Here is a 113,783-nt window from a genome sequence, read left to right as displayed (position 1 = left end):
AAACGCCCACCGCTTTACGCACGATGCAAGTGCCATCCGGGAGCGTGGTTTGAATTTCCGGGAGGGATTCAGTGGCGTTGGCAAGAGTATGTGATAGCCAGTCAGAATCGGAATCAAATAATCGTGTGGATGTAGCCATGAGGAGCCCCCGGAAGTCACTGGCGCCAGAAAGCCATAATGGGCTCAGGAGCGCGCAGGCCGCTGATGCCGCAGCAGATGACTCTCAAGTTTGCGGAATGCGAACACCAGAATAAACGTTAACAGCATGTAGCAAAGTGCGACGAAGGTAAACGCTTCAAACGGCGCATAAAACCGTGAGTATATATTCCGCGCAGCGCCAGTCAGGTCCACAATCGTGACCACACTCGCTATGGCGCTCGAGTGCAGCATAAAAATAACCTCATTGGAGTACGCCTGCACCGCTCGCCGTGCGGCACTGGGCAGCACAATGCGTCGCATACGCATAAACCAGTTCATACCGTAGGCTTTTGCAGCCTCAATTTCGCCGTGTGGCGTTGAAACAATGGCACCGCGGATAATCTCCGTGGTATAAGCACAGGTATTGAGAGTAAAAGCCAGCAGGGCAGGGTAGAAAGGCTCCCGGAAAATCGCCCACCAGAAGGTTTCCTGAATTCCGGGGATCTGGGCAATGCCGTAATAAATAATATACAGCTGAACAAGCAGAGGGGTGCCCCGGAAAAGATAGGTGTACAGCCACACCGGGCCGGACACAAACGGGTTTTTAAAAGTGCGCAGGATTGCCAGCGGAACAGCAAACAAAAGCCCGATTACCAGACACAAAAAGACCAGTTGAACGGTGGTTACCATTCCATCCCAGTATTCCATGAGGGTCATGGCGGTAAAAATTTCGTTCTGGTCCAGCCAGGCAGCAAGAAAATCAGGCATTATTGATTCCCCTGGGCAACGCCAACATTGGCGCGCTTATCAAGCCATTTAATGAATAATTCAGAGCCGGCTGTAAGGGCAAGGTAAACAAAGGCCACCGGGATGAAAAAGTGGAAGGGCATGCGTTCGGCTTTGGCGGCTTCTTCCGCCACACGCACCATATCGGTCAGTCCGATAATAGACACAAGCGCTGTCGTCTTGAGCAGTACCTGCCAGTTATTGCCAATGCCAGGCAGGGCATGGCGAAGCATTTGCGGCACCATAATCCGGCGGAACGTGTGCCAGCGACTGAACCCATAGGCCCGGGCAGCTTCAATTTGCCCGGTTTCAACCGCCAGAAAAGCACCCCGGAAGGTTTCAGTCATGTAGGCACCGAAAATCAGTCCAATGGTTATGATGCCCGAGATGAACGGGTCAAACTGAAAGAAGAAATCGATGCCATAGGCTTCCCATACATAGTCGGAAAGCATGTTTACGCCCACCTGGCCGCCATAGTAAAACAGCAGCATCATGACCAGATCAGGAACGCCACGAACCAGAGTGGTGTAGAAGGTTGCTATACCAACAGCAAGGCGGCTACCGGACAGTTTGGCGGCAGCACCCAGCAGCCCGAGAGTGAGCGCGAGCGCAAGAGACAGGAAGGCGAGCTCTATGGTGACAACAGCCCCGTCGAGCAGGGCCGGACCATAGCCTTTCAGATCTAGCATGGAAAAGTCCGGTAGTCAGAGGCAACCTTCAGGCTGCCTCTGAAGCTGGTTTATTCAGATCTTCACATCGTATGTGAAGTACTTCTTCATAATGGTGTCGTAGGTGCCATCTTCTTTAATCGTGCGGAACGCTTCGTTAACCTCTTCCGCGATGGCTTTGTCGCGCTTACGCATGGCAACAGCAACACCTTTACCCAGTTTTACGGGTTCGCCCACTTCCTTGAAACCATCCTTAGACAGAACAGTCTGTTCGCCTACCGGGTAATCCACGAATACCACATCCAGCCGCTGGCCTTCGAGATCAAGGACCATATCATCGGCAGTGGTATAACGTTTGATAGTAACAACGTTACCCATGTTTTCCGTCACATAGGTGTCCATGGTGGTGCCGCGCTGAACGCCTACGGTTTTGCCTTTCATGGCGTCCATATCGGTTACGTCGGTGTCGAAGTCTTCAGGGCCGAACCAGCCACCAGGGGTAATATAGTACGGCTCGGAAAACAGCACCCGCTTGGCGCGCTCATCTGTAATCGACATGGAAGACATGATCAGGTCAAATTTCCGTGCCAGCAATCCCGGAATCATGCCGTCCCACGCCTGGATAACAAACTCACAGTTTGCCTGCATTTCTTCACAGATAGCGGACGCCAGGTCGACTTCAAAGCCTGTCAGCTCACCGTTCTCATCTTTGTACTCGAAGGGCTTGTAGGGAATATCAAAAGCGATGCGCAAATCCCGCCCTTCAGCGTGGGCTCCGCCGGCGAGTATAGCCAGAACACAGCCAGCTGCAATAATCAGATTCTTCATGGGTTAATTCTCCATTAGCGCGCCAGTGAGGCGTTATTTTTCTGTGGAACTTTTTTTTATCCGACATTCATTACGATAGCACTGAGCGTCAGAACTTGGGAGCGAGGAATTGCTTCATGCGCTCCGAATCCGGTTGGTTAAACACCTTATCCGGAGTTCCCTGCTCTTCTATCACGCCCTGGTGCAGAAACAGCACCTGAGACGACACATCCCTTGCAAACGCCATCTCGTGGGTTACAACGATCATGGTGCGGCCTTCCTCAGCCAGACTTTGCATAACTTTGAGCACCTCTCCAACCAGCTCCGGGTCCAGAGCTGAGGTTGGCTCATCAAACAGCATGACTTCCGGTTCCATCGCTAAGGCCCTGGCAATGGCGGCCCTCTGTTGCTGACCGCCGGACATCTGCGCCGGATAATAATCCTTGCGCTCGTAGATGCCGACTTTATTCAGGTAGGCTTCCGCCCGCTCAATTGCCTCTTTCCGGGGAACCTTCAGTACATGGATCGGCGCCTCGGTAATGTTTTCCAGTACGGTCATGTGGGACCACAGGTTAAAACCCTGGAACACCATAGAGAGTTTGGCGCGGATCAGTTCTACCTGTTTGTTGTCGGCCGGAATCCGCTGCCCTTTGCGGTTTTTGGTAAACCGGACCGGATCGCCGTGAACAATAATATCACCGGAGGTCGGCGTTTCGAGCAGGTTGATGCAGCGTAAAAATGTGCTTTTGCCAGAGCCGGAGCTGCCGATCAGAGAGACAACATCTCCCTTGCGGGTTTCCAGTGAAATACCTTTGAGTACTTCCAGGTCAGCAAAGGTTTTATGAATGTCCCTGCAGATCAAAGGTGACTGGTCTGCCATGGATGGCTCCTGAAGCTGGTATTTTAAGGCGCTTATTGTGGCGTACTGAGTGTTCAATGCAAGTGTTTTGCCGCTTTTGGGAAGGGCTGCGGATATGACCGTACATTACAGTCCCTGCCGGTAGGGGTATACTGCTGCGACATTTAGCAAGGCCACAGGGAGTGGGATTTCTATGCCAGGGATTATGGCAGTTGCGTTTCTTGTATGTGTGTTTTCGCCACTGGCTGTTTCCGGGGTTTATACCTGGACGGATGAAAGTGGTGCGGTCCATTACTCTGATAGTCCGCCGGCGGGTCAGGAACATCAACCCGTGAATGTTGCAGAGCCGATCATTGTGCCCGGGGTTGAAGCCCCCGGTGATCCGCGTGACCGGAGCCGTGCAAAGCGCTCCTCTTCAGTGAATGCTAAAGCCGGCGCTGAACCTGTGGAAGCTAAGGCAGAGGCAGTCGCGCAGCAGGAGAGAGTCTGTGCGGGCTACCGCCAGAAATTGGCCCGTGTGCAGGCGCAATTACGGGCAGGTTACGGCAATAAGAAAGGTAACAGCCTGCGTCGTAAACGGCGTAAGCTGAATCGGCTTCTGGGCCGCGAGTGTATTCTGCGCTGATGCTGTAGGATGACGCTTTATAAGCACCCTAACAAACTGAGGTTTTCCGTTTTGTCTGGTTATTCAGGTATGAATACAGCACCTTTATCACACTTTCAGCTGGCCGTACTTCTCGGTATGACTGTTGCCTTAGGCCCTTTGGCGCTGGATGCCTACCTGCCTGCTTTTCCGGCAATAGCCGATGAGCTGGGCGTTGGTCATGGCGGCGTAGGTCTGACTCTTAGTGCTTACGTAGGAGCGCTTGGGTTGGCGCAGTTGCTGGCAGGCCCGTTATCCGATCGCTACGGGCGGCAGCAGATTCTGTTTTTTGGCCTGCTTGTGTTTGCCGGTGCCGCCTACATGGTTACCCTGGCACATACCCTGCCCGAGATGCTTGGCTGGCGGGTAATTCAGGGGGTTGGCGGGGCCTTTTGTGCCGTCTCAGTGCCGGCCATTGTCCGGGACCAGACCAGCGGCCAGAATGCAGCCCGGCTGTTCGGGTTGATTGGTCTTGTGATGTTCATTGCGCCGGCTGCCGCACCCTCTATTGGTTCTATGCTGCTGTATTTCAGTGACTGGCCCGCTATTTTTCTGATGCTGACGGGTTATGCCGTGTTGCTGGCGGCAATCCTGCACTTTGTGTTGTTCCGGCGTCTGCCCCTCAGGCCGAAAGAGTACACGCCGGTCTCTACGCTGGTCACCAACTACGGGCTGGTGCTGCGCCACCGCGTAACCATGCGGTTTGTAGGGTTACAGGCGTTATGCTTCAGTGCCATGCTGGTGTTTATTACCCATGCGTCGTTTATCTATCAGGAGTGGTTCGGGCTCTCGAACAGCATGTTCTCCGGTTTGTTTGCGGCTAACATTGTCGCCATGGCAAGTATGAACCTGCTTAACCGGTCTTTACTCAATAAATATCAATCGGTACGAATTCTCCGGACTTGCGTGCTTTTACAGGCAACTGCTATTGCCACACTGGTTTTTTTCGCCTGGGCGGATGCGCCTTACTGGGTGATTGCGGCCTGCATAATTGCAGCTGTGGGCTTTATGGGGGCAATCATACCTAACAATATGGCGAATGCGCTGGAGGCATTCCCCAAGCTGGGAGGCACAGCCGCGGCAATGCTTGGGGCGACACAGTTTACGGTAGCCGGTGCTGTCAGTGCGCTCTCTGCCGCCCTGGCAGGCGGCAGTCTGTTGCCCATTGTGTTGGTAATGGCGGTGTGTGTCTTCGGTGCAGCTATATTGGCTGCAGGCGGGCCGGCAGCGGTGGAACGGCAACAGCTGGCTTAATCGCGCAGTCCTCAGCGCCGCCGCTTGTTAGCGTTAGTCTGCTTTGCAATAGACGCTCTGGTGCTGATGCCCTGGTCAATATAAAGCACGGCGTCTGTTATCTGGGGGAACATATGCTCATCCAGAACATACTCGCGCAGAGCCGCTGACTGGGTAAGAATGTCCCGGACAGGGCCAATGAGGCTGACCAGGTACAGTTGAATGCCCTGTTCCCTCAGGTTTTCAATAACGCTTTCGAGCATGATCAGCGAGGTGGTATCAATGCTGCTGATAGATTGTGCGTCTAGTATTACGGCCTTGAGTGCTCCCTCGGGCCGTTGCTTTATGAGCTTATAAAGGCCGGTCTTGAAATAGTCTTTATTGGCGAAGTACAGGGGCGCATCAAAGCGGAAAATCAGCACATCCTTGCGCACGCTGATGCTTTCAAAGCGATGGATGTTGCGGTAAAGGTCTTCGCCATCGAGCTTGCCCAGTTCTGTCATGTGTGGTGTCGTGCTGTTGTAAATAACCAGCACCAAAGACACGGCCACGCCCACCAGTAACCCCTGTTGCACACCCAGAAGAAGGGTGATCACGAACGTAACCAACAGAATTGCGAACTCTTTTTTATCCTGCCGGAACAGTGATTTCATTTCCTTGTATTTGAACAGCCCCAGAACCGACATGATAATAATGGCCGCCAGAACCGCTTTGGGCAGGGGGTAATCTGCAAACAAAGGTGTCAGAAAGAGCACGGTAATGGCAATCAGCCCCGAGGAAACAATGGCGGAGACCTGGGTGAGTGCGCCTGCATCCCGTAGCGCGGCGCTGCGGGAAAAGCTGGCAGACACCGGAAAGCTGCGGAACATGGCCCCGAGGGCGTTCGCCAGACCCAGCGCAATCAACTCCTGATTGGGTTGTACACTGCGCTTGTCTTTGGGGGATTCCTGCGACTTGCAGATAGACATGGTGCCCACAAAACCCATCAGTGCCACGGTAAACGCAACCGGAAGCAGCTGCCCGAGTTTCGCAAAGTCGATTTCCGGGAAGTGCAGCGCCGGAAAACCGCTGGGTACGGAATTGATCACTTCCACGCCGGCCTGCCCGGCATGAAACAGCCCCGACAGCAGCATGGTACTCACCAGCAGAATCAGAGCGTTTGGTAGCTTGGGCATATGGCGTTTGCAGAAGAATATGAAGGCCAGGCTTACCACGGAGATGCCCACAGTAATCCCATGCCAGTTACTGATATTCAGCAGCAGTTGCCAGGCCAGCTCCAGCACATTAGAGCTGTCCACGTGTACGCCCGTCAGGCTTTGCAGCTGGCTCCCGATAATAATGAGGGCGGCGGCAGACGTATAACCAACAACCACCGGATAGGAAAGGAAGTTAACAATAAAGCCGAACCGCAAAACGCCAAACAGAAACTGGATCAGGCCCACCAGCAACGTTAATTCGACGGCCAGCTGAAGGTATTGGTCGGAGCCGGGCTCGGCAAGAACACTGAGGCCGGAGAGAATAAGCACAGCATCCAGGGCCACAGGCCCGATAGAAATCTTGTTGGATGTCCCCAGCAACGCATACAGAAGCGGGGGGAAGATCGAGGCATAGAGCCCGAACTCGGGTGGCAGGCCAGCAAGTACCGCATAGCCCATGCTTTGCGGGATCAGCATAACGCCGATTACAAGACCTGAGACGACATCCTGTCTGAAAGTACGGGTTGTGTATCCCTGAAGCCAAAGCAGGCCGGGCAGTAGTTTGTAAAGCATAGAACAGGTGTTCGCTGGAGGCTGGCCCGTAAGTGTGTGGAAATCAATAAGCTGAATCAAGAGATAAAAACAATCGTCTATTATGTTACGGTAGGGGAAAGTCAACAATAGAACTTATAGGGAGAGCAATATGTCAGGTTTTGTGGTTGCCTGTGACGGTTCCAGTCATTCCGGAAAAGCGGCAAAGGTTGCAGCTCAGCTAGCCAAAGCGACCGGCCAGAAACTCACGCTTTTGACGGTGTTTCCCAACTCCGAGATTGAGCGGATGGTGGTCAGCGGCATAATGCCGGAAAAGATCGACGAAGAAGTGGCTGCATTCGGCGAAGAAGCATTCCATGCTGCAAAAGAGGCGGTTGGTGATACGGCTGAACTGGCTGAAGATGTTCTTCTCCGGGGCGATCCCGCCAAACAGGTTCTGGACTACCTGGAAAAACACCCGGGCTCACACCTGGTTCTGGGGCGTCGCGGTCATTCTCTGGTGCGCAGCCTGACCTTGGGCAGCGTCAGCGAAAAGGTCGTCAGACACGCAGATGCACCGGTTACGGTTGTGACTGAGTAATATCCAGCGCACAGACAGGCACCTACCAGCATGTGCTGGCATGGTGCCTGTAAGCTTCTCTGGGCCAGCAGACACTGAAAGTGTTAAAGTCTTCGGCTTTCTCTGACCTGCGGAGGCTTGATGGCTGCCCTGAACTCCCCCCGAACATCCCACCCAGCCCCCTCGCTGACTGGCGGTGCCAGCATTATTGCCAGCGTATGCATTGGCGCGGGTATGCTTGGCCTGCCCAGCTCCGGGGCAGGCGCCTGGACATTGTGGTCCGCTCTGGCGCTCATGCTTACCATGGTGGTTATGACCCTGTCTGGCTGGATGCTCCTGGAAGCCTTCAAGCACTACGACCTCAGGGCTTCATTTAATACCGTTACCAAGTCCATGCTGGGCCCCCGAATTAATGTTTTCAGCAACCTGACAGTGTATTTTGTGGGCGGCATTCTGCTTTACGCCTATATCACGTCATCCGGTTTGATCATCCAGAGCATGACGGGGGTGGACAGTAAGCTGGCCTCGGTGGTGTTCGTGCTGCTGTTTTCGCTGGTGGTCTGGCATTCGACCCGGGCCGTGGACCGGCTTTCAGTAGTGCTTGTCACCTTTATGCTATTGAGCTTTGTTCTGGGCGTATCCGGGCTGGCCTCCAGAATTGACCTGGGCATTCTGTTTAACACTACTGACCCAGGCGGCCGGTACGCACCCTATGCAATGGCCATGCTGCCAGTGGCATTGACGTCCTTTGGTTATCACCACTCCGTAGCCTCCCTACGCGCTTATTATGGCGAAGAGCGAAAGGCACAAAAGGCCATTCTAGGCGGCACCCTGGTGGCGCTGCTGTTTTATCTTGCCTGGCTGGTCAGCATCTTCGGCAACCTGCCCCGTGCCGACTTTGGGCCGGTCGTAGCTCAGGGCGGTGACGTGGATGTGCTCCTGGCAGCTCTGGGGTTTGCCATCGATTCAGAGCGGGTAGCCACCATTATCAGCGCCTTCTCTTCTGCAGCCATCCTGTCATCGTTTGTAGGCGTTGGCCTGGGCACATTCGATTTTATGGCAGACCTGCTGGGCTTCAAGAACGACCGTAAGGGACGAACCAAAACCTGGGCCATCACATTTCTTCCACCGTTATTGCTCTCGCTGCTCTCACCGTTTGGCTTTGTACTGGCCATCGGCTACGCCGGTGCTGCGGCTGCGGTCTGGGCGTGCATTATTCCGGCACTGCTGGCAAGAAAATCAAGAATGCTGGAAGGCGGGAAAACCGGATTTATGGCGCCGGGTGGCAAAGCTGCCATAGCTCTGGTGCTGGTTTTCGGGGTGCTGACCATACTCTTCCACTTTATGGGGCTGGCGGGGCTGTTGCCGGAGGCTGAGCTGGGGGCGGTGTAATTTAGGTTAGGTCAGGAGCTTTGCGTCTCGGACCAGGTGTGTCTGAAAAATTTACACTTCTACTTTTTGTTTGAAAAGCTACTTTCTTAAGTCGTTGTATTTGTAAGATATTGCATGCTGTGGGCCAGATTTTGCGTGAATCGTAAAGCGTAAGTTGTTATTCGATTCATAAAAGGGAAGCAGCGATGAAAGCTACAGTTCGACTATTAGTACTAAACACTTTTGCATTACTTTTGCTGGCCGCTAATTCAGCACAGGGCGGACCGATGTCGTGCACCTCCGCGACTACCTATACGTTGTCTGATGCTGCGAATAGCGCATGTTTCAGTGGCAACGATAGCAATGAAATTGATGCAAGTTTTTCACTTTTTGGAATGACCGGATGGGTGCTTGCGGACAAGAACGACGGTCCAGATGGTGATGGTGTCATTAACTTCACCACCGCACCGAGTAACGGTAGCGAATCTGGAAACTGGGCAATCGATACACTGGCAGGACTGAATAATGTCGTGATCACGCTTAAGGCAGGGAATGGATTCGGGGCATTTCTCCTTGATCAATCCGTTAGTGACCCGCTCTCCGGTTCATGGGAGTCAGGAAAAGACTTGTCCCATGCCTCGATTTATTACAATGGGCAGCCGACAACTGAAGTGCCGGAGCCAGGTACGCTGGCTTTGATCAGCTTAGGACTGTTGGGCCTTGGTATAAGTAGGAGAAGGGCTCATAAGTAATGCTAATGAAAGTGCCAGTCTCACAGAGAGGCTGGTGTTTTCTTGCAGGAGTTCTTCCTCGTGTATCGTTCGTTTATTTATTGTCGGTTAAACGTTTTTTCAGAGCCAGCAGCAAAAGCTTGCTTGTATTTTAGACGGTAGAGGTTGTAATCAGTCAGATTAACCCGTATTTACCAAACCTGCTTACACATTGCTTGCATTTCTGGTTTCCAGAAACAACAAAGCCCGCACAGAGCGGGCTAAGTTATTGAATCTTAATGGTGCCCGGAGGCGGCACCATTTTCATGTCTCATTTCATTGCATACCGTCTCTAACTGTTTGATCTGTATTATTAAATCTTCCTGATCGCTCAAATTTCAGTATCGTTTTGTCCTATCAAACCGCGCTCAATTGCACGGTTAATGATGGGACAGATGATGGGGCACTGAGCTTCGGGAGGTTAGAAAATGCCTAAAGTTGTACCAGAGCTGACGGCTATTCAGGTCAAGCGACTGACCCACGGGACAGTCAAAAAATCGGGGAAGGGTAGAAAGATTGGTGACCCATGTCCGGCGCTGCATGCGGTGGGTGGTGTTTCGGGGCTGAACTTATATTGCCGGCCACCAGCTCCATCGAGTACGGTGGGTGCGCGCTCTTGGATATTAAGAACGGTCGTTGGCTCAAGGCGTATCGATCTGGGGTTGGGGCCTTACCCTGAGGTTTCCCTCGCTCAAGCGAGAGAAAAAGCCGGCGCCCTCAAGGATCGCATCCGTTTCGAGGGCCACGATCCAATAGCGGCAAAAAAAGCGGCAAAATCAAAGCTGCTGGCAGAGCAGGCAAAGCAGAGAACCTTTGCGGATGTCGCACAACAATACTTCGAGAAAAAGTGCCTTGAGTTTTCAGGGAAGAATCCAGAGAAACAGAGACGGAGGCTGGAGCAGCACCTTGAGGACTACTGCCTCCCGGAGCTAGGCAATATCTTGATGTCGGACCTTGAGCCCCGGCATGTCGTCCAAGCGTTAAACCCGATCTGGATAGAGAAAACATCCACGGCAGTGAGGGTGCGAATCACAATTTATAATGTATGTGAAATGGTTCGGCATGACGGGATACTCCGAAACGGGCTGAATCCGGCCCACTGGCGCGGCAATCTGGAAAACTTCCTCGCATCCCCAGCTGCTATTCATGATGAGGAGCACCAACCAACAGTCGGGTACGAAGGCCTTCCTCGATTTTGGATGCGGCTCCAGGAGCGCGATGCTATTCCAGCTCGTGCTCTGGAGTTTCAAATTCTCACTGTAGCCCGCCCGGGAGAGGTGCGATTTGCAGAGTGGTCAGAGATAGACTTTAAGGGGCGAGTTTGGACGGTTCCGGGATGGAAGCTCAAGGGCCGTCGTGACAAGAAAAAGGACCACAAGATTCCTCTGACTGACCGGGCTATTGAGATTCTAAAAATGATGCCCCGGGACAACGGAGCATACATTTTCCCTGGATACCGGGGAAAAGAAACGATGAGCGAAAACGCTCTTAACCTGACGGTGAAAGAGATACACCAGGCTGACATTAAGGCTGGCGGAGACGGCTTTCTCGATCCGGAAACCGGGAAAATTGCGACAGCTCATGGGATGCGGGCCGCCTTCAAGGATTGGGCGACGGAAATCGGTAACGTGGAGGATTATGTTTCCGAGCTTGCGCTGTCTCATATCGACACCTCATCCACTCGCGCGGCATACAAGCGAGGGCAGCTGATTCCAAAACGCCGAAAGCTCATGAAGGCGTTCGAAAAATACCTGTCCTCTCTTTCCCGCTCCGAGAAGGTGAGCAAGAAATAAGCCAGAAGCAGGTGCGCCTAATTTCAATAATCGGTTAATTAGGCGCGCCAACTACTTCTCTGATTTCATTAATATATTTCTTGCAAGCTTATTTTTCTTGGAGAAAGCTATGAAAATCAATCGTAATCAAGACATTGATGTTAAACCTATTCTGAACAGCATTCCCGGTCCAATCCTGGTCGAGACACCGGTTTTTGCAACTGTCGCTCAACAATACTATGAGATGAAATGCAGCGCGTTTGCCGGACGCCACGCTGAGAAGCAGGCGCTGAGATTGCAGATGATTCTGGAAAAGTACTGTTTGCCTTCACTCGCTGATATTCCGATGACTAAACTCAAGACGGGTGATGTTTTGCAGGTGCTGAAACCCATCTGGGAGGAGAAAACAGCGGTTGCTGAGCGGGTACGGGTTACCATTTCAAGGATTTTCGAAATGGCGCAGGCGCTTGGCATTTGCCAAGAGGTTTCTAATCCGGCTGGCTGGTCAAACAATTTGGAGTTCTTTCTGCCGCAGCCCTCAGCGATCTTCCAGCCAACGTACCCGCCTGCGATTAATTATCGAGACCTTCCCCGGTTTTTCCGTGTGTCGCGGAGTTTGGATTCAACCCAAGTACGAGCGTTGGAGGTTATGGTGCTCACGGCTGCACGAGCAGACGAAGTCCGTACTGCGCTCTGGAGAGATTTTGATATCAGGAAAAGGTTATGGACAATTCCAGCGTCGAAAATCAGGTACCAGCGTAATGGGTGGGACCACATGGTACCTATCCCCGAGAGAGTGATCGAGATTCTGGAATCCTTGCCACGGAGTGAGACTGACGCTGTATTCCCCGGGCTCAGGGGGCGGGAATTCCTGGGGGAACACGCTCTAAACAATGCCATAAAGAGGGTGCATGAAGTGGATCTGGAAAACGGCGGGCCAGGATTTCTTGACCCGGAAACCGGGAGAGTTGCTACTGCTTCTGGAATGCGCCGTGCCTTTAAAGCGTTTGCTTTAGAGGAAGCAGGAGCTTCAGAGCACCTCGTTAAGCTCGCGCTGTCCCAGTTGGATAAGGCAACGGTTAAGCAATCACCGATTCTGGTGCAGGCTGTATCAAAGCGGCGCGTGCTCATGGAACAGTTCGCGAAGTACGTTTTTTCCCTTGATAATAGCAGCCGAGAATAAAATGTAGGTTGGTACTCAGTGGCCGGTTGCCAGCTAAGGGCAATGGGCCACTGCCTCCTTTTCCGGACCATCCTGGTTTCAGGCTTCGGCTTCATCCGAGAAAGCACTGAACGCTTGACCTAAAAATCATTGGAATTAATGCTTTAAGAGATTATCTCGCAAAAATTCCGATTTTCCCGCCAATCGCGCTGCTTACCACTGTCGCCGCGCTCGGTACATTTATCGGTGTCCATCACGGACAGCCAATAAACCGAGTAGAGAACATTCCCATGAGTAAGAAAGTATCCGCAAAGCCCATGACCAAATCCGATGCAGCTCGCATCCAGAGCGCCACCGCCCAACAAAATGGTGGTCAGGTACCTCATACGTTCAACGGCGGCATTTCTCCCGTTGCCGCTGAGGAAAACCTTAATAGACTGTCCGGGATTAGTTGACCACTACAGTCGCACATAGATACTTCGTCCACTCGGGCAGCCTATAAAAGAGGACAGCTAATTCCAAAACGACGAAAGCTGATGAACTCTTTTGAAAGGTATCTCTCATCGCTCTCAGGCGATAGGAAGTAAATTGGCTAATTGCGATAAATCGTTAATTTGACGACGCTGAAAAGGCTCCAGAATCGATAAAGTATACATGCCATGTTAATTGAAATATTGAGGTAGTAGGTATGTATCATAATATTCGAGAAGTTGCTCAGCGGTTCGGGGTTGCGCCATCCACCATTTGGCGCTGGGTAAAAGACGGACTTTTTCCAAAGCCCTACAAATTCGGGCCAGCAACGACCCGGTGGTGTGAAGATGACATCAAAGCGTTTGAGGCCCAGTCAGCCACACAGAAATGAACTTTGATTCAAGACGGGCGGGGAATCACTTCCTGCTTTTGAGAAGAAGTTATGTAAGATGTTTTTTTAATTGGAGGACCCTGGGAAAGTCGGTGGAAAAACTGGGCTTTACCAGGGTCAACCGTCACTTAAATTATCCTTTTCAAGGCCTAATAAAGAGCTCAATAGTTCCATGGTCAAATACTGCAGGCGGGAATTGCTTGCCGTCGTGCTCTGAAGCCTTGGAATAGTAGAACATCGTCTCAGGGAGATGTTCAGTTACTTTTCCAATGAAGGTCAGCTCATCTTCAGCATTGTCATCCTCGCAGTACATGTAGGTTTCAGGATAACTGTGCCCTCCTGCCTCAACCACATAACCGTAACCATTCTCAGAAATGTAGCTAGGGATTTTCTCAAGCTCATCTGAAATGGTCCAGCTGTGAAGGTTGAAAACTGTGTAGCAAGAGTTTCCGTCTCGAATTGCACCGCCGGCTTCGCCAATGTAATAAGGCCCTTGAAAAGTTACGTGGAGCTCCCTCAGGTGAGTGTAGATCTCGTCCTCACTAGAACCCATGTCCTTCACTGCTTTAACAGTTGCCTCTGTCAAAGATTTAATCATCCAATCCATGGCCGTTTCTTTGTTTGGAGCTTTATCTTCTGGGATCCAGATGACCAAAGATTTTCGGTCTCCATGCTCATCCGACTTTGCGAATGACTGAAGAAGCCCAAGGCCCAAACCTGCCGACCAATCCACTCCTAGGCCGTAGTCGCTTGTCCAGAGCGACGAGTCGATTGCCAGGCTGGCTCCGTCATAAAGGAGGGAGTCTTTCTGGCTTTCAGGGATCTCACTGTCATCGAGGTCACTGAGACCTACTGAATGGGTAAGATTCCAAGCTCGACTGTTTTCTTTGCTGTACTCCTGGATATTGTGTGATGCACAGCCATTTAGCGCAAGTGCAAGAATCGAGGTGATGGTAAGACGAGTAGCGCCAGTTTTCACACTGTTAGTTCCCTGAGCCAGTAGGTTTCATATGGGAGGTGATTTTAGCCTGCGTTTTAAATAGCAGGCTAAATCATAGTCTTATCTATGGTTGCCCTTGTCATTCATCATGACGAGAGACATATTTTGGGCTTGAAATATGGATTGCTACCCTTTTTCTTATTGTGACTTTGTGATTTCACTGATTGAGGCAAGCAGGTGCGCAATTCCGTAATTGAATAACGCAGTCAAAAAGCTCACTACGAAAAAGAGTTTATTTAATTGTCTATTAGTATCAATTCTGACATTTTGTTGTAGGTATTTTCGCCTGTAACACTTGTCTCTTTACCTTCGAGGTTATAGGCTGCCGACACCTTGTATGTGATATCAACTTCCTGATATTTCGAGTCGGCCGAAAATACATAACGAACCTTGTTCTTTTCACTGATCAATCTGTCAAGAGAGTACCGACTTTCAGACTGGGGCGGCAGTGCTTCTCTGGTATTCCAAGTTTTCGTATAGATACTAGTTCCATTATAAAAGCTCAGATTTTTCAGGGTTGCGAACGAAGATGATCGGTTTTTAAAAGTGACATATCTTCCGTTTACTTCCACTTCCATTGCATTGTCTTTTGCAACTAGGTTTCTGGGATAGAGGTAAAAATCCTTCTTGCCCGTTACCTGAAGGTTGACTGGTGCAACCATTTGGTCAGTACTGATATGGTATGTAAGTTCACCGCAATCAATGTCGAGTTTAAAGTGTGAGTAGCCAATTCCTTTGGAGCAGTCAACTTCGAAAATATCTTGAAGATTTTCGCGGCTCGTTGCAGCTCTCGAAATATTATCGAGATGCGTATAGAGAGCAGCTGCGCTTGGGTACACGGTTCGCTTTGATTCCTTATAGTCGATTGTTAACGCGAGATCTCTTGCGGAGGGTGACCCAAAAGAAAACCCGGTATTATTGGAAACCTTAATGTTGTAATCCACGGACTCTTTCATTTCTTCAAGACGAGAAGTGTTCAATCTGGCTTCAGCGATCAGATTTTTGGGATTGAACTCAATATCTTTAGCAAACTGTTGGTAGGCTTCGTTATAGCTTTGCTCAAACTGTTCCTGATCGAAAGCTACGCGACCCGGTGGCATGGTCAGCCAGAGTCCGAAAGTTAGTGAGGACAAGAAAGCCCAGTGGGTGGCCTGGCCGCCAGTCATACTTGTCTCTTCCCGGAAGAGGCTGCTGTTGGCTGTCTGGCATTTCAATTCCGGCTTGGCAATGCCTTTCAAGCACTGTTCCGGACTGGTATCCCACATTGGCCTATCATTTAGGAGACTGACCCATGGACCACTTCCCGGAACGTGGCCAACAGTGAATTGTGTAAATGCATACCCGCTGTCACTTTTTTCGAGTTTCGCGTAAATCGAACCGGAGTGTTCTTCGTTCAAAGGAGCAGAGGCGGCTTGTTGACTAACGCTGCTCTGCGTTGCGCACCCGCTCAGTGTCAGGGCCAATGTCCCGGCGAATATTGCTTTTTTCATTAATTTTAAACTCCTGAAGGCTATGACCATGGGGCAAACACCAATCGCACGTAGCATAAAGCGTCTCAGTTGCGCTTGTGTTTTAGTGAATATCTGTTTGCGACCCTGACAAATGCTGATGGATGAAGATGTTAATAACACGTAATGATTTTTTCGAGCCAAAATATGTATCGCAAGATTACACATTGTAAGTCAATGCAAAGTGTCAGCTTTCCAGCAAGTTACCTGCTATGTCCAAACCGCGACAGTGTTACACGTGCTTCCTGTGGCCTGCCTCCCGTGGTTCAATTGTCGGCGACCTGCAGGTGGTCAATTCAATGTTTCCGCTTGTCCCTCGCGGTAATCATGAGCTTCATAGCTTGAGGATGACATTCAGGCGTTTGAGAGGAAGTCTGTCAGACAAAAATGCTCTTTTAGCTTGTAGGGTGCAGGCTGAAACTGGCTGTTGAGAATGGCAGGCCGCAGTGTCAGAAGACAAACCGGGCTGCATTCTCCCGTAACCACTCCCGACACCGCGGATACTCCGGCAGCACCCGCGCCATTTCCCGCCAGAACTCCGGTGAATGGTCATGGCGTATCAGATGACAAAGCTCATGAATAACCACGTAATCAACCATCCGGTTGGGTGCCATCATGATCTGCCAGTTGAATTCCAGCTTGCCCTTGGCGGTGCAGCTTCCCCAACGGGATTTGAAGGTGCGGATGCCAACCCCGGCAGGTTCCACCCCAACCATCGGTGCGAAGCGTTCAACTTTCTCGGTTAGCTTCTGTTCAGCCTGTCGTTTGTACCAACGCACAAGGGCGTTGCGGATCATGTGTGGTTGTTCGCTGCCGTTGGGTACGGTGACCACCAAACGCCCATTCAACAGCTTTACAGGGGCGAAATTGCCCATTTCTACCTTCAGCCGGTAGTTACGCCCCAGATAGCTGAAGGCTTCGCCAGACACATAGCGTTTGCTGCTGGCGGGTGTCATTTCCCGGTGCAGGGTGATCTTTTCTTTGATCCAGCGGCGTTTGGCTGCCAGTAGCTGGTCAATCTTTTCAGCAGGGGTGTTCACGGGCACCACCACAGACACGGCACCGTCTTCCACCCGAATATCCGCAGACTTGCGGCGGTTGGTGCGGATGACTTCGGCAATGAAGCCGTGGGCATCCCGGTATTCTGGTTTATGTGCAGCTGCCATCATTTGAACTTGTTCTTAGCCAGTTCCATGAATCGGTCCTGAACCACGTTAACCAGGGCTTTCTCACCGAACGAACAATCCAGAACCGCCCGTTTGATTTCTTTCTTCATCCGCTTCACTTCGTCCGGCTTGCTGAAGAAGTCCACAATCTGGGTGGCTTCATCAAACATGCCAACAAGGTCCTGGCTGGTTCCCTTGATCTCGTCGTGTACGGCTTCGCTGATGGCATCTTCACCGGCATGGCTGGTCACTTCTGCCATCAGGATGTTGTAGAAGGCGAATTCCGTTTCACTCAACCCCAGATCATCCGCCGCTTGTTCCCGGTTGGTTTCGATGTTGTTTCGAAATTCCAGCAATAGTTGCGCCTGTTCTTCCCACTTCCCGGCAGTCTTTTCGATAATGTCCCGCAGGCGAAGGCTCAGAGATTTGTAGTATTCCGGGTCTTCATCCAGGTTCACGGTGATGTGGTGCTTGATGGCGCTTTCGATTTCGGACGCGCGGGATTCGGGGGATTTTATCTGCTCCACCGTCTCCTTGAAGTTCGCCGCCATCAGGTCCACGGGCGGAATCTTCGGGTCTACCCCGGTGCTGATGATGTGTTCGTCCACCAGCTGGCGGACCTTCGCCCCTGCATCGCTGATGTTCAGTCCGGGGTCCCGGTAGCGGTTGCGGGCGGCATTCTGCACCTTGCCCCACAGCTTCAGGTCCGGAATGAACGGCTTGGCAGCGGTATCCGGCAGAATCACCTCCATCTGCTTGGCGAACTTCCTGAACGCCAGTTCGAACTGCTGGCGGGTGTCTTCGTCCTTCAGGTGCAGAACGTAATCATCTACGTCTGTGCCCTTAACCCCGGCAAAAATCGAAGCCACACGGGTGTGAGCCGCCTTCAGGCGCGGTATCTCGTCTTTCAGGGTGTGATAGGTGCCTTCCACGTCTTCACTGCTGAACTGGTTCAGGGCGTCGGTCAGGTAATCCGACAGCCCATAGTAATCCACCACGTAACCGCAGGCTTTACCTTTATAGGTTCGATTCACCCTTGCGATTGCCTGCATCAAGGTATGATCCTTCAGGCTCCGGTCGATATACATCACCTGTGCAATGGGCGCATCAAAGCCCGTCAGCAGCATATCCTTCACAATCAGGAAACTGGTGGGGTCTTCCTTTTCTTTATCCGTACCCAGTGGCTTGGTAAAGTTCTTGATCACCTGCTTCTGGTGCGCACTGTCTGTATATTGGCTCAGGTATGCCGGGTCGTTGTGGGTGCCGGAAATGATTACTTCCGAAGGGGGCGCTTCCAGGTCGTCCAGGATCTTCTTGAATACCGTGGCAGCATGGCGGCTACCCACCACAATCATGGCTTTGAAGCCGTTGGGCTGAATCTTTTCCCGGTAATGCTTCAGCAGGTCGATACACACCCAGCGAATGCGGGCAGGGGCTTCCCGTACTGCCCGTTCCACACCGTATTTCTTCTTGATTTCCCGCTTTTCGTCGTCGCTTTTGTCTTTGAAATATTCTTCAAACAGCGCGTCCAGCGAATCACCCACCACATCGCTCTGAACCTGGCGACCTTCGTAGATGATGCGCACGGTGGCACCGTCTTCCACTGCTTCGTTGATCTTGTACTTGTCGATGTAGCCGCCGAAGGCTTTGTCCATCTTCTGGGACTTCAGCAGGGGCGTGCCGGTAAAACCGATCTTCGGGGCGTTGGGCAGGGCGGCATTGATGGTCATTGCCAGCCCGCCAAACTGGGTGCGGTGAGCTTCGTCCGCCAGCACGATGATCTTGTCGCTGGGGTTCAGATCGGTGAAGTCGCCTTCCTGTTCTGCTTCCTGAAACTTCTGCACCATGGCGGTCACAATGTCGGAAGAGTCTTTGGACAGCAGTTCCTTCAGTTCCGCCACGGACCCCGCGTTATAGATGGTTTCGTTCTGGGCATCCCGGAAGGTTTTCGATAGTTGCCCATCCAACTGGGTGCGGTCAGTCACGAACACCAGTTTGTACTGCTTCAGCTCCGGATCACGGCGCATCTTCACCGCCAGCATGACCATGGTCAGGGACTTTCCGGACCCTTGGGTATGCCAGACTACCCCGGACTTCTCCTTGCGCGTTGTCCCGTTCTTGAGGCGTTCTATGACCTTGTTCACTGCCCGGTATTGCTGATACCGCGCCACCTTCTTGATCAGGCGACCATCCACCGGTTCAAACAGGGTGAAGTTCTGCATCAGGTCCAGGAAACTGGCGGGGTTGAACATGCCAGCAAGCAACCGCTGTTGCGGGGTGACTTCGCCTGAACTGGTTCCCGCACCTGAAGCGACCTGTTTAGCGGCAACCAGATACTCGGGTGAGGGCACGTCACCGGTCTTGTGGCTGGATACTGTCGAGCCGGTGGAGATAAAGGCAGGCTGTTGCACCATCGCCTGAATATCCGCATCCGTGAATGGGTATGCGTCCTTCCAGTCCCCGTAATGCTGGGCACTGGAACTGATGGTGCCCACCTTTGCCTGATCCCGACAGGTAGACACCATCAGCTGGTTGTACCAGAACAGTTTCTGGGCACCTTCATCGTCTTCCGGGGTGCGCAGGTTGGCGTAACGGCGCAACTGGTTGATGCCTTCGGCTACCGCGTCGGCAATATACGGCGATTTACACTCAATCACCGCCAGCGGCAAGCCGTTCACGAAGCAGACAATATCCGGGATGATGTTTTGATTGAGGCCTTCAACCTTGAATTGGTTAGTGCACAGGAATTCGTTGTTTTCAGGGTTGTCGAAATCGATGACCTTGACGGTCTGCCCCTTGCGACCGGCACCCAGGTCCTGTTCAACGGACAGGTAGTTCACCAGCAGGTCGTAAATGGACTGGTTGTATTCCATCAGACCCGCGTGATTCGGGTGGGTGAACTCCCGGACCACTTTGCGCAGGTTTTCGTCGCTGATCCATGGATTCAGCCTGACAATGGCAGCTTTCAGGCGTTTGGACAGCACCACATCCCGGTAGTAGCCCCGTTCGCCTGACTCTGAACCTGCGGCTGTCGGCACCAGCGCCGATCCCGGTAAATAATTCCAGCCAAGGCGTGTTAGTTGTTCAATGGCGGGCAGTTCAGCCTTTTCGACTTCATCCTGAAACAAGGAAAGCTCCCTGGTAAGAGTGTGCCTGCGGCGAGAGGCAACTAATTGGTATTAACCTAGGTTAGCAGTTTGAAGGGAGAAATTGGATGTCAGCCGGCGCGCCATCGGGCCAGGCGCTTATCACATTCGTCCTCAGGCAAGCGGGCCCCGGCCTTGAGCATTGCCGTTAATGCGGTGAACAGCTCTGCGGGTGATAGAACCTGGTGGTGTTCCAGTTCATCTAATATCCACAGCACACCGCGAACGTCCAGCCAGGCGCGTCGGCCAGATTTCCGAAGGGCCCCATCATTAGTCAGCAAAGTCCAGCCCCGTTCCCGGGCGACGAAGTAACAGGAAACATCTGCCAGAGAGGAGTTGTTTAGCGTCTGCTTTAAGCCAAACAATTCGAGGGTCTCATCACCGCTGATTGCTTCAATGGTGAGCCCCAGATCCTCCAGTTGCGCCCCGGGCGGTTTCCGAAGTTCCCGCCACACAAAATCCGTGGTGACAAACTGGTGTGGCAACTGAAAGACTTTTTCCAGCAGGTTACTGTGGTGCAGGTCGATCCAGATGTTGGTGTCAGAAACTAGAATCTTCGTGGGCATTGGTGCCGTCACCTGCTTGTCCGTTAGCCATGACATCCTCGATCTCTCCAAGACCGACACCCAATAATTCTGCTGCTCTGGACGGAGTTACAAGCCCCTCAGCCAGTGCCCTGTAAACGAGTTGGCGCAGACGATAGGAATTTTCCGAATCCAGAGATTCCGGCTCGTTCTTTCGATAACCACGGGACGACCAGAAGCGGAAAGTGCTCTGATAGAACCCCTGTTGGACGATATCCAGATCATAGAGGCGCCGTAGCAAAGCCTGAATGGAAATGCCCCATTCTTCTTTCGCCAGCAGGAACTCCTTGAGCAGTACCCGGCTCCGGTGGTTACCAAAAGTAGCCCGGACCTGGCTTGCAGGAAACAGAAACGCACCGGCAAAACGGTGGCACCAGTTTTCTTCATCCCGAGTGCCATGAATGTCATCGGGAATGTTCATAACCAGATGACCGAGCTCGTGGGCCAGATTGAACCGTTGCCGTTCTCCCGGGCGAGAAATATTGCTGACGATCACAGCATCAGCGCCGTCATTGACTACGGCACACAAACCATCGAACTTTTCATGGGCCTCAAGACCGACAACCTTGATGCCATTTTCTTCCAGAGTCTCGGTGAGGTTGGCAATCGGATTGGTGCCCAGATGCCAGGTTTTCCGCAGGTTTTCCGCAGCCTTTTCGATCTCATCGGTATTCGACACCCGAAAATGTTCCCGCCACTGGGCGAAGCCATTGTCGTCATTCTCGTTGTCAAACAGGCGTTCAGCAGCCAAGTAACGTTCCAGATGCTCACGAACCTGTTCTTTTACTGCTTCCTGCTGTTTCTTGCCGAACGCCGAGTGCTTTCGAAAATCCACTTCGCCTAGCTCTACGGAATCGGAACGGAAAAAGTACTCCGGATTCACTGCCAGTACATCCGCAAGCTGAATCAAACGAGTTGAATTGGGCGCATCCTTACCCTGCTCATACTTCGACAGAGCCTGTTTGGTGATGTCTCCCAACTGGTCGGCAACCTGCTGCAGGGACATATTTTTCAGGACTCGTGCACGACGCAACCGATCATGCAACATGGCAATCTTCCTTAACGTTGACAACTATTGGTTGACGATATTAGCTTTGATTCTTTATATGTCAACTCAATGGGTGAGCTGCGTCAATGGATGCACAATATGTGGTGTTTTTGCGGGAGCGCAAAAATCGGATAGCTATTTGGAATGCTTAAAGAGTAGTGGGTCAAGGGAGGGGGCAAATCAATGGCCGACTTTGGGCGGTTCATTTCCCAAAATCAAATTTGAGTAATCCCAGTTCGGCAATGTCCATCTCGCCTTTTGATGGCGAATAGTAGGCCTGAAAAAAACGGAAGTCGGTACGCCCTGTAGCTCGACATTTTTTCTCCACAATACTCGCAATTCTCAGCTTGTCCTCACTACTCATTCGCATACCAAACACGATTCCCTCCAGTTGGGAAAAATCGTAGGTCAGCGCTTCTGGTGCCGGATCATCGGCCAGAACGGAAGAAGCAATTAAACGCCGTTCCTCCTCGTGCTCCCAATCAAAATGTTTCCATGAGACACGCTTAAACGCATGATTCCAGTACCGTGTTCGCCACGCGTCAAGATCGTCCGTCATCTCGCTCAATCGGGTACTGGCACGTCCATCCTCGGTGACCATCCAGGTGGTTTTCAGCTTGTGAAGCGGGAGCCTGCCGATCACATTGAAGCTATCAAGTGGCGGGGGACGTTTGCCGTACTCAACGTTATGAACTTTCAGGTCAGCTCCTGAATCCGCTGTTCCCGCCATTCCCTTGATCCGGAAATAGTGTTCGCCTTCCCTTTGCTCCGTGCGAAATATTAGCGCAGCGCCACGATGTTCGCTCCCATAAGTGCCCCACATTGAGGCGTTCTTGCATCGGCGACTAAAACAGGCAACACGCCAGGGGTTAAAGTGGAGGTCTCTCGAAAATGCGTCAACGTACATTTCGGGGAATCTGGACATCAGCGCGAGCAATTTATACCCCTCGTCAATATTTCCAATCCGAGTGAGCACGCCTAGATCCAGTTGATGACTCACCCTGTTGGTGATGCTGGATAGAAGCTCAAGTTGTTCATCTACCGGCATGCCGATCTTGGAGGGGGCTGATGCGATTTCCTCCCAGCACTCTAACGTTGTTTTTACTGGTTTTGTATCCGAAGCTTCGGGTGGCAGTTCAAAGTCTACGAGACGGTGTTTTTTCAAGATTCGAAATAAACGGGGTACTGTAGCTTGATGAACCAAGAAGAGCAGGTTTATCAGTCGTTCTCGCCGTAGAGGTAGGGTTCTACGGCCCAGTATTTGGGAGAGCTCGCGAGCTTCGATGGCAGAGCTCAAGTCTGAACAGAACTCTCGATAGAGGTTTCGGAACATGTCGGTCGGAAGGTCTTCTTCCGTCAGCCATGCATCCACTTTCGCTCTCTGAATTTCATCGGGCTCGTGAAGCAGCCATTTGAGTGCATACGAAATCAATGCCAGGGCATAGTGTTTGAAAAAGTTTTCCCAAAGCACGTCGTCCCCATCCCAGAACGCGTCGCTGAGGCCTTCCATAGGGTCATTTAGTTGCTCCGGTTTGGCGAAGTAGATCGCCTGTTTCTCAAGCTCCTGGAAACCCCCATTATCATTGTCATCATCCAGAAGCGCTTTTGCGCTTCTAAATCGAAATAGAAAGTTTCCATTATCCAGACTGGGTTTGGCTTGTTCTCTGTCCATCATCTAAATATCGTCAGGCATGTGCACTCGTTGCCAGCGACTGTTCGGATTCGCGCTGAAACGAGGAAAGATGCGTGCCGGTCATCAGGCAACAGCTGACTCCTTTTGACTGACTCTTACCTTGCCGGTTAGAAGGTCTTGCATGAGGGCTTTTTTTAACGACTCGTGGGCCATTAGCTTATTTCTAACCCGGTCAATCCTGTTCTGAAAAGTGTCTAAGATACTTGCAATCACTTGCTGTTCCGGGATATCCGGGATCGCAAGCTTTATTCGACCCAATGACTCGCCGCTTATTCCAGCACGAGTAGTGAATTTACTGTTGTCCATCATCTGTTTGCGGACAACATTGCCCTGAAAGACATACTTGAGAAAGTCTGGATCGAATATATTGCTTTTCTGGCGGCCACGAATGACGAATCCATTGAATACGACGTTGTTCCGGCTGCCCAAATAAACGTTCGTAAATCCGATTTCGTCCGGCGTTTCTGATGTCCTTGTGAAGAACACGTCCCCGTAATTCACGCGGAACCTTTCTAATTCTTGATCGTTCATCTCGACAAGAGCATTGATGTTTGAGTCCACTATCCCGCCACCGACATAAACATTCTTGTAGCTGATAATTGGCACGCCGTGCCCAAAAGCGGTCTTGTCTTTATTGACTCCATTTTTGAAATCGAAAACCTCACCCATAGCTTTGGTCTGCCATGAGACTGGAATCTTCCCCACCGGCGAATCCTTAAACTCCGTATGCGGAATGCCGCCCAATCCAATCCCTTTGGTCAACAACTCCTGCATCATGCCGGTTTTCAGGTCTTTCAGCTTGTCGATCTGGGCGCGTGTTTTTTCGATCACGTCATCGACGGATGACAGGATGGCTGCGATTTTTTGTTGTTCGGGGAGTGGGGGTATCGGGTAAGCCGTTGTTTTAATATCTTGAACGTTGAGGCTGGCTTGATTTATTGCCTGTTTGGCTTTTTTGCGCATGTCCTCACGAACTACTTCCCATGACAGCAAGTTTTGAAGATAAGTTGGTGAGAATTTTGACCGATCGATCTTGAACCTTAATAAGTTCATGCCATGGTACAAGAGCCTGTCATCGTCCTTAATGGCAGTCTTCCCGATGTGTTTTAAACTGTTGATATGGCTGAATAGGATGTCACCTTTGTCGATTCTGAACCTTTCTATATCTTGCGTAGTGTAGAGCCATCCTGTTTTGGAGTAGTCTATTTTCCCATTGGATATTGTTTCGATTCTAGTCACAGGCAAGCCATTACCACTACCGTTTTGATCGAGGCTGCAACCATTCTTTATTTCTGTAAAGACTACTTCGAACGGAATAACTTTCCATCCTTCAGGAACGGTATTACTCATACCCAAGCTCCTTCAAATACCCCTTCATCACGCTCTCAGCTTCAGCCACCTGTGAATCCAGTCCGTTCAATGAAACCCGGTACTTGTCCCACCAACGTTCCAGCTGGTTGATCACCTTGGCATCCACATCACCCACGGCTTCCCGAATGGATTCTTTGGTGTCGATTTCCGGCTTGAAGTCGTAGTACTCTCCATTGGCTGAAGGCTCTCCATCCCGCTTTACGAACACTGTGGACACGTCGAAGTCTTCCAGAATTTCTTCCCGGATGTATTCGCTTTCCACTTCACGTACCGGAATGCCTCCGTGCAGGATGGCGCGCACGTCGAAGATTTCCGGGGGCGGGCTGGTGTCGGCATAGCGTCGGATGTTCAGGTTGTAATCGTTTTCGGCGATTTCAGCGAGGGTGACGACTTTTGAATAGCGTTTGATTTCGGCCGATCCATCTTCAAAAGAGCTGTCGAAGGTCTGGACGATCTTTTCGATGTCCTGCTGGCGGAGTTTGTTCTGGTTCTTGCCTTCTTCGTATTCCAGTTCGCTGTTGATGAACAGCACCTTGCCTTTGCGTTCTGCCGGTTTGTTTTTGTTGATGATCAACAGGCAGGCGGGAATGCCGGTGCCGTAGAACAGGGCAGCCGGTAAGCCAACTACGGCTTCCAGCAGATCATCGTTCAGAATGCCCTGGCGAATGGCTTTTTCACTGGAACCCCGGAACAGAACACCGTGGGGCATGACCACGCCCATCATGCCTTCAGAGTTAAGACTGGCGATCATGTGCTGGACGAATGCCAGATCACCGGCATCCTTGGGCGGTGTGCCGTAGGGGAAGCGCCCGTAGGAATCGCTGTCCGCTTCTTCCTTGCCCCACTTCTTCAGGCTGAAGGGCGGGTTGGCAATCACCCGGTCAAAGGTCATCAGTTCGCCGCCTTGGGTATGCTGGGGCTCGCGCAGAGTGTCACCCTTGCGAATGTCCGCGCTGTAGACCCCATGCAGGAACATGTTCATCTTGCAGATTGCCCAGGTATTCAGGTTCATCTCCTGACCAAACAGGGACAGGTTGGACGGGTTTTCACCATGGGCTCCCAGATAGTTCCGGGTCTGTACCAACATACCGCCAGAACCAGCGGTAGGGTCGTATATACGCATTCCGGCATGAGGCTTCAGCAAAGCAACCAGCAGCTGCACCACTTCGGACGGGGTGTAGAACTCACCGCCTTTCTTACCGGCGCTGTCGGCGAACATCTTGATCAGGTATTCGTAAGCAGTGCCCAGCAGGTCCGGGCGCTCGAAGTCTTCGTTGCGCAGACGGTAGCGGCTGAAGTGGCTGAGCAGGTCGCGCAGCTTTTTGTCAGACAGCTTGTTCTTGATGTTGAAGTCGATGGAAACCAGCACCCCTTCCAGAACGGGGTTGTATTCTTCTATGGCTTCGGTGGCGGTGTTCAGTTCAGAACCAATGTCATGCTTCAGGTCTTTGATGGCATTCCAGCGGGCAACGGGCGGTATATAGAAGGTCTTGTCGTATTCGTCTTCATCGTCCGCCAGCTCGCGGGCCTGGTCTTCAGGCTTGCCCTTGTCCACATAATACTGAACGACCGCTTCCTGAGCTTCCTCGAAGGCGTCCGACAGGCGCTTCAGAAACATCATCCCGAAGATGTAGTCCTTGTATTCCGATGCGTCCATGTTGCCGCGAAGGATGTCGGCGGCTTCCCATAGGAAATCTTCAAGCTGCTTGAGGGTGATGTTATGGCTCATTCAATGGGTTCCGTCTACTGCAATGAGCATGGGGCAGGGGATGTCGAGAATCGACGCGCAACGTAATGTCCGCCCCATGCGGTTGGAAATTGGGATGAGTGTATCGGCGTAGGCTTGTACCGGCAACGTGTCGGAGTGGGTTAGGGGGTAGAGTGCCTGGTATCGATACTGCGGTGATGACCTTGAAAAAATGGCGAGTTCCCAAAAAGGTGCTCAAGGACGTTTTTGCAGTACCTGGGCAATGAAGCCGATCTTTTGATAGGGTCACTTAAAGCGAGTTACAGGAAAGATAGAAAGTGGGCATTGCAGCCCTTGCCATCTGGTGAACGACGACGGAAGGACGCACCCATTGAACAACGTTAATGAAGGCTTGTCAGATAACTCCTTTATTCGAGGAAAGCTACTTTCAGCCCATCGTTCTGGCACGACTTTGCAATGCATTGAGGAATTTTGTCGAGATGTCGAAGTTCCAGAAGATGATTTGGGGCGTGAGTTGGCGTTATTACATAATACGTCGGCTTTCGACGTCGTGGAGCTGTTTTCAAATATAAAGAAGAGTGAGAGTAGCTTTACGATCTTCAGCATGCTGACTGTTTTCGAGCACATGCTTCCCGTAATTGAGAATGATGTCACGTCTACGTTATGGTGTATTCGACATTTAGCTCAAGAAACCGGGAGCTGCACAACCAATCCTTTCGTATCTTTTCTGGTACAAGCTCCGAACAGGCCCGCAGAGGCTCTGGGTATCATCAAGAAGACCCCAGAGTTGCATGATCTCCTTCCAGCAACACTCATTGCAGGCTTTAGGGTTAGTGCTCCAGAGTACTTGGAAGAGGCGATCCAGCTCACTAAGGCCGACCACCCGAATGTTCGAAAACAAGCGGTTGATGCTATCGGTCGGTTTGAATGGGCGGTGGAAAATCAACCAATGGAGCCTGTCTATGTAGCTCTTGAAAATATGCTGGGCTCTGAAGATGAGGATGAGATACTTGCAGCGATAGCAGAAACCGGGGTGAATCTCATGAAACAAGATCTACCCGAGACAGAGTCCGAGCGAGTTATGGATATTGTTAATGCTGCTATCGGTAAGGGCGAAGACCAATCGTTACATACAGCGGCTTCGCTGCTTGCTTTTGGTGGCGCCAAAATACCAGAAGCTTTGACTGATAAGCTTCTGAATCACTTAAGTCGCGTCAAACCTGACAATAATGCCTTAGTTAGTAAAATCGATCACGCCATGCATCGATTGATTGGCGCAGGGATAATCGATAGTACAATTCGTCTTCTTGAATATCTAATAAAAGAGCGTGAATTGAAGCCTGAGGCACTTAATTCTACATTTCGAGATATTCGGGGTAACGCTACATTGCTGAACAAGGTCTCTACTAAATGGCTTTTAGGTGGTGACGATTCCCTTTGTCAAGCAGCTAGATTCCTTGTAGGAATTGGCCGCGGTGCAAATATACCGGTGGATATTGATCCCACGGAATTAGATGTAACGAACTCAGGGCAGATGGTTTTTTTGGCCAGAAAGGCCTGCGGCTATTTCTTTATGAATCCCGTGAGTGCCGTAAGTATGTTGCTTGCTGGTTTGCACCTGGCCCAAACTAGTGAAGTACGCCGGAAAATAGGACAGCTGATTCTGAACCCTCTTCTAATCAACTACCCTGGTAAACCTAGGAAATATCTCAAGGATAGAATGGAATCGTGCTCTAACGAGGTTCAGGAAATTCTTAGGGAAGTGGAAGAGGCGCTTGATGAGTACTTCGATACTTTGAACGGAATTGACGAAATTCCTGAGCTTCATCCATCTCAATCAGAACGGGAAGCTTATCACCGATTCAACAGCCGTGAAATGGAAGCTTCCTTTAAGGAAGCAGAAAAAAGATCCATATTTTCAGCCCTGGCTACCAAGCAGGTTCTGTTATATGGAAAAACGTTAATCAGCTATTTCCAAGATGGTCAGGGCAGCGAGCATCGCCAAGAGATACCTTTGAGCGGACATTCGATAGAAGTTGAGTATCCTAGAATGGCGCATTTAGATCCAGTTGGTCTTGAGTACCAGCTTGCCATGCTTCGAGTGGAAAGGAGGAACGAATGAAGCTGATAATCAAAGAGTATCTAGCTTCCCTCCGTGAACGTGAAGAGCTAGACGCAGTGCTGCCTGATCTTCTCAGCCAGATGGGAATGACCGTTTTTTCCCGGCCTGGAAGGGGGACGAGGCAAGACGGTGTTGATGTGGCTGCCTTTGGGGCAATTGATGGTGAAGAAGATGCCGTTTATCTGTTCTCTGTCAAGCCGCATGATCTGAAGCGCAGTGACTGGGATACCTCTTCGCCTCAGTCGCTGAGACCTTCTTTAGTCGAGATTCAAGAAACCTACATTCGTAATCGCCTTCCCCGAGAATATCGGGAGAAAAAGATCAAAATTTGTATCTGCGTCGGCGGTGATATTCGTGAAGACATCCGTCCGAATATCGAGGCATACAAAGACCGGTCTAGTACTGATCAAATTTCTTTCGAAGAGTGGAATGGTGACAGGATGGCTTCCTTGATCGAGTCCCACTTTTTGAAAGAAGAATTGCTTCCTGACATGGCTAGGTCGAATCTAAGAAAGGCACTAGCCCTTATCGATGAGCCGAACGTCTCTTATAAACATTTCGCAATTCTGGTTGAGTCATTTTTGTCCAGTAGTATCGAAAAACCAGAGCAAAAAAAACGAGTGATGAGGCAGCTAAGTATATGCCTTTGGATATTATTTGCGTGGGCTCGTGAACAGAACAACTTGGAGTCTACCTACCTTGCCGCGGAGCTACTGCTGCTTCGTCTTTGGGAGTTGGTCCGAGAATATTTGGAAGAAGACACCAAAATGTCGGCGTCTATACAGTCTGTATATTTCTCAGTATTTCAAACTTTTCTAAATGTCGGGAATGAGCTGCTTTCGAAAACTGCTGTTAAAAATGCATCAAAACAACATGCGCTTTCCCAATCGGTTCGAGGATCGACACCATTAGAGATTAATCTTCGCCTCTTTGATCTGGCTGGTAGGGTTTCCCTATTTGGGCTTTGGCTTCGTTGGTATTCATTTCAGTTTCCGCAAGGTTCTGATGAACAAAATGATCTGTTAGGAACTTCCAGTGCCTATTCAGATGCACTGAAGGGGATTATTAACAATAACCCGATACTTCTTTTGCCTATTAAAGATGATCAATGTATTGATGTTGCGTTGACAGTTTTACTGTTAATGATGGAAGGAGACCAGAAAAGCATACTTGGGTGGCTCGAACAAATGGTAGGGCGAGCAAAATTTGCATATCGGTTTCATAAACTCTATCCGTGCAATATTTCGACTTACCACGAACTGTTAGAACATCCAAGAAGGGACGGGGATTATCGTCAGAATGTTACTGCAGGGAGTATACTTTATCCATTTATCTCGATCATTGCAGCGATGCTCGAAGATCAGCCACTCTATGGAGCTGTAAAGGAATTTAAAAATAATGATCTTGGGCATTGTAATTTCCAATACTGGTATCCGGATGACGATACCGAAAGTCATTTATACAGCAACAAGAAGATGCACGGCGCAAATTTATCTGGGATCGATGTGGAGAGGGATCCGGAGAGTCTTCTTAACCAGGTATTCAGCGAGTGTGAAAATATGGCCCAGTTCAACGATCTTTCTGCAATCAAATTTGGTTTCTGGCCACTAATGACGACGGCTTGCCGTCACCACCGCCTTCCCGTGCCTCTTCACCTTTTCCGGCAGTTCTCGGGAAAAAATGAAAGGGATGAGGGCGAGTCTAAGTCATGCAGCGATCGTGAGGCTACTTCCGGTCAAGAAAGCTAAATGTAGTTAACTGGGGTCTTTCGGGTGCGGACCTCGGTCAGCCATGAAGTCATCACCGGCTCTTTCGTTTGAATCGAACCACTCATCCCACATAGGGGCTGTGGGTCGTTCAAAATGCTTAACTGTTCCTTTTAGCTTCTCTAGCGGTGAGAGCTCTTGCGGAAGCGGAGTGGCCAGCTCGTCAGAATGAGCCTTGTGTGCATCAAGACCATCCAGCAGGTCTCTCTCGGTTAAATGCTTGTTGGGCATGATTGCTGCTCCAGAGAATGTCACTTTGTTTATTCGTAATAGGGCAGTGCAAGTCAGTGATGATCTGATTGCGTACTCGGCTCCTCGGTCTAATTGGAGAAAATTCGTGTTTTCCCGTGTGGAGCCTGTTGGCGCATTTCAGTTACAGTTAAAGCTAAATCCCTCGTTCAATCAATGTTGAGCAGGGTATTGCTAGCTGGGCAATTGAAACAAACAGCAACTCCTCCCGGCCTAGCCGGCTTCAAAAATGATCTTCGTGATCTCTCCACCCAATGGATCTCCATGGTCCAACCCGAAACTGGTGGCCATGCCACCAATCCTTCTGTGTGCGTTTTGTACCTAGCGCCTACCTCAAACCCATCCGCGGTCCACTCAGCAGTGCTGCTGTTTACATAGTGAGATGGATAGAAGGAAAAGAACTGTAAAATTATTGATATCAGTAGCTTGCAGTTCTAACCAATGACCGAACAATGCGGAGAATGTCTACGTTAACTCCGCATTTGAGCAACAGGGACCGTTACCAGTGCATCATCATTGGCTGCTCACCCTACCGGTCATCCCACCGCCGTATGGCACCCCCGCCATTGTGATGTCTCGCTGATTACGAGACGCCGCTCCCCGTACGCGCTGTCGATTATCGACACGTGTCCACGGCTCGCAATGGTGAAGAAATAGTGCTGATACAGCACGATGGATGCTCCCACCGTCAAGGCTTCATGCCTTGGCACAGTCACACTTAATGCGGACTACGGGGCGGAGCATCAGCGCGGGGACCGGCTCTGAGCCCCAGATTCCGCATGGTTGGCCGCGCACCCCCACTGTATTTCTATAATTTGAACAACGAGGAGACTGGCATGAGCAACAAATCGGTTGCTAAAGGTCGGCGCTCAGCCAAGCGGAAGAGGCCGGAACAGTGCAAAAACTACGGAAAGGGAGAGAGGCTTCTTGAGGCAGCGCATTGTGCGGTGGACCAGTTCTATGGTCGAGACAGTCATTACAACACCCGGGCTACCCATAAGAAACGGGTGCCGGTGTTCGTCAATTTTTGTCGGCGTCACGGAATCAATGATGCCCGGAAAATTAATCGGGAGTTTGTGCTGCAATTTGGAGCCTACATTAAGGCTCGGTTGGATGGCGATTTCGAGTGGCCAGATGGCACGTTGGATCAACGAATCAGCGTCGCCTATGCACACCACATCATGAGTACCGTTAACATCCTGATGAAGGCGTTTAGGGGAGACAATGCGCTGCAGGTTTCTGCTAGAGACGTTCTCGGCGTTTGTCGTCAATCGGTTCGTGTCAAGCCAATTGAGGCGGATGTGGTGGATACCCTGTATGCAGCTGACCATGCAGTCGCGAATGGATTTGAGCGTGGTGCCGCTGTTATGCGTCTGGCGCGTGCATGGGGTATGCGAGTCAGAGAGTGCATTCTCCAGGATCTCGATCGGATGAAACGAGAAATTGAGGCTACGGGGGAGGCAGCAATCCTGGAGGGTTGTAAAGGAGGGCGAAAATCAAAGGATCGCACCATTAAGGCTACCGAATTCCGCATGGAGGCGCTGAATTATGCCATCGAGGTTCGGCCCAAGGGATCGCGAAACCTGTTGTCTGAAACAGACACGGTGAAATCCTTTTTGCTGAGAGTGGTGAATCCCTGCAGAAAGTTTTTGAAAAGGGCTGGTGTTCCAACGTTCCGGGAGCTTAGAGCCGGTTTCGCCCAGGATATTTATGAAGAGGTGATGGCTGGTCCGTCCCCATTGAAAGAAGCAATTCGCGACAAGATTATGGATCGCGTTGCCAGGGCTGAGGTTGCCAGGCAGTTGGGACATAGCCGGGTGTCGGTAGCAAGTGCCTACGTGGGAGGATTGCGGAATGCCGCTTGATCACATCCTGAAAAGGCTAGATTTTAAAGCTCTGAGCGAAACCGAGCAGCGAAGGTACGTCAATCGTATCTATCGCATCGTCGGGGTTATCGAAAAACGGTTTCCGCACGTTACGCAGCCAGAGCAGATCAAGCTTAAACATGTTCAATACTATCGAAACGTTTGGCTGCCAGAGCACTCTCCATCTTCTAGGACAAGGTCTGAGTACATGCGAGCGCTGGGGTTGCTGGTGAAAGCCCTGCGGCGTCCTGATAGCTGGCTGGGGGCTTTGGGGCTTAGGCCTAACTGCAGGGGAGGGCGGCCCTCTGAAGTGGGGGTGCGCAAATCGAAAAAGTTCTGAATATTGATGACGTTCCGGCGCCAACTGCGGAGTAATGTCCATTCCCGACAGAAGAGTTCATCGAGAATGGACATCAGTGCTTCTGTTCTAGTGAATGGTTTGTGGCGTCTGCAGTAGGATGTTGCAGCCGGTATCAAAATCGAGAACCGCATGAATTCTGTGCGGGGCCTCGCTATTCCGATAAAGCTCCAGCGTTATCCAATCATCACCGCGGCGCACCTGGGCGCTGAAGATGATTTCGTCGCCGCCGAATTCCTGGGTGAGCTCTGCGGCCAGTTGTTGTGCCTGTTTCATAAACTCCATAGCCATTACCTCAGAACCATTCGTTTTTCGTGATTGAGCCCAGGTCGTCCGCAATGGACTGAGCGCAAGGCGGTGGTGTTTGGACGATTTTGGAGCTGAACCTTGGAGTGTCAGGGCGAGGCTCTTCAAGCGATTCCGTGATGATGGTTTTTTTGCCATCGCGGCATTTCACGGTACATGTGATCTCGGCCTGCTCGAAATCATCGAGAATCCAAGCGATCACAAGAGCATCTTGGAGAATATTGCTGATATGGCTGCAATGGCTGTTCATGGCAGTCTTCCTCTGAAATTAGTGGTTTAGTGTTCGACCGGTCTAGTTTCAGACTACAGGAAGTCGCTCTTTCAGCAAGCGATTGGCTGAGCAGAAGGTTTTGTGCTTAAATAAAGTGTGAAAACAGGCGGTTACGGAAGATTTGGTAATGCTGAAGATGGAAACGCCAAAAATAATTAAAATTACAGTTTTGTAATTAATGGGCGTTTATCAAGCATTTAGGGGATGTTGGTACGGATGATGGGACAACTCTAAATCTCTTTCTAAGTTATTGATTTGAAAGAAAGAGTGGTGCCCGGAGGCGGAATCGAACCACCGACACGAGGATTTTCAATCCTCTGCTCTACCGACTGAGCTATCCGGGCTTGTTGCTTTACTGCTGTGCAACGGGGCGCTATTAAACCGGTTTCAGCGTGATGAGTCAAGGCCAGCCTGCAAAAAATCTTAATCTTTTCAGGATTGATCAGGCCTTGACCAGTTTTTACTGCTCCGGTGGAACGTAGCCTTCCGCTTTATCAAAGGGTTCATTGTTAAAAAAGTGTTCCATTTGCGCCTGCAGGTATTTGCGGGTGTTGGGGTCCATCAGGCTGAGGTGTCTTTCGTTGATCAGCATGGTTTGCTGATTTTGCCATTCTTCCCAGGCGTCTTTGGAAATATTTTCGTAGATGTCCTGGCCTTTGGCGCCGGGCATGGGCGGGAAGTCCAGGCCTGGGAGTTCTTTCTGGTATTTGCGGCAGAAAACGGTGCGGCTCATGATCGCTCCTGTCTGATGTGTGCGTCTGTTTCTGAGCAGATGATAACAGATCATGCCATTTAAGCATTTGAGCGCTCAGGTATTACAGCAAGTTTGCCTGCTCCGGGGAGGCCAGCAGCGTCCGGATAGGTGCTGGCAGGCCCAGAGCGAGGGCTTCGTGCCTGTGCAGCCACTGTTGTTGCCCGTCGTCTTGCAGGGTGTGTTGTCCGGTCACGCTCAGGCGAGCAGGCTGTATGTGCAGATGGTAGTGGGAGAACGTATGCCGGAAGCCGCGTATCAGTTCGGGCTCTGTGCAATCGACCCCCAGGTTTTGTTCGCACGCCTCCTGTAACTCTTCAGCGCCATAGGCCGGATCAATTTCCGGCAGACTCCAGAGGCCGCCCCAGATACCACTGGGCGGGCGGCGTTCAAGCAGGACGCGGCCTTCCTGATCTTCAAGAATGAGCATCCAGGTGGTTTTTTCCAGCTTTGCTTTTTTGGGCCTGGAGCCGGGGTAGAGGTGAGTCTCTTCCCTGGCGTATGCCTTGCAGCCCGTCTGGAGAGGGCAGTCAGTGCAGGCCGGCCGGCTGCGGGTGCATACCATAGCCCCCAGGTCCATAATGCCCTGAGTGTAGTCCCGCACACGGGTATCGGGTGTGTGTGCTTCTGCATGCTTCCAGAGCTGGTTCAGCACCCGGGTCTGCCCTGGCCAGCCAGGTACGGCGTGGTAGCGGGCCAGAACCCGTTTAACATTGCCATCAAGAATAGCTGCGCGTTTGCCGAATGCCTGGGCAATAATCGCGGCGGCGGTGGAGCGGCCTATGCCTTTCAGGCTTTCCAGCTCCTCCTGAGTCTCAGGAAATGCGCCACCAAACTCTTCGACCACAGATTGCGCTGCTTTTTGCAGGTTCCGTGCCCGGGCGTAATAGCCAAGGCCTGACCAGTAGCTGAGCACGTCGTCTACGGGCGCTTGTGCCAGGGCCTCGACGTCCGGAAAGCGTTCCATAAACGCCTGGTAGTAGGGGATAACCGTAGCTACCTGGGTTTGCTGAAGCATGATTTCCGACACCCATACACGGTAGGCCGTGCGGTTATGGTGCCACGGCAGGTCGTGCCTGCCGTGCTGGTCGTACCATGCCAGAAGCTGTTCCGCAAAGCTGTCTGTGGTCACTGGAACAAGCCTTTGAGGGCATCTTTTGCTTTTTTGCCCACATCTTCGCCAAGTTTTTCTTCCAGCTTCTTGCGAACTTTCTCTTCCGCTTTGCCTTTGGCTCTGTCTACCTCTTCTTCCGCTTTTTTGCGGGCAGCGTTGGCGGCAATGGTTTTCAGGGTATCGCGGAAGCGCGAGCCATCGAACGAGCACAGGTCTGCTGCTCCGGCCGAGAAGTCACCGCGACACTCTACCGGTATAACAACGTCTTCCACGTATTCGGTCACGCGGCAGGCATTGTCTCTGTGGATTTCGCCTACAATTCTCAGGCCCAGCTCGTAATCCACCAGGGTCTGCTTCATATCAACACTGCCGTTGCCTTCCAGCTTCATGCCCGCCAGAGAAGCAACGAGGTCTGTGTTGTTGAAGGTGTTGCCGTTGATTTCCAGAACGCCGTGCAGGTCGTTGAACGGTGTTGTGTCACCCCAGTCGTCGGTTGTCAGCTGGTCCTGATTGGCCAGTGCGATACCCTGACAAGCCATGCGGGTCAGGTTCATGTTCCGGAACTCACCTTCGGCAAGGTTGAAGCTGATCTTGCCATCTGCATTCTCCCGCAAAGCCGAGATGCGGTTGCCGGCAGTGGTCGCATTTACTTTGAGGTTGGCACCGCCCGAAAGCATGGTGATCTCGGCCACATCCGCCAGTAGCGGAAGGCTCTGAACGTTGCTTACGTCGGCATTGATTGCCCATTTCGGGTTATCGCTCGCGGCATTGATGGTGGCGTTCGCATTAAAACTGCCTTCGTAAAGTTTGCCGCTGAATTCGTCCACTTTCAGCCGCCCGTTGTCGGCCGTGGTGCTGGCTTTGATATCGTTGATGGTCAGATTGCTTACAACCAGCTCGCCCAGGCCGAAATCTATGTCCAGGAGCAGGCTGCGCAGGGTCTCAAGCGGCAGAAGCTCGCCTTCAGGCGCGTCGCTGCTGGCTGTCTTGGTCGAAGTTTCGCCTTGGGCCTCTGCCTCTTCAGCTTTGGGTGGCAGGTAGCGGTCTACGTTCAGTGTGTCACCCTGAAGGTTGAACACCACACCCCCCGTGCTCAGGTTATAGCTGCCAGAGCCTTCGAATGTAGTGTCATCCAGCTTGATCATCAGATCAGAAAGAGCCGGCTCGCCTGCCGCACCGCCAATGTCGGTTGAGAAGGCAAGGGCCTTGAGCACTTCTTCGTCTGTCGTTTCTATTGCAGGTTGTCCCAGAGCTTTCAGGAGCTCTTTCAGAGAAAACTCTTCGATGGCTACCTTGCCATCCAGGGTTGGCTTGTCGCCAAAGCCTTTCACGTCAAGGCTGGTGTTCAGGGTCAGGTTGGCGAGGCTGGCGGTGAAGTCGCTCAGGGTAGCGGTTTCATTTTCCAGGTTGGCTTTGGCCGATCCGGTCAGGGTCGCAGTGACTGAATTACCGCCAAAAGGCTCGCCATCCATGTTGAACTCGGCGTTCAGGCCTGAAACCGCAAAGTCATTCAGGGCTTCATTGGCTGCCAGGCGTGCCTCTACACTGCCGTCTACAGTGAACTGCGGCTGTGCTGTTTCCACGCGAAAGCCGACTTCCAGAGGAAACTCGGAACCCAGGGTAATGTCGCTGGCGGTAACCGTGAAGTCTTCCAGGGTCACGGTCTGGCCGCTGCGCTCGTCTCGATAATGCACCTGGGCATTGCTGATTTCTACATGTTCGACATTGAAATTCAGAGGCTCACCCTCGGTGTCTGCCGCGGGTGCCTGTTCAGCCTCGCTGGCAACCTGCGGTTCGTCCTGTGCCTCGTCGTCGGCCGGCTCCGGCATAATCCGGGTCCAGTTGCCTGTCCCCTGTTTATCAATGTTCAAGTGGGCGTCGAGGCCGTCGAGTACAAACGTGTTTACTTGTGGCGACATGGTAATCAGGGACCAGAAGTCCACCTGCGCCACCATTTGCTTCAGGGCGATCAGGCGTTCGCCGTCCAGAGTTGCTTCCACATCGTTAAGTTCCAGGCCGAGAGGAATGAACGACCAGCCAATATCTCCGTCCAGACTGAGGTTCAGACTGGTTTTTTTCTCAACCACTTTTTCAATTTGCGGTTTATAGTCGTTCGGGTTGATAACAACCATGGCAATCGCAATCGCAGCAATGGCGAGAACAATGAGTGCGACGATGGCAATCAGCACATAACGTATGGCTTTCATGGGTCGGGCTTCCTTTCTCTTTTGCGGGAGCTTTTGGAGATTCGTAATGAATCCGGGCGCTAACAGGATAAAGGATAACGCAGGGTTAACAAATTTACAGTTCAGGAGTATGACAATGCCGTAGTGTTAGGCCAGAATGCACCCGTTGTTTTTGGCTAAACTGGTACCTATAAGCATAAAAAGGAGTTCGCTGTGGCTATTACTGTTTCGATCGAGCTGAACCGGGAGCTTGAAGTTCCGGCAGGTTATGATGAGGTTTTTGAGCTTCTGGCAGATGTGCCGCGCTCTGCAAGCCATTTCCCGAAGCTGGAAAAACTGACAGACCTGGGAGATAACACCTACCGTTGGGAAATGGAAAAGGTGGGGGTTGATAAACACGCCATCCAGACTGTGTATGCCAGCCAGTACTTTGCTGATAAAGATGCCGGAAAAATCACCTGGGAACCGGTAAAAGGTGAGGGCAATGGTGTGGTGCGCGGGTCCTGGGTGCTGACCCAAAAAAGCAAACAGGTAACGGCGCTGAAGTTTCATACCCGTGCCGAACTGACCCTGCCATTACCGGGCATGCTGAAGCTGGCAATCAGCCCTGTCATCAAGCATGAATTTAACAGCCTTGTTGATACCTACATGAATAATCTGAAAAAAGCGTTCTGAGCACACTGGCTGGCAGCTATCACTGCGATTAACCGGATTATGAGACTCAGGAAAGTATAAAAGGTATAATCCCGGGAAAGAATTCTCCGGCGTTGTGCCGCTTAATTTTACTACGGAGTCTCCATGGCCGAACGTAAGGCTCGGGTAGAACGAAATACCCTTGAAACCCAGATTACTGTTGAAATTGACCTTGATGGCAACGGCAAATCGAGTTTTGATACCGGTGTGCCGTTTCTGGAACACATGGTGGAGCAGATTGCCCGCCATGGAATGATGGACCTGGATATTGTTTCCAGGGGCGACCTGCACATTGACGACCACCACACGGTAGAAGATATCGGGATTACGCTGGGCCAGGCGTTCAAACAGGCCGTAGGCGATAAAAAAGGTATCTGCCGCTATGGTCATGCTTATGTGCCTATGGATGAGGCGCTCTCGCGTGTAGCGATTGATCTGTCCGGTCGCCCGGGTCTGATTATGAACGTACCTTTCACCCGCGCTGTTGTGGGCGGCTTCGATGTGGATCTGTTTGAAGAGTTTTTCCGCGGTTTCATCAACCATGCCATGGTAACTGTGCATATTGATAACCTCCGTGGCAAGAACACCCACCATCAGATTGAAACTGTGTTCAAGGCTTTTGGCCGTGCGTTGCGCATGGCCGTTGAAACCGATGAGCGGATGGCGGGTGTGACCCCGTCGACCAAAGGCTCTTTGTAATTCGCAGGCCAGGGACACCGCAGAAACCATGAAAACCGTCGCGATTATCGACTACGGTATGGGTAACCTCCACTCTGCCCGCAAAGCAGTTGAGCATGTAGCGCCGGATACCAGGGTTCTGGTAACCGGCAATGCGGAGCAGATTCGGGAAGCCGACCGGGTTATCCTGCCTGGTGTCGGTGCTATACGTGACTGCATGGCAGAAATGCGCCGCCTTGGCGTCGATACGCTGGTGCGGGAAGTTTCCCGGGATCGCCCATTCCTCGGAATCTGTGTGGGTATGCAGGCACTGATGTCCCGTAGCGAAGAAAACGGTGGAGTAGACTGTATAAACCTGCTCCCCTCAGAAGTGCGCTTTTTCGGTGACACGCTAACCGAGAATGGTACGCGCCTGAAAGTGCCCCATATGGGCTGGAACCAGGTTTATCAGGCGGTTGAGCACCCGCTGTGGCAGGGCATTCCCGATGGTGATCGCTTCTACTTTGTGCACAGCTATTACGCCGAGGCAAAGGGTAACCCGGATATTGCCGGGCGCAGTCATTACGGCGTTGATCTTGCGGCTGCGGTGGCCAGGGACAATATTTTTGCCGTGCAGTTTCACCCGGAGAAGAGCGCCGGGGCGGGACTGCAATTACTCAAGAACTTTACTGACTGGAATGGAACATGTTGATTATTCCTGCCATTGATCTGAAAGATGGAAGATGCGTGCGGTTGCGTCAGGGGCGCATGGAGGACTCCACTGTTTTTGGTGGTGATCCGGTTGATATGGCCACCCGCTGGGTGGATGCCGGCGCTCGTCGCCTGCACCTGGTGGATTTAAACGGTGCCTTTGCAGGCGAGCCGGTTAACGGCGAGATTGTTAAAGCCATTGCCCGCAAATACCCGGACCTGCCCATACAGATTGGTGGCGGTATTCGTTCAGCGGAAACCATTGAGGCCTATCTCAAAGCCGGTGTGCAGTGGGTGATTATCGGAACCAAAGCGGTGAAAGAGCCTGAGTTTGTCACCGAGATGTGCAAGCGTTTTCCGGGGCACATTATTGTGGGCCTGGACGCCAAAGATGGCCGGGTGGCTACGGATGGCTGGGCGGAAGTTTCGGAAGTCATGGCCACTGATCTGGCAAAGCGCTTTGCCAGTGATGGGGTAGAGGCAATTGTATACACGGACATCAACCGCGATGGCATGATGCAGGGCGTCAATGTAGAAGCCACGGCAGCCCTGGCGGAAGAGGGTGGTCTTCCGGTGATTGCATCCGGTGGTGTTACCAATATGGACGACCTGAAGCGGCTGGCCCCTGTAGCCAGTAAAGGGGTCATCGGCGCAATTACCGGCCGGGCGATTTATGAAGGCACGCTGGACGTTGCGGAAGCCCAGGCTTTCTGCGACACACTGAACGGCTGAACAAGGTAGGTTTTATGGCACTGGCAAAACGAATCATTCCCTGCCTGGATGTAGATAAAGGGCGCGTGGTCAAAGGCGTGAACTTTGTGGACATCCGGGATGCCGGAGACCCGGTTGAGGTGGCCCGCCGCTATAATGAACAGGGTGCTGATGAGATTACTTTTCTGGATATAACCGCCAGCACGGAAAGCCGCGATACCACGTACGACATGGTAGAGCGTATGGCGGCAGAAGTGTTTATTCCACTGACTGTTGGCGGCGGCGTGCGTGCGGTGGAAGATATCCGCAAGCTGCTCAATGCCGGCGCAGATAAAGTGGCTATTAACACCGCTGCTGTATTCAATCCGGAGCTTGTCCGTGAAGCCGCTGAGCGGTTTGGCAGCCAGTGTATTGTGGTTGCGATTGATGCCAAGCAGGTGAGTGCGGAAGGCGAGGCACCCCGCTGGGAAATCTTTACCCATGGTGGCCGTAAACCGACAGGGTTGGATGCAGTAGAGTGGGCCCGAAAAATGGTTGAGATGGGAGCGGGTGAGCTGTTGCTGACCAGTATGGATAAGGATGGCACCAAGAGTGGTTTCGACCTTGGCCTGACCCGCGCCGTCAGCGACGCCGTGAACGTTCCGGTGATTGCCTCAGGTGGTGTCGGCGAGCTTCAACATCTGGCCGATGGGGTCACCAAGGGCGGCGCAGATGCCGTGCTGGCTGCGTCTATCTTCCACTTTGGCGAGCACACTATTCCTGAGGCCAAGGCCTTTATGAAGGCCCAGGGTATCGAAGTCCGGGATTAATCCTTTTTAGCAAAAGCAGGCCGGATGGTCTGCTTTTCCCCTTCCGCAAACATCCTCTGATTGTTGTTACGCATGGCCCAGAGCCCGCTGACCGTGGCTATGGCAATGCCCTGTTCATCCAGCTGTGGCAGGTGCTTTTCAAGATAGTCCACCGTTACTGTATGGGGGTGGGCAATACCCACTGCACTGCCGTTTTCTTTCGCCAGCCGTATCAACTCCCGGAACTGCCTGTCTACATACGCTTCCGTTTGCTCGTGATCCAGAAACACATCGCGTTTCAGGGTGGGGATCTGGTAGGCCGTCGCAGTATCTGCTGCAATGGATGAGGCAATGGTGCGGCTGTCGACAAAATAAACCGGGTAGCGGTAGAGCTCTTTCATAACCCAGTCCATGGGTCTGAGTTTCTGGGTCAGCAGGCTGCCCATGTGATTGTTGACTCCCTGCACGTGGGGGATGGACTGCAGAGCCCGGCGCAGAGTGGTGGTCACGCTCTTTTCATCCATATCTGCAGTCAACCCACCAGGCCCAAGACTGAAGTTCTGGGTATTTGCCATGGGGACGTGCAGCATAATCTCTTTATCACGACTGTGTGCCAGGCGGGCAAGCGCATCTGTGTGCCGGCGGTAGGGCAGGAAGGCCAGTGTCAGTGGCTGATCCAGGTTGGCAAGGCGCTCACCTTCACGCAGGTTGTGCCCCATATCATCAATGATGATGGCAATGGTTGGTGGGATGCCGTCTGAAAGTGGCTTCGCGACGGCAGGCCCGGTAACCACGCTTGTCAGGGCTGCCAGGAACAGGGCAAAGAGTACCTTCACTGAGCTGCGCCTGCTCCCTTGCGGTTAAGGATGTGCATGCCTTTGAGCAGGTTGAGTGCCGAGCGCAGCTGGTAATCACGGTCGGCCATGGAGCCGGCCTGTTCCTCTGGCGCTGATTGCCGGTCCTGACTGCCTGATTCTTCATCCTGGCCAACCAGGTGGCCGCTCAGGTCTGCCTCGGTAAAGAACGGGCGACCATCGAGCTCTTTCAGCTCTGCAGGCTTTACTTCAATATCCGGTTTAATACCGGTGGCCTGGATAGATCGGCCCTCTGGTGTGTAATAACGTGCGGTTGTCATCTTGATGGCATGGGTTTCATCCAGCGGGATAACGGTTTGCACACTGCCCTTGCCAAACGACTGGGTGCCCATAATCACGGCACGCTGATGGTCCTGCAGCGCACCTGCAAGAATTTCCGAGGCTGAGGCAGAGCCGCCATTAATCAGGACAACAATCGGGGTGCCTTCCATCAGGTCGCCTTCTTTGGCGCTGAAGCGCAGACGCGAGCTCTGGATTCTGCCTTCGGTATACACAATCAGGCCTTCATCAATCAGCGCATCAGCCGTTGCAACAGCGGCCTGCAGAACGCCTCCCGGGTTGTTGCGCAGGTCGAGGATCAGTCCGTCCAGGTTGCCACTGTTTTCTTCCCGGAGCGTCTCGAGGGCATTGGTGAACTGTTCGCCGGTCTCTGCCTGGAACTGAGTCAGGCGGATATAGCCATAGCCGTTTTCAATCATCCGGCTCTTAACACTGGTTACCTTGATAACGGCCCGTTCAACGTCAATTTCAACCGGAGCACTTTCGCTCTCACGCATAATGGTCAGGGTGAGTGTTGTCCCTGGCTTGCCACGCATCAGCTGTACAGCTTCTTCCAGCCCCATACCTTTGACCGGCTGCTCGCCGAGTTTGATAATCAGGTCTCCCGGCAGAACGCCCGCCTTCTGCGCAGGCGTGTCATCAATCGGGGCGATCACTTTGATAAAGCCGTTCTCCATGCCCACTTCAATGCCCAGGCCCCCAAACTCGCCGGAGGTGCTTTCTTCCAGTTTTTCGTAATCTTTAGGGGCCAGATACGTGGAGTGCGGGTCAAGCTCGGACAGCATGCCTTTGATCGCGCTTTCCAGCAGCTGGGTATCTTCAACCTCTTCGACATAAGCGGCCTTGATGCGGCTGAATACTTCGGTGAATTTGCGCAGGTCGTCCAGAGGCAGTTGCTTCTCCGGGTCAGGCAGGGTGAGCTCAACCTGGTTGCCCGCTTTAATACCATCGAGCAGTTGTGAGTTGGTTGCAGGCGCATCCTGAGCAAAGGCCAGACCGGGAGCGGTTATGAAACAGGCAGCCATGGCCAGGAAGGCGGAGCGCAGAAGTGAGGCTTTGTGTGTGATAAGGACCCGTTTCATTCAAATATCCCGTGGTTATTCCAGTAGTTGGGCAAAGTTCCCTGAGGCTGACAGTATGGCGCCAACCGGTGCATTTGTCAGCCCCGTTGCCGGAGTTCAGTTGGCCAGCCAGTGCCCGGGGTTGTCTGGTTTACCGTTATGGCGAACCTCAAAGTAAAGTGCCGGCGCGTCGGATCCTCCGGTCTCGCCAGCCTGGGCGATCGCCTGCCCGGCCGCAACCCAGTCGCCAGGGCTGGTGAACAGGCTGCTGCTGTGGCCATAGAGTGTCATGTAGCCATCGCCGTGATCAATAATTGTTATCAGCCCAAAGCCCCGAAGCCAGTTGGCGAACACCACGCGCCCGTAGTGCACAGCTTTTATTTCGGCTTCTTCGCGGGTCTGAATAATGAGGCCGTTACGGCGCAACTTGCCATCGGCATACGTGTCACCAAATCGGCTGATTACCTTGCCCTGGGCCGGCCAAGGCAGTTTGTTACGGAGTGATGGAAACGGCTCAGACTCCTCAGGGGTGGGGATGTTTGCAATCGCCTCCTGGACTTCAGTCAGAAGTTTCTCCAGTCGCTGGCGGTCAGCTTCTAGTTCTTCTTTCTCATTGCGACGGCTGCGAATATCACTTTTTAGTGCAGTCAGGGTTTTCTGGCGCTCCTGACGGGTGGCTTTCAGTGCCTGCTGGCGCTGGCTGATAGTGTCTTCGGTAGCGGCAAGCTCGGCCCGGGTATTCTTTACAGCCGCCTGCGTGGCCCTGAGCTCGTCAAGGTTTTTGTGGAAGGCTTCCAGGCGCCCGACGGTGTCCTTGCTGAGGTATTCGTAATAGGTCATTGTCCGGGCCACTTTCTCCGGACTGATTTCGTTCAACAGAACTTTGATCGCGGGAGCATCACCCTGCATCCAGGCGGTACGGATCTGCTTTTTCAAACCGTCCCGCTGGCGCCCCAGGGTTCGGGTAAGCTCCTGCTCCTCGCTGCGAAGTTCTGAGAGGCGTTGCTGCTGCTCTTTTCCCTTTTTCTGCAAAGACCGGCGTTCGCGGGTTAGTTGGCTGATTTTACGGTCAGCCGCAGCAAGCTGTCGCTCCAGTGCGGAGCGATCCTTTTCAGCATCTGCAAGCCAGTCGTCAATATCCTCGATGCGCTCTTTCAGGGCTTCTACCTGGGCAGGTGTCACCTCTTCTCCGAACGCAACCGGCGCTGCACCTGGTAACAGAGTGAGTAGCAGCGCCAGTGTTGCTGTCAATCGCAATGCTAAGGCCTGTTTATCAATCAACCGAGCCTGACCAGGCTGTGTCCGGTCATTTCTTTCGGTTGCTCCAGGTCCATCAGGGTGAGCAGGGAGGGAGCCACATCACTGAGGCTGCCTTCGTCGCTCAGGCTTAGGTTACGGCTGCCTGTGTAAATCAGGGGCACCGGCCCGGTGGTGTGGGCTGTATGAACCTGGCCGGAATCCGGGTCGGTCATTTGTTCGCAGTTGCCATGGTCGGCTGTAATCAGTGCCTGGCCATCAACCTCATCCAGAGCTTCAACAACTCTCTGTACGCAGTGGTCAATGCACTCGGCCGCCTTGATCGCCGCGGCAAGGTTGCCGGTATGGCCTACCATGTCGCCATTGGCGTAGTTGCATACAATCAGATCGTATTTGCCGCTTTTTATAGCCTCAACCAGTTTATCGGTGACTTCCGGCGCGCTCATTTCCGGCTGCAGGTCGTAGGTGGCAACTTTGGGTGAAGGCACCAGAATTCTGTCTTCCCCGGCGAACGGTGTTTCCAGACCACCGTTGAAAAAGAAGGTTACGTGAGCGTATTTTTCGGTTTCAGAAATGCGCAGCTGGGTTTTCCCCAGGTCAGCCATGTATTCTCCCAGGCCGTTCACCAGCTGCTCTGGCGGGTAGGCGCAGGAAGTATCGATGTCAGCTGCGTACTCTGTGAGCATAACAAAGTCAGCTAGCTTCGGGTGCTTGCGCCGCTCGAATCCGTCAAAGCCCTTATCCACAAAGGTGCGGGTCATTTCCCGGGCGCGGTCAGCGCGAAAGTTCATGAACAGGACGGCATCGCCATCGTTAATGGTGGCGTCGGGTTCGTCGGCTGCCTGCAGGCGGGTCGGTTTTACAAATTCATCGTTCTCACCGCGCTCATACGCCTGTTCCAGGCCGGACACCGGATCGTTTGCGGTAAACTCGGACTCGCCCAGGGTCATCAGATTGTAAGCAGACTCTACCCGGTCCCAGCGGTTATCCCTGTCCATGGCATAGTAGCGACCAACAATGGAAGCTACCCGGCCTTTACCCAGGCTTCTGAGCTTTGCATCAGCCTTCTCAAGCGAGGGGCGGGCACTGCGCGGCGGCATATCGCGGCCGTCGAGGAACGCGTGCACGTACACAGCTTTTGCGCCGCGCGAGGCCGCAAGTTCTGCGGCGGCAAGAATGTGGTCTTCGTGGCTGTGAACCCCTCCGGGAGAGAGCAGCCCCATAAGGTGAACCGCACCGTTATTGTTCACGGCTTTATCAATGGCCGAGCAAAGGGCGGTGTTTTTATTGAATGATCCGTCTTCCAGGCCCTTATCGATACGAGTCAGGCTCTGGTAAACCACGCGGCCGGCGCCCAGGTTCATGTGCCCGACTTCCGAGTTGCCCATCTGGCCCTGGGGCAGTCCCACAAACATGCCTGATGTGTTGATGAGAGACCGGGGACGGGATTCCCAGAGGTTGTCCCAGAATGGGGTATGAGCGTTGCTGATAGCGTTATCTTCGGCGGGATCACGGTGGCCCCAGCCATCCAGAATTATCAGTGCTGTCGGCTTGCGCAGTGCTGTCATCATTCAGTCCGGAAGTTGAATAGCAGTAAGTTTACAGAAACAGACGTGAAGCTTATCCATTTTTGCACTGTGAGGCTACCGTCGCCACCTGTATGGTTACCTTCTGTCAGGCGCGCAGCCTGTGTATAATCCGCCCAAACTTATTTTCAGGGTAGCTTCATGGATCTTTTAGGTCGGTTGTTTGAATTTGTCGTTAACCACTACATTCTTGCCTCACTGTTTGTGGCCTTTCTGGTAGCAATCCTGGTGCTGGAGTCCAAACGTGGCGGCTCCAAGATTTCCGCTCAGGGCGCTGTGGGTCTGATAAACCGTGATGAGGCTATTGTGGTGGATATCCGGGATCGCAAAGAGTTTGCCGAAGGGCGGATTACCGGCTCTGTAAATATTCCACTGAACAGTCTGAAAAGCCGGGCGGCTGAGCTGAATAAGCACAAAGACAAGCAGATTATCATCGCCGACAAAATGGGGCAGCATTCTGCAATGGCCGTTAAACAGCTTAATGCTGAAGGCTTCACCAATGTTGCGCGACTCAACGGTGGTGTCGGCGACTGGAAGGCCAGTAACCTGCCACTGGTGAAAAAATAAAAGTGCTGGCAGGATCTGGGCTACGGAGCCCCTCTGTCGTACTGTTTCACATACTCAGGTGCGAACAGGTAGTAAAGTTCCGGGGCAGATCTGTACATAGTAACGGGCTGCAAGCCCGCTCCATCTCTCTACAATAGCGAAAGGACGTGACATGGCTGAAAATCAGCAAGGCGCCGCAGGCAGCGACAACCAGAACCAGGCCCAGTTTGCTCTGCAACGTATTTACGTGAAGGACCTGTCTTTTGAATCTCCGAACTCCCCGGTGGTGTTTCAGGAGCAATGGAAGCCTCAGGTAAACCTGGACCTGAATACGTCGCACTCGAAAGTGAGCGATAACCAGTACGAGGTTGTCCTGTCACTGACTGTAACAGCAAAAATAGGTGAAAAAGTCGCCTACATTGTTGAGATTCAACAGGCAGGTGTTTTTCTTGTCTCTGGTATTGAAGGCGCTCAACTGGGCCAGATGCTGGGTGCATATTGCCCCACAATTCTGTTCCCTTACGCCCGTGAAACCATCGATACGGTGGTGAACAAAGGCAGCTTCCCGGCACTTATGCTGGCACCGGTCAACTTCGACGCCATCTACGCCCAGGCGCTCCAGCGCAAGCAGGATGAAGCTGGCGGTGAAGCCGGAGAAGAGCAGAAAACCCACTGATTCCCCTCTCTTAAACGTCATGCTCAGGCGCGCTGCCCGGCGTTGTCCCTGAGCATGATGCGATAACCTGTTCCTACCCTTTTTCTGTATTCCCTGGCTGCAAAGCTTCCTGACTTATCTGCTGTTCTACGAAATTGCACGTATATTTTTATTGACATAAATTCAGCCCTGAACAAGAATGCTTCGCATTATTGTTCTAATAATAGTTCGCATTCAGGGGTGGGTTTTTGTGAGAAGGGTTTACAAAACGAGTCATCAACCGTTGGCCTGGGTATCCATGGTCGCTTTTTTCTCAGGGTATTGTGGGCCTGTGTTTGCCACGGTTGAGTCCGGGCCCGGGTTTTATCTTGATGAGGTTGTGGTCACAGGTACCCGCTCCAGTCGCACACTGAGCGATACACCGGTACGCACTGAAGTAGTGACCAGACGCGAGCTGGAGAAAACCCATGCACGGAATGTTGCTGAGGCCCTGGAAAACGTTCCTGGGCTGCAACTCCGTGAGATCCACGGCAAAGTCGGACAGGAAGTCTGGATGCAGGGTGTTAGTGCCGACCGGGTGCTGATTCTGATCGACGGCTTACCCATGACCGCCACCACCGGATCGTCTGTTGATGTAAGCCAGCTGGCGCTGCTGGACGTAAAACGCATTGAGGTGGTTAAGGGCGCTGGCTCGGCCCAGTACGGAAGCGCCGCCATTGGCGGGGTTGTTAATGTGATAACCCGTGATGTTGAGCCTGGTGTGAGCGGTGAGATAACCGTTGACGGTGGCAGCTACGGTGACCAGAACCCAAGCGCCGAGAATACTGACCTTGCCCGGTATGGTGCGAGGGCAAGTATGACTATGGGTAGTGAGCAACTACGCCTGCGTGTAAATGGATCACATCAGTATTCAGACGGGCTGGATCCTGAACCTGCCACCTGGGAACGTCCGGGTGATGAATACGACCGCAACCAGTTCAGCTCCCGCCTGGAGTGGCTACCAGGTAGCGATCAACGCCTTTTTACCGAGCTGGGGTATTTTGATGAAACTTCAGGCTCCCGTTTTCTCACCTCGAAGGCAGGCACCACTCTTAAGCAGGGCAAGGAAGAAACTGTAGAACGTTGGCGCGCGGTAGTCGGTGGTGAGCACACGCTGAGTGACCAGCAAGCGCTGGATTGGAATCTGCTGCGAGAAGAGTTGCGGGACGATACATACAAGTACTCGGCGTTTGGTCGTTTTGATCAGCGTGAGGCAAGCCAGGCACTGTCCCAGGCCTCTGCGAGCACAGAAATTTCTGCCGGAGAATACCACCTGCTGATGGTAGGTGCGGATCTTCACCATGAAACCTTGGAGCAGACTGTCGATGGAGCCGCTGAACTGATAGGAGGTGAGCGCTCGCGGAACAGTAAAGAGCTCTGGTTTCAGGATACATGGATGCCAACGGAGCGCTGGGAGTGGGTAGCGGGTTTGCGCGGACAATATGATTCCGGCTTTGGTGACCATTATGCCCCAAAACTCAGCGCCCGTTACGAGCTTACCCCCGGCTGGGCCGCGAGCCAGTATCTGCGTGCCAGCTGGAGTGGCGGTTACCGGGTGCCTAATCTCAAAGAGCGTCACTTCCGCTTTGATCACAGCCAGCTTGGTTATGTGGTGCAGGGCAACCCGGATCTGGAGCCGGAAGTTTCCCGGAATCTGCAGCTGGGCTGGGGCGTGAACTACCTGAGTGCCGGATGGTTTGAAATCAATGCTTACCAGAACCTCATTGAAGACCTCATACAAACCCAGTTTGACCCGCAAGCTACTGCCATTCGTGGAGATGGTGTGGATGTGCATCGATACGCGAACGTGGACAAGGCGCGCACCCGAGGCATCGAAACTACCGCTGGCTGGCAGTTTGCTCCCGGCTGGGAACTCAGCGCCGGCTACACCTACACCGATGCCGAAGACAGGGCCACCGGCAAGGCACTGCCCAATCGTCCGCAACATCAGGCCCGGCTCGGGCTGGACGGGATGGCGGGGATTCCGGGGCTGAGCTGGTCGGTGCGGATACGCAACCAAAGCTCGGAATACATAGACACTGACGAAGCCATGCAGTCACCTGGGTACACCACCTTGGATCTCAAGCTCAATCAAACATTCGGCGACAACCTGCGAGTGTTCGCCGGCATCGACAACCTCACCAACAAACAGCGGGATTTCGACAACAGCGACGACGTTGGCCCCGTTTCCGGTCGTTTTGTGTACCTGGGCGCGACCCTGGGCTTTGGACGATAACAGTCAATCAACAAGGAGATGAACAATGAACAACACTCGGGTTTTGCTGGGGATGGCCGTATCAACGGCGCTACTCGCCGGTTGCGGGGGCAGTGACAATACTCTGGGTACACCCAGTGAGAATGATCCGGATAGTCAGGCTTCGCGAAAGGTCATCGATGCGAAGTCATACGATAAAGCCACCTATCTGAATCTGGTTACCGGCAGAATTGTGAAGCTTACCGAGGAAGAAGCCAGGAGTTCTTCTGGCTGGCACCTCTCATTCAAGCGGGACGCGATTCAGGTGAACAACGGCGACGTGGGTGCGGGCAGTGTGAAAGGTGCGGTTCTTGAGCCTCAGGACAAGTTTTATACAGGCAGCGGCGAGCCCAGGTTCGATTTGCTGGAGCAGGCCGCCAATGACGACTCGGAAATGTCTGCTCTGACGGCTGCTTACCCGGCGCCTGATCATTGGTATGGAGGTGAAGTTGCCAATCTCTTTGGTGACAAGTGGTACACCTATGATCTTAAGACGCACTCGGTTGTGCAAAATGACAGCATAGGCTGGCTGGTGCGTTCGGCTGAGGGCAACAGCTACGCTCGTATGCGCGTTGAAATGCTCAAGTTTGATCCTGCACCAACCGCCACGAATAACGGTTTCAGAATCAGGTTTGATGTCCAGCCTGAAGGGGCTGAGCAGTTCACCAATAAGGATGTCGCGTTTAGCGGTTCCCTTTCTCAACTGGAAACCTGTTTTGATTTTGATGAAGGCGTCACTCAGGGCCAGGGCTCGGGTGCTGGTAATACCGTAGATTGTGAAACCTCTGATTTATGGGACATCAAACTGGTTTTTGATGTAGATGCTCGCAGTCTTGAGCTGCGCACCAACAGTGGCGTTTCCGGCGATGGCAACGGTGGTGCATTAGGGGAGTTCAGCTGGGAGAAGCTCAGGGAGTATCGCAAAGCTACAGACGAACCCGTTAGTGGCCAGTCGATTACAGGCTTATACGCTGCAGACGCCAGCGGTGTATTCAATGTGGCGAGCTGGTATGCCTACGACCAGACAGCCGGCCATGTGCTTCGCCCCAACTACCGCGTTTACGCCATAGACACAGATTCCAATGATCCAGCCGCACCTGTATACGCCGTGCAGATTGCCGGCTACTACGGCGACGACACAGAATCCGGCCAGCCTATTGTGCGTTGGACCGAAGCCTCACTGACCGAAGGAGACAACTGAAATGACCGCAACAATGGACGCGCCAGAAAAACAGGTGAACGAATCGTTGAACAGCCGCTGGCAGGCACTGCTGGCGACGCTGCCCAAACTTCGCATTCGCAATGCCGCCAATGAACTGGGTGTGAGCGAGCTGGAGCTGCTGCTTTGTCGAACCGAGGGAGTTCAGCCTCTTAAAGCTGAGTTCGGCGAGCTCATGAAGGCTATGGATGCGGTGGGAGATGTGATGATTCTCACGCGTAACGATCAGGTAGTGCACGAGATCACCGCTACCTTCAACAAGTTTACCGTTGCCGGCAAGGGCGCCATGGGGCTGGCTGTGGGTGATATTGATGTGCGGGTATTCTTTAACAGTTGGGCACACGGATATCTGGTTACCGAGAATACCGGCAAGATTACTCGGGAAAGTCTGCAGTTTTTCAATGCCCATGGCATGGCGCTGCACAAGATCTACAAAACCGGGGCCACGAACACTTCAGCCTGGGATGCGCTGGTGGGTGAGTACCTCAATCCGGCGGCAGAAGCCCCGGTGCTGACGGCGGCGCCGGCCCCAGCTGAGCGCACGGACTCGGGCACAGTGGATGTTGGCGCCCTGAAGGAAGACTGGTCAAAGCTCAAAGACGTGCACCACTTCCACGCCATGCTCAAGCGCAACAAGGTGGATCGGCAAACTGCAGTTGAGCTGGTCGGGTCCAAATGGGTTACCCGCCTGAAGCGCTCAACCGACGACGTACTTTCGCCGCTGGATCAGATTCTGGAGCAGGCAAAGGCCAGTCAGTGCGCGATTATGGTGTTTGTGGGCAACCCGGGCATTGTCCAGATTTTTGCCGGTACCGTCGGCAATGTTAAGCGTATGGGTCCCTGGATAAACGTGCTGGATAAAGGCTTTAATCTGCACGCCAACACCGACGGCATCAGCGACTGGTTTGTGGTTCGTCGGCCGTCTACAGATGGCACCATCACCTCCCTGGAAGGCTATAACGCCAAGGGTGAAATTGTGGTGACCTTGTTTGGTGATCGCAAGCCGGGCAATCCGGAACCCGAACACTGGCAGCGTGAAGTGGCGGCTCTGGAGAAACGTCTATGCGTGTGATGGTTCTTGTAGCCATTTGCGCGGTTTGCTTGTCGTTCGTAACCCTGGCAAAGGCAGGGGAACCCCGCATTATCAGTGCCGACGGCAGTATCACGGAAACGGTTTACGCCCTGGGCGCACAAGATCGCCTAGTGGGCGTGGATACCACCAGCAATTATCCCGAGGCAGTGAATTCACTGCCCAAGGTGGGCTATCTGCGGGCACTGCCGTTTGAAGGTGTGCTGGCCCTGAAGCCGGATGTGCTTTTGACTACCGATGAAGCGGAGCCTGCCAGGACTTTGGAGCGTCTGGAGCAGGCTGGTGTTGCAGTCGTTCAGCTACCCTTGGCCAGGTCGCCTGCCGATACTATGGCGCGCATTCGTGAAGTCGGTCGAATTGTGGGTAAGGAGGCGAGGGCCGACGCCATGGCGGCAGAGATGCAAAAGCGAATTGCAGATATAGGGATTGCTGAAGACCCTCCACCAGCTGGCAGCGCTTCCGCCCGTGTATTGTTCCTTATGGCAGCAGGAGATCATGGGGTGATGATGGCCGGACGGAATACTGCAGGTCAGGCTTTGCTGCAAGCCGTGGGTGCCCGCAATGCCATACCTGATGTGCGCGGCTACAAGCCAGCCAGTCGCGAGGCGCTGCTGGCCTCGCACCCGGATGCCATAGTGGTGGCAGAATCCCGCCCCGGGCAGTTCCGCATTGATCAGTGGCCCCAGTTAGCGGCTCTGGATGCCTGGAAACAGGGCCGGTACTACGTGGGCGACAGCATGTTGCTACTGGGCTTCGGCCCCAGATTGCCAAAGGCCATGAAAGAAGTGGCCAGTTTGTTGAAAGAAGCGGAGCAGGTTGCCAGTAATGGTCACTGACGCCTCTGGCCGGCTCGCTCGTGGGCCGGCGCTTATTCTTATGCTGACTGCAGCACTGGCTGTTTCGGTTGTATCGGTTACGAACGGCGCATATCCATTGTCAGCCGGCGATATTCTGGGAGTACTTGTTGGTGACCTTGAGGATGAGGTTGCCAGGATGGTGTTTGTTGACGTGCGCCTGCCCCGGTTGGTTCTGGGGTTTCTGGTTGGTGCCGTTTTGGCCGTATCCGGGGCACTGCTGCAGGGGTTGTTCCGAAACCCTCTGGCAGATCCGGGATTGATTGGCGTATCTGCGGGCGCATCACTTGCCGCTATTGCCGTGATTGTACTTGGAGGTACTTGGTTGGGAGGCTGGGTAGACCTTGCCGGTAATTGGGCACTGCCCATTGCGGCTTTTGCAGGCGGCAGTGGCACTGTGTTTCTGGCCTGGCGCATTGCTCGCCGGGCCGGGGAGACCTCCGTGGCCACGCTCCTGCTGGCAGGCATTGCCATTAACGCCATTGCCGGTGCGGGTACCGGCTTGCTGACTTTTTACTCTTCCGATGAAGAATTGCGTTCATTGACCTTCTGGACCATGGGCAGTCTGGGCCACGCTGCCTGGGATGACGTTGCCATGGCGGCACCCTGGCTGGTGGTTTCTTTATGCGCGGCGCCCTTTCTGGCGCGACCCCTGGATGCATTTTTGCTGGGCGAACAGGTCGTTGGCCACCTGGGGTACAACACCGACTGGACTAAACGGATTACTATTCTGATTGCCGGGTTGGGTGTTGGCGCAGCTGTTGCTGTTAGCGGGCTCATCGGGTTTGTGGGGCTGGTTGTCCCGCATCTGGTGCGTCATAGCCTGGGTGCTGGACACCGCATTGTTATTCCGGCCAGTGCGCTTGCCGGTGGCACTTTATTGGTGGGTGCGGATTGCCTGGCGCGAGTTGTGGTGGCTCCCGCAGAACTGCCCATTGGGCTGATGATGGCGTTGATTGGTGGGCCATTTTTCCTGTTGCTGTTGTTACGAACGAGGGTAACCTGATGCTTTTACGGGTGGATAATGCAAGCGTCCGGCTCGGAGGCAGGCAGATTGTAGACCGTCTTGATTTTCAGCTGGATGCGGGTGAGTTACTTGTGGTGCTCGGGCCTAATGGCGCGGGTAAATCCACGTTACTGAAGGCCCTGGCAGGTGAGTATAAGATCCATGCAGGGAGTGTGGCCTTGGCCGGAAAAGCTTTGAAGGACTGGACCGGCAAATGCCTGGCGCGCCAACGGGCGGTTATGCCCCAGAGAGTCGAGGTGAACTTTCCGTTGACGGTGGAAGAAATCGTGCGCCTGGGGCGCCCTCCGGAACCCTTGAGCAAAAGTCAGCCGATTCTTGAAGAACTGATGGCATTGCTGGATATAACGCATCTGCAAAGTCGGCTGGCACCCGGTTTGTCTGGTGGTGAGCAACAGCGGGTTCAGCTGGCACGCGTGCTGGCGCAGGTCTGGGACACCCGCAAGCCGGTCCTGCTATTGCTGGATGAGTGCACCTCGGCACTGGACCCGGCTCATCAGCAGCAGGTTTTTTCACTGCTTCGCAAGCTGGCGTGGCAGCGTGGGTTTGCGGTGCTGGCGGTTGCTCACGATCTCAATCTGGCCGCCCGGTTTGCTGATCGGTTGCTATTGTTGCATGAAGGACAATGCCATAGCTCTGGCGAGCCCTTAGACGTTCTGACTGAATCGGCACTGGCGGAAGTGTACGGATTGTCGGCTAGAATTCTGAATCTTGAAGAGGGGTATCCGCTGGTCGTTCCCCGGGACGGCAGGTGTGCGAAAGACTACGATACGTTATCGTGGCCAGGGCTCGCACCGCAAAACTCAAGTTGCCGCCAAGCCTCGTAAACCACCAGAGCGGCCGTGTTGGACAGGTTCAGGCTGCGACTTTCGGGCCGCATAGGCACCTTCAGGCAGTTTGCCAGAGGCAGGCTTTCCCGTATGACCGCTGGCAGGCCACGGGTTTCGGGCCCGAACATCAGGTAGTCGCCCGCCTGATAAACAACTTCATGGTAGTACCCGTGCCCTTTGGTGGTGAGGGCAAACAGCCGCTTTGGTTGTTCGCTGTCCAGAAACGCCTGGTAGTTTTCATGAATGTTTACCGAGGCGTATTCACTGTAATCCAGGCCCGCCCGCCGCATCTGTTTGTCTTCGAGGTTAAACCCCAAAGGCTCAATCAGATGCAGCCGGCAGCCAGTATTGGCGCAGAGCCGGATGATATTACCCGTATTGGGTGGTATCTCCGGCTCATACAGCACCACATTCAGCACCGGAACTTAGCGCTCCACGGCCAGGGCGACGCCCATGCCGCCACCAATACACAGTGTTGCCAGGCCTTTGTTGGCATCACGGCGTACCATTTCGTGCAGCAGGGATACCAGAATACGGCAGCCGGACGCGCCGATAGGGTGTCCCAGAGCAATCGCGCCGCCGTTCACGTTTACCTTTGTGGTGTCCCAGCCCATGTCCCGGTTTACCGAGATCGCCTGGGCTGCGAACGCTTCGTTCGCTTCCACCAGGTCCAGATCATTCACATCCCAGCCGGCCAGCTTCAGGCAGCGCTGACTGGCTGGAATCGGGCCGGTACCCATAATCGTGGGATCAACGCCGGCGTTGGCGTGGGCCTTGATGGTCGCCAGCGGCGTCAAGCCAAGCTCTTTGGCCTTCTCGGCACTACACACCATAACCGCTGCGGCACCGTCGTTAAGGGATGAGGCGTTGGCAGCGGTGACTGTGCCGTCTTTTTTGAACGCCGGACGGAGCCTGGCCAGGCTCTCTGCAGTGACGCCATCGCGGGGGCCCTCGTCCCGGTTCACAACGAGAGGATCACCTTTGCGCTGCGGAATGGATACAGGCACAACTTCACCATCGAAGCGTCCGGCTTCGCGGGCAGCAGCGGCTTTCTGCTGGGAAGCAGCTGCAAACTCATCCTGCTCTTCCCGGCTGATGCCATACTTCTCCACGATGTTCTCGGCAGTGATCCCCATATGATAATCGTTGAAAGCATCCCACAGACCATCTGTAATCATGGTGTCGATCATGGTCCAGTTACCCATACGCTGGCCGTTGCGGCTGTTGGGCAGAACATGGGGAGCCTGGCTCATGCTTTCCTGGCCGCCGGCAATCATCATGTCGGCATCGCCGCCGCGAATTGCCTGTACCGCCATATGGACAGCCTTCAGGCCAGAGCCACAGACCTTATTGATTGTCATCGCAGGTACAGACGCCGGAATGCCCGCATTTATAGCGGACTGGCGAGCCGGGTTCTGGCCGGATCCTGCAGTGAGCACCTGTCCCAGAACTACTTCGTTGATCTGTTCGCCGGCAACGCCGGTTTCTTCCAGAAGCGCTTTAATAACAGCAGTGCCAAGCTGATCTGCACGGAGGCTGGACAAGCCTCCGCCAAAAGCCCCGATGGCTGTACGCCGGGCTGCAACTATAACGACATCACGCATGCGGTTTCTCCGGTTAGTTGAGTTAAGTGGTTGCATTGTAGCCGGAAAGAAGGAACCGGTAACAGCATCCCGCGCATACGGCGCTCAGATGTTAAGGCTTCGGCCACCATCGACAGTGAGGATCTGACCGGTAATAAACGGAGCATCCATAAGGAGGAAAGCGATGGTGCCGGCTATGTCATCCGGTGTGCCGGTTCGCCTGAGAGGGGTCTTGTCCAGAATGCTGTTCTGGTATTCAGTATCAATAGCTGCTTCACCTTCCGGCCAGAGAATAGCACCGGGGGATACTCCGTTTACCCGTACCTCTGGCGCCAGGTCTCTGGCCCAGGCGCGGGTAAGGGCAGCAAGCCCGGCTTTGCTGGCGCAGTAAAGCGGGTGCTCCGGGAGTGGGCGTTCACTGTAAATATCAATCAGGTTTACAACACTGCCGGTGTGTTTTTTCAGGGCGGGCAGGCAGGTTTGCAGCAGAAAAAAAGGAGCTTTGAGATTGGTGTGCATAATGGTATCCCAGTCGTTCCCGGTTACATCAGGCGTGGGATTGGGGTAGAACACTGAGGCGTTATTAACCAGCGCGTCCAGGCGCCCCCAGTGTGCGACAGCCAGGTCGCCAAGACGCTTTACATCGGGCATTTGGCTCAAATCGGCTTGCAGTGCCACGGCAGAGCTCTGGCGCTGCTGGTTCATTGTTTCTGCAAGGTCGAGTGCCTGACCTTCACGGCTACGGTAGTGAATAATCAGGTTCCAGCCACGGTCGTGAAGTAGCCGCGCCGTGCGTGCCCCAAGGCGGTGGGCAGATCCGGTAATCAGTGCAACAGGGGGTGTCATGGGGGCGTCCTTAGTCCGGTGTAGATGAAAGAGCCTGAGCGATGCGCGACAAGCGTTCGCTTCGGATCGCATCACCCAGCTCCTTGCCGGTAAACCCTTCCTTGATCAGAGCCTGTGGGTTTACACCGGAAGCAGCATCTGCGGCTTTTCCGATGCAGGTCAGGAGTTGTTGATCACTGGGGGCGAGGGCACATTCAAGCGTGCGGATCAGTTGTGCAAAACGTTCCGGGCGCCGCCACAGGTCTGCTTTTTCCAGCAGGCTGAGCAGAATGCCGGCGTCTGGCTGTACCGGGTTGAGCTGCTGGATAACAGGCATAAAGGTAACCAGCAACCGGGCAAGCTGCTGACAGTCATTAGGTGCCTTCAAGGCTTTGGCTCTTACGGTACAGGTTGCATCATCAAGCGCACAGCACAGTGCTGCAAAGCGTTCTGCAGTTGCACCCTGGGCAGCGTGTACACACTCAAGAGCGCTCATAGCAGCATGGAACTGGGTTTCAGGGACCAGTTCCGGGATCAGGACATCGAGTGCACCGCACTCCCGGAGAACCCGGAAAAACGTGGCGGGGGCGTGCTCATGCAAGGCTCGCTGGACCTCCTGCCACACGCGTTCAGGTACCAGGTGTGCGACTTCGCCTTCGGCAACCATGGCCCGCATCAGCTCCATGGTCTCCGGACAGACACGAAAACCCAGAGGCTCAAAGCGTGCTGCAAAACGTGCGGTTCTCAGAATGCGCAGGGGGTCTTCCCTGAATGCGTCTGAAACATGGCGCAGTTGTCGCGCTTCCAGGTCTTTTTTGCCGTTAAACGGGTCGGTCAGTTCTCCCTGCTCGGAGCGCGCCATTGCATTAATGGTGAGGTCTCTGCGTTGCAGATCTTCTTCCAGTGTCACATCCGGTGCACTGTAAACCGAAAATCCATGATAACCATGCCCCTGCTTGCGCTCGGTGCGGGCGAGGGCGTATTCCTCCCGGGTTTTCGGGTGCAGAAACACAGGGAAGTCCGAGCCTACCTGGGTGAAGCCCTGTGCAAGCATTTGCTCCGGGGTAGCGCCAACCACCACCCAGTCCCGGTCCCGGACATCCAGGCCCAGTAACTCGTCGCGAACGGCGCCGCCCACCATATAGGTTTTCATCAAGGATCGGGTTCCTTTCAGAGAAATGTCCGGGAATTATCCGTTTCCCGGAGGGCGCAGGCAAACTTTACGGGCAGGCTCAGAAAGAGGTGCCAAGCTCCAGGGCAGCACCCACATCGGCACTGCTGAACAGCGCACCCAGATCAAAGCGTACGCCCATCAAGTTCAGGCCAAGCCCGGCGGTATACTGGGTCTTTTCCTCAATGCCACTGTTATCGCTGTTGCTCGCCAGGTTGTGGCGAACACCCGCACGGAGCTGAGCGTAACGCCAGGCATCAAACTCGGCGCCCAGGGCAAGCCACTGAGTGTCGTCCTCAAAGCCAAAGGCCTCTTTTTCAGTCAGGTCTACTTCAGCCGTGATCACGTGGTAGTTGCTTTTATGAGCAAGACCAATTGTGGCCATGGGGTCAAGGCGAAGCGTGTGCTGGTCTGTGCCTGTTGATTTTGAGTCCAGCTTCATCGGAATCAGGTTTTTAATGGCAATACCTGCATTCCACTGTTTCTCGGCGCCGAAGGCGTAGGCGGCCCCTACATCCAGGTTAAAACCGTTTTTCTCGGTCTGGTACTGGTCGCTGTCAAACTCGTCGTCTTCAAAGCTGGAGACAGTCTCTGAATACTGGAAGGTTCGCAGTTCAACGTATTTTGGGGCAAAGCCCAGCTGCAGTGAACCGCCGTTATGCAGGTCCAGTGAATGGGCAAAGCTGAGCCCGGCTTCCGCAACTGCAGAGGCGAGGATTGTGCCGCGCGATTCAAGGTCTTTACTGAGGTCTTTGTTTTGCAGCTCAGGGTTCTGCGGATCGAGGTCCACAAGCTCCTGTAAAGTCTTTCGGTCTCCTTCGTCGAGCTCGCCGCGAACCGTTGCGGTGAGATTGCCGCGAGCGAAGAAGCCCATGGCAACTACTTTGCTGGGAACGGCCACACTCAGCCCCAGCCCGACATTGGCGCGCATTGTATCTCCATCCAGCGCTTCAAGACGCTGTAGCAGGTCTTTTGCAGTTGCTTGAGCCTGTTCCGGGGATGAGTATTTCTGAGAACCAAATTGGTCGATGGCATCCTGAATATCGTCAATCTGGTCAATCGTTTCCTCTTCATCCGCAAGTCTTGCATTGATGGAGGGCAGGGTCAGACCAAAGTCGTCAGCCCAGGCGTGGTGATCCGCTGCCATCATTGCCGGGTTTGTGAAGGTAGCAGAGGAGGGATGTGCAATTGCCACGCCGGTCCCGGCCATGGCAAATGAGCGAGAGGACATAAAAGCCTGGGGGCTGGCAAGCGCGGAAGTGGTAATAGCCGAAAGACTGAGTGCAACAAACACTCTGGAGAGACGATACGGATGCATTCGAAGACCTTGTAGCATGTGTTTTTGGATTATTAAACTCGTGCAATGTTAGAACAATGAGCGCAAGCACACATTACACAGCCGGTAACGGTTTGTGTCCGGTCTGTAAAATGCAGGCAGATCTTTGCCGGTTATCCCGTTATGGTTCTTGTTAAAACCTGTTAAAGCGCGAGATATCATGAGCCTATAAAACCTGGCGTGATATTTTCATGGTAATTTCGAAATGTACTCCGGAGGCAAGAACATGATCATTCGCTGGGTGTTTATTTCGTTTATCGTTTTTGTGCTTGCCGCTTGCGCACCTGTGGGGGGGTACCGCGACAGCGACAGCAAAGCAGAGCGGAATAACGGGCGTTTTGAACCGGTTACTGTGCGGGTCAGCGGTTACGGTACCTATGCGCAAAGTGCCGGGGAAAGCTCGGGTACCCGTCAGCGGTTAATGGCGCGCAGAGCCTCACGGCTGGATGCATACCGCAACCTTGCCGAGCGGGTTTATGGCGCCGTGGTTTATGGCAGCTCCACGGTAAATGATTTTGTTCTTGGTAATGATGCATACCGGGCTTATGTGGACAGTTACATACGCGGTGCCAAGACAGTGGCCGTGAATGAGCATAATGACGGGGTTGTTGAGACGGTCATGGAGCTGAAACTGGAGCCCCGCTTCCGGGAGTGCGTAGCCAGGGTCTCGGCGGATGAGGTGCAGAACCTCTGCCCGATACCTATGCCCCTTGAGAGTGACAGGGTAGGGGATGTTGAGAGCCGCAGTGCCGGCTCACTTTATTATCTGGACTGAGCCGGAGGAAAGCAGTGTGAGGCAGTTTGAGCAGAAGCAGAAAAAGGAAGCCGTGGGCAGGCTTTCGGGCTGGCTGATACAGCAGGCAGGCTGTTACTTGGCCGGGGTCCTGCTGCTGGTGGCCAGTGCGCAGGCACTGGCACTGGAAGGTGTTGGGTATGCCAATATTTCCGGTAACGACCTGGAATCGGCCCGAACGGAAGCCCGCAATGCCGCTGTTCGTGATCTTGCGTTGCAGCACGAAGCACGAGTCAGCGCCCGGGATACAATGGAAAATGGCGCCCTGACAGATTCCCGGGTCAGCCTCGATACCCGGGGCCGGGTGCAGAATGTCAGTATTATTGACGAGCATCGCAGTGGCAACCTTTTGCGCGTAACAGTGCGCGGGGAGGTCTCTTCTGGAGCGGCAGAGTGCAGCTCTGGCAAAGGTGGCCGATTGAGTAAACGGTTGGCGGTTACCGGTTTCCCTGTGCTGCATCCGGAGCAAACACAAAGCGGGCGGATCGGCGATGCCGGTGAGGTTTTGCCTCAGCAGCTGCTACAGGGCCTGCGGGAAACGGGAAGTCTGCAAGTGCTTTCGGCAACCAGATCCCGTTTGTATTCCGACCTGATGAACGCCCCCACGACACAGAAAAGCGATAACCGTTTGACAAATGTTACGCAGCTGGCCCGCGAGATGGGCGCACAGTTTGTTGTAACCGGGGTTATCCGGGATTTGGGGCTGACTGACGCTTCAGCGTGGGGTTCTTCCATTCTGGACAAGATGCAGCGGGGTGTGGGAATGGCCGATCAGCGCCGGCGTTTTGTAGCCGAGGTGGTCATGCTGGATGGCTTCAGCGGGTCGCCGGTTTTTCAGCAGCGTTTCGAAGCAACGGCAAAATGGAATGCCAAACCCGGGCAGTCCGCGGGATTCGGTTCCCCGGGCTTTCGGAAAACAGAGTATGGCAAGGCAGTAGCCGGTACTGTAACGGAGATGAAAAAGGCTGTAGCTGAAGCTCTTTCATGCCAGCCTTTTATGACCCGGATCACCCGGGTTGAAGGGAACAAGGTAACCCTGGATTCAGGTGCAACCGCAGGCTTACGTCCTGGAGATGAACTGCACCTTTATCGCAGCGCCCGCTACTTTGACTCACTCGGAGGTACGCCGGAACTGAGCGATAGTCAGGTCAGGGTCACACTGAACAGTGTGCACCCCGACTTCAGTAGCGGCACCATGCCTGGGGTTGGCGGGCAAGTGAACATTCAACGTGGCGATATGGCTATTATCTGGTAGCTTGCAGGAACCCGGTATATTAATCAGGCTGCTGTTTCAGCAGCCGCAATATCCCGGATCTTTCCGACCATGGCGCGCAGCCCGTTGCCGCGGGTTGGTGAGATGTGGCGGAATAAATCCAGGCGCTCAAACAGTTCATCAATGTCCGTGGCCAGCAGGTCACGTGGAGCTTTACCATTGAGTGCCACCAGGATCATTGCAGCCAGCCCGCGTACGATCATTGCGTCTGAATCAATCAGCAAATAAAGCTTGCCGCTGGCTTCATCAAAATGTGAAATCAGCCACACCTGACTCTGGCACCCGTGAACGTAGTTCTCTTCAACGCGGGCATCATCCGGAAAGGCGGGTAACTGATTACCCAGATCAATAATGAACGCGTACCGCTCTTCCCAGTCATCAAGAAACTCGAAACCGTCGAGCACGTCTTCCAGAGTCGGGTTTTTTCCGAGAGGGTTGTTCAGAAAGTCTTGTTCTGTGGCTGGCATTTAAAACATTCCCAGTTCGAGTCTAGCTTCGTCTGTCAGCATGTCGCTGTTCCATGGCGGATCAAAAGTAAGCTCTACTGTTACCTTGTCCACGTTGGGTACATGCTCAACCTTGGTTTTTACATCCTCGGTAATGACTGGTCCCATACCACATCCGGCAGCGGTCAGCGTCATCAGGATAAAAATATGATTGCCGTCTTCTGTGTCATGTTCAATCCGGCACTCGTATATCAACCCCAGGTCTACGACGTTAACGGGGATCTCCGGATCGTAGCAGTTGCGTATGGCTTCCCACACCTGGTTTTCGTTAACGGTGCCGTCTTCCGGCGTCTCAAAGCTGCTTTCCAGCGGTTTTTTGCCCAGAGCGTCAGCGTTATGGCCTTCAATGCGGGCCAGATTACCGTTGACCGAAACAGTAAAGGATCCGCCCAGTGATTGCGTGATAGTGACAAAACTGTCGGCCGGAATCATGACTTCTGTTCCGTTGGGAACAAGGCGGGCTTCCACCTCACGCTTTGTCAGGACAACTTCACGTTCTTGCATACCGGGTTATACCTCAGCTTACTGTAAAACTCTCACCACAGCCGCACTCGGCGGTGGCGTTCGGGTTGCGGAACTGGAACATGGAATTCACACCCTCAGTAACAAAATCAATCTCGATTCCGTTCACCAGGGGCAGGTGTTCCTCTTTCACGAACACATCAACGCCATCAATGTGGAAGACTGTATCGTCCGCCAGGGCCTCATCAACCCACTGGGTTTCGTACTTGAAGCCGGAGCATCCGCTTTTCTTGATCGTCAGCCGAATGCCTTTGGCACCGGATGCTTTGTCGAGTTGCTTACGCACGTGCTTGACGGCACTTGGTGTCATGGTGACACCTACGGTCGGCGTGAAGACTTCGGTTGTCATGGTGTCTCCTCCATCAGGCAAACAGGCGCTGAACTTTCAGCAAGGCGGCAAACAACTGCTCCACCTCGCTCTGTGTATTATAGAACGCAAAGGAGGCCCGCGCTGTACCGGGAACTCCGTAGAAATCCATCAGCGGCATGGCGCAATGATGCCCTGTCCGAATTGCGATGCCTTGCTGGTCAAGCAGGGTGCCTATATCACTGGGGTGCAAACCCTCAATTTTAAAGGACATAACCGGCACCTTGTTCTCTGCAGTACCAATTATGGACATGCCTGGCACAGTTTCAACCAGTTGCTCGGCACGCTTCATTAAGGCGTTTTCAGCAGACTCCATCGCGGGCCTGTCGAGGCTGTCGAGGTAATCAAGTGCGGCTGCAAGGCCGACGGCCTCGGCGATGGCCGGTGTGCCTGCCTCAAACTTGTACGGGAGAGTGTTCCAGGTCGTACGCTGGAAGGTCACTCTTTCAATCATCTCGCCGCCCCCCTGGTAAGGAGGCATCTCCTCCAGCAGGGCTGCTTTTCCATAAAGTACGCCGATGCCGGTAGGCCCGAACAGCTTATGGGATGAGAAAACATAGAAATCACAATCCAGAGCCTGCATATCCGGCTGGAAGTGAGGTACCGCCTGAGCACCGTCCAGCAGAGTGATAATATCGCGCGCTTTTGCGTGCTTTATCAGCTCGGCAACCGGATTGATGGTGCCCAGTACGTTGGATACATGGCTTATAGCCAGGATACGGGTGCGTTCATTCAGCAGGCTGTAGAAGGAGTCCATATCCAGTTCGCCCTGGGGCGTGATCTGGACCGGGACTACCCTGGCGCCCGTGCGCTCAGCGATCATCTGCCAGGGGACGATGTTGGCATGATGCTCCATATGGCTCACCAGAATTTCGTCCCCGGCCTTGAGGCGTGGCGCCAGGCCATTGGCCACCAGGTTGATGGCCTCGGTGGTACCCCGGGTCCAGATGATTTCCCGGGTGCTGGCTGCATTCAGAAAGCGGCGAACGGTTTCCCTGGCCCCTTCAAATGCGGTCGTCGCCCGGTCGCCCAGGGTATGGGCGCCACGGTGTACGTTGGAATGCATTTCCCGGTAGTAGCGGTCCATGGCGTCCAGAACAGCGGTGGGTTTCTGGGCAGACGCACCATTGTCCAGATACACCAGTGGCTTTCCGTTTACCTGTTGGGACAGGATGGGGAAGTCCCGGCGTACGGCTTCTACATCGAACGCCTTTTGGGTAACTGTGTTTGCCACGGACAGATCGTTCATACCGGTCAGACCTCCTGGAATGCTTGATCAAAGAACTGGTTGAGACGGGTATGCACGGTTTCCCTTACCGCTTCCACCGGAATCTGGACAACCAGCTCATTGATAAATGCCATAGTCAGAAGCACGTTCGCTTCACGACGGGGAATGCCTCGCGATACCAGGTAAAACAGCGACTCTTCGTCGAGTTGTCCAATGGTTGCACCGTGAGCACACTTTACATCGTCGGCGTAGATTTCAAGCTCGGGCTTGGTATCAATTTCTGCGCCGGTTGTGAGCAACAGGTTCTTGTTGTTCATATTCGCGTTGGACTTCTGGGCGTCCTGGTGAATATGAATCCGACCGTTAAACACTGCATGGGATTTATCCGTGGCAATGTTGCGGTAGGTCTCTTCACTGTCACAATTGGCTGCAATATGCTCAATCGTGGTGTGATTGTCGTAGTGTTGAGTGCCCTGAGTAACCACCACGCCATTGAGCTTGCACTCGGCGCCTTGCTCTTCGAGCCTGACCTGCAGGTCATGGCGGCGCAGAGGGCCACCAAAGCCCATGCAGTGGCTTTCAAAGCGTGAGTTGCGCTGCTGACGCACACCGGTTGCGCCAATGTGCTGAACGTTTTCGCCGTCCATGCACAGGCGGATATTGGTGACGTTAGCGCCTTCGGCCAGGGTGAACTCGGTCACAGTATTCACCATGACCGGCTCCTGCCCGCTGGAAATATACTCTTCAACCAGGGTGATCTGGCTGTTGGCTCCGGCATCTACATAAATGCGCGGAAAGGCAGAGCCACTGGCGTCGGCTGTCACTTCGTTGATAATAAACAAAGGCTGGTCAAGCACAGCATTCGGATTCAGGCGAATGACCAGCCCATCCTCAAACCGGGCAGTGTTCAGACCGGCAAACTGCACGGTCTTCATGTCCAGAGTGCTGTCCAGGCGCTCGGCCAGATCTCTGGCCTGGGCTTCGGATAGCTCGCCGAAGCGCTGGATACTGATGTCGTCCAGGTCCGGATATTCGCTGGCTTCGGGAATCATCACGCCGTTGGTGAACACTACCTTGTAGCCAGGAACAGCCAGTGCGCTGCCGGCCTTGCCGGTCGTCGGCAACGAAATCGCCATCTCTTCAGTAAGCTTCAGGCGCTTGCTGGAGTATTTCCAGTTTTCCGTTTTCCGCGTTGGCAGAGGCATGTCTACCAGGGCGGCACCGCGCTGCTTACGCAGCTCCAGTAAGGGTGCCGGCAGTGCCTGGCCAGCCGGCTGCAGGAACGCGGTGGAAAGAGTAGGTGCTGGTTTCATTCCGCGACCTCCTTAATTGGCTGAGCTGGCTTCAGTGGCTTCGTCTTCTGCAATGCCCAGCCAGCTATAGCCACGCTCTTCCAGTTCCAGAGCCAGTTCGCGACCACCGGATTTTACAATCTTGCCATCCGCCAGAACGTGTACAAAGTCAGGAACAATGTGGTCAAGAAGGCGCTGATAGTGGGTCACCATCAGAATGGCGCGGTCTTCAGAGCGCAGCGCATTCACCCCGTCGGATACAACCTTGAGTGCGTCGATATCCAGCCCGGAGTCGGTCTCATCCAGAATGGCCAGGCTCGGTTGCAGCATCAGAGCCTGCATGATTTCGTTACGCTTCTTTTCACCGCCGGAAAAACCTTCGTTAACACCGCGCTTGAGAAATGCGGGGTCCAGGTCTACCTGCTTTGAAACCTCGCGTGCCAGCTTCATGAACTCTGCTGCGTTCATTTCCGGCTCGCCCCGGTGATGGCGCAAGGCGTTCACGGCTGTGCGCATGAACTGCATGTTACTGACGCCCGGGATTTCTACCGGATACTGAAAGGCCAGGAACACGCCATCGCGGGCACGGTCTTCGGTCTTTTTTTCCAGCAGATCGTCACCACTGAAGATGACTTCGCCGGCGGTTACTTCAAAGGTATCGTTGCCTGCGAGCACCTGGGCAAGGGTACTTTTACCCGAGCCGTTGGGTCCCATAATGGCGTGTACTTCACCCGCTTTTACCTCCAGGTCGATGCCCTTGAGGATTTCGTTGCCCTCAACGGATGCGTGCAGGTTTTTGATACTCAGCATGTGTAGGCTTCTCTCTGTAATCTGAAAATTTTATGAACTTAACCGACTGAGCCTTCAAGGCTTACTTCCAGAAGCTTGCCTGCTTCCACAGCAAACTCCATGGGCAGCTCCTTGAACACTTCCTTACAGAAACCGTTCACGATCATGGAAACAGCTCGCTCCGGGTCTATGCCACGCTGGCGGCAGAGGAACATCTGCTCGTCGCTGACTTTAGACGTGGTGGCTTCGTGTTCCACAACGGCGGATTTGTTCAGGCTTTCGATGTACGGGAACGTGTGGGCACCGCAACGGTCGCCGATCAGCAGTGAGTCACACTCGGTAAAGTTGCGCGCACCTTCTGCCCGGGGCCCGAACTTGACCAGACCGCGATACACGTTGGAGCTTCTGCCAGCAGAGATACCTTTTGAAATGATCGTGCTGGATGTGTTTTTACCCAGATGGATCATTTTGGTGCCTGTGTCGGCCTGCTGATAGTTGTGAGTAAGCGCGACTGAGTAGAACTCGCCCACGCTGTTCTCACCACGCAGGATGCAGCTCGGGTACTTCCAGGTAACGGCAGAGCCGGTTTCAACCTGAGTCCAGGAGATTTTGGAGTTCTTGCCCATGCACGCGCCGCGCTTGGTAACAAAGTTGAAAATACCGCCTTTGCCGTGCTCGTCGCCCGGGTACCAGTTCTGCACCGTTGAGTACTTGATCTCGGCATCGTCCAGGGCGATCAGTTCTACTACCGCTGCGTGCAGCTGGTTTTCGTCACGCATGGGTGCCGTACAGCCTTCCAGATAGCTGACGTGGCTGCCTTCATCGGCAATGATCAGAGTGCGCTCAAACTGCCCGGTGTTGGCAGCGTTAATGCGGAAGTAGGTGGAAAGCTCCATGGGGCAACGAACGCCCTTGGGCACATACACAAATGTTCCGTCCGAGAACACTGCAGAGTTAAGACCGGCAAAGAAGTTGTCCGTGTGTGGAACAACACTGCCGAGATATTTCTGGACCAGTTCCGGGTAGTCGCGTATTGCTTCTGAAATCGAGCAGAAAATAACACCGGCTTTCGCCAGAGGTTCCTTGAACGTCGTGGCGACGGAAACAGAATCAAACACTGCGTCTACTGCAACGCCGGCCAGCATTTCCCGCTCGTGGAGTGGAATGCCCAGCTTTTCGTAAGTTCTCAGGAGCTCGGGGTCTACCTCGTCGAGGCTCTGGGGCATGTCTTCTTTGCGTTTGGGGGCTGAGTAATAGGAAATCGAGTTGTAGTCGATTTTGTCATAGCCCAGATGCGCCCAGTCTGGCTCTTCCATTTCAAGCCAGCGACGATAGGCGTTGAGACGCCATTCAAGCATAAACTCCGGCTCTTTCTTGATAGCAGAAAGGCGGGCGATAACATCTTCATTCAAACCGGGCTCGAACGAGTGTGCTTCGATATCTGTCACGAAACCGTGTTCGTATTCCCGTTTGATCAGTTCGGTCACCTCTTGATCGGTGGTCGCCATGATCGTCGCTCCGTATTCTCTCTTGCGGGCCCTCAGGCCCTATGGTTTTGCCTGCAACCTGTGCCGGTTGCGGGGCTGATCTGTTGCTTCTGGTTTTCGATTATACAATACCAGAGTAAATTAGTCAGGTATTAAAAGGAAGGAAAGTAAATTATACCGTAATACATGCGCCAGAGGCGAAGGCTGGCGCATGTAAATGAGGGTTGTATGAGTTTATACGGAGCCGGTTCAGGGCCGGGGCGGCAGGATCCGGGTCAGGAAGCTGTGACTTAAAGCCTCCGGCATGTGTGGGGGACGGGGTATACGCACAATATGGCCGCTGCCAGGTGCATGACTCATGGCAACACCCTTGCGGTTTTCCATAACCGGAGCCGAAAACTGCAGGTTACCCGCTGGTGTGATCAGCTCCAGAGGGTCGTTCGGAGAAAATCTGTTTTTGACATCGATGGTGAGCCACTGATCGTCTGCATCCATAACGGTGCCAACGACCTGCTGGGTTCCCAGGTACGAAGAGCCTTTTTCATAGGTCTGATATTCCTGCGGCAGGTGCCGGCGCAGGAAACCTTCGGTGTAGCCCCGGTTGGACAGCGCCTCCAGTTGATTCATCAGGTTCATGTCGAACGGCTTTCCCTGGACTGCCTGGTCAATAGCGTGGCGGTAGACTTGCGTCGTGCGGGCAACGTAGTAGGTGCTTTTGGTGCGTCCCTCTATTTTCAGGGAGTGAACACCCATGGCAGCCAGTTCCGCAACATGCTGCACTGCCCGAAGATCCCGGGAGTTCATGATGTAAGTGCCGTGCTCATCTTCGTATGCGGGAATAAAGCTGCCGGGGCGGTTGGGTTCTTCCAGCAGAATCTCTTTGGGCTCGGCATTCCGGACATCACTGGCGGCAGAGGAGGCAATCAGGTCGCCGGTCTGATCATGGGTGTGCTGCACTTCTTTATAGTTCCAGCGGCAGGCGTTGGTACAGGCGCCCTGGTTGGCATCCCTGTGGTTCATATAGCCAGAAAGCAGGCAACGCCCGGAATAAGCCATGCACAGGGCGCCGTGAACAAATACCTCCAGCTCCATTTGCGGCACTCGCTCCCGAATATCGCGGATCTCACCAAGGGCAAGCTCCCGGGAGAGGATAACCCGGCTGATGCCCTGGCGACGCCAGAACTCAACGGTCGCCCAGTTCACGGCATTGGCCTGCACAGACAAGTGAATCGGCTGGTCCGGCCACTGTTCTTTTACCAGCATAATCAGGCCCGGGTCTGACATGATCAGTGCATCCGGCTTGTGCTCCAGTATGGGGGCCAGGTCCCGCAGATAGGAGCGCACCTTGTCGTTATGGGGGGCGATATTTGAGACCAGATAAAACTGTTTGCCCAGTTCGTGGGCACGCTGGATGCCGGCGCCTATGGCTGCCGCATCCTTGAAGCTGTTGTTGCGCACTCGCAGCGAGTAGCGTGGCTGGCCGGCATAGACGGCATCGGCACCGTAGGCAAAGGCTGTTTCAAGGTGTTTTGGGGTACCGGCAGGCGCCAGTAATTCCGGGATGTTCATGTGGGCTCCGGGATAAATCAGTGACGGGCTATTCTGCCGCAGGCGGCTGTACTTTCCCTTGATCCTGCTCAAACGTATAATTGATTCGTTTCAGCTAACACGTGTACGCTGTAGGCTGAAAGTGAGTGGTCGGTATTTTGAGTCAGGAGGAATAAAGAATGGCGTCAGAGCCTCTGAATCCAGAGGTGGTGCGGGTTTCATTAAGTAACAAGGTAAGTACGCTGATCAGCATTCAGCTTGCCCGGGGCAAGGTGGGTGTTGAAGTGGTTGCAGCCCAGTTACACATGAGCCGGTACACGCTTCACAAAAAACTGAAACGGGAAGGGTTGACCTTTGCCCGGCTGCTGGAAGATGTGCGTCGAAAACAAGCGCTGACTTACATGCAGGACAAAAGCAAGCCGCTGGTGGAAATTGCCGAGCAGCTTGGTTTTTCAGAGTTAAGCGCATTCAGCCGGGCGTTCAAGCGCTGGATGGGCACTTCGCCGGCTGAATATCGCTCTGCACGATTCTCCTAGAATCAGTGCTTTTTGAACACCAGCGTGGCGTTGGTGCCGCCAAAACCGAAACTGTTACTCATAACAAGGTCAAGGTTCTGGTTATCCTGGCGTGAGCGGACAATCGGGTAACCCTCAGCGCCTTCGTCCAGGTTCTGGATGTTGGCTGAGGGTGCAATAAAGCCCTCCCGCTGCATGATCAGGCTGTACACAGCCTCATGGACACCGGCAGCACCCAGGGCATGACCGCACAGGGGTTTGGTGGAGCTCAGTGGCGGAATCTTGTCACCAAAGGTCTGTTTCAGGGCTTCAAGCTCAGTAATATCACCAGCAGGCGTGCTGGTGCCGTGGGTGTTGATGTAGCTGATTTCGCCATCAAGGTTCTTCATGGCCTGCTGCATGCAACGAACCGCACCTTCACCGCTGGGCGCCACCATGTCTGCGCCGTCGGACGTCGCACCAAAACCGACCACTTCGGCAATAATATCGGCGCCCCGGGCTTCTGCGTGCTCAAGCGCTTCCAGAACCACAGTGCCACCGCCGCCGGAGATAACAAAGCCATCCCGGTCTTTGTCGTAGGTGCGTGAAGCCACGCCCGGCGTGTCGTTGTACTTGGTTGAAAGCGCACCCATGGCGTCGAACATAAGGCTCAGTGTCCAGTGGATGTCTTCGCCGCCGCCGGCCAGCATCACATCCTGGCGACCAAGTGCGATCTGGTCTGCAGCGTGGCCAATGGTGTGGGCACTGGTTGCGCATGCTGACGTGATGCCATAGTTGATGCCGGTAATGCCAAAAGCGGTGGAGATGGACGCGTTAATGGCGCTGCCCATAGTGCGGGGTACCCGGTAGGGGCCAACCCGGCGAATGCCCCGGTCACGGTGAGTATCAATAGCATCCAGCAGCTGCACCGTTGAGGCGCCGCCGGTACCGAAGACACACCCTGTGCTGTTGGCTGTCAGGTGTTCCTTACTGAGGCCTGCCTGTTCAATGGCCTCACACGCTGCCAAGTATGAATAAGCAGCTGCAGGAGACATAAAACGCAACAGTTTGCGATTGATCAGCTCCGGAAGGTCCAGGTCGATCTGGCCGCATATATGGCTGCGCAGGCCGTTGTCCTTGGCTTCCTGGCTGAAACCTATGCCGGGTATGGACTCCTTCAGGGAGCGGGTGACTTCTTTCTGGTTGGTGCCGAGGCTGGAGACAATCCCCATGCCGGTGATAACTACACGACGCATCTTGTTAGCTCCTAAAAATCGTCGGTGGAAGTGAACATACCAACCCGAAGGTCTTTGGCTGTGTAGATTTCCCGGCCATCCACTTCCATGCGTCCATCTGCAATGGCCAGAGTAAGCTTACGTCTGACCACACGCTTGATATCGAGGTAATAGCGCACTTTTTTATTGGTCGGCAGAACCTGACCGGTGAACTTTACTTCTCCAGATCCCAGAGCGCGGCCTTTGCCTTCACCACCGCCCCAGGCCAGGAAAAAACCGACTAACTGCCACATGGCATCAAGCCCAAGGCAGCCAGGCATCACCGGGTCGTCTACAAAGTGCACTTTGAAAAACCAGAGGTCCGGGTTGATGTCCAGCTCTGCCACCAGACTGCCTTTACCATACAGGCCGTCGTCGTCGGCTATATGGGTGATACGGTCAACCATCAGCATTTCGTCTATGGGCAGCCGCATGGCGCCCGGGAACAGATCGCCATGACCGCATTTTATCAGGTCTTCTTTATCAAAATGATCCGGGTTCATATTGCCGTAGTCTCTGTTACAGAATGATATGAAGGATACTTTACCGTTTATTTCACCGGTTGCTATTGACCATTAGTGGATAATTAACGCTTAAACGGCTGAGTTGCAAGCAAGCTGTCTGTTTACGAGCAGGAAGGGCAGATAAAAAAAGGGCAGGCTCCCCACGAACCTGCCCTTCAAAGACGGCAGCGGCTGTCAGCCTGCACGGCCATCCGGTCTGGGGCTGGCAATTATCCGGGTATAGCGCACCAGATACATTCCGTAGGCAAAAATAAAGAGCAGGCTGCTGCTGCCAATTCCAGGGTGCCAGGGAATGATGTCGAAAGCGGTAACCACACGAATCAGTGCTGACAACTGCACTGCTATAAAGGCAATCACCATGCCTTTGGGAAGCACAAGCGGGCGGCCAGTATGTCCAAGCGTTACCCGGGCTATAACACCCAGGATCAGGCAGCTGATAGCGCCTGTGCCGGCCGCGTGGCTCCATGCGTTTGAAGGCCAGTCAGCGAACAGCGTGCCTGCCAGCAGATACAGCGAAACCGGTACCCACAGGATGGAGAGGTGAAGTACCCATAAGAGGGGTTCCGTGCGGGCCAGCCAGCCTTTCCAGTTATAAAGACGAATCAGTGTAAGGGTACCGGCAATGACCGCGAGAATACCGGTAAGGGTCTGCCACCCAGTCACCAGCGAAGCGGTCAGTAAAATCATGGAGAATAATGTGGCCATATCCAGCCCCGGGCTGGTTTTTATGGCGCTGGGGTCCAGCCCCTGCTTGCGCAGCCAGCCGGTTGTGAATGCAGGTGTAATGCGGCCGCCGACAATGCTGATCAACGCCAGGGCCATAATCAGTGCGCCATGGCTGTAGGCCATGTCCAGACGGGTAACAAACCCTATCTGCATCAGCCACAGCAAGCCCAGAACCACCATGATCATAATCTGGCGTTTTTGTCTGGCGTGCCAGATACGCCAGCCGGCATCCAGCATGACCAGCGGCAGGAAGGCCAGGTTGAACCCCTGAATCAGCCAGTCTGGCAGGTCAGCTCCCAGTGCCAGGAGCAGACGCCCGGCCAGCCAGACGCCCCACAGTAATACCAGTCGGAAACCGTGGGTACGCTCTGTCTGTGTCCAGACACAAACAGCGGTCAGCAGGAATCCGGCTATGGCGGCGGACAGAAAACCAAACAGCATTTCGTGCTGATGCCAGAACAGCCCCGGCATTGCCAGGGGCAGGTTAATAGCACCGGTTACCTGTAAAACCCAAAGGGGGATGACCAGTAGTGCCAGGATGGTCATCGAGAGAAAGAAAATGCGAAAAGGGTAGCCGAAAAGCTGGCTGACGCTGGGGGAGGTGGCCTGATCTGTCGTTGGTATAGCCTGCATGTTCGTTCCTGCTAATACATATATGTTGTTTATATGTTAAATGTAGCGGATCAGAAATAACATACCCGATTGGTAGTATTTTTGCGTACAATGCCGCTATCGTTTTGATTCACAATGGAATGATTTATGAGCACTTACCTGATCCTGAAGCATCTTCACATGACCACAGCCTATCTTACAGTGGCCCTGTTTGCCTTACGCTTACTGCTGGATGCTGTAGGAAAGCCGGCCTGGCGTCAGACCCCGCTGCGCTGGATTCCCCATGCCAACGACACAATACTGCTTGTTGCTGCCATCAGCCTGTTGGTAGCCGGTAGCTGGAACCCACTGACTCAGGGCTGGCTACTGGGCAAAATCCTGTTGCTTCTGGGCTACATTGCCGCCGGTCTGTTTGCTCTGAAAGTGACTGTGTCCCGCCCGGTGCGCGTAGTGGCAGCGGTTCTGGCTTTACTGCAGGTATCGGCTATCTTTCACCTGGCCATGGCCAAGCCGGTTATTTTCTGAGTAGTGACCAACGCTCAGGTTGCGCCGGAGTAACAAGCCGGTGGCCGCGCAAGTAGCGGCCACCGGCTTCTATGCTGCCATCAGTTTGTACTCTTGTCCTCGTCCGGCTGGCGGTTTAAAGGGTAGAAGAGCTGAGGCGATGCCAGTTCCGGCAAATCGGTCTGTTCTTCATTGGCTGCCCACTCGACCCGTTCAGCGGAACGGATGGCGTAATGCATCCACGCCAGGGCGGCGGCAACAATCACAAACATCAGCATAAAGTTACTCTGCCAGATGCCGGTTACGTCGTTCAGGACGCCAAAGGTCAGTGGCAGAATAAAACCACCAAGCCCGCCAATCATGCCAACGACACCACCAACAGCGCCTACGTGCATCGGGTAGTACACAGGAATGTGTTTATAAACGGCCGCTTTTCCCAGAGACATGAAAAAGCCCAGGGTGAAAATCAGGACAATAAATACAGGCAGATTTACTTCCAGTGTGAAGCTGATGTCACCGTCAATACCGTGCACAATATAGTCTGTGGGTGGGTAGCTCAGCAGAAAGGTAGAGACCACCGAGGCAATAAACGTCCAGTACATCACACGCCGGGCACCAAAACGGTCAGACATCCAGCCGCCAAGGATACGGAACAGGGAAGCAGGGATGGTGTAGAGCGCGGCAATCATGCCCGCTGTGCGGATATCCAGGCCGTAAACGCCGATCAGATAGTGCGGGAGCCATAGTGCCAGCGCGACAAAGGCCCCGAAAACGAAAAAGTAATAAAGCGAAAAGCGCCAGACCCGCAGGTCTTTGAGCGGAGCCATTTGCTCAAGAAACGACCGTTGCTCTTCGTCTTTCTTACGGTTAGCAGAAACCGGGTCCTCTTTGGCCAGCAGGATAAAGGCGACACCCATAATCGCCAGCACGGTGGCGTAGACCTGCGCGGTAGCTTCCCAGCCAAGTGCGACCAGCAGGAAAGGAGCGCCGAAGTTGGTGACTGCAGACCCTACGTTACCCGCTCCGAAAATTCCCAGTGCTGTGCCCTGGCGGGCTGGTTCAAACCAGGCCGCTGCGTAGGCAACACCTACAATAAACGAGCCACCGGCAAGGCCAACCCCCAGGGCGCCAACCAGCAACATCGGGTAAGTCGTGGCAAAAGTCAGCAGGTAAACGCATGCAGCCGTGGTAAGCATGAGTATGCCGAACACCCAGCGACCGCCGTAGCGGTCTGTCCAGATGCCCAGAAACAGACGACTGATTGAACCCGTCAGGATGGGGGTGGCCATTAGCAGGCCAAGCTGAGTGTCTGAAAGACCCAGGTCTTCAGCAATGCGGATGCCGATAATGGAAAAAATTGTCCATACAGCAAAGCAGAGTGTGAAGGCCAGGGTGGAAAGGCCAAGTGCGCGATGCTGCTGCGTTTTGGTTGGCACGATCATCGTGATGTTACTCCCTGTCGATTTTGGCCGGCGCGAGTTCGCCGGCCTGGAACACATGCATTACGGGTTTTTGATGTAGGCGCCTTTGCGCAGATAGAACCACCAGTTCACCACCAGGCAGAGTGCGTAGAACACTGCGAAGCCGTACATGGCCAGTTCCGGTGTGCCCGCCTGGATTTGCTGGCCCATAAGTTTGGGTGCAATAAAGGCACCATAGGCGGCAATGGCGCTGGTCCACCCGAGGACAGGGCCTTTTTGTTGCTGGTCAAAAATGTAACCGATGCTGCGGAAGGTGGAGCCGTTGCCAATGCCGCTGGCGGCGAACAGCACGATGAACAGAATCAGGAACAGGGCAAAGTAGTTGTTCGGATCGGTGGAGTTATAAGCCAGCATCATTACATAACCGGTTGCCACGGATGCCACAACCATGATGACAGAGATGATCTGGGTAACGATCGATCCCCCCATTTTGTCGGAAATCCAGCCCCCGACCGGGCGGATGAGGGCGCCTACGAACGGCCCCATCCAGGCCCAGGTCATTGCGCTGGGGGCGTCCGGGTTCACAACGCGGGTTACGGTGCCGTCTGCTGCTACCTCCATCATGTTGCCAAAAATAACGCTGATCGACAGGGGCAGTGCTGCCGAGAAACCAATGAACGAGCCAAAGGTCAGGATGTACAGCACAGTCATGGACCAGGTGTGCTTATTGCCAAAGATGGCAAACTGGTTCTTGATGTTTGGCTTGATTTTACCGGGGATCAGCCGTAGCAGAACTACGGTCAAAATAATGGTCAGTGGCAGGGCGAGCCACATGTTCATGATGCTCAGCGCCCAGACGCCGATTACAGATGTGAGAATTCCCACACCGTAAAGCCCGAGAATTTTACCAAACGCAGAAGCCGGGCTACCCGGGTTCGGGGTAACCACCTTCAGGTTATTCATGCCGAACCAGCCGGCGAAGGCCAGGGGAATCAGAAAAACCAGCCAGATAAATCCGGCGTTCTGGATCCAGGTGTCGGTGCCTGCCTCTATGCGCCCAATGAGCGTGCCGCTGGGGCTTTGTAGTTGCATGGAGTCGCCGGCAAGAACGCCGAATACGCCCGCCGTCATCACCAACGGGATCAGAATCTGCATAGTGGTAACGCCAAAGTTACCAAGCCCGGCGTTCATTCCCAGGCCATAACCCTGTCTGTTCTTGGGGTAGAAAGCGCTGATATTGCTCATGGAGCAGGCAAAGTTACCACCACCAATGCCAGAGAGCAGTGCCAGTGCCTGGAACACAATAAACGGAGTGTCCGGGTTCATCAGGGCGAAGCCGGTTCCGGCTGCCGGGATCATCAGCAGAGCTGTGGTCAGGAAAACCGTGTTCCGGCCACCGGCAATTTTGATCATGAACGACGCTGGAATCCGCAGCGTGGCGCCCGAAAGGCCTGCGATTGCAGACAGACTGAAAAGCTGATCAATACTGAAAGGGAAGCCCAGACTCTGCATCTGTGTGGTGATCATTCCCCACATCAGCCAGATGGCAAACCCCATCATCAGACTTGGAATAGATATCCACAGGTTGCGGGACGCAATGCCCTTGCCTTCCCGTTCCCAGAATTCCTCGCTTTCGACATCCCAGTGTTCGATATCAGCGTTGGTTTTAGCCATAAAAATGCCCCCTTGGTTAGCATGCCCTGACCCCCAATGAATGTGGTTGTCGGGCTTAATGACACTATTGTGCTAAGTGAAGCTCATGATCAATCATGATATTTGTCAAGGAAAGCGTGTCTGGGACAGGAGTGGCTTTCAGCTATAGAGAGGGGCTCTTTTTAAGGTGGATAAAATCGTTTTATTTCAATTGGTTATAGTGGTAATACTACCAATTGGGTAACAAAACTTTGAGTTGGCGCAGGAGAGGTAGCCATTCATTTCTGCCGCTTTTTTGCATGTTTTCTGAGGGTTTGGAGTCTTATAAACACCCAGAAGTAGGTCACTGCCCATAAACCTGCAGAGAGCCATAAAAGTGCAGGTGAGCTGAAAGGGGCGCTGCCGGCCACAAGCCGGCTTATAGCAGCACCGGACAGAAGGGTTGCGATAAGTGTAACGTCTGTTGTCGCCGGTGGCTTACGGTGGCCGCGCTGCCAGGCTAAACGCAGCATAATGCTGGTGGAGAGGACGCCAAGCGCGCCTATAGTGATCACATGCAAAGCCGGTGCCGGAGTCTTGCCCAACAACAATGCAGCGCCGGTAAGCAAAGCACCAACAGCAAGCCATACATAGCCCAGGCCCAGAACCAGTAAGTCGGGTCTTTCCGGGCAAAGCCACAGCTTCCAGCGCAGGGTTCGCAGGGTGATCAGTCCCGAAGCAATCACCAGAAGGCTGCCCGCAACCGGGTTGGCAGCCGGAAATGCTGTCAGGAAAACGGTACAGCCCAGCGTTACAATCAGTGCCCCTTCAATCCGTGGCTGAACCCGTGCTTCAAGAGGGATCCCTTTCTTTTCCAGAGTGCCTGCAACAGCAGGTGCTATGACTCTTCCGCCCATAAAGGTCATCAGCAGGAGTAATCCGGCGATCGCCGAGTGCATCAGCTGCAAGTGCCCCGGAAGCCACGACGTATCAAATGGCCCGAGTGCTTCGGCAAGCCCGACCAGTGCAGCCAATAGGCAGAGAACGAGGATGAGGGGCCCAACCATCTTGTTTCGCCACTTCTTGGCGGCATTGAAGCGCGGCACAACATGCCAGGCCAGCAGCAGGGTAAAGGCAGGGCTGAGAGTTTGCGCCAGGAGGCTGTCTGGCCAGAAGAACCAGCTCAGCCGTGCAGCCAGCCAAAGCCCAAACAGGGGATAGACAACAGAGGCGGGCTGGGGGCCCAGAGTATAACCGGCGATAACCGCCAGGGCGAAACCAAAAATCAGCTCATGCCCATGACCAGTGCCAAGCAATCCCGCAGGCCAGCCCGTGCCTGACCAGACAGCCCAGACTGACAGGGGTACGGCCAAGGCAGCCAGCAGGCTCGCTGCCGGGAAAAACACCCAGAACGTCTGGTTTTTTGGTTTGCGCCGGGTATCTGACTTGTTCAAGATCATCCTGGTACGTTGACGGTCAGGCTTTCTGCGCCTAAAAAGAGTAGTTAGAAACGATGATAATATTACAGACGCTGTCCCGAGAGGCAAATGCCTCCGCCCGAGAGCAAGGAGGTCCAACATGAATGTTTCAAGCTTGCTTAAACTTCCGTTTTCCAGCAACGGAGGCTGGGCTGAACTTCAGCGCCGTCAGCTTTCCATTCCCGTGCTTGCCTGGTTTGTTGTGGTGCCGTTATCACTGCTACCGCCAGTGCTCCTGTATTATGCCGGAACTCATTATGGGGATGACTTTCTTCCCGGGTTCGCGGGCAAGGAATGGCGCTTTATTACCACCATTCTTTTCCTGGCAGAGTTATTAACCTTCTTTGTGATGGGGTGGCTGATACAGGCAGTCGTAGAAGGCCACAAGCTGGAGATCAGTTATAACAATGCGTATTTGCTGGCGGCGATAGCGCCTGTGCCTTTGTGGCTGTCTTCACTTGCGCTGCTGGTGCCGGCCGTGATGTTCAGTGTTGTTGTGGTGCTGGTTGCTATGGCTTTGTCGTGCACACTTGTGTATCAGGGGCTTCGCGCACTGTGCCATCGTAGCCCTAACGATGTGATTACCATGTCGGCTACTTACACCGTTATGGCCGCGTCCTTGCTGGCCTGGGGGGTGTTGATGGCGATGGTCTGGGCCTTCTGATCAGGCTCTGTTTGCCTGCGGGGCTGTGAAAAGCCCCGCGTGATCAACAAGCCGGTTTCTGGCGCCCTGTTCCATGGCTTCTTTAAGCGCCTCCGGGATGGGGATTTTGCTCAGCGTTTCCGGGTCGACGGCAACCCCGATCATTTCGCCCCTGGCAAGGTATTGCCCGGTTTCTGCATTGTGAATGTCTATCGTCAGCTCAAAGGAGGTGTTCCCCAGATGGGTTGCGCGAACCGACAGTTCCAGCTTGTCGCGGGAGCGCGCTGGCGCCTTCCATTCTATGGTCAGTTTAACCACCTGATAATCGAATTCTGATTCTATTGCAGGGTGGTCATCAGACACAGTTTGCAGAAACTCAGTAGCGGCAAGATCTACGTAGTCCCCGTAGCGGGCATTGAAAACCACCTTCTGGGCATCGCACTCCGCATACCGTACCTGCATAAAATACCGGAAAGGCTGATCATCCGGTGAGGACCAGGTGGGCGTTTTCTGTATTTCTGTCATATTGTTTTCCTTATTTGTTTGGTTTTGCCGTGCTGGATTTAAGGCGTGAGAAAGTAGCAGGCACAACCCCCAGCCAGGAAGCCAGCTGGTTATCGGGCACCCGCCTGACCAGTTCCGGATATTCCTCAACCAGTAGCTGGTAGCGTTCCCTGGCCGGCATGGTGTGCTTGCGAAACTCCCGCATACTGGTCAGCTCCGCCAGTTCTTCGGTCAGAGCCATCGCAAATTGTGGCCAGAGACCTTCCCCGTGGGCCTGGATTGCCGCTCGGAACTGGGAAAAATCAGCCGCCCAGACAGTGGCAGGTGTAACCGTCGCAAGGCAAAGGGTGTTGCGAACTGTGCGGCTACGACCAAACACCGGCCAGACCAGATCACCTTCGGTAAAGAAGTGATGTACCGCAACTTTTCCGTTGGGCGCCTCCCGGAACAGGCGCAGGATACCGTACTGGATCAGATAGACATTGGCCCAGGGAGTATCGTGCTGCTCCAGTTGCGCGTCTACATCAACCCGTTGCTGATGGAACAGACAAGTAAGGTCATTCAGAAACCGGGCATCTGAAGAGTCCTTGTTCTCACCAAGTCTTATTCCAAAGACGCGGCTGAGCCCATTAAGCAGGACCGTGGACTGTGACGCTGGCTCATGCTGGATGATATCCGGGTTGTCCTCCCCCAGCATGCAGGGGGATGAGGACACTTCGGTTCTGAATGTACGTGTCATTGTGCTCGTACCGCTGAGTAATGTGCCAATGATTCTAACAGAATGATGGTACTGGAAATGACTTAAATCATTAAGGCTTTTCTGTTCTTCCGATAAGACCTTCCTGGTGATGAGGTTACATAAAACCAACAAAGGGGGGGTAAAGAATTGTACCGGCGGGTCGCTAATAGTAAATGTAGCCACCTATTTACCCGACGGAAGTGTTCAAAAGGTTTTCTTCATATGAATAAGCTATCGCTTAAGATAAAGCTATATGCTCTTGTTATCAGTCTTTTGCTGGTGATGGGAATCAGTATGGTGATAACGGCGCAAATGTCTCTGAATAATATGGAGCAACGCCTTACGTCCGAAACCAGCACGCTGGTACAGGATATTGTGATGGATCGATTGTCTGCGACCGCTGGGGAATTTGGTGAGGAGGTAAGCGGCAAGTTTAACGCTGCGTTCAAAGTTCCGGATGTGCTGGGCAATATCATTGAGGAAAACATCACCGGCGGCGCCTCGGCACGGATCAGTCGCAGTGCACTTTCTGATGCGGTGCGCTCGGTACTGGTTTCAGAAGAACACCTGAGTACTATTTATGCCCAGTTTGAGCCAGATGCGTACGACGGCCAGGATCGTTATTTTACCGGTGGCGTAGAGGACCATAGTACGGAGATAGGCACCCTGGAGATATATTATTTTCGTGACCGTAATGGTGATATCCAGGTTGAACAGGTTGATGATCCGGACGAGAAATACGACGAAACCCGGAACGAGTTCGGTGATCGGGAGGCAGAGTGGTATTTCTGTCCCATGGAAACCAAAAGCGCCTGCATCATGGAGCCATACAATTACGAGATCGAGGATGGATACAGTAAGCTGGTTACCACGTTGGTTGTGCCGATACTGACCGAAGGTACGTTTGATGGTGTCGTGGGGGTCGATATCAATCTTGATACCCTGCAGAATGAAGTGAAATCGGTCAGCCAGCAGTTGTATGGTGGGGATTCGCGAGTCACTTTGCTGAGCGAGAAAGGCCTGATTGTTGCGGGCAGTCATTACGGGCATGCATTGGCGAGACCGCTGCGGGAAGTAATGCCTGAGCTTGCCGGCGAGATGACCAGCCTGCATCAATCCGGTGGCCGTTATGACGACGGTGAAACCCTGGCAGTTTCATACCCCGTGCGTATTGCAGACACAGGGCGGGAGTGGTCGTTGTTGATTGAGCTGCCACGTGCAGCCGCCCTGGGAGAGCTTGATAATATTATCTCACTACTTTCAGACGAGGTGGCAGCAACAGCGGAACGCCAGTTACTTGTCGGCGTTGTGGTGTCAGTACTGTCGGTATTGTTGTTGATTGCATTGGTCCGCTCAGTTGTACGCCCCATAGAGGTAATTCGTGATCGCATGAATAACCTCAGCAGTGCCGAAGGCGACCTGACCCGGGAGCTGGAAATTGATACCCACGCCGAGCTGATTGAGCTGGCAGGTGGATTTAATACATTCCTTGAGCGCTTGCGCTCTATGATCAACGACCTGAAAGCGGTTAATGTGCGGGTACATCAGCAAGCCTCCGATGTGAGTTCGATCGCTCAGGAAACGGATGAAAATTCGGCCAGACAACATCGTGAGATGGACAGCGTCGTTGCTGCCATGAATGAAATGTCGGCTGCAGCTGGAGAAGTGGCAGGCTTTGCCAGTGAGTCTGCCAGCAATGCCCAGCAGGCTCAGGATGGTATCCGGTTTACACAAACAACCCTGGGCTCAGCCGTTGAAGGCGTGAGTGCATTAGCGGCTGATATGGACGAAGCCGGCAAGGCGATTAGCCAGGTTGCCCACCGGAGTGATGAGATCAATCGTATTCTCGATGTGATTCGGGGAGTGTCGGAGCAAACCAACCTGCTGGCCCTGAATGCGGCCATTGAAGCAGCCCGGGCCGGCGAACAGGGCCGGGGCTTTGCCGTGGTTGCAGATGAGGTCCGTACATTGGCTTCTCGCACCCGGAGGTCAACGGATGACGTCAGCGAGATGATTGAAGGCCTGCAGCAGGATGTGCATCAGACGGTCTCGGTCATCGATGAGGGTGTTAGCCGGGCAGCTATGGCGGTTGATGGAACCCGTGAAGCCGATCATTCACTGGCCGCTGTCGTAACACGTATAGCCACGATTGTTGAACATGTTACTCAGGTAGCAACGGCTGCTGAGGAGCAAAGCTCCGTGAGTGAAGAAATTAACCAGAACCTCACGGAAATTGGTGATGCGGCTCAGGATCTTCGGGAGTTGGCGCAGCGGTTACGAGGAAGTGGCGACTCCCTGGACAAGGAAGTTGAGATACTGGATAGCGAGCTAAACCGTTTGAAGACCTGAGCCGGCTTAACTCGCTGAAGGAACCGCTGCAGACGCCTAGTGGCTGGTTCCTTCTTCGTAATTAATCTTGTTCCATACGTTGTATTTTCCCGAGGGCTTGTTCATCGGGATGCGCTTCTCTTCCTCCAGCGTATCGGCGTCGTAGACAATCACGGCGCCGTCTTCATCCCAGATGCTCAGCAGCAGTTTTTTACCCTCACGGTCAAACTCGACATGGGCTGCAACTTTACCGGGTTCCGGCTGTAGTGTTTTCACAATTTCCAGGGTCTGCTTGTCAATCACGTGGACCTTGTCTTTGTTAGGGCCAAAGAAAACGTCGACCCAGGCGTAGCGGGAGTTTTCGTGGCTGCGCATGAAGAACCCCGGGCCAGCTGTTTCCAGGGTCTTGATGACCTTCCAGCTATCCATATCAATGATAGAGACGGCGCCTGTGCGGAAGTGGGGCGTGGCCATAACCCGGGATCCGTTGTAATCCCAGGTTATGCCGGAGCCCAGATGAGGCATGCCCGGCAAGGGCAGCTCGGCGGTCGTCTCCCCGGTGTCCAGATTGATAACCAGACCGTGCTTGCCATCGCGGGCGGCGCCGATGAGGTGCTCGTAATCCGGATCGAAAAAGAAGTCGTCAAGCCAGGTGTCCGTTTGCATTTTGCGTAAGCGAGCCTGATTATTTTCTACCGTGATTTCCCAGGCCTGGGGAATATCTTTCAGCGCCGCAATGAAGCTGTTGCGCGGTGGCGCTGCGTAAACTGCGCTCACCCGGGAGCTTTCACCTGCATCATTTTCCACCGGGATAATTTCCAGGAGGTCGAGGTTGTCTGCATCGAACAGGACCAGGGTGTGAGGCAGATAGTTGGCAGCCAGCACATGCTTGCCATCGGCAGATACGGCGATATTGCGCATGTTGATGCCGGAACGGACTTCTGCAACCACTTTGAGGTTGTAGAGATCATACTTGGTAATCCAGCCATCGCGAGAGCCAAAATAGACGTAGCGGCCGTCGGGGCTGTACTTGGGCCCGCCATGCAGGGCATAGCGGCTGGCGAAACGGTGGATGGGTTCCATGCTGTCGCCGTCAAGCAGGGTAACGTGGTGGTCACCAATTTCCACCACCAGGAACAGGTTCATCATATCGGCACTGTACGCCGGCGTATCGGGCAGTGAGCCTGAAGGGTGTGGCAGCAGGTGGCTGCCTACAATTTCGCGTTTGTCCCAGGCCGGCTCCTGTGCCGGTGGCTGGTAGATATAGTCGGCGAGAGCGGTAATGGATTCGTCGCTCAATGTGTCGGCAAAGCCAAGCATCTGGGTGGCGGGCCGGCCCTCACGGATAGCCGCTTCGGCTTGGCTTTGTTTCAGGCGCGAGAGGTTTTCGGGTAGCAGGGCCGGCCCCATTCCACCCAGGCGGTCACTGCCATGGCAGCTTGCACAGTGTTGCTGATACAGGGTTTCGGTGGGCGTATCTGTGCTGGCCATAACCAGAGGCGCAGTCAGCAGGCCTGCGCTCAGCATCAGGACGTTCAGAGTTTTTTGCATCGAGCTTCCCGTTTGCAGTATTGATAAAGGTCGCTGATCTCGCCTTATGCGGGACGCAGCGTTGCATGGGCAGCAGCCAGACTGGTTAAGGCGCTGTCCCAGCCGGCCTGAACCGGTTGCGCCAGTTTTTCTGCCAGTTGTACAACCTCACCAACAATGATCAGCGTGGGTGGCTGGAAGCCTTCCATTGCAATGGTTTGCTCCAGATTGGTGAGCGTCGTTACGGCCATGTGCTGTTGCGATGTGGTGCCACGCTCCACCAGGGCCACGGGGCAGTCACCTGACAGGCCATGGGCGGTCAGCTCCCGGACAATCGTAGGAGCGTTATGCAGCCCCATGTAGAACACCCGGGTCTGTCCCGGCGCGGCCAGCACCTTCCAGTTGAGTTCAAAGGCATGGTCCGCTTTACGGTGCCCGGTTACGAAGGTAACGCTTTGCGCGTAGTCCCTGTGTGTCAGGGGGATGCCGCAATAGGACGCGCAGCCGGAAGCAGAAGTGATTCCAGGGACCACCAGAAAATCAATATCGTTCTCCACCAGGAACTCTGCCTCCTCGCCACCACGACCAAAGATATAAGGGTCTCCGCCTTTCAGCCGTACTACGCGGCGCTGTTTTATGGCCAGTTGTACCAGTAGTTCATTGGTGTCTTCCTGGGGAACGGAGTGGCATCCGCTGGCTTTTCCCACATGAAACCGTTCTGCGAGAGGGTTCACCAGTTCCATGATCTGTGGCGACACCAACCGGTCGTAAACCACTGCGTCAGCCTGCTGGATCAGCATCAGGGCCCTGAGTGTCAATAGTCCGGGGTCCCCCGGACCAGCGCCGACAATGGCAACCTCGCCGGCCCGGAAAGGTTGCTCTGCCAGCTGGAATTCCACCAGGCGTTTCTTTCTCTGGCTGATTGTCATGATGCATTCCTTACAGGTTGTGGACCGGAATCCCGATCACCGGGGCGGCGACGCGCCTGGGCATGTCGAGAACGCCAATCTCTTCGTTGGTGAGGTAACAGCCCGGGTCTTCTTCCCAGAAATCACCGGACATATTGTAGGCCCGGACCCGGGTGTTGCCGTTGCAGATGGCCAGGTACTTGCACCGGGCGCACCGGCCTTTGACCGGGCGAGGTAGCTGGCGCAAGCCTTCCATCAGCTCGTCATCCGCTTCGGACCAGATGCGGGAAAAGGGCTTTTCGCGCACATTGCCAAGGTTGTAGTCCCACCAGAAGGTGTCCGGGTGGACAACCCCCAGGTTGTCGATATTGGAGATATTCACGCCTGAGGAATTGCCGCCCCAGTTCATCAGCCGCTGTTCAAGAGCCGGCACCTGGTCGGGGTAATGCTCCGCGGCCCACTGCAACAGAAACGGGCCATCGGCGTCGTTATTGCCAGTTACATATTCCCGCTCAATGCCGCGCTTCAGTTCTTCATGGCAATGGTTGAACAGCAGGTTCATGGCATCCCGGGTCATGTCATACCACGCGTCCCGCTTGCGGTTACGACCGCCCCGGCCGGAGTAGTTCAGGTGTGACAGGTAAAACTTGTCAATATCGTGCTCGTCCAGCAGCCTGAGCATGTCTGGCAGCTGCGGTGCGTTATCCTGGGTGAGGGTGAAACGCAGACCCACTTTGATGCCCGCGTCCTTGCAGAGCCTGACCGCTTTCATGGAAGCGGCAAAGGCGCCTTTTTTCTGACGGAATTCGTCATGGGTTTGCTCAAGGCCGTCAATGCTGATGCCCACATAATCATAGCCGGCGTCGGCAATCTGCTGAATGTTGTCTTCAGTAATCAGGGTGCCGTTACTGGACAGGCCTACGTAAAAACCCAACGCTTTCGCACGTCGTGAAATGTCAAAAATGTCGGGCCGCATCAACGGTTCACCGCCCGACAGGATCAGGACAGGAACACCAAAGGTATTCAGGTCGTCCATAACGGTATAGGCCTCGTCGGTGCTCAGCTCACCCTTGAAATCTATGTCTGCAGAAACCGAATAACAGTGCTTGCAGGTGAGGTTGCAGCGACGGATCAGGTTCCAGATGACAACCGGGCCGGAGGGTTTGGGAATGGCTTTCACCGGGGCCGGGTTCATCAGGCTTTTTATGTAGCGGGTCATTCTGAACATGGTGCTTCCCCTTATCTTATTTGCGCAGCCGCAGGCCGGTTTTCTTGAGAATGGCCGAGCTGTAAAGAATGGTGTGCTGCCGACAGGCATCGCCGAGAACGGCCCGTATTTGCGTGGCCTTGCTTTCTACTTCCTCCCGGGTGGTGCCATGCACCATGGCGAACAGGTTGAAGGACCAATAGGGCAGGTGTCGTGGGCGCCGGTAGCAGTGGCTGACAAACGGCAGCTCACCAACGGCGGCACCGAGTTCAGCAATGTGGTCGTCGTGCACATCCCATACGGTCATGCCGTTATAGCGGTAGCCCAGGCGATAATGGTCTGGTACGGCAGCAACTCTGCGTATCACGCCCGCTTGCTGCATAGCCTGAAAGCGGGCCAGCACGTCATCAGCGTCCATTTGCAGTTGCTTTCCAAGTTCGGCCCAAGGGTTAGCAACCAGTGGCAGACCGGCCTGGGTGGCCAGGATCAGTTTGCGGTCCGTGTCGGTCATCACAAAGCGGGTCAGTGCACCTGTTTCAGACAGGGAAGTGGAGGTGGACATGGAATTCCTGCTCCTTTGGCATGTTGTAAACCGGGTAACCGGTAACGTTTTCAATAGCGCAAATGGTGTCTGTAATGGCGCTTTGGGTTTCGGTTGCCAATACAAACCACATGTTCAGATCGTGTTCGCGGCGGTAGTTATGGGCCACCTCGGGAAAGCTGTTTACCTGTCCGGTCACTTTTTCATAGTCCGCTTCAGGAATACGCATGGCAGCCAGTGTGAGGCCGCCGCCCAGTTCACCAGCGTGAAACATGGGGCCAAACCGTGTCAGAACGCCTTCGGCCAGCAGTTTTTTAATACCCTCGAGAACCTGTTGTTCGCTGAGGCCCAGTTCGCTTGCGATGGCGGCATAAGGGTAGTGCACAAGAGGCAGGCCATGTTGCAGACGGTTAACCAGTGCCTTCTCAACCTGGTTCAGGGTGGCAATCGGGGTCTGGCGGCGGGATTCAGTCGTGGCTGGCATAACACCCCCCACGCTGGCGGTAGGTTTTGTTACTGAACAGCACCGCATGCTGAATGTGTTGCAGGTTCTGGTCGGCAATCAGACTGTCGAGTTGTGCCAGTACGCGTGTGCGGTCAGTGCCGTGAATCATGCAGAACAGGTTGTAAGGCCAGTCCGGAAGCTGTCTCGGTCGCTGGTAACAGAGGGTAATAAATGGTACGCCCGCCAGGGTCTGGCCCAGAGCCTTCACCTGTTCATCAGGCACGTCCCAGACCACCATGGCGTTGGCGGTGTAGCCCAGTGTGCGGTGTTTCACTACCAGGCCGAAACGCTTGATCAGGCCATCATTTTGCCATTGGGTAATGGCGTTCATGACTTCCTGCTCAGAAAGGCCGGTGCGCTCGCCAAGTGCCTGGTAGGGGCGGGGTACAAGCGGTAGCCCTTTTTCGAGTTGCTGTCTGAGCCGCAGTAAGCCCCAGGCGCTGCTCATGTCAATGCCTCCCAGTCGATGTCGAAGGCCAGGTCAATGTGATAACCCTCAACCATGGGAAGGCGTAGCATGGGCAGTTTCAGGTGGTTTTCCAGGGTGTCGAGGCGCTCATCCAGTTGTTCGTTGTCCGGCGCTGTCATGACAAACCAGAGATTGTAGTCGTGCTCCCGGGCGTAATTATGATTAACGCCGGGCGCGCGGTTGATCCGGGCGGCGACCTGATCCACCTGCTCGTGCGGAGCCGCCACGGCAGCCAGCAGGCTTGCGCCTGCCCGGCTGTGCTCAAATACCGGCCCGACCCGGCTGATGACGTTTCGGGACTGTAACGACTGCAAGCGCTCAATGACCTCCTGCTCGGACATGTCCAGTTGCCGGGAGATGTCCAGGTAAGGCCGTTCACACACCGGCAAATGCCGCTGAAAGTGATTGATCAGTTGCTGGTCGGTTGGGTCCAGTCTCATGTTTCGTCTCCTCCGGGTCGCACGGTTTCAGTGGCGCTTAGTAGACGTCATGCTGAGTGTTGTAGACGTTGAACTTGCCGGTCGGAGTAACCAGTCGCTCGTCGTCGATCACCTTTTTCAGCTTGCGGGTCTTGTCATCCACGACCACGATGGCCGATCTCTGCTCTTTGCCATTCCACACAGAGAACCAGACCTCGTCGCCTGCGACGTTGTATTCCGGCTGCACAACACGCTTGGGCCCGTCGCCCAGGTTTGCCCACTCGGCGATGGGCAGTACGTCGTAGCCGCCTTCCAGATTGTTGATGTCATACACAGCCACGCTCTGGCTGACCGATTCCGCCGGGTTCAGCGCCGTATCCACGTACAGGTTCCGGGATTTCGGGTGGGTTTTGATGAACAGGGAGCCGCCACCCTGACCGTTGATCGTGCGAACCACTTTCCAGGCTTTGTCCGGGTGACCTTCGGGGTCTGTGCCGATCATCTGAATGGTGGGGTCGCCCAGGTGACTGGTTGCCCAGACAGGACCATGTTCCGGGTCCACAAAGTTGGCGCCACGGCCGGGGTGAGGAATTTTGCCCACATCCACGAGGGCTTCGAGTTCACGCTCTTTAGAGTCGACAACCGCAATCTTGTCGGACTGGTTGGCGGCTGTCATGAAGTACCGCATGCTGCTGTCCCAGCCACCGTCGTGGAGAAATCTTGCGGCGTCTATGGTCGTGGTGCTCAGGTTGTCCAGGTTTTCGTAGTTCACCAGCATGATCTTGCCGGTTTCTTTCACGTTAACAATGAACTCCGGATGCTCGTGCGACGAAACAATAGCCGCTACACGTGGCTCAGGGTGGTATTCCTGGGTGTCTACGGTCATTCCCCGGGTAGCCACAATCTTCTTCGGTTCCAGGGTCTGTCCATCCATGATTACGAACTGGGGCGGCCAGTACGCCCCGGCAACCGCAAACTGATCTTCATAGCCTTTGTACTTTGAGGTTTCCACGGAGCGGGCTTCCAGGCCTATCTTGATCTTGGCCACGGTATCCGGGTGCTCCATCCACAGATCAACCATATTGATCGCTGCATCCCGACCGATCACAAACAGGTAACGACCAGAGGCGGACATGCGGGAAATATGTACCGCATAACCGGTTTTCAGTATTTCAACAATCTCTTTGGAGTCGCCGTCAATCAGGGCAATCTCGCCAGCATCACGCAACGTCACGCTGAACAGGTTAGCCAGATTCAGATCGTTCATTTGCTCTGTGGGGCGGTCTTCCGGCGCGATGAGCACCTCCCAGGTGTCGTTCATATCCGCGAGACTCCACTCCGGCGGTGCGGGTGGCTCGTGCATCAGGTACTTGGCCATCATGGTGACTTCATCTTCACTTAACTCGCCCGACGTGCCCCAGTTGGGCATGCCAGCGGGTGAGCCGTAAGTGATGAACGTCTTGAGGTAGTCGATTCCTTTGTCCTGGGTCAGATCGGGGGTCAGCGCCTTACCGGTAGCGCCCTTACGCAGCACCCCGTGACAGCCGGCACAGCGCTCGAAAAATATTTTTTTGGATTGTTCGAACTCATCATCTGTCAGGTCCGGGGCGCCCGGCGACCGGACAACGTTGGCAGACTTTGAATCAATAGCACTGGCCGTGCCTTCATAGGCCGTTTCGGCCGGGTCTGCATTCTTCGGGGCGGCGTTCGCAGTCATCACTCCCAGGGATGTAACGGCCACGGCAAGTGCCAGAGGTTTCAAAAACAGTTCGGGTGCTCTCATCAGGTTCTCTCCTTGGATTTAAGAGTGTGTGTAGGGTTCTCTTCTTTTGCTTGTCGAACATTGATGAAAATCAGATGTATGTTGATTGTTTGGTAGGTACCCAACCGGTGGTATAACCAAAGGGTCGTTGTAGATAAAAGTCCTTTAAACCAGTATTGATAATGAATAATATGGTGGCGCCAGTAGATGGTGGGTAACCCGGAAACCTGGAGGAGGTCAGCCCGTGGATGGTTCCGAATGGAGTGGAGTGAAGCGATGCCTGGGTTTGAGCCTGACATCGCTTGTATTACTGGTTACGTCTGCTGCTCTGGGGGCCACTGAGCAGCTTGCCCGTTCTGACACTCAGGCTGAGCTTGAGAATTTTGTGATTCAGGATTGTGGTTCCTGTCACGGATTGTCCCTGAAGGGTGGGCTGGGGCCGCCGCTTCGGCCTGAAAATCTGAAAAACCTGCCCGAAGGGGCGATTGCCGCCATTATCAGAGAGGGCGTGCCGGGAACTGCAATGCCGCCCTGGAAGCCGCTTCTGGCGCCTGCTGATATCCAGTGGATCAGCCACCAGTTAAAAACAGGCGCTCTGATCGCACCCTGATAACCAGTCTGGAGGAATAACAGATGCAGGGGATACCCCGCTGTGTAAAACGAATGTTTATGCTGGTGCTGATCACAGCATTGGTGAGCGGTTGCCAGGTCTTTTCGGCGACAGATAAAGCACCGGCACCCGACGCTATGGCAAACAGCGTGATGGGGACAGGCGATCTTGGGCTGGTTATAGAGCGGGCAACCGGCTCTGTGCTGGTTATTAACACGACGAACCGTAGCGTGCTTCATCGTATTGAAGGATTAGGGGATCTGTCCCATGCCTCGGTGGTTTACTCCCGGGATGCCCGTTACGGCTTTGTCTTCGGCCGCGATGGGGGCCTTACCAAGGTTGATCTGCTCACACAATCCATTGTTGGCCGGGTTATTCAGTCCGGAAACAGTATCGGCGGTGCCATTTCCCAGGACGGTCGTTATGTGGCTGTGTCTAATTATGAGCCTGGCGGGGTGAAGGTGTTTGATAGCACAACTCTGGATCTGGTTGCCGACATTCCCGCGACTTACACAAAAGCTAACGGTGAAAAGGGCCAGTCCAAAACCGTTGGCTTGGTTGATGCACCGGGGAACCGGTTTGTTTTCAGCCTCTTCGATGCCGGGCAGATCTGGGTTCTGGATATGCCGGATGATGTGGCCGGCAGTCAGCCGGAACTGACACGTTTTGAAGCGGGGAAAGCACCCTATGATTCCATGATCACGCCCGATGGTCGCCATTACATTGCCGGCCTGTTCGGTGAAGACGGCCTGTCTATGCTGGATTTGTGGGATATCGATGCGGGTGTTGTTGAAATCCTGCCCGGTTACGGCAGGGGCGAGCAGCCGCTGCCCGTGTATAAGATGCCCCATCTGGAGGGTTGGACAGTTGCAGACGGCAGGGCATTCATACCTGCCGTCGGGCACCATCAGGTTCTGGTGGCCGATATGAATGACTGGTCTCTGGTAGAAAAAATTCCGGTCCAGGGGCAGCCGGTGTTTGTTATGGCCAGTCCGGACAACCGAAACATCTGGGTAAGTTTTGCGCACCCGAAAAACGATGTTATCCAGGTGATTGACTCCCGGACCCGCAAGGTAATCCGCACCCTGGAGCCAGGCAAGTCAGTATTACATATGGAGTTTACACCAAGAGGTGAGGAAGTGTGGGTGTCGTCACGGGACAGTAACCGGGTGACGGTTTACAACACCCGCACGCTGGAACCGGTTGCCGAGTTAGGCGCGCAAAGCCCCAGCGGCATCTTCTTTACCAGTCGGGCCCACAAGCTCGGGCTCTGAACACAAGCCAATAACCAAGGATGTCTGCAGATGACGTTTTACCAGCCAGTTGGTAACGAAACAGAACTCTTTCAGGCGGCCGCTGACAACGGCCTGCCGGTTTTGATCAAAGGCCCGACCGGGTGCGGTAAAACCCGGTTTGTCCGGTATATGGCGGAGAAGCTGAACCGGCCGGTTTATACCGTTGCCTGCCATGACGATCTGACAGCGGCCGACCTTGTCGGGCGGCACCTGATTGGGCCAGAAGGCACCTATTGGCAGGACGGCCCATTAACCCGCGCCGTGCGCGAGGGCGGTATCTGTTACCTGGATGAGGTGGTCGAAGCGCGGAAGGATACCACGGTGGTACTGCACCCATTGGCGGATGATCGCCGGGAGTTGCCTATAGAGCGCACGGGCGAGCTCCTGACGGCCGCGCCTGGGTTCATGCTGGTGGTTTCCTACAACCCGGGGTATCAGAGCCTGCTCAAAGGTATGAAGCCCAGCACCCGACAAAGATTTGTATCACTGCGGTTTGATTACCCCTCGGAAGAGTCAGAAAAAACCATTGTGATGGCGGAGTCCGGTTGCGACAGCGACCTCGCACAGCAGCTCGTGAGCCTTGCTACTGCTTTGCGGAACCTGAAAGACCATGATCTGGAAGAAGCAGCATCAACGCGGTTGCTGATACACACGGCACTTTTGATTCGTGCCGGAGTGCCCGCAACAGCCGCTTGCCTTGCAGGCATGATTGAGCCGCTTTCGGACGACGAGGCAACAGTTAATTCATTGATGGAGGTGGTATATGCAGTATTCGGTCGCCCAGAAGAAAGCCGCTAGTGGGGCGGTTGTTCCTGTTTTTTGGTACTTGTTGAACCTGCTTGCGATACCGGTTATTGGTTTTGTGGTGTTGCTCTGGATGTATTCCCAAAGGTCAAGGGTGAATGATGTACGCCGGGCCCATACCCGGGCAGCTGTGCTTATGTCGGTAACTGGTTTTATCCTGATCAGTTCCGGTATCGCCATCGGCTGGACAGTGTTTGGAGACATGGGGCATTTCTGGACATTTGCAGGTGTCTGGGCGGTGGCATTGCACACAGGTTTTGTCCTTTGGGGAATAATCTCTCTGGCCCAGGCCATGTCCGGGAAAATGCCTTATTTTCCGGCTAAGTGGTTGTAGTCTTTAAAGTTGGCGTTGGGCCCCGAGGGGGTAAAGCTATCCAAAACACGCTCCTTGCGGCACGTCCCTGTGACGCTTGAGCTCCGCCATCCATGGCTCCGCACAGTTTTGGATAGCTTTACCCCCTCGGTGCCAGGTGCAGCTTTTTCCCCATTCTTCTCAGTACCAGATGCTGGGTCAGGTAATCAGATGGAACCCTGCCACCGCGACAATCACAACAGGTGCCCAGGCATGGGCAAGCAGGCGCCAGGCACGGGGCGCCTGCTTCATTTCCATGAAGTGATCCACCAGCAGTAAGCCTTTAACAATCACCATTGCAAACACCAGCCAGACGAGAAACCCCAGCCCCATCCCTGCCTTAAGAGCAAAGACCGGCAAGGCGGTGCAAATCATCAGTGCAAAGTAAACCGTCAACATAGTCAGCCCTTCCTAAGCCAGTACATAAATCATCGGAAACAGCACCAGCCATACCAGATCCACCATGTGCCAGTACGACGCGCCGGATTCCATGCCGTTCATATCCGAGCCGTCGTAGTCGCCGTTGCCGACTTTGACCGCGAGAACAACCAGAACTACCTGGCCCAGAATGACGTGCATGAAGTGAAAGAAGGTGAGGAAAAAGTAAAACATGAAAAAGGTGTCGGTGCTCAGATTGTATCCCTGGCTATACAGGTTCACGTATTCGTACAGTTTGCCAACGGTGTATATGCCGGAAACAGCAATCGCACACCAGAGCCGCCAATGGGCGCCAGAGCGTCTGTCCCGAAGCTGGTGAACAGCTGTGGCGACCAGGTAACTGGCGGTAATCAGAGCAGCGGTATTCAGTAGCCCGATCCAGGGGTGCAAAACCTCACGACCTGCATGGAAGGTGGCGGGGTCAAGGCTTCGGGCTACAGCGAAGCCAATGAACATAATTCCGAACACCGCCAGTTCGGCGAAAATGAAGATCCATACGGCAAGGTCGCCGGGTAGCTGGCGGGCATCGGTGTCTGGAGCAAGCGTCAGGTCGGTCATATCACTGTGTCAGGTTAAGGTAGAGTTTAGGCAGTTGCAGCGGCAGCTGTGCCGGATCGCGAATCACCACATAGTTGTTACTGCCGAACACGTAAGGCAGGTAATCGCTGGCCTCATCATCAATGGTGACGCAAAAAGGTGTAATGCCGGCCTTGTGTGCTTCCTGTACCGCCATGCGGGTGTCTTCAACGCCGTACCTGCCTTCATAGATATCCAGGTCGTTGGGTTTGCCGTCGGTCAGCAGTAACAAAATTTTCTGGTGCTCGTGGCGCGTCTGCAGCAGTTTGATTGACTGGCGGATGGCTGCGCCCATGCGGGTATAGAAGCCGGGTTCCAGAGCCTGAATCCGGCCCCGGATGGTGCTGGTGTAGGCCTCATCAAAGCTTTTCAGATGATGAAACCGCACGTGATCCCGCCGCCGCGATGAGAAGGCAAACAGCGCAAACGGATCACGGCTGGCCTGCAGGGCTTCGCTGAGCAGTTGCAGACCGTCCCGGGCGATATCAATCACGCGTTGATGGTTATTGATATAGGTTTCGGTTGAGAGAGAAGCGTCTGCAAGCACCAGGCACGCAAGGTCGCGCTGATTTTGCTGGCAGCGCTGAAACAGTTTCTGGTCAATCACCCCCTGGCCGCGGCGATTTTGAACTTCCCGTTCAAGGCAGGCGTCCAGGTCCAGTTCGTCGCCATCCACCTGCCGTTTTTGCCATTGCTTCAGGGGCTTCAATGCACTGAACTGGCGTTGCAGGCGCTTTGCAGGCCGGCGCAGGTCCTCCGGTAATTCAGCCGGCACCACATCTTTTGCCAGCATGGGCTGAACGCAGCAGAACGCATCGCGATAACTCTGACTGCGCCAGTCCCATTCGGGCAAATGAATGCCGGGGCCAAGACGAAGATCGTCATGCTCTTCGGAGGGCAGGTCGAGATCGAACTTGATCGACGATGAGGTTTCTTTGCGGTCCCGGGATACGGAGATCATATCCATGTCGTCGGCCACGGCTTCGGCGTCTTCTTCGTCTGTATCATCGCCTGCCCGGTCGACCGGAATAAAGTCGGTCCAGGAGAACAGGCTTTCCAGCCGAAAGATCATCAGACCCTGGTCGCGATCAAATGCATCGACCCGCTCTGCCTGGCGGCGTTTGTTTTTCTTGGCCAGCCCGCCCGGGCTGGACTGGTTATCGTCATCGCCGGTTACCTGGCCGCTGGCAGTGCTTTGTTCCAGCGCCGGGTACAGCCAGACAATGACAGGCCAGGGGTCTGTGCTGGCTGGGGGCAGGGTGTTTACGCTGCCGGGATGAACGAGTGCCTGGCGGATGGCCCGTTCACAGGCGGCCTCCTTCTCCGGAAGGTTTTCCGGGTCCGGACGCCAGCGTAGTGTCTGACGAACCAGGCGCTGATACACATTTTCCAGGCCGGGCCAGCGGGCAATCACACTCTGAACCAGTGACTGATTACTGGTGAACCAGTCACTGCTGTCCGGGACAGGTGAGGCCGCGAGTGCAGCCAGCCAGATATAGAGGTCACGGTTTAACTGCTTAGAGGGGAACCTGGCCACTTTTTCGGGCAGGCGCAGGTTTTGTTCATCCCGCCACGCCAGCTCGAATTTGCGGTGAGTGCCTGCAAGCTTATGCAAAAAGCGCCGGCGCAGGCGAAAATGGCGAGGCTCTGCCGTTACCAGGCTGAGCGCCGGGTCGCCACCAAACGCGCGGAACAGAACCCCCAGGCTTCGGGCTTCGTCTTTCAGATAAACAGCATGTTCCGGAAACTCCCCCAGCGCCTGGCGGGTAACGTACTCGTGCCATTTATAGCCAACCCACTCTTCCATCTCGGGCTCCTTTTGTTGCCGTGCAGTCAGGCCCGCTGCTTTGCGGGCTTGCTGTCGACCTGTTGGATAGGAATTAAAACTGTCTGTCGCCCTGGCTTACCAGGCTGCCAGTGCAGAAGGCTGCCTTCCGGGTTATTTTTCTGTACTTCCCGGCAGGCGCTCACGCACTGAAGACACTGCGTGCATGAGAATTTGGCGCGTTTATGACTGCGGGTCGGTAAGCGCATCGGGCAGGCTGCATCGCAGGCCTTGGTGCAGTCACGGCAGGCCGCCGCGCGGCTGGTATCAAAGGTGACCAGTTGTCCCCGGCCGTGGGTCATCCAGGCAATGCTTTGCACTACGCCAAAGGCGCATCCGTATTTGCAGAAAAGGTGCCGCGCAAAAAGAAAATCCAGGGTAAAAACCGTTGAAGCTACGGCCAGGAACAGGGTTTGGTAAAAGCCCAGGTTGCCTGTTACCAGGTCGGTGTACAACGGGATGGGGGGTAGCAGATAGGAGAGTAGAGCCAGAGCCCATGAAAACCCGATCAGGCTGCACACGAGTGCCAGGCCCGCCCAGTGAATAGTTTTTCCACGTCTGCCTTTTCTCAGAGCCTCCCATAAAGTCGGGCGACCGGTAATGCGCGTCATCAGGTGGTTGATGGTTTCTACCACAGAAAAATGCGGGCACAACCAGCCGCAGTAGATACGTCCCCATTTCCAGGCAATCCAGAGTACAACCGGAACCAGTACCAGAACAGGGAGAATAAACCAGATAAGAACCTGGCTGGCGACGTCTGCAGGATTGCTCTGTGCGACCCAGCCGGGGTTCAGGTTGAATGAAAGCGGAAAACCGAGCAGGACAAACCGGGTTTCCGTTAAGTCGTAGCGAAAAATGTTCAGAACCGGTGCCAGCAGAAACAGCCCGAAGAAGGCCGTACGGGTAATCAGCCGTTTAGCCTGTAATCTGTCCTTTAGGTTTGTTTGCTGCACGGTCACAGTTCGACTCCGGATAGGCAGGGCCGGGAACAGGTCCCGGCCCTGCAGGTTTTAGCGGGTGGGTTCAGGCGTCGGTCGGTGCCGGGCCACGGACTTCGTCTGCAGGTGCTGCCTGCCCCTTGATGAAGAAGCTGCCGAAGTACACCACAAGCCCGGCCATGAAGAAGCAGCCGGCAATCATGCGTGCCCAGTAGAACAGTGAAATGTTGTCCTGGGTTGCCATGAAGGACAGTGCCTCGCCGCTTTCCGGTATGCGCTGCAGCCAGATTTGCAGGATGCCTGCACCGGTCAGGAAAAGCGTGATGAAGACCATGGAGATGGTCATCAGCCAGAAGCCCCACATTTCCACCACCTGGGCGGTATTGCTGTTGCCATAGGGCCGGCCACGCATGATTGGCATGGCGTAGGAAATGATCGTCAGAACAATCATCACGTACGCCCCGTAGAACGACATGTGGCCGTGGGCCGCCGTAAGCTGGGTGCCGTGGGTGTAATAGTTCACCGGGGCCAGGGTGTGCAGGAAGCCCCACACGCCAGCACCGAGGAATGCCATCACCGCCGTGCCCATGGCCCACAGGGTCGCCACTTTGTTCGGGTGATTACGCTTGCGCCGGTTGATCATGGTGAACGCGAACAGCACCATCATGAAGAACGGCAGAGGTTCCAGCGCCGAGAACACAGAACCCAGCCATAGCCAGTACTCGGGTGGTCCGATCCAGAAGAAGTGGTGCCCGGTGCCGATGATGCCGGTAATCAGGGCCATGGCAATGATCACATACAGCCATTTCTCGATCACTTCACGGTCTACACCGGTGATCTTGATCAGTACGTAGGCAAGAATGGCCCCCATGATCAGTTCCCAGACGCCTTCAACCCACAGGTGCACCACAAACCACCAGAAGTACTTGTCAGTCGTCAGGTTGCTGGGGTTGTAGAACGAGAACATCCACAGTGCAGCCAGGCCAATCAGGCCGGTAATCAGCACAATATTGACGACGGTTTTACGGCCTTTCAGGGCGGTCATCATAATGTTGAACAGGAAACCCACAACAACTAAGGCTATGCCGATCTTGGTTATTGTGGGCTGCTCCAGAAACTCACGGCCCATGGTGGGCAGCAGTTTGTTCATGGTGACATCCGCCAGCGTGGCATAATCCACAAACAGGTAGCCAAGAATGGTCAGGGTGCCGGCAACGGCGAAGACCCAGAACAGAATCCAGGCGAGCAGCGGGCTGTAGAGCTCGGTCTGTGCCTCCTCCGGTACCAGGTAGTAGGTAGCCCCCATAAAGCCGAAAAGCAGCCATACAATCAGCAGGTTAGTATGCACCATACGTGCGACGTTGAAGGGGATTTCCGGAAACAGGAAGTCGCCCACAACGTACTGCATGCCCAGAACCAGGCCGAAAATGATCTGGCCGGCAAACAGCACCAGCGCAAAGATGAAGTAGGGCATTGCAACCCTTTGAGACTCGTATTTCATGGTTTCTTCCTTAGCCTTCAATGTTGGGTGGCCAGTCGTTATCGTCGACCTTGGACGTCCATTCCAGGAACGCCGACAGGTCTTCAATCTGCTGGTCAGTCAGCTTGAAGTCAGGCATTTGGCGGCGTCCCGGCACGTTAGTAGGCATGGAGTTCATCCAGGCGTTCATGTACGCCTTGAAAACGTCGCTGTTGCCACCGCCCCGACGGTCAAACACGTTGGCCAGTTCCGGAGCAAAGTAAGCGCCTTCACCCATGATGGAGTGACAGCCCACACAGTTGTTGTTTTCCCAGACGTGCTTGCCCCGGACGACCTCCTCGGTCAGTTGATCTCTGTTATCCCGCTCGGGCATCGCCCGGTATTGAGTATCAAAAGTCAGGACCAGGAACAGAAGGATGAAGAATGTACTTCCTCCAAGATATATGTTCCTGGCCATGCTTTTGGTAAAGCGTTCGGCCATTGGGTCGCTCTCCTTGGTTGTTTGGAATACTTGACTGCCGGGCTAGGATACAAACATGTATTCTAAATACTGTTGATCATTGTCAACCAATTGAAAAAATCACACCATTGCGCCGGGGAGTTACCTCGGGAGGGGTAGGTGATAGACTTCACCGCCTGTAATTTTTCAACCCGATGGTCGGAGCCGTCATGGCTGCAGCACTGGCATTGTTTCTCAAACTGATTCCGCTTTATGTCACTGTGGCCCTTGGCTGGGTGGCGGGTCGTTATCTGGAGGTCAGCGGCAAACACATTGCGGGCCTTATGCTCTATATCGTCACGCCCTCTGTGGTCTTCTCTGGCGTTATGGCGGCCCCGCTTTCTCTGGAAGTGATCTTTCTGCCGTTACTGGTCTTCGGGTTTGCAACCGTGCTTGCACTGGCACACTTTATGGTGGCGCGGCGAGTCCTCACCGATGGCAGCGCCAGTATCATTCCTCTGTCGGTTGGCTCTGGCAATACCGGGTATTTCGGTGTTCCGGTGGCTTTGCTGCTTTTCGGGGAAGAAGGGCTGGCGCTGTACATTGTGTGCATGCTGGGCGTTACGTTGTTTGAGAGTTCTGTGGGGTTCTACCTTGCAGCCAGGGGGCGTTACGATCTCAGGGAATCCCTGTGGCGGGTTGCCCGGTTACCCTCTGTGTACGCCTTTCTGGCTGCGGTCTTCCTCAATCTGTCGAATATAAGTATTCCTGATGTATTTATACCGCTTTTTGACAACCTGCGTGGCGCCTACAGCATTCTGGGGATGATGATCATTGGAATGAGTATCAGCAGCTTTCGGGGCCTGGTGGGCAACCTGAAATTTACCGGGCTCGCGTTTTTCGGAAAATTCGTTGCCTGGCCATTACTTGCCATAGTGTTCTGGAGGCTGGATTCACAGGTTCTGGGTATCTATGGGCTGGCGGTGCATCAGGCGGTTTTTCTGATTTCCATTACGCCCATAGCCGCCAATACCGTGGTGATTGCTACGTTACTGGATACGTCGCCCCGGCAGGCCGCAGGTACCGTCATGCTAACGACTCTCTTTGCGCTGGTTTATATACCGGTGATGATCTCTCTTGCCCTCTGAGGTGGCGTCTGCCATCAGTGTATTTTGGGAATATTGATCTTGCGGCTATTAGGTAGCCGGCGTTTTCGTTATGGTACAGGTCTTTGTTACCGATACAGATCTTAATAGGGAGGTTGGCCTTGCTGGAGCGGCTGCAACGTTTGCTGGGACTGCAGACAATACCGGGTGTCTTTTTTACATCGGCGGGCGTAGCTGCCCTGTTTGTGCTGCTGGCCATACCCTATGATCAGGCTGTGGCCAACGCCTTTGGAGTGCTGACCGGCTGGGTTGCGCAAAATCTGGGCTGGTTTTACATCCTCTCGGTGACCGCCCTGTTAATCTTTTTGCTCAGTCTGGCGCTTAGTCGTTACGGCAAGATTCGCCTGGGGGCAGATGACTCCCGTCCGGATTACTCCAACCTGACCTGGTTTACCATGCTGTTTGCCGCCGGTATCGGTACCATTCTGATGTTCTGGGGTGTGGCGGAACCTGTGTCTCACCTGGCCAGCCCTCCGTTTGATGGGGTGGAGGCCAATAGCCAGCGTGCCGCCAGCGATGCCATGACCATTGCGCTCTATCATTTTGGCCTGCATACCTGGACCATCTTTGCCATGCCCGGCCTGGCCATTGGCTATTTTGCTTATCGGCATAATCTGCCCATGCGCATCAGCAGTCTTTTCTATCCCATACTGGGCAAACGCATATACGGGCCCCTGGGCTGGACGGTGGATGTGATCGCCGTTCTGGGTACCCTGTTTGGTGTGGCCACCTCACTCGGTCTGGGTACCCTGCAACTGAACAGCGGCTTATCGTATCTGTTCGGCACACCAACCGAAGGCTGGATTCAGGTATTGCTGATTGCGGTCATTACCAGTGTCGCCGCTACGTCAGTGGCCCTGGGACTGGACAAGGGGGTACGTCGTTTATCCCAGGTCAATATCGGGCTGGCGCTGCTGCTGATCCTGTTTGTGGCAGTGGTGGGGCCAACGGTCTTTATTGCCGAGGGCATGGTTCAGAGCCTGGGTAATTACCTGAATGATCTGCCCTGGCTGGCGTTCTGGACGCAGACGTTTGCCGAGTCAGGCTGGCAGCGACAGTGGACGCTGTTTTACTGGGCCTGGACCATTTCCTGGGCGCCCTATGTGGGTATTTTCATCGCCCGGATTTCCCGGGGTCGGACCATTCGGGAGTTTATCGCGGGTGTGCTGTTTGCGCCTACGGTATTTACACTGGTGTGGTTCGGGGTGTTTGGTCTGTCAGCTATTAATGTTGAGCTGGGTGGCCAGGTTGCCCTGGCTGAGCAGGTTCAGCAGGATCCTTCAGTGGCAGTGTTTGCCTTTCTAGAGGCCTTTCCGCTGGCGGATATCGCCTCGTTTCTGAGTATTATTATTATCGTTATTTTCTTCACCACCTCGTCGGATTCTGCATCGCTGGTGATTGATATGCTCACCCGGCGGGACGATCAGCCGTCATTGGTGCGCCAGCGGATATTCTGGGCCGCATCCCAGGGGGTTATTGCAGCAACCCTGCTTCTGGCAGGCGGATTGGATGCCCTGCAGAACGTCATCACCTCGTTGGGGTTGCCGTTTTGTGTGCTGCTTATATTTATGGCGGTGTCACTGTTCCGGGCGCTCAGGGCCGATCACCGCGGCTATTCCGTGAGCGAACTGGTTCAGGGACGCGCATTTCCGCAGGTGGAAGCCGCCAGTGCGGAGAAACAGGAGGGTCAGAATGTTCCATAAGATATTGCTAGCTATAGATTATGAAGATGATGGTGAGGGCAAGCGGGCACTGGAGGAGGGTGTGCGGCTGCTCAGTGAGGGGGGAGAGCTGCATCTGGCGACCATTTACGATCCTGGCGGTGCCGGCTTTTTTCCACATGTATCAACAGAAACCCCTGCTGACCGGGAAGCCGAGGTGCGGGAGCAGCTAAGCCTGCTGGCGCGCAAATACCTGCCCATGCAGTACAGTGCCAAGCTGCATATTATTGCCGGCTCACCGGGTGAGAAGCTGGTGGCTCTGGCGGCCAATATTGGCGTTGACCTGATTATCCTGGTGTCAAAGGGAAGCGCTGGTCTCTGGCCGCTACGCCGGGCCACCAAGGAATATGTTGTGAAGAACGCCTGCTGCGCTACGCTTATTTTACCGCAAGAGCTGGAAGAGTCAGGCGCAGGCGAAAAGTCTGATTCCGATGCATAGCCCCGGACAAGCGTGCGCTCAGGAGTGAGTCAGCTGAAGCCCTAACAGCCTGCCGTGTTAGGGCATCCGGTTACAGCGCGTTCCCACTGGATGGTTACATGCTGAATATTGAATTCATGGTTCAGCATGTGGTTCGCCTGTTCGATAACCTCGTCATCACTGCCCGGGTCCGGTTTGACGAGGTGTACTGTGAGCGCATTTTCAGTGGTGCTGAGGGCCCAGATATGCAGATGATGCGCAGACTCCACACCGGGTAACGCCTGCAGCTTTGCAATAACCTCGTCGGGATTAATGCCTTTCGGGACCGCATCCACTGCAAGGTTCACTGAGTCTTTCAGCAGTTGCCAGGTTCCGATAAAGATAACGGCAGCGATCAGCAAACTGACCACCGGGTCAATCCAGCGGGCGCCAGTGATCATAATAATAATGCCTGCCACCACAACACCAACCGACACCAGCGTATCGGCCGCCATATGCAGGAATGCACCACGGATATTCAGGTCGCCTTCCTGGCCCCGGAGGAATAACAGCATGGTGATGCCGTTAATCAGTACGCCAATGCCGGCCACAACAATGACGGTCAGCCCGGCAACCTCAGCAGGTTCACTGAAGCGGCGGATGGCTTCCCAGGTAATACCACCAACAGCTGCAATCAAAAACAGGGCATTGAACAATGCAGCCAGGATTGTGGTTTTCTTGAGACCGTAGGTGTTCCGGTCCGTAGCTCTGCGGCTGGCCAGCCAGCTTGCTGCCCAGGCCATTACCAGCCCGAGGACGTCACTCAGATTATGTCCGGCATCGGCGAGCAGCGCCAGCGAGCCAGACAGCACGCCATAAACCACTTCAATAATCACGAACGCCACATTAAGCAAGACCGCTATTGCAAACGCGCAGTTATGGGTATCGAAATGCTCTGCGTGGCTATGGCCGTGGCCATGACTGTGATTGTGCATGCAAAGATCCTGAATCTGGCGGGTGAGTGTCGGCCTTATCGGCTCTGTTTTCGGTAAATGCAGTGTTCTGTGTATTGAACCACTATGCTATCAATAAGTTGTTGCTGAATACCGTCAGCATGGATAACACATGGGGTGATTATGGATCGCGTGAGTGAAGACCTAAAGGCTCCCGAGGCCTTGATATTCGACTGGCACGGCACCTTGGTAGACACCCATGATGCCATGTTCAGCGCTATGGAAGATATGCTTCCGCAGCTTGAAGAACTGGGGCTGGTCGACGAGTTGCTGCCTGAAGATCAGTGCCGCACCGAGGATGATGTAAGGCTGGTGCGTTATATCCGAATTTTCCGGCGACTGCACCCCCGTATCCTGGCGGAGCGCAGGGTGTCGCGAACGGATATATTCAACGCAGTTTTTGGCGATAACACAGCAGCAAAACGCATAGCGCATGAAGCCTACAATGAAGCTTACCGGCGTTACTTTGGACAGGTAGGGCCGTTTCAGCCGGGGGCGTACGAATACTTGTCAGCGCTGCGTGCCATGGGGGTTCGACTTGCTGTGGCCACGAACCGCAGCCGTGAGTTTCTTGAGAAAGAGCTGCAAACGGTTGATCAGGGGCGCTGGAAAAACCTGTTTGAAGTGGTTGTTTGTGCCGATGACGTAACGGAATACAAACCCGACCCTCAGGTGATAACCCGTGCCTTGGCAAAACTTGACCTGCGTGCAGGTACGGACGTCTGGTATGTCGGAGACAGCTATGTGGATATGCTTACGGCGCATCGTGCCGGCGTTGCCGGTATTTTTTACAACGGCGCCAGCTGGGAGCCAGACCGGATAGAGAGCTGGTTCTCCCGGCGGGATGCACCGTTTGCCATACTCGAAGATTTTGAAGACCTGATGGACCTGCTCGCACTGCTGGAGCGCAGTGAGCCTGAGAAGTTCCAGTATTCTCCCGCAGACGTTCGCCCCGGGCCCTTTCCTGCGCCCGCCCGACCGGAACCCTGGATCGAGCCGGACTGGCATCCGGCGGTGGTCCGGCTTATCCGGCCGGAGATTGTCCTGTTTGACTGGCATGCAACCCTGGTGGATACGCTGGATGCCATGTACCACGCGGTGGATGATATGTTCCCGGACTTCCACAGCCTGGGCCTGATGCAACGAATGGTCGCACCGGAAGACAGCAAAACTCCGGAAGACGCAAAGCTGGTCGCCCATGTGCGTGAGTTTGCCCGGCTGCACCCGAAAGTGAAGGCCGATCGGAAAATCTCCCGTACGGATATTTTCGAGGTGCTTTTTGGAGACGACCAGGACGCCAAACAGATTGCCCACAAAGCCTTTAACCGCCATTACCGGAATCATTACGGCACGGTGAAAGCTTATGAGGCGAGGGTGAGGGATGTCCTGGAGGGCCTACGGCGACTGGATATACAGGTGGGCGTGATTACCAATCGCGACCGCGAGTTTTTTGAGCATGAGCTGGCCGCCGTAGAAGATACCGGCTGGACAGAGCTGTTTGATGTGGATGTGTGTGGTGATGATACGCCTCTTCGTAAACCGCACCCGGATCAGTTGTTGCTGGCCGTAAAAAAGCTGGATTACGCGCCAGACCCCAGTGTCTGGTACGTGGGTGACAGTACCACCGATGTGATCGCTGCCAAGCGTGCCGGTATGACGTCAGTGTTCTTCAACGGTGCCCAGTGGGACCTGCCCTGGCTGAACCGGATATTTCCGGGCACCCATAAACACCCGGACAAGCCGGATGTGGTGGTGAATGACTTTTCAGAATTCTGGGCACTGGTGCTGGCGTGCGAGACCGGACCACCATGAGTTTTTTGCCCGGCAGCATCAGCCGAAGGGGGTAGGCGGCATACGCAATATGCACGAGGGTGGTCCGGCCGCAGAGCTGGTAAAGTAGAAAAACTCACAAGGGTGACTCGCATCAAGATAGGCTTGGCCTTGCAAGCGTAGTATATACGGCGCGTCGGCAGCCCTTTTCACATGACACGTTCAGAGTTTCTATTATGACTTCCAATGCCACTCCACACACTGCTGATTCCACGCTTCCGGAATTCATTTGGGACGATGCGCTGATCAAGCGTTACGATCTCAGCGGACCACGATACACCTCGTACCCGACCGCTGTGGAGTTTAATCAGACGTATCTCGTTGAGCATATGGTAGAAGCGGCCGCTCGCAGCAAAGCCAGTAACCGGCCACTGTCGCTGTATACCCACCTGCCGTTCTGCGCCCACCTGTGTTACTACTGCGCCTGCAACAAGGTGATTACCAAAAAGCGCGACAAGGCCATGCCCTATGTGGAGCGGGTTCTGAAAGAAGCAGCCATGCAGGCGCAGCTGTTTGGTGCCGATCGGCCGGTGAAGCAGCTACACTGGGGCGGCGGTACACCAACGTTCCTGCCCAAAGAGGTCATGCAGACGCTGATGGAAGGCTACGCAGAGCTGTTCAACCTGCAGAGCGACGATGACCGGGACTACAGTGTGGAAATAGACCCCCGCGAAGTGGACCAGGATACCCTGCCGACGCTGTGGGATCTGGGCTTTAACCGCATCAGTCTGGGTGTTCAGGACGTCAATCCCGAGGTACAGAAAGCGGTTAACCGTATTCAGCCGCGAGAGATGACAGAAGCGGTGCTGGACGAGGCGCGGCGCCTTGGTTTTCGCTCCATTAACCTGGACCTGATCTACGGTCTGCCGCACCAGACGCCGGAAAGCTTTGCACAAACCCTGGAGGCGGTACTTGAGATGTCGCCAGACAGGTTGTCTGTGTTCAGTTACGCGCATCTTCCCGACCGGTTTTATCCGCAAACCCGGATACAGTCAGATACCTTGCCAACGCCGCAACAGAAACTGACCATTCTGCATAACACCATCAACCGGCTGCTTGAGGCGGGATATGAATATATCGGCATGGATCATTTTGCCAAGCCGGACGACAGCCTGGCCGTCGCCCAGCGCGCAGGCCGGTTACACAGAAACTTTCAGGGTTACACCACCCATGCCGACTGTGACCTGGTTTCTCTGGGCGTATCGGCTATTGGCCAGACAGATGACGCTTATTTCCAGAACAACCATGATTTGCCAACCTGGGAAGCCTCTATAGACGCGGGTGAACTCGCCATTACCAAAGGGGTGAACCTGACCCGTGACGACCGTATCCGGCGCTGGGTCATCGGCCAGCTTATTTGCCAGTTCCGGCTGGATCGTCAGCAGTTTACCGAGCAGTGGGGAGAGGATTTCGACCATTACTTCACGGATGAGCTGGCCCGCCTTCGGCCGATGATGGCAGATGAGCTGATCAGTGACAGTGGTCGGGTTCTGCAAGTGGAACCAGCCGGTCGGCTGTTAATTCGAGCCATCTGCCAGATTTTCGACCTCTACCGCAAAGAAGGCGCCAGCCAGCGCTTCTCACGCATCATCTGACGCCTCCGATCCGGGGCCTTCTGTGCCCCGGATAATTATTACGACCTCTAAAGACTGGACTCGGGGTAGGATTTCGAGTAAGTTCTTGCACTCCTTACGGGAATTTCAGATTAATCGCCCGTTTTAACGGCTTTTCGTTGCTTGCAGTTCCTTTTTGGCCTCCATTGGGTCAGGGGTAGGGCAGCGATTGTCAGATAAAAACGGAACGAAGAGGCTGTAAAACCAATGACTACTAAACAAATTTCAAGGCTGTTCACACGCCTCCGCTTTCCTTAGCGACTTTCACGCTCAGGCGATCCAGCATTAACGGCTGACGCCGGCACCCTTGTGTGCTCTTCACGACTTTACTGTCTTGCTTTGCGAGCTTTGTTCAATGCTTGTGCCCCAGGCTGTCCGAATTCCAGGATCGGGCCTGCTTAACCGGGTGCTGTTTATAATAAAGAGGTCCTGATTTGAACGAGAATGATTTTGCTCAGTTTTCGGTGCTCACGATCGCGATTCTGCTGATCGCATTCTATGGCGGCACCTATTTGCTAACTCTGCTTATTCGCAAGAAAGAGGAAGACACCTCCGGCTTTATGGTGGCAGGCCACAGGGTCGGGTTTGGTATGGGCGCAGCCAGTATGACCGCGACCTGGATCTGGGCCGCATCATTTTATGCGGCCGCCACCTCTGGCTATACCTACGGCGTCTCCGGGCCAATCCATTACGGCCTCTGGGGTGCGCTGATGATTCTTTTTATCTACCCGTTCGGGCGGCGCTTCCGTGAACTGGCACCTAACGGGCATACACTTGGTGAGCTGATCCACGCCCGCCATGGTTCTTCCAGTCAGTTAATCCTGGCCGGGTCCAATATTCTTGGCAGTACTATCAGTCTGATGGTGAACTTTACTGCGGCAGGCGCCCTGGTGTCTGTGCTTTCTCCGTTGTCGTTTCAGACAGGTGTGATTGTGGCCGGTGTTGGTGTTCTCAGCTATACAGTGACCTCCGGCTTCCGGGCGTCGGTGTTTACCGACTTTGCCCAGCTGGTAGCGCTGATGGCGATTACCGTTATTATTATCCCGGCCGTGTTGTTCTCAGTCGGTGGGCCGTCGGTCATGGTTGACGGGTTACAGAACCTGACCGCGGAGCAGGCAGATTTCTTCTCTATTGACGCAATTCTGAATCAGGGCGCGCCCTTCTTTGTAGCGGTACTGGCATACGCCATTGGTAACCAGACAATTTCCCAGCGTCTTTTTGCCGTACGGGAAAAACACATCAAGCGCACGTTTGTGACCGCTACCCTGGGCTATGGGGCGATTGTCATTGGCCTGGGAATGATTGGCCTTATGGCGCTGACGGTTGGTATAGAGCCGGTTAACGGGAACATGAATAACCTCATCCCGCAAATGGTATCGGCGTATCTGCCATCCGCTTTCGTGGCATTGTTCTTTGTACTGGTGATCGGTGCCCTGTCATCAACTGCCGACTCGGATCTGTCTGCGTTGTCGACCATTATGATGGCGGACATCTATGGCAAGAACATTGCGAAGGATAATCCGGATCCCAAGAAAATGTTGCTCGTAGGCCGGATTACCATGATTGTGGCAACGGCGGCAGGCCTGATCTTCGCCAGCTTTGCACTCGATATTCTGGTGATGCTGGTCTTTGTCGGTGCACTCTGGGGCGCGATTGTATTTCCGGTGATTATCAGCTGCTTCTGGGACCGGGTGAGTAACGCAGCGTTTACATGGTCTGTGGTTGTCGCAATGGCCCTGTTTTGTGTTGCCCGCTTTGAGCTTCTGGAAATGACCGGTGTAACGGTGTTGTTCTTTGAAGTGCTGGCCTCGGTTGGCGGTGCCGTTGTATTCGGACTGATGGCGTTTGGCTTTTTCGGCCGCACCGTTGGTTTCCTGGTTGGCGCTATTGCCGGTGGCTTGATGCTGTTCTACGCGACCGGTTTCCTGCGTGACTATATGGTGCTTACCGCGTCACTGACCGCCTATGGCGCCAGTACCGTTGTGTGCACTGTCATGACATTGTTCAGCAATGAAAGGTTTGATTTTGACCTGATTAAGCAGCGCGTCGGTAACTACGACGACGTTGCTGATGAAGAAGATGAAACGACGATGATACCTGAAGGAGTACGTTCATGAGTGAAATGGTATATGGAGCTTATATTCTGGTTTGGCCGACTCTGACGCTCGGCGTATTGGCTGTTATTTGTGGAGCCGTCATTAAAGACGCTGTGCAGGCGCGCAACTCAGACACTGATATGGTCTGACGCCTGAGTACGACTCAGCAGTATGCTAAAAACGGGAGCCGCCAGGCTCCCGTTTTTCATTCAGGAATGGTCGCTTTGGGGTTCCTGAACCCTGAACTCATTGGCCAGATCCTGAAGCTGGCGGGCAAGTTTTGCCTGCTCTCCGGTAACGTGGGAAATTTCCTGGGATCCGGTCAGTGTCAGTGTTGCCGCTTCGCTGACAGATTCCATATTTCCGGCCAGCTCACGGGTGACGGCCACCTGCTCCTCGGTTGCGGTTGCAATCTGGGACGCCATATCAGAAATACTGTTAACGTCACCAAGAATGGCAGAAAACGCCTGCTCCAGCTCCCCTGTCTGTTCAATTGTCTCGCTGGCCAGTTCGTGGCTGGCGGTTATGGAACTGCTGGCATTTTTTGTGATCGACTGTAATCCGGTAATAATGTCTTCAATCTGTGTTGTTGAATCATGTGTCTGGCGGGCCAGCGTGCGGACTTCGTCAGCGACCACAGCAAATCCTCGGCCATGCTCGCCTGCGCGTGCTGCCTCAATGGCCGCATTGAGGGCCAGAAGGTTGGTTTGATCAGCAACCTTGCGAATCACATCCATTACTTCAACGATGCTGCCACTGCGCACCTCCAGTTCATCAATAACTTCGTTCACGTTTTTCACCGAGCTGGCCAGAGAATGGATGCTGGTTACACTGTTCTGAAGTACCTTCTCGCCGGTCTGACTTCTTTCCATAACACTATTTGCAGCATCTGCTACCTGTTGCGTGTTTTCAGAAATCTGCTCGGATGTAGCCGACATTTCTTCAGTAGCAGCAGCAATCTGTTCGACCTCGGATTGCTGGCTCCTGGTCTGTGCAACATTCTGATCTGCAGTTGAGCTGGTTTCTTCCGTTGCAGTTGCAAGCTGTACACTGGCTTTATCTATGTGCAGCAACGCGCTGCTGAACCGCATGAAAAGCTCATTGATGGCCCGGCCAATATTGCCGATTTCATCTTTGCTGTTAAGCCGTACGTGCTGTGTAAGATCCTTGTTGTCCATTGCAAACCGGACACTCTGGAGCAGGCTGTTGATTTGCACATTAATGGCCCTGGCGATAATTATCATCAGCGAAAGCACGATGATAATCGCTATGCCTGCAATGCCGGATGCGACAAACAGGTTACTTCGCCCGGCTGCTACATTCTGCATAGCCACGGCCGATGTGCTGTCCAGCAGTGTTTCCCGGACGTTGTTCAGTGTCTGTAAGCGCTGGGTGGTGATATCAAACCATTCGTTTGAGTCCAGTGCGTACATACCTGACTGGCTGCTGAATAACGTCTTGCGCATAGCTTCAAGGTTGCGGCTCTCACGGCTATCTGCAAGATTCGCCAGTTCTTCCCGGAGTCCGGAACGCCCGGATAACATTGCATCAGCCTGGCGGAAAAAGGCTTGTTGCTGCCCACCAAATGAAGCAGTTGTCTGAATTGAGGGGAGGTCAAATTCCTTGCTGCTGATCAAAGAGGCACCGGCAGCACGTTCTTTACCAGCTGCCTCCGCTGCCTCCGCCAGCGCATAGTATGCACCCATGCTGCGGGTTAAGCCGGGGTCAGTGGAACGAGCGAGGATCAGAGGAATCTGGTCCAGCAAACCGGTGATCAGTGTCGTATAAAGCCCTCCGGCCTCATAGCTGTCAACAGATCGGCTATCGACGCTATTGCGAACACGGTCGACAGTAGCCAGTTCACGCTTTAAAGACTGAATGCGATTACTGACAGGTGCACTGAAACGGGTTTCCTGAGTCAGTCTGGCAATCCGGGTGCGGTAGTCACTCAGCTGGGTATCCGTTTGCCTGCGTTGGTTATTCAGAGCCTGGCTTGCCTGCTGGCCGCCCTCACGCCCGGAGTCGCTTGACAGAAATACCGCAGACCTGCCGCGCTCTACCTGTAACGATTCAATTAACGGGTCGCTGATATCGGCAAGCTCAACCAGTGCGTCTAGCTGACGCATGTTATTTAGCTGCTTGAGGCTGGCTGTAACACTTTCAGCTGCGAAATAAATGATAACCAGCAAGGCAGGCAGTACAAGGAAAGTAAGCTTCCCGAGCATGGGAAGGTTGTTGATCATTTTACGCATAGGGTATCCAGACTGATGTGCGGGTGTGTAGATATTGTGGTCAAGGATGGACATGAGATCTATTTATAGAACGGGGTAAAAAAAGAGGTAGTTATAAGTTAATACTTTAATTTGCGAGTTTTGTATCTGGTTGTTTTTAATAAATATTTCTTCGTGTAAGTAGTTGTGCGTGGGAGTACTCCATAAGAGGTAACTATAAGAAAGTCATGGCCGATCGTAAGTTCTGCTGACAAAGGTCAATGCCCCAGACGGTTGCACAACGTATGGTCATTGGAACTTTATTATGGAGAAGGCCCATGGAACTTGTATGCCCGGCCGGCAGCCTGCCGGCCCTGAAGTCGGCGGTGGATAACGGAGCCAGCGCCGTGTATCTGGGGTTCAGGGACAGCACAAATGCCCGCCAGTTTGCCGGGCTTAACTTTAATGACAAGCGCGCCGGTGAAGGCATTGAGTATGCTCACAGCAAGGGCGCCAGAGTCTTCTGTGCCATCAATACGTATCCGCAGCCCGATGGCTGGGAAACATGGAAGTCTGCGGTTGACCGGGCTGCCGCGTTAGGGATCGATGCCCTTATTCTTGCGGATATGGGATTGCTGGAATACGCCGCCAACCGGCATCCTCAGGTGGACCGGCACTTATCGGTTCAGGGGTCTGCCACCAGTTATGAAGCCTTGCGCTTCTACAAAGACAACTTCGATATCCGACGCGCAGTGCTGCCCCGTGTTTTATCGATAGACCAGGTGCGTGGTGTCGCCAAAAACAGCCCGGTAGAGCTGGAGGTGTTTGCCTTCGGTAGTCTGTGCATCATGGCAGAAGGCCGGTGTTATTTATCGTCTTATCTCACTGATGAGTCCCCGAATACCCGCGGCGCCTGCTCGCCAGCCAAGGCTGTACGCTGGGAGGAGACCCGGGATGGACTGGAATCCCGTCTTAACGATGTACTGATTGACCGTTATGGCAAAGGCGAGTCCGCAGGTTATCCAACCTTGTGTAAAGGGCGGTTTGAAGTTGAGGGCAGTGTGTACCATGCCATCGAAGAACCGGTCAGCCTGAACACGCTGGATTTATTGCCGGAGTTGCAAAAGCTGGGTATCAGTGCCGTAAAAATTGAAGGCCGTCAACGGAGCCCTGCCTATATTGCCGATGTTGCCAGAACCTGGCGCCAGGCTCTGGACAGGTTGCAGGCTGGTGCAGGTGAGTTCCAGGTGGACCCCGCCTGGAATAGCACACTCGCGGGTTTGTCTGAAGGTGGTCTGACCACGATCGGTGCCTACCACCGCAAATGGAAATGAGGCAGGAAAAGTAATGATGAAGCTCTCTCTGGGCCCGATCCTCTGGTTCTGGTCCAAGCAAACAGTATTTGATTTTTACGCCAACGCAGCCGAGTGGCCAGTGGATACAGTCTACCTGGGGGAAACCGTCTGCTCTCGCCGCCGGGAGCTCAGATTGGCAGACTGGCTGGAAATCGCCGGCGTTCTGAAGGAGTCCGGCAAAGAGGTGGTGCTGTCAACGCAGACATTGATTGAGTCTGAAGCGGATTTGCGGGCACTGCGTAAAATCTGCAGTCAGAAAGACTATCTGGTTGAGGCTAATGACCAGAGTGCCTTGCAGTTGGCAACCCGGAACAACCTGCCGTTTATTACCGGCCCATCAATGAATATCTATAACAGCGCCACCCTGAAGCTGTTGGCGAAACAGGGACTAAAAGGCTGGAACCTGCCCGTAGAGCTGGGGCGAGACACGCTGCATCAGTTGATCAGGGAACTGGAAGCAGAGGGCCTTGATTTGCCGGCAGAGGTCTTCGCCTGGGGATTCTTGCCTCTTGCCTGGTCGTCCCGTTGCTTTACCGCGCGCCACTACAACCTGCCTAAGGATAATTGTGAGTTCCGCTGCCTGCAGCATCCGGATGGCATGGAGCTGCGTTCCCGGGAATCACAGGAACTGTTCCGGCTTAACGGCATATCCACGCTCTCCGGGGCACGTTATGACCTTATGCGGGAAATACCGGACATGCAGCAAATGGGCGTATCCACGGTTCGGCTGAGCCCGGAACATCAGGGCATGGAAGAGGTGGTTCGCCGCTTCGATCAGGCGCGTCGGGGTGAAATCCCGGCAACTGACCCGTTGCAGCTGGTTGAGGCACCACCGTGTAATGGGTACTGGTATGGCAAGCCGGGCATGGACCTGGTGGCTGATTAAGGTTAAAAACCGGGTTGTCAGGCGATACTGGCCGGCCCGAATAGCCGGCCCTGCCAGTTTTCCACCTTTTTAGTATCAAGCCGCTGTTGTGCAAGCTGTCGAAGATTGGGGGAGGCCTCGTTAAGAGCAGCCATTAACGTAAGAGCTTCCTGGTTCATGGTGTTTTCATAGAGCACAGAGAGGACCCGGCTCAGTGGCCAGTCTTCATTGGGGCGCTCTTTGAGTATCAGTCGATCGTCTTTGCTGATCTGTCCCGGCTGCAGGACCCGATAGTACCATCCAGTTCTTAAACTGTTTTGCAGGCGTTGGGACATGTCCGGAATACCAAAACGCAGATTCAGCCGCCAGCAGGGCTGGCGGGGTTGGGATACCTGGATAACAGCCTCTCCAAGCTCATAAGTATCTCCAACGCAGACGTCTGCTTCGGTCAACCCTTCCGTTATCAGGTTTTCGCCAAAGGCGCCGGGCCTACAATGCTCCGCAGCCGGGCCCGGAAGCGCCTTGCGCAAGCGGGTGTAGTGGTCGGACGCAAAATGATGCAACGCTTTCTCGGGGCCGCCATGATGGCGCTTGTCACCCTGCTGGTCGTTGCAGAGGCCGTTGGTGTCGAGGTACGCCGTCTCAATCTCCTGTTTGTAAATACCGGTTTGTGTGTCTGTTCCGGCAAATCTTTTCAGGCTGCCGGCTCTGAGCTGCCTGATCACAGTACCTGTTGCCATATAAAACCTCTTAAGTTCTGGGCTGGGCATGTTGACCCGGATCATTTTAAGCACTGTACACCTGAATGTACTGTTCTACCCTTAGAGAGCATGCAGAAGCAATTGCATCCGTACCCGGACGCTTCATTGATTAAGCATTAAGGAGGCCATAATGAATACAATCAAAAATAAATGTCTTGTGTTACTCGCGATTTCTGCCCTCAGCATGCCATTGGCAGCTCAGGGTGAGAAGGATACAAAGTCCGATACCTGGTTACCAAGTCTGATGACTGAAACACCGCAGGAAGGCTTTGAGCTGGCAATCACACTTGCCCGGAAGGGTGTTACAAGTACCCAATCAAATAAAGAGGTGCTGTTCCGC

General features: G+C 54.1%; 109 protein-coding genes and 1 tRNA gene (2 of these 110 cut by a window edge). 45 read left to right on the top strand and 65 right to left on the bottom strand.

What is annotated here, in order from left to right:
* The 5 genes from FFI95_RS00790 to FFI95_RS00770 all read right to left on the bottom strand — a co-directional run.
* A protein-coding gene (locus tag FFI95_RS00790; protein ID WP_144820449.1) for a succinylglutamate desuccinylase crosses the window boundary here: on the bottom strand, positions 1–139 show its beginning. It extends 899 nt beyond the left edge of the window; the window shows 139 of its 1,038 coding nt (coding positions 1–139); the start codon lies at positions 137–139; the stop codon falls past the left edge of the window.
* 44 nt (positions 140–183) lie between these two features.
* A complete protein-coding gene (locus FFI95_RS00785; RefSeq protein ID WP_144820448.1) occupies positions 184–906 on the bottom strand; it encodes an ABC transporter permease in 723 nt (240 codons plus the stop codon).
* The gene (locus tag FFI95_RS00780; protein ID WP_144820447.1) at positions 906–1,613 is read right to left on the bottom strand and encodes an ABC transporter permease; all 708 of its coding nucleotides are present in this window, start codon (positions 1,611–1,613) and stop codon (positions 906–908) included. The genes FFI95_RS00785 and FFI95_RS00780 overlap by 1 nt, the downstream gene beginning before the upstream one ends.
* A gap of 54 nt (positions 1,614–1,667) precedes the next feature.
* The gene (locus FFI95_RS00775) at positions 1,668–2,420 is read right to left on the bottom strand and encodes a transporter substrate-binding domain-containing protein (protein WP_144820446.1); all 753 of its coding nucleotides are present in this window, start codon (positions 2,418–2,420) and stop codon (positions 1,668–1,670) included.
* 88 nt (positions 2,421–2,508) lie between these two features.
* Entirely contained in the window at positions 2,509–3,279 is a 771-nt protein-coding gene (locus FFI95_RS00770) for an ABC transporter ATP-binding protein (RefSeq protein ID WP_144820445.1), read from the bottom strand.
* A 172-nt stretch (positions 3,280–3,451) separates the two neighbouring features.
* Between FFI95_RS00770 and FFI95_RS00765 the strand changes: the two genes are divergently transcribed.
* Entirely contained in the window at positions 3,452–3,883 is a 432-nt protein-coding gene (locus tag FFI95_RS00765; protein ID WP_144820444.1) for a DUF4124 domain-containing protein, read from the top strand.
* A gap of 69 nt (positions 3,884–3,952) precedes the next feature.
* Complete coding sequence (locus FFI95_RS00760; RefSeq protein WP_144820443.1) at positions 3,953–5,155, top strand: multidrug effflux MFS transporter; 1,203 nt, start codon at positions 3,953–3,955, stop codon at positions 5,153–5,155.
* An 11-nt stretch (positions 5,156–5,166) separates the two neighbouring features.
* Here the strand turns inward: FFI95_RS00760 and FFI95_RS00755 are convergent, their stop codons facing one another.
* Complete coding sequence (locus FFI95_RS00755) at positions 5,167–6,903, bottom strand: SulP family inorganic anion transporter (RefSeq protein WP_144820442.1); 1,737 nt, start codon at positions 6,901–6,903, stop codon at positions 5,167–5,169.
* A 130-nt stretch (positions 6,904–7,033) separates the two neighbouring features.
* Here FFI95_RS00755 and FFI95_RS00750 point away from each other — a divergent pair, with 130 nt between their 5' ends.
* The 7 genes from FFI95_RS00750 to FFI95_RS00720 all read left to right on the top strand — a co-directional run bounded on the left by FFI95_RS00750 (position 7,034) and on the right by FFI95_RS00720 (position 13,378).
* The gene (locus FFI95_RS00750) at positions 7,034–7,462 is read left to right on the top strand and encodes a universal stress protein (protein ID WP_144820441.1); all 429 of its coding nucleotides are present in this window, start codon (positions 7,034–7,036) and stop codon (positions 7,460–7,462) included.
* Positions 7,463–7,582: 120 nt separating this feature from the next.
* Positions 7,583–8,833 carry an aromatic amino acid transporter gene (locus FFI95_RS00745; RefSeq protein ID WP_144820440.1) on the top strand — a complete coding sequence of 417 codons (1,251 nt, stop codon included), beginning with the start codon at positions 7,583–7,585 and terminating at the stop codon, positions 8,831–8,833.
* Positions 8,834–9,018: 185 nt separating this feature from the next.
* The gene (locus FFI95_RS15420; RefSeq protein ID WP_144820439.1) at positions 9,019–9,564 is read left to right on the top strand and encodes a PEP-CTERM sorting domain-containing protein; all 546 of its coding nucleotides are present in this window, start codon (positions 9,019–9,021) and stop codon (positions 9,562–9,564) included.
* Positions 9,565–10,010: 446 nt separating this feature from the next.
* Positions 10,011–11,375 carry a phage integrase central domain-containing protein gene (locus tag FFI95_RS00735; RefSeq protein ID WP_144820438.1) on the top strand — a complete coding sequence of 455 codons (1,365 nt, stop codon included), beginning with the start codon at positions 10,011–10,013 and terminating at the stop codon, positions 11,373–11,375.
* Between the two features lie 109 nt (positions 11,376–11,484).
* Positions 11,485–12,537: a tyrosine-type recombinase/integrase gene (locus FFI95_RS00730; RefSeq protein WP_144820437.1), complete on the top strand. Its 1,053-nt coding sequence runs from the start codon at positions 11,485–11,487 to the stop codon at positions 12,535–12,537.
* A 269-nt stretch (positions 12,538–12,806) separates the two neighbouring features.
* Entirely contained in the window at positions 12,807–12,971 is a 165-nt protein-coding gene (locus tag FFI95_RS00725; RefSeq protein WP_144820436.1) for a hypothetical protein, read from the top strand.
* A gap of 233 nt (positions 12,972–13,204) precedes the next feature.
* The gene (locus FFI95_RS00720) at positions 13,205–13,378 is read left to right on the top strand and encodes a helix-turn-helix transcriptional regulator (RefSeq protein WP_144820435.1); all 174 of its coding nucleotides are present in this window, start codon (positions 13,205–13,207) and stop codon (positions 13,376–13,378) included.
* Between the two features lie 142 nt (positions 13,379–13,520).
* Here FFI95_RS00720 and FFI95_RS00715 read toward each other — a convergent pair whose 3' ends face one another.
* The 9 genes from FFI95_RS00715 to FFI95_RS00675 all read right to left on the bottom strand — a co-directional run bounded on the left by FFI95_RS00715 (position 13,521) and on the right by FFI95_RS00675 (position 26,623).
* Complete coding sequence (locus FFI95_RS00715) at positions 13,521–14,357, bottom strand: hypothetical protein (RefSeq protein WP_144820434.1); 837 nt, start codon at positions 14,355–14,357, stop codon at positions 13,521–13,523.
* 257 nt (positions 14,358–14,614) lie between these two features.
* Positions 14,615–15,868, bottom strand: a complete 1,254-nt coding sequence (locus FFI95_RS00710) for a hypothetical protein (protein WP_144820433.1) — start codon at positions 15,866–15,868, stop codon at positions 14,615–14,617.
* Between the two features lie 467 nt (positions 15,869–16,335).
* On the bottom strand, positions 16,336–17,055 hold the full coding sequence (locus FFI95_RS00705) for a M48 family metallopeptidase (RefSeq protein WP_144820432.1): 720 nt from the start codon (positions 17,053–17,055) through the stop codon (positions 16,336–16,338).
* Entirely contained in the window at positions 17,052–20,180 is a 3,129-nt protein-coding gene (locus FFI95_RS00700) for a type I restriction endonuclease subunit R (protein ID WP_144820431.1), read from the bottom strand. The genes FFI95_RS00705 and FFI95_RS00700 overlap by 4 nt, the downstream gene beginning before the upstream one ends.
* Before the next feature lie 89 nt (positions 20,181–20,269).
* Positions 20,270–20,764 carry a PIN domain-containing protein gene (locus tag FFI95_RS00695; protein WP_144820430.1) on the bottom strand — a complete coding sequence of 165 codons (495 nt, stop codon included), beginning with the start codon at positions 20,762–20,764 and terminating at the stop codon, positions 20,270–20,272.
* Positions 20,739–21,830: a helix-turn-helix domain-containing protein gene (locus FFI95_RS00690; protein WP_144820429.1), complete on the bottom strand. Its 1,092-nt coding sequence runs from the start codon at positions 21,828–21,830 to the stop codon at positions 20,739–20,741. Before FFI95_RS00690 ends, FFI95_RS00695 begins: the two co-directional genes overlap by 26 nt.
* 202 nt (positions 21,831–22,032) lie before the next feature.
* Complete coding sequence (locus FFI95_RS00685; RefSeq protein WP_144820428.1) at positions 22,033–23,505, bottom strand: DUF2971 domain-containing protein; 1,473 nt, start codon at positions 23,503–23,505, stop codon at positions 22,033–22,035.
* Between the two features lie 81 nt (positions 23,506–23,586).
* A complete protein-coding gene (locus tag FFI95_RS00680) occupies positions 23,587–24,873 on the bottom strand; it encodes a restriction endonuclease subunit S (protein ID WP_144820427.1) in 1,287 nt (428 codons plus the stop codon).
* Positions 24,866–26,623 carry a type I restriction-modification system subunit M gene (locus FFI95_RS00675; protein WP_144820426.1) on the bottom strand — a complete coding sequence of 586 codons (1,758 nt, stop codon included), beginning with the start codon at positions 26,621–26,623 and terminating at the stop codon, positions 24,866–24,868. The genes FFI95_RS00680 and FFI95_RS00675 overlap by 8 nt, the downstream gene beginning before the upstream one ends.
* Positions 26,624–26,972: 349 nt before the next feature.
* Here FFI95_RS00675 and FFI95_RS00670 point away from each other — a divergent pair, with 349 nt between their 5' ends.
* Both FFI95_RS00670 and FFI95_RS00665 read left to right on the top strand, forming a co-directional pair.
* Positions 26,973–28,724 carry a hypothetical protein gene (locus tag FFI95_RS00670; RefSeq protein WP_144820425.1) on the top strand — a complete coding sequence of 584 codons (1,752 nt, stop codon included), beginning with the start codon at positions 26,973–26,975 and terminating at the stop codon, positions 28,722–28,724.
* Positions 28,721–30,472, top strand: coding sequence for a hypothetical protein (locus FFI95_RS00665; protein WP_144820424.1), 1,752 nt, complete (start codon positions 28,721–28,723; stop codon positions 30,470–30,472). The genes FFI95_RS00670 and FFI95_RS00665 overlap by 4 nt, the downstream gene beginning before the upstream one ends.
* Positions 30,473–30,478: 6 nt before the next feature.
* On the opposite strand, the gene FFI95_RS00660 is transcribed toward FFI95_RS00665, so the two are convergent.
* Entirely contained in the window at positions 30,479–30,721 is a 243-nt protein-coding gene (locus FFI95_RS00660) for an AbrB/MazE/SpoVT family DNA-binding domain-containing protein (RefSeq protein ID WP_144820423.1), read from the bottom strand.
* Positions 30,722–31,575: 854 nt separating this feature from the next.
* Here FFI95_RS00660 and FFI95_RS00655 point away from each other — a divergent pair.
* Complete coding sequence (locus FFI95_RS00655) at positions 31,576–32,604, top strand: site-specific integrase (protein WP_144820422.1); 1,029 nt, start codon at positions 31,576–31,578, stop codon at positions 32,602–32,604.
* A gap of 16 nt (positions 32,605–32,620) precedes the next feature.
* On the opposite strand, the gene FFI95_RS15515 is transcribed toward FFI95_RS00655, so the two are convergent.
* The 7 genes from FFI95_RS15515 to FFI95_RS00625 all read right to left on the bottom strand — a co-directional run bounded on the left by FFI95_RS15515 (position 32,621) and on the right by FFI95_RS00625 (position 37,611).
* Complete coding sequence (locus tag FFI95_RS15515) at positions 32,621–32,746, bottom strand: hypothetical protein (protein WP_281288509.1); 126 nt, start codon at positions 32,744–32,746, stop codon at positions 32,621–32,623.
* A gap of 285 nt (positions 32,747–33,031) precedes the next feature.
* Positions 33,032–33,247 carry a hypothetical protein gene (locus tag FFI95_RS00650; protein WP_144820421.1) on the bottom strand — a complete coding sequence of 72 codons (216 nt, stop codon included), beginning with the start codon at positions 33,245–33,247 and terminating at the stop codon, positions 33,032–33,034.
* 10 nt (positions 33,248–33,257) lie between these two features.
* Positions 33,258–33,518: a hypothetical protein gene (locus FFI95_RS15405; RefSeq protein WP_144820420.1), complete on the bottom strand. Its 261-nt coding sequence runs from the start codon at positions 33,516–33,518 to the stop codon at positions 33,258–33,260.
* A gap of 289 nt (positions 33,519–33,807) precedes the next feature.
* Positions 33,808–33,883 (bottom strand) — tRNA-Phe (locus tag FFI95_RS00640).
* Positions 33,884–33,999: 116 nt separating this feature from the next.
* On the bottom strand, positions 34,000–34,272 hold the full coding sequence (locus FFI95_RS00635) for an oxidative damage protection protein (RefSeq protein ID WP_144820419.1): 273 nt from the start codon (positions 34,270–34,272) through the stop codon (positions 34,000–34,002).
* 82 nt (positions 34,273–34,354) lie between these two features.
* Entirely contained in the window at positions 34,355–35,422 is a 1,068-nt protein-coding gene (gene mutY / locus FFI95_RS00630) for an A/G-specific adenine glycosylase (protein ID WP_144820418.1), read from the bottom strand.
* A complete protein-coding gene (locus tag FFI95_RS00625) occupies positions 35,419–37,611 on the bottom strand; it encodes an AsmA family protein (RefSeq protein WP_144820417.1) in 2,193 nt (730 codons plus the stop codon). The genes mutY and FFI95_RS00625 overlap by 4 nt, the downstream gene beginning before the upstream one ends.
* 192 nt (positions 37,612–37,803) lie before the next feature.
* On the opposite strand from FFI95_RS00625, the gene FFI95_RS00620 reads away from it, so the two are divergent.
* The 5 genes from FFI95_RS00620 to hisF all read left to right on the top strand — a co-directional run bounded on the left by FFI95_RS00620 (position 37,804) and on the right by hisF (position 41,171).
* Positions 37,804–38,265, top strand: coding sequence for an SRPBCC family protein (locus tag FFI95_RS00620; RefSeq protein ID WP_144820416.1), 462 nt, complete (start codon positions 37,804–37,806; stop codon positions 38,263–38,265).
* A gap of 123 nt (positions 38,266–38,388) precedes the next feature.
* Entirely contained in the window at positions 38,389–38,982 is a 594-nt protein-coding gene (gene hisB / locus FFI95_RS00615) for an imidazoleglycerol-phosphate dehydratase HisB (protein ID WP_144820415.1), read from the top strand.
* 28 nt (positions 38,983–39,010) lie between these two features.
* Positions 39,011–39,652 (top strand): imidazole glycerol phosphate synthase subunit HisH, encoded by a 642-nt coding sequence (hisH, locus tag FFI95_RS00610; RefSeq protein ID WP_144820414.1) that lies wholly within the window; start codon positions 39,011–39,013, stop codon positions 39,650–39,652.
* Positions 39,646–40,383, top strand: a complete 738-nt coding sequence (gene hisA, locus FFI95_RS00605; RefSeq protein WP_144820413.1) for a 1-(5-phosphoribosyl)-5-[(5-phosphoribosylamino)methylideneamino]imidazole-4-carboxamide isomerase — start codon at positions 39,646–39,648, stop codon at positions 40,381–40,383. Before hisH ends, hisA begins: the two co-directional genes overlap by 7 nt.
* A gap of 14 nt (positions 40,384–40,397) precedes the next feature.
* Positions 40,398–41,171 (top strand): imidazole glycerol phosphate synthase subunit HisF, encoded by a 774-nt coding sequence (gene hisF / locus FFI95_RS00600; RefSeq protein ID WP_144820412.1) that lies wholly within the window; start codon positions 40,398–40,400, stop codon positions 41,169–41,171.
* On the opposite strand, the gene FFI95_RS00595 is transcribed toward hisF, so the two are convergent.
* The 4 genes from FFI95_RS00595 to gpmM form a co-directional block, all read right to left on the bottom strand.
* Positions 41,168–41,953 carry a divergent polysaccharide deacetylase family protein gene (locus tag FFI95_RS00595; protein ID WP_246069407.1) on the bottom strand — a complete coding sequence of 262 codons (786 nt, stop codon included), beginning with the start codon at positions 41,951–41,953 and terminating at the stop codon, positions 41,168–41,170. The two genes, hisF and FFI95_RS00595, sit on opposite strands and share 4 nt — an antisense overlap.
* 29 nt (positions 41,954–41,982) lie before the next feature.
* Entirely contained in the window at positions 41,983–43,386 is a 1,404-nt protein-coding gene (locus FFI95_RS00590) for a S41 family peptidase (RefSeq protein ID WP_144820411.1), read from the bottom strand.
* A 96-nt stretch (positions 43,387–43,482) separates the two neighbouring features.
* The gene (locus tag FFI95_RS00585) at positions 43,483–44,622 is read right to left on the bottom strand and encodes a murein hydrolase activator EnvC family protein (RefSeq protein WP_144820410.1); all 1,140 of its coding nucleotides are present in this window, start codon (positions 44,620–44,622) and stop codon (positions 43,483–43,485) included.
* A gap of 20 nt (positions 44,623–44,642) precedes the next feature.
* Positions 44,643–46,190 (bottom strand): 2,3-bisphosphoglycerate-independent phosphoglycerate mutase, encoded by a 1,548-nt coding sequence (gpmM, locus tag FFI95_RS00580; RefSeq protein WP_144821405.1) that lies wholly within the window; start codon positions 46,188–46,190, stop codon positions 44,643–44,645.
* Between the two features lie 159 nt (positions 46,191–46,349).
* Between gpmM and FFI95_RS00575 the strand changes: the two genes are divergently transcribed.
* The 8 genes from FFI95_RS00575 to FFI95_RS00540 all read left to right on the top strand — a co-directional run bounded on the left by FFI95_RS00575 (position 46,350) and on the right by FFI95_RS00540 (position 54,716).
* Entirely contained in the window at positions 46,350–46,775 is a 426-nt protein-coding gene (locus tag FFI95_RS00575; RefSeq protein ID WP_144820409.1) for a rhodanese-like domain-containing protein, read from the top strand.
* Positions 46,776–46,926: 151 nt separating this feature from the next.
* Positions 46,927–47,430 (top strand): protein-export chaperone SecB, encoded by a 504-nt coding sequence (secB, locus tag FFI95_RS00570; RefSeq protein WP_144820408.1) that lies wholly within the window; start codon positions 46,927–46,929, stop codon positions 47,428–47,430.
* Between the two features lie 229 nt (positions 47,431–47,659).
* On the top strand, positions 47,660–49,684 hold the full coding sequence (locus FFI95_RS00565; protein ID WP_246069313.1) for a TonB-dependent receptor plug domain-containing protein: 2,025 nt from the start codon (positions 47,660–47,662) through the stop codon (positions 49,682–49,684).
* A 25-nt stretch (positions 49,685–49,709) separates the two neighbouring features.
* Positions 49,710–50,903 carry an HmuY family protein gene (locus tag FFI95_RS00560; protein WP_144820407.1) on the top strand — a complete coding sequence of 398 codons (1,194 nt, stop codon included), beginning with the start codon at positions 49,710–49,712 and terminating at the stop codon, positions 50,901–50,903.
* A gap of 1 nt (position 50,904) precedes the next feature.
* Positions 50,905–51,993, top strand: coding sequence for a hemin-degrading factor (locus FFI95_RS00555; RefSeq protein WP_246069307.1), 1,089 nt, complete (start codon positions 50,905–50,907; stop codon positions 51,991–51,993).
* Positions 51,984–52,847, top strand: coding sequence for a heme/hemin ABC transporter substrate-binding protein (locus FFI95_RS00550; protein ID WP_144820406.1), 864 nt, complete (start codon positions 51,984–51,986; stop codon positions 52,845–52,847). Before FFI95_RS00555 ends, FFI95_RS00550 begins: the two co-directional genes overlap by 10 nt.
* Positions 52,837–53,871: a FecCD family ABC transporter permease gene (locus FFI95_RS00545; protein WP_144820405.1), complete on the top strand. Its 1,035-nt coding sequence runs from the start codon at positions 52,837–52,839 to the stop codon at positions 53,869–53,871. Before FFI95_RS00550 ends, FFI95_RS00545 begins: the two co-directional genes overlap by 11 nt.
* The gene (locus tag FFI95_RS00540; RefSeq protein ID WP_144820404.1) at positions 53,871–54,716 is read left to right on the top strand and encodes a heme ABC transporter ATP-binding protein; all 846 of its coding nucleotides are present in this window, start codon (positions 53,871–53,873) and stop codon (positions 54,714–54,716) included. Before FFI95_RS00545 ends, FFI95_RS00540 begins: the two co-directional genes overlap by 1 nt.
* Here FFI95_RS00540 and trmL read toward each other — a convergent pair.
* From trmL to FFI95_RS00515, 5 genes are all read right to left on the bottom strand, one after another.
* Positions 54,653–55,138, bottom strand: coding sequence for a tRNA (uridine(34)/cytosine(34)/5-carboxymethylaminomethyluridine(34)-2'-O)-methyltransferase TrmL (gene trmL / locus FFI95_RS00535; RefSeq protein ID WP_144820403.1), 486 nt, complete (start codon positions 55,136–55,138; stop codon positions 54,653–54,655). The two genes, FFI95_RS00540 and trmL, sit on opposite strands and share 64 nt — an antisense overlap.
* A 6-nt stretch (positions 55,139–55,144) precedes the next feature.
* A complete protein-coding gene (locus FFI95_RS00530) occupies positions 55,145–56,323 on the bottom strand; it encodes an acetyl-CoA C-acetyltransferase (protein WP_144820402.1) in 1,179 nt (392 codons plus the stop codon).
* Between the two features lie 84 nt (positions 56,324–56,407).
* On the bottom strand, positions 56,408–57,148 hold the full coding sequence (locus FFI95_RS00525) for a pteridine reductase (protein WP_144820401.1): 741 nt from the start codon (positions 57,146–57,148) through the stop codon (positions 56,408–56,410).
* A gap of 10 nt (positions 57,149–57,158) precedes the next feature.
* Complete coding sequence (locus FFI95_RS00520) at positions 57,159–58,280, bottom strand: tRNA nucleotidyltransferase/poly(A) polymerase-related protein (protein WP_144820400.1); 1,122 nt, start codon at positions 58,278–58,280, stop codon at positions 57,159–57,161.
* A 79-nt stretch (positions 58,281–58,359) separates the two neighbouring features.
* Positions 58,360–59,616, bottom strand: coding sequence for a conjugal transfer protein TraF (locus tag FFI95_RS00515; protein WP_144820399.1), 1,257 nt, complete (start codon positions 59,614–59,616; stop codon positions 58,360–58,362).
* A 244-nt stretch (positions 59,617–59,860) separates the two neighbouring features.
* On the opposite strand from FFI95_RS00515, the gene FFI95_RS00510 reads away from it, so the two are divergent.
* Together FFI95_RS00510 and FFI95_RS00505 are read left to right on the top strand one after the other, a co-directional pair.
* Entirely contained in the window at positions 59,861–60,409 is a 549-nt protein-coding gene (locus FFI95_RS00510) for an LPP20 family lipoprotein (RefSeq protein WP_144820398.1), read from the top strand.
* Positions 60,366–61,682, top strand: a complete 1,317-nt coding sequence (locus tag FFI95_RS00505) for a flagellar assembly protein T N-terminal domain-containing protein (RefSeq protein WP_144820397.1) — start codon at positions 60,366–60,368, stop codon at positions 61,680–61,682. Before FFI95_RS00510 ends, FFI95_RS00505 begins: the two co-directional genes overlap by 44 nt.
* Before the next feature lie 23 nt (positions 61,683–61,705).
* On the opposite strand, the gene FFI95_RS00500 is transcribed toward FFI95_RS00505, so the two are convergent.
* From FFI95_RS00500 to trhP, 8 genes are all read right to left on the bottom strand, one after another.
* Positions 61,706–62,167 carry a SufE family protein gene (locus FFI95_RS00500; RefSeq protein ID WP_144820396.1) on the bottom strand — a complete coding sequence of 154 codons (462 nt, stop codon included), beginning with the start codon at positions 62,165–62,167 and terminating at the stop codon, positions 61,706–61,708.
* Positions 62,168–62,710: a putative Fe-S cluster assembly protein SufT gene (sufT, locus tag FFI95_RS00495; RefSeq protein WP_144820395.1), complete on the bottom strand. Its 543-nt coding sequence runs from the start codon at positions 62,708–62,710 to the stop codon at positions 62,168–62,170.
* A 13-nt stretch (positions 62,711–62,723) separates the two neighbouring features.
* Positions 62,724–63,077 (bottom strand): HesB/IscA family protein, encoded by a 354-nt coding sequence (locus FFI95_RS00490; RefSeq protein ID WP_144820394.1) that lies wholly within the window; start codon positions 63,075–63,077, stop codon positions 62,724–62,726.
* A gap of 13 nt (positions 63,078–63,090) precedes the next feature.
* Entirely contained in the window at positions 63,091–64,344 is a 1,254-nt protein-coding gene (locus FFI95_RS00485) for an aminotransferase class V-fold PLP-dependent enzyme (RefSeq protein WP_144820393.1), read from the bottom strand.
* Positions 64,345–64,349: 5 nt separating this feature from the next.
* Positions 64,350–65,636 (bottom strand): Fe-S cluster assembly protein SufD, encoded by a 1,287-nt coding sequence (sufD, locus tag FFI95_RS00480; RefSeq protein WP_144820392.1) that lies wholly within the window; start codon positions 65,634–65,636, stop codon positions 64,350–64,352.
* A 12-nt stretch (positions 65,637–65,648) separates the two neighbouring features.
* Entirely contained in the window at positions 65,649–66,425 is a 777-nt protein-coding gene (gene sufC, locus FFI95_RS00475) for a Fe-S cluster assembly ATPase SufC (RefSeq protein WP_144820391.1), read from the bottom strand.
* A 38-nt stretch (positions 66,426–66,463) separates the two neighbouring features.
* A complete protein-coding gene (sufB, locus tag FFI95_RS00470) occupies positions 66,464–67,912 on the bottom strand; it encodes a Fe-S cluster assembly protein SufB (RefSeq protein ID WP_144820390.1) in 1,449 nt (482 codons plus the stop codon).
* 228 nt (positions 67,913–68,140) lie between these two features.
* Positions 68,141–69,460 carry a prephenate-dependent tRNA uridine(34) hydroxylase TrhP gene (gene trhP / locus FFI95_RS00465; RefSeq protein ID WP_144820389.1) on the bottom strand — a complete coding sequence of 440 codons (1,320 nt, stop codon included), beginning with the start codon at positions 69,458–69,460 and terminating at the stop codon, positions 68,141–68,143.
* A gap of 158 nt (positions 69,461–69,618) precedes the next feature.
* Here trhP and FFI95_RS00460 point away from each other — a divergent pair, with 158 nt between their 5' ends.
* Positions 69,619–69,975 (top strand): helix-turn-helix transcriptional regulator, encoded by a 357-nt coding sequence (locus FFI95_RS00460; RefSeq protein ID WP_144820388.1) that lies wholly within the window; start codon positions 69,619–69,621, stop codon positions 69,973–69,975.
* A gap of 2 nt (positions 69,976–69,977) precedes the next feature.
* Here the strand turns inward: FFI95_RS00460 and FFI95_RS00455 are convergent, their stop codons facing one another.
* The 3 genes from FFI95_RS00455 to FFI95_RS00445 all read right to left on the bottom strand — a co-directional run bounded on the left by FFI95_RS00455 (position 69,978) and on the right by FFI95_RS00445 (position 73,090).
* Entirely contained in the window at positions 69,978–71,189 is a 1,212-nt protein-coding gene (locus tag FFI95_RS00455) for a beta-ketoacyl synthase N-terminal-like domain-containing protein (RefSeq protein ID WP_144820387.1), read from the bottom strand.
* 11 nt (positions 71,190–71,200) lie between these two features.
* Complete coding sequence (fabA, locus tag FFI95_RS00450) at positions 71,201–71,710, bottom strand: bifunctional 3-hydroxydecanoyl-ACP dehydratase/trans-2-decenoyl-ACP isomerase (protein WP_144820386.1); 510 nt, start codon at positions 71,708–71,710, stop codon at positions 71,201–71,203.
* A 195-nt stretch (positions 71,711–71,905) separates the two neighbouring features.
* Complete coding sequence (locus FFI95_RS00445; protein ID WP_144820385.1) at positions 71,906–73,090, bottom strand: NnrS family protein; 1,185 nt, start codon at positions 73,088–73,090, stop codon at positions 71,906–71,908.
* 126 nt (positions 73,091–73,216) lie between these two features.
* Between FFI95_RS00445 and FFI95_RS00440 the strand changes: the two genes are divergently transcribed.
* Positions 73,217–73,594: a SirB2 family protein gene (locus FFI95_RS00440; protein ID WP_144820384.1), complete on the top strand. Its 378-nt coding sequence runs from the start codon at positions 73,217–73,219 to the stop codon at positions 73,592–73,594.
* An 80-nt stretch (positions 73,595–73,674) separates the two neighbouring features.
* On the opposite strand, the gene FFI95_RS00435 is transcribed toward FFI95_RS00440, so the two are convergent.
* The 3 genes from FFI95_RS00435 to FFI95_RS00425 form a co-directional block, all read right to left on the bottom strand.
* Positions 73,675–75,015 (bottom strand): MFS transporter, encoded by a 1,341-nt coding sequence (locus FFI95_RS00435; protein WP_144820383.1) that lies wholly within the window; start codon positions 75,013–75,015, stop codon positions 73,675–73,677.
* Between the two features lie 60 nt (positions 75,016–75,075).
* The gene (locus tag FFI95_RS00430; RefSeq protein ID WP_144820382.1) at positions 75,076–76,668 is read right to left on the bottom strand and encodes an MFS transporter; all 1,593 of its coding nucleotides are present in this window, start codon (positions 76,666–76,668) and stop codon (positions 75,076–75,078) included.
* Positions 76,669–76,925: 257 nt separating this feature from the next.
* A complete protein-coding gene (locus FFI95_RS00425; RefSeq protein WP_246069305.1) occupies positions 76,926–78,080 on the bottom strand; it encodes an NnrS family protein in 1,155 nt (384 codons plus the stop codon).
* A 124-nt stretch (positions 78,081–78,204) separates the two neighbouring features.
* Between FFI95_RS00425 and FFI95_RS00420 the strand changes: the two genes are divergently transcribed.
* Positions 78,205–78,768, top strand: a complete 564-nt coding sequence (locus FFI95_RS00420; RefSeq protein ID WP_144820380.1) for a YIP1 family protein — start codon at positions 78,205–78,207, stop codon at positions 78,766–78,768.
* Here FFI95_RS00420 and FFI95_RS00415 read toward each other — a convergent pair whose 3' ends face one another.
* Together FFI95_RS00415 and FFI95_RS00410 are read right to left on the bottom strand one after the other, a co-directional pair.
* The gene (locus tag FFI95_RS00415) at positions 78,769–79,272 is read right to left on the bottom strand and encodes an acyl-CoA thioesterase (protein WP_144820379.1); all 504 of its coding nucleotides are present in this window, start codon (positions 79,270–79,272) and stop codon (positions 78,769–78,771) included.
* A gap of 10 nt (positions 79,273–79,282) precedes the next feature.
* Complete coding sequence (locus FFI95_RS00410; RefSeq protein WP_144820378.1) at positions 79,283–79,990, bottom strand: Crp/Fnr family transcriptional regulator; 708 nt, start codon at positions 79,988–79,990, stop codon at positions 79,283–79,285.
* Positions 79,991–80,212: 222 nt separating this feature from the next.
* Between FFI95_RS00410 and FFI95_RS00405 the strand changes: the two genes are divergently transcribed.
* Complete coding sequence (locus tag FFI95_RS00405) at positions 80,213–82,339, top strand: methyl-accepting chemotaxis protein (RefSeq protein WP_144820377.1); 2,127 nt, start codon at positions 80,213–80,215, stop codon at positions 82,337–82,339.
* 36 nt (positions 82,340–82,375) lie between these two features.
* On the opposite strand, the gene FFI95_RS00400 is transcribed toward FFI95_RS00405, so the two are convergent.
* The 8 genes from FFI95_RS00400 to FFI95_RS00365 are packed head-to-tail and all read right to left on the bottom strand — an operon-like array spanning position 82,376 to position 89,680.
* Positions 82,376–83,869: a cytochrome D1 domain-containing protein gene (locus FFI95_RS00400; protein ID WP_144820376.1), complete on the bottom strand. Its 1,494-nt coding sequence runs from the start codon at positions 83,867–83,869 to the stop codon at positions 82,376–82,378.
* 44 nt (positions 83,870–83,913) lie between these two features.
* The gene (gene cobA / locus FFI95_RS00395; protein ID WP_144820375.1) at positions 83,914–84,777 is read right to left on the bottom strand and encodes a uroporphyrinogen-III C-methyltransferase; all 864 of its coding nucleotides are present in this window, start codon (positions 84,775–84,777) and stop codon (positions 83,914–83,916) included.
* A 10-nt stretch (positions 84,778–84,787) separates the two neighbouring features.
* Entirely contained in the window at positions 84,788–85,984 is a 1,197-nt protein-coding gene (gene nirJ, locus FFI95_RS00390) for a heme d1 biosynthesis radical SAM protein NirJ (protein ID WP_144820374.1), read from the bottom strand.
* Between the two features lie 16 nt (positions 85,985–86,000).
* Positions 86,001–86,474 (bottom strand): siroheme decarboxylase subunit beta, encoded by a 474-nt coding sequence (ahbB, locus tag FFI95_RS00385; protein WP_144821401.1) that lies wholly within the window; start codon positions 86,472–86,474, stop codon positions 86,001–86,003.
* 25 nt (positions 86,475–86,499) lie between these two features.
* Positions 86,500–86,943 carry an Lrp/AsnC family transcriptional regulator gene (locus FFI95_RS00380; protein ID WP_144821402.1) on the bottom strand — a complete coding sequence of 148 codons (444 nt, stop codon included), beginning with the start codon at positions 86,941–86,943 and terminating at the stop codon, positions 86,500–86,502.
* A gap of 28 nt (positions 86,944–86,971) precedes the next feature.
* Entirely contained in the window at positions 86,972–87,457 is a 486-nt protein-coding gene (gene ahbB, locus FFI95_RS00375; protein ID WP_144820373.1) for a siroheme decarboxylase subunit beta, read from the bottom strand.
* Positions 87,454–87,918 carry an AsnC family transcriptional regulator gene (locus tag FFI95_RS00370; protein WP_144820372.1) on the bottom strand — a complete coding sequence of 155 codons (465 nt, stop codon included), beginning with the start codon at positions 87,916–87,918 and terminating at the stop codon, positions 87,454–87,456. Before FFI95_RS00370 ends, ahbB (FFI95_RS00375) begins: the two co-directional genes overlap by 4 nt.
* A 37-nt stretch (positions 87,919–87,955) precedes the next feature.
* On the bottom strand, positions 87,956–89,680 hold the full coding sequence (locus FFI95_RS00365) for a nitrite reductase (RefSeq protein WP_144820371.1): 1,725 nt from the start codon (positions 89,678–89,680) through the stop codon (positions 87,956–87,958).
* Between the two features lie 223 nt (positions 89,681–89,903).
* Between FFI95_RS00365 and FFI95_RS00360 the strand changes: the two genes are divergently transcribed.
* The 4 genes from FFI95_RS00360 to FFI95_RS00345 all read left to right on the top strand — a co-directional run bounded on the left by FFI95_RS00360 (position 89,904) and on the right by FFI95_RS00345 (position 92,702).
* Positions 89,904–90,269 carry a c-type cytochrome gene (locus FFI95_RS00360; RefSeq protein ID WP_246069303.1) on the top strand — a complete coding sequence of 122 codons (366 nt, stop codon included), beginning with the start codon at positions 89,904–89,906 and terminating at the stop codon, positions 90,267–90,269.
* Between the two features lie 137 nt (positions 90,270–90,406).
* The gene (locus tag FFI95_RS00355; RefSeq protein WP_246069403.1) at positions 90,407–91,543 is read left to right on the top strand and encodes a cytochrome D1 domain-containing protein; all 1,137 of its coding nucleotides are present in this window, start codon (positions 90,407–90,409) and stop codon (positions 91,541–91,543) included.
* 30 nt (positions 91,544–91,573) lie between these two features.
* Positions 91,574–92,362 carry a CbbQ/NirQ/NorQ/GpvN family protein gene (locus FFI95_RS00350; protein ID WP_144820369.1) on the top strand — a complete coding sequence of 263 codons (789 nt, stop codon included), beginning with the start codon at positions 91,574–91,576 and terminating at the stop codon, positions 92,360–92,362.
* Positions 92,328–92,702, top strand: coding sequence for a hypothetical protein (locus tag FFI95_RS00345; protein WP_144820368.1), 375 nt, complete (start codon positions 92,328–92,330; stop codon positions 92,700–92,702). The genes FFI95_RS00350 and FFI95_RS00345 overlap by 35 nt, the downstream gene beginning before the upstream one ends.
* Positions 92,703–92,879: 177 nt before the next feature.
* Here the strand turns inward: FFI95_RS00345 and FFI95_RS00340 are convergent, their stop codons facing one another.
* The 6 genes from FFI95_RS00340 to FFI95_RS00315 all read right to left on the bottom strand — a co-directional run bounded on the left by FFI95_RS00340 (position 92,880) and on the right by FFI95_RS00315 (position 98,458).
* Positions 92,880–93,119, bottom strand: coding sequence for a cytochrome C oxidase subunit IV family protein (locus tag FFI95_RS00340; RefSeq protein WP_144820367.1), 240 nt, complete (start codon positions 93,117–93,119; stop codon positions 92,880–92,882).
* A 12-nt stretch (positions 93,120–93,131) separates the two neighbouring features.
* Positions 93,132–93,716 carry a cytochrome c oxidase subunit 3 gene (locus FFI95_RS00335; protein WP_144820366.1) on the bottom strand — a complete coding sequence of 195 codons (585 nt, stop codon included), beginning with the start codon at positions 93,714–93,716 and terminating at the stop codon, positions 93,132–93,134.
* Position 93,717: 1 nt separating this feature from the next.
* Complete coding sequence (locus tag FFI95_RS00330) at positions 93,718–95,541, bottom strand: nitric oxide reductase activation protein NorD (RefSeq protein WP_144820365.1); 1,824 nt, start codon at positions 95,539–95,541, stop codon at positions 93,718–93,720.
* Between the two features lie 26 nt (positions 95,542–95,567).
* Complete coding sequence (locus FFI95_RS00325) at positions 95,568–96,518, bottom strand: 4Fe-4S binding protein (protein ID WP_144820364.1); 951 nt, start codon at positions 96,516–96,518, stop codon at positions 95,568–95,570.
* Between the two features lie 64 nt (positions 96,519–96,582).
* Entirely contained in the window at positions 96,583–97,998 is a 1,416-nt protein-coding gene (locus FFI95_RS00320) for a cbb3-type cytochrome c oxidase subunit I (RefSeq protein WP_144820363.1), read from the bottom strand.
* A gap of 10 nt (positions 97,999–98,008) precedes the next feature.
* Complete coding sequence (locus tag FFI95_RS00315) at positions 98,009–98,458, bottom strand: c-type cytochrome (protein WP_144820362.1); 450 nt, start codon at positions 98,456–98,458, stop codon at positions 98,009–98,011.
* 188 nt (positions 98,459–98,646) lie between these two features.
* On the opposite strand from FFI95_RS00315, the gene FFI95_RS00310 reads away from it, so the two are divergent.
* The 3 genes from FFI95_RS00310 to FFI95_RS00300 all read left to right on the top strand — a co-directional run bounded on the left by FFI95_RS00310 (position 98,647) and on the right by FFI95_RS00300 (position 101,742).
* Positions 98,647–99,564, top strand: coding sequence for an AEC family transporter (locus FFI95_RS00310; protein ID WP_144820361.1), 918 nt, complete (start codon positions 98,647–98,649; stop codon positions 99,562–99,564).
* A 119-nt stretch (positions 99,565–99,683) separates the two neighbouring features.
* Positions 99,684–101,285 carry a BCCT family transporter gene (locus tag FFI95_RS00305; protein WP_144820360.1) on the top strand — a complete coding sequence of 534 codons (1,602 nt, stop codon included), beginning with the start codon at positions 99,684–99,686 and terminating at the stop codon, positions 101,283–101,285.
* Positions 101,275–101,742, top strand: coding sequence for a universal stress protein (locus FFI95_RS00300; protein WP_144820359.1), 468 nt, complete (start codon positions 101,275–101,277; stop codon positions 101,740–101,742). Before FFI95_RS00305 ends, FFI95_RS00300 begins: the two co-directional genes overlap by 11 nt.
* 41 nt (positions 101,743–101,783) lie before the next feature.
* Here the strand turns inward: FFI95_RS00300 and FFI95_RS00295 are convergent, their stop codons facing one another.
* A complete protein-coding gene (locus FFI95_RS00295) occupies positions 101,784–102,695 on the bottom strand; it encodes a cation diffusion facilitator family transporter (RefSeq protein ID WP_144820358.1) in 912 nt (303 codons plus the stop codon).
* 141 nt (positions 102,696–102,836) lie between these two features.
* Between FFI95_RS00295 and FFI95_RS00290 the strand changes: the two genes are divergently transcribed.
* From FFI95_RS00290 to FFI95_RS15400, 4 genes are all read left to right on the top strand, one after another.
* Complete coding sequence (locus tag FFI95_RS00290; RefSeq protein WP_144820357.1) at positions 102,837–104,525, top strand: HAD family hydrolase; 1,689 nt, start codon at positions 102,837–102,839, stop codon at positions 104,523–104,525.
* Between the two features lie 194 nt (positions 104,526–104,719).
* Positions 104,720–106,138 carry an oxygen-independent coproporphyrinogen III oxidase gene (gene hemN / locus FFI95_RS00285; protein ID WP_144820356.1) on the top strand — a complete coding sequence of 473 codons (1,419 nt, stop codon included), beginning with the start codon at positions 104,720–104,722 and terminating at the stop codon, positions 106,136–106,138.
* A gap of 452 nt (positions 106,139–106,590) precedes the next feature.
* Positions 106,591–108,273: a sodium:solute symporter family protein gene (locus FFI95_RS00280; RefSeq protein WP_144820355.1), complete on the top strand. Its 1,683-nt coding sequence runs from the start codon at positions 106,591–106,593 to the stop codon at positions 108,271–108,273.
* Positions 108,270–108,401 carry a putative transporter small subunit gene (locus FFI95_RS15400; RefSeq protein WP_218975815.1) on the top strand — a complete coding sequence of 44 codons (132 nt, stop codon included), beginning with the start codon at positions 108,270–108,272 and terminating at the stop codon, positions 108,399–108,401. The genes FFI95_RS00280 and FFI95_RS15400 overlap by 4 nt, the downstream gene beginning before the upstream one ends.
* Before the next feature lie 60 nt (positions 108,402–108,461).
* Here the strand turns inward: FFI95_RS15400 and FFI95_RS00275 are convergent, their stop codons facing one another.
* The gene (locus tag FFI95_RS00275; RefSeq protein ID WP_246069301.1) at positions 108,462–110,504 is read right to left on the bottom strand and encodes a methyl-accepting chemotaxis protein; all 2,043 of its coding nucleotides are present in this window, start codon (positions 110,502–110,504) and stop codon (positions 108,462–108,464) included.
* A gap of 296 nt (positions 110,505–110,800) precedes the next feature.
* Between FFI95_RS00275 and ubiU the strand changes: the two genes are divergently transcribed.
* Positions 110,801–111,796, top strand: coding sequence for a ubiquinone anaerobic biosynthesis protein UbiU (ubiU, locus tag FFI95_RS00270; RefSeq protein WP_144820354.1), 996 nt, complete (start codon positions 110,801–110,803; stop codon positions 111,794–111,796).
* 13 nt (positions 111,797–111,809) lie between these two features.
* Entirely contained in the window at positions 111,810–112,703 is an 894-nt protein-coding gene (locus FFI95_RS00265) for a U32 family peptidase (RefSeq protein ID WP_144820353.1), read from the top strand.
* Positions 112,704–112,720: 17 nt separating this feature from the next.
* On the opposite strand, the gene FFI95_RS00260 is transcribed toward FFI95_RS00265, so the two are convergent.
* Positions 112,721–113,422, bottom strand: a complete 702-nt coding sequence (locus FFI95_RS00260; protein ID WP_144820352.1) for an MOSC domain-containing protein — start codon at positions 113,420–113,422, stop codon at positions 112,721–112,723.
* Between the two features lie 151 nt (positions 113,423–113,573).
* On the opposite strand from FFI95_RS00260, the gene FFI95_RS00255 reads away from it, so the two are divergent.
* Positions 113,574–113,783: the 5' portion of a hexameric tyrosine-coordinated heme protein gene (locus FFI95_RS00255; protein ID WP_218975816.1), read on the top strand. The gene runs 105 nt beyond the window's last position; 210 of the gene's 315 nt are visible here — the first part of the coding sequence; its start codon is at positions 113,574–113,576; its stop codon lies off the right edge, out of view.

Source organism: Marinobacter piscis, assembly GCF_007671655.1.
In the GTDB taxonomy this organism is placed as follows: Bacteria; Pseudomonadota; Gammaproteobacteria; order Pseudomonadales; family Oleiphilaceae; genus Marinobacter; species Marinobacter piscensis.
The sequence above is the reverse complement of the archived record's forward strand: the minus strand, read 5'-3'. Positions and strand labels throughout refer to the sequence as shown.

Excerpts from the sequence above, each read along its gene's own strand:
- FFI95_RS00770 (WP_144820445.1), bottom strand. The coding sequence starts at position 3,279 with ATGGCAGACCAGTCACCTTTGATCTGCAGGGACATTCATAAAACCTTT.
- FFI95_RS00525 (WP_144820401.1), bottom strand. The coding sequence starts at position 57,148 with ATGACACCCCCTGTTGCACTGATTACCGGATCTGCCCACCGCCTTGGG.
- FFI95_RS00485 (WP_144820393.1), bottom strand. The coding sequence starts at position 64,344 with ATGAACGATCTGTCCGTGGCAAACACAGTTACCCAAAAGGCGTTCGAT.
- FFI95_RS00550 (WP_144820406.1), top strand. The coding sequence starts at position 51,984 with ATGCGTGTGATGGTTCTTGTAGCCATTTGCGCGGTTTGCTTGTCGTTC.
- hisH (WP_144820414.1), top strand. The coding sequence starts at position 39,011 with ATGAAAACCGTCGCGATTATCGACTACGGTATGGGTAACCTCCACTCT.
- FFI95_RS00335 (WP_144820366.1), bottom strand. The coding sequence starts at position 93,716 with ATGACCGACCTGACGCTTGCTCCAGACACCGATGCCCGCCAGCTACCC.
- FFI95_RS00265 (WP_144820353.1), top strand. The coding sequence starts at position 111,810 with ATGATGAAGCTCTCTCTGGGCCCGATCCTCTGGTTCTGGTCCAAGCAA.
- FFI95_RS00445 (WP_144820385.1), bottom strand. The coding sequence starts at position 73,090 with ATGCAGGCTATACCAACGACAGATCAGGCCACCTCCCCCAGCGTCAGC.
- FFI95_RS00455 (WP_144820387.1), bottom strand. The coding sequence starts at position 71,189 with ATGCGTCGTGTAGTTATCACCGGCATGGGGATTGTCTCCAGCCTCGGC.
- FFI95_RS00370 (WP_144820372.1), bottom strand. The coding sequence starts at position 87,918 with ATGAGACTGGACCCAACCGACCAGCAACTGATCAATCACTTTCAGCGG.
- FFI95_RS00430 (WP_144820382.1), bottom strand. The coding sequence starts at position 76,668 with ATGGCTAAAACCAACGCTGATATCGAACACTGGGATGTCGAAAGCGAG.
- FFI95_RS00315 (WP_144820362.1), bottom strand. The coding sequence starts at position 98,458 with ATGGCCGAACGCTTTACCAAAAGCATGGCCAGGAACATATATCTTGGA.
- FFI95_RS00545 (WP_144820405.1), top strand. The coding sequence starts at position 52,837 with ATGGTCACTGACGCCTCTGGCCGGCTCGCTCGTGGGCCGGCGCTTATT.
- sufC (WP_144820391.1), bottom strand. The coding sequence starts at position 66,425 with ATGCTGAGTATCAAAAACCTGCACGCATCCGTTGAGGGCAACGAAATC.
- FFI95_RS00420 (WP_144820380.1), top strand. The coding sequence starts at position 78,205 with ATGAATGTTTCAAGCTTGCTTAAACTTCCGTTTTCCAGCAACGGAGGC.
- FFI95_RS00290 (WP_144820357.1), top strand. The coding sequence starts at position 102,837 with ATGGATCGCGTGAGTGAAGACCTAAAGGCTCCCGAGGCCTTGATATTC.
- FFI95_RS00675 (WP_144820426.1), bottom strand. The coding sequence starts at position 26,623 with ATGAGCCATAACATCACCCTCAAGCAGCTTGAAGATTTCCTATGGGAA.
- FFI95_RS00345 (WP_144820368.1), top strand. The coding sequence starts at position 92,328 with ATGCAGTATTCGGTCGCCCAGAAGAAAGCCGCTAGTGGGGCGGTTGTT.
- FFI95_RS00785 (WP_144820448.1), bottom strand. The coding sequence starts at position 906 with ATGCCTGATTTTCTTGCTGCCTGGCTGGACCAGAACGAAATTTTTACC.
- FFI95_RS00510 (WP_144820398.1), top strand. The coding sequence starts at position 59,861 with ATGATCATTCGCTGGGTGTTTATTTCGTTTATCGTTTTTGTGCTTGCC.
- FFI95_RS00725 (WP_144820436.1), top strand. The coding sequence starts at position 12,807 with ATGAGTAAGAAAGTATCCGCAAAGCCCATGACCAAATCCGATGCAGCT.
- FFI95_RS00765 (WP_144820444.1), top strand. The coding sequence starts at position 3,452 with ATGCCAGGGATTATGGCAGTTGCGTTTCTTGTATGTGTGTTTTCGCCA.
- FFI95_RS00400 (WP_144820376.1), bottom strand. The coding sequence starts at position 83,869 with ATGCAAAAAACTCTGAACGTCCTGATGCTGAGCGCAGGCCTGCTGACT.
- FFI95_RS00575 (WP_144820409.1), top strand. The coding sequence starts at position 46,350 with ATGGATCTTTTAGGTCGGTTGTTTGAATTTGTCGTTAACCACTACATT.
- FFI95_RS15420 (WP_144820439.1), top strand. The coding sequence starts at position 9,019 with ATGAAAGCTACAGTTCGACTATTAGTACTAAACACTTTTGCATTACTT.
- FFI95_RS00410 (WP_144820378.1), bottom strand. The coding sequence starts at position 79,990 with ATGACACGTACATTCAGAACCGAAGTGTCCTCATCCCCCTGCATGCTG.
- cobA (WP_144820375.1), bottom strand. The coding sequence starts at position 84,777 with ATGACAATCAGCCAGAGAAAGAAACGCCTGGTGGAATTCCAGCTGGCA.
- fabA (WP_144820386.1), bottom strand. The coding sequence starts at position 71,710 with ATGAACCCGGATCATTTTGATAAAGAAGACCTGATAAAATGCGGTCAT.
- trhP (WP_144820389.1), bottom strand. The coding sequence starts at position 69,460 with ATGAACATCCCGGAATTACTGGCGCCTGCCGGTACCCCAAAACACCTT.
- FFI95_RS00655 (WP_144820422.1), top strand. The coding sequence starts at position 31,576 with ATGAGCAACAAATCGGTTGCTAAAGGTCGGCGCTCAGCCAAGCGGAAG.
- FFI95_RS00530 (WP_144820402.1), bottom strand. The coding sequence starts at position 56,323 with ATGCGTGATGTCGTTATAGTTGCAGCCCGGCGTACAGCCATCGGGGCT.
- FFI95_RS00735 (WP_144820438.1), top strand. The coding sequence starts at position 10,011 with ATGCCTAAAGTTGTACCAGAGCTGACGGCTATTCAGGTCAAGCGACTG.
- FFI95_RS00310 (WP_144820361.1), top strand. The coding sequence starts at position 98,647 with ATGGCTGCAGCACTGGCATTGTTTCTCAAACTGATTCCGCTTTATGTC.
- FFI95_RS00780 (WP_144820447.1), bottom strand. The coding sequence starts at position 1,613 with ATGCTAGATCTGAAAGGCTATGGTCCGGCCCTGCTCGACGGGGCTGTT.
- FFI95_RS00440 (WP_144820384.1), top strand. The coding sequence starts at position 73,217 with ATGAGCACTTACCTGATCCTGAAGCATCTTCACATGACCACAGCCTAT.
- ahbB (WP_144821401.1), bottom strand. The coding sequence starts at position 86,474 with ATGACCGACACGGACCGCAAACTGATCCTGGCCACCCAGGCCGGTCTG.
- FFI95_RS00415 (WP_144820379.1), bottom strand. The coding sequence starts at position 79,272 with ATGACAGAAATACAGAAAACGCCCACCTGGTCCTCACCGGATGATCAG.
- FFI95_RS00635 (WP_144820419.1), bottom strand. The coding sequence starts at position 34,272 with ATGAGCCGCACCGTTTTCTGCCGCAAATACCAGAAAGAACTCCCAGGC.
- hemN (WP_144820356.1), top strand. The coding sequence starts at position 104,720 with ATGACTTCCAATGCCACTCCACACACTGCTGATTCCACGCTTCCGGAA.
- nirJ (WP_144820374.1), bottom strand. The coding sequence starts at position 85,984 with ATGTTCAGAATGACCCGCTACATAAAAAGCCTGATGAACCCGGCCCCG.
- FFI95_RS00685 (WP_144820428.1), bottom strand. The coding sequence starts at position 23,505 with ATGATGGACAGAGAACAAGCCAAACCCAGTCTGGATAATGGAAACTTT.
- FFI95_RS00555 (WP_246069307.1), top strand. The coding sequence starts at position 50,905 with ATGACCGCAACAATGGACGCGCCAGAAAAACAGGTGAACGAATCGTTG.
- FFI95_RS00330 (WP_144820365.1), bottom strand. The coding sequence starts at position 95,541 with ATGGAAGAGTGGGTTGGCTATAAATGGCACGAGTACGTTACCCGCCAG.
- FFI95_RS00755 (WP_144820442.1), bottom strand. The coding sequence starts at position 6,903 with ATGCTTTACAAACTACTGCCCGGCCTGCTTTGGCTTCAGGGATACACA.
- FFI95_RS00295 (WP_144820358.1), bottom strand. The coding sequence starts at position 102,695 with ATGCACAATCACAGTCATGGCCACGGCCATAGCCACGCAGAGCATTTC.
- FFI95_RS00260 (WP_144820352.1), bottom strand. The coding sequence starts at position 113,422 with ATGGCAACAGGTACTGTGATCAGGCAGCTCAGAGCCGGCAGCCTGAAA.
- FFI95_RS00540 (WP_144820404.1), top strand. The coding sequence starts at position 53,871 with ATGCTTTTACGGGTGGATAATGCAAGCGTCCGGCTCGGAGGCAGGCAG.
- gpmM (WP_144821405.1), bottom strand. The coding sequence starts at position 46,190 with ATGACAGCACTGCGCAAGCCGACAGCACTGATAATTCTGGATGGCTGG.
- hisB (WP_144820415.1), top strand. The coding sequence starts at position 38,389 with ATGGCCGAACGTAAGGCTCGGGTAGAACGAAATACCCTTGAAACCCAG.
- ahbB (WP_144820373.1), bottom strand. The coding sequence starts at position 87,457 with ATGAGCAGCGCCTGGGGCTTACTGCGGCTCAGACAGCAACTCGAAAAA.
- FFI95_RS00560 (WP_144820407.1), top strand. The coding sequence starts at position 49,710 with ATGAACAACACTCGGGTTTTGCTGGGGATGGCCGTATCAACGGCGCTA.
- FFI95_RS00505 (WP_144820397.1), top strand. The coding sequence starts at position 60,366 with ATGTTGAGAGCCGCAGTGCCGGCTCACTTTATTATCTGGACTGAGCCG.
- FFI95_RS00705 (WP_144820432.1), bottom strand. The coding sequence starts at position 17,055 with ATGATGGCAGCTGCACATAAACCAGAATACCGGGATGCCCACGGCTTC.
- sufT (WP_144820395.1), bottom strand. The coding sequence starts at position 62,710 with ATGCAAGAACGTGAAGTTGTCCTGACAAAGCGTGAGGTGGAAGCCCGC.
- FFI95_RS00320 (WP_144820363.1), bottom strand. The coding sequence starts at position 97,998 with ATGAAATACGAGTCTCAAAGGGTTGCAATGCCCTACTTCATCTTTGCG.
- FFI95_RS00435 (WP_144820383.1), bottom strand. The coding sequence starts at position 75,015 with ATGATCGTGCCAACCAAAACGCAGCAGCATCGCGCACTTGGCCTTTCC.
- FFI95_RS00690 (WP_144820429.1), bottom strand. The coding sequence starts at position 21,830 with ATGTTGCATGATCGGTTGCGTCGTGCACGAGTCCTGAAAAATATGTCC.
- sufB (WP_144820390.1), bottom strand. The coding sequence starts at position 67,912 with ATGGCGACCACCGATCAAGAGGTGACCGAACTGATCAAACGGGAATAC.
- FFI95_RS15405 (WP_144820420.1), bottom strand. The coding sequence starts at position 33,518 with ATGAACAGCCATTGCAGCCATATCAGCAATATTCTCCAAGATGCTCTT.
- FFI95_RS15400 (WP_218975815.1), top strand. The coding sequence starts at position 108,270 with ATGAGTGAAATGGTATATGGAGCTTATATTCTGGTTTGGCCGACTCTG.
- FFI95_RS00680 (WP_144820427.1), bottom strand. The coding sequence starts at position 24,873 with ATGAGTAATACCGTTCCTGAAGGATGGAAAGTTATTCCGTTCGAAGTA.
- FFI95_RS00710 (WP_144820433.1), bottom strand. The coding sequence starts at position 15,868 with ATGAAAAAAGCAATATTCGCCGGGACATTGGCCCTGACACTGAGCGGG.
- FFI95_RS00300 (WP_144820359.1), top strand. The coding sequence starts at position 101,275 with ATGTTCCATAAGATATTGCTAGCTATAGATTATGAAGATGATGGTGAG.
- FFI95_RS00355 (WP_246069403.1), top strand. The coding sequence starts at position 90,407 with ATGGCAAACAGCGTGATGGGGACAGGCGATCTTGGGCTGGTTATAGAG.
- FFI95_RS00760 (WP_144820443.1), top strand. The coding sequence starts at position 3,953 with ATGAATACAGCACCTTTATCACACTTTCAGCTGGCCGTACTTCTCGGT.
- FFI95_RS00340 (WP_144820367.1), bottom strand. The coding sequence starts at position 93,119 with ATGTTGACGGTTTACTTTGCACTGATGATTTGCACCGCCTTGCCGGTC.
- FFI95_RS15515 (WP_281288509.1), bottom strand. The coding sequence starts at position 32,746 with ATGTTTAAGCTTGATCTGCTCTGGCTGCGTAACGTGCGGAAACCGTTT.
- FFI95_RS00405 (WP_144820377.1), top strand. The coding sequence starts at position 80,213 with ATGAATAAGCTATCGCTTAAGATAAAGCTATATGCTCTTGTTATCAGT.
- secB (WP_144820408.1), top strand. The coding sequence starts at position 46,927 with ATGGCTGAAAATCAGCAAGGCGCCGCAGGCAGCGACAACCAGAACCAG.
- ubiU (WP_144820354.1), top strand. The coding sequence starts at position 110,801 with ATGGAACTTGTATGCCCGGCCGGCAGCCTGCCGGCCCTGAAGTCGGCG.
- hisA (WP_144820413.1), top strand. The coding sequence starts at position 39,646 with ATGTTGATTATTCCTGCCATTGATCTGAAAGATGGAAGATGCGTGCGG.
- FFI95_RS00460 (WP_144820388.1), top strand. The coding sequence starts at position 69,619 with ATGGCGTCAGAGCCTCTGAATCCAGAGGTGGTGCGGGTTTCATTAAGT.
- FFI95_RS00775 (WP_144820446.1), bottom strand. The coding sequence starts at position 2,420 with ATGAAGAATCTGATTATTGCAGCTGGCTGTGTTCTGGCTATACTCGCC.
- sufD (WP_144820392.1), bottom strand. The coding sequence starts at position 65,636 with ATGAAACCAGCACCTACTCTTTCCACCGCGTTCCTGCAGCCGGCTGGC.
- FFI95_RS00350 (WP_144820369.1), top strand. The coding sequence starts at position 91,574 with ATGACGTTTTACCAGCCAGTTGGTAACGAAACAGAACTCTTTCAGGCG.
- FFI95_RS00275 (WP_246069301.1), bottom strand. The coding sequence starts at position 110,504 with ATGCGTAAAATGATCAACAACCTTCCCATGCTCGGGAAGCTTACTTTC.
- FFI95_RS00650 (WP_144820421.1), bottom strand. The coding sequence starts at position 33,247 with ATGGAGTTTATGAAACAGGCACAACAACTGGCCGCAGAGCTCACCCAG.
- FFI95_RS00515 (WP_144820399.1), bottom strand. The coding sequence starts at position 59,616 with ATGCATCCGTATCGTCTCTCCAGAGTGTTTGTTGCACTCAGTCTTTCG.
- FFI95_RS00695 (WP_144820430.1), bottom strand. The coding sequence starts at position 20,764 with ATGCCCACGAAGATTCTAGTTTCTGACACCAACATCTGGATCGACCTG.
- FFI95_RS00660 (WP_144820423.1), bottom strand. The coding sequence starts at position 30,721 with ATGCCCAACAAGCATTTAACCGAGAGAGACCTGCTGGATGGTCTTGAT.
- FFI95_RS00500 (WP_144820396.1), bottom strand. The coding sequence starts at position 62,167 with ATGCCAGCCACAGAACAAGACTTTCTGAACAACCCTCTCGGAAAAAAC.
- FFI95_RS00750 (WP_144820441.1), top strand. The coding sequence starts at position 7,034 with ATGTCAGGTTTTGTGGTTGCCTGTGACGGTTCCAGTCATTCCGGAAAA.
- hisF (WP_144820412.1), top strand. The coding sequence starts at position 40,398 with ATGGCACTGGCAAAACGAATCATTCCCTGCCTGGATGTAGATAAAGGG.
- FFI95_RS00490 (WP_144820394.1), bottom strand. The coding sequence starts at position 63,077 with ATGACAACCGAAGTCTTCACGCCGACCGTAGGTGTCACCATGACACCA.
- FFI95_RS00745 (WP_144820440.1), top strand. The coding sequence starts at position 7,583 with ATGGCTGCCCTGAACTCCCCCCGAACATCCCACCCAGCCCCCTCGCTG.
- FFI95_RS00665 (WP_144820424.1), top strand. The coding sequence starts at position 28,721 with ATGAAGCTGATAATCAAAGAGTATCTAGCTTCCCTCCGTGAACGTGAA.
- FFI95_RS00520 (WP_144820400.1), bottom strand. The coding sequence starts at position 58,280 with ATGAAAACCTATATGGTGGGCGGCGCCGTTCGCGACGAGTTACTGGGC.
- FFI95_RS00590 (WP_144820411.1), bottom strand. The coding sequence starts at position 43,386 with ATGAAACGGGTCCTTATCACACACAAAGCCTCACTTCTGCGCTCCGCC.
- FFI95_RS00625 (WP_144820417.1), bottom strand. The coding sequence starts at position 37,611 with ATGAAAGCCATACGTTATGTGCTGATTGCCATCGTCGCACTCATTGTT.
- FFI95_RS00720 (WP_144820435.1), top strand. The coding sequence starts at position 13,205 with ATGTATCATAATATTCGAGAAGTTGCTCAGCGGTTCGGGGTTGCGCCA.
- FFI95_RS00730 (WP_144820437.1), top strand. The coding sequence starts at position 11,485 with ATGAAAATCAATCGTAATCAAGACATTGATGTTAAACCTATTCTGAAC.
- FFI95_RS00365 (WP_144820371.1), bottom strand. The coding sequence starts at position 89,680 with ATGAGAGCACCCGAACTGTTTTTGAAACCTCTGGCACTTGCCGTGGCC.